This window comes from Pseudomonas azerbaijanorientalis (genome assembly GCF_019139795.1).
Classification (GTDB): domain Bacteria; phylum Pseudomonadota; class Gammaproteobacteria; order Pseudomonadales; family Pseudomonadaceae; genus Aquipseudomonas; species Aquipseudomonas laurylsulfatiphila.
The window spans coordinates 3,894,563-4,008,253 of the sequence record NZ_CP077078.1 but is presented as its reverse complement, the minus strand read 5'-3'; the positions used below and the strand labels follow the sequence as shown (position 1 = coordinate 4,008,253).

The 113,691-nt window shown below is 62.2% G+C and carries 103 protein-coding genes and 4 pseudogenes (2 of these 107 only partly in view); 42 read left to right on the top strand and 65 right to left on the bottom strand.

What is annotated here, in order from left to right; genetic code table 11:
* From KSS91_RS17740 to KSS91_RS17685, 12 genes are all read right to left on the bottom strand, one after another.
* Positions 1–807, bottom strand: partial view of a glycosyltransferase family 2 protein gene (locus KSS91_RS17740; protein ID WP_217835600.1) — the 5' portion only. It extends 162 nt beyond the left edge of the window; 807 of the gene's 969 nt are visible here — the first part of the coding sequence; the start codon lies at positions 805–807; its stop codon lies beyond the left edge, outside the window.
* On the bottom strand, positions 804–2,171 hold the full coding sequence (locus KSS91_RS17735; protein ID WP_217835599.1) for an O-antigen ligase family protein: 1,368 nt from the start codon (positions 2,169–2,171) through the stop codon (positions 804–806). Before KSS91_RS17735 ends, KSS91_RS17740 begins: the two co-directional genes overlap by 4 nt.
* Positions 2,168–3,262 (bottom strand): glycosyltransferase family 4 protein, encoded by a 1,095-nt coding sequence (locus KSS91_RS17730; protein ID WP_217835598.1) that lies wholly within the window; start codon positions 3,260–3,262, stop codon positions 2,168–2,170. The genes KSS91_RS17735 and KSS91_RS17730 overlap by 4 nt, the downstream gene beginning before the upstream one ends.
* Positions 3,259–4,851: a GumC family protein gene (locus KSS91_RS17725; RefSeq protein ID WP_217835597.1), complete on the bottom strand. Its 1,593-nt coding sequence runs from the start codon at positions 4,849–4,851 to the stop codon at positions 3,259–3,261. The genes KSS91_RS17730 and KSS91_RS17725 overlap by 4 nt, the downstream gene beginning before the upstream one ends.
* Before the next feature lie 16 nt (positions 4,852–4,867).
* The gene (locus tag KSS91_RS17720; protein WP_217835596.1) at positions 4,868–5,896 is read right to left on the bottom strand and encodes a polysaccharide biosynthesis/export family protein; all 1,029 of its coding nucleotides are present in this window, start codon (positions 5,894–5,896) and stop codon (positions 4,868–4,870) included.
* 22 nt (positions 5,897–5,918) lie between these two features.
* Positions 5,919–6,566 (bottom strand): CpsD/CapB family tyrosine-protein kinase, encoded by a 648-nt coding sequence (locus KSS91_RS17715; protein ID WP_217835595.1) that lies wholly within the window; start codon positions 6,564–6,566, stop codon positions 5,919–5,921.
* The gene (locus tag KSS91_RS17710; protein WP_126046249.1) at positions 6,567–7,313 is read right to left on the bottom strand and encodes a sugar transferase; all 747 of its coding nucleotides are present in this window, start codon (positions 7,311–7,313) and stop codon (positions 6,567–6,569) included. It lies immediately after the preceding gene.
* A gap of 166 nt (positions 7,314–7,479) precedes the next feature.
* Entirely contained in the window at positions 7,480–8,484 is a 1,005-nt protein-coding gene (locus KSS91_RS17705; RefSeq protein WP_217835594.1) for an NAD-dependent epimerase, read from the bottom strand.
* Positions 8,481–9,833, bottom strand: a complete 1,353-nt coding sequence (locus tag KSS91_RS17700) for a UDP-glucose dehydrogenase family protein (RefSeq protein WP_217835593.1) — start codon at positions 9,831–9,833, stop codon at positions 8,481–8,483. The genes KSS91_RS17705 and KSS91_RS17700 overlap by 4 nt, the downstream gene beginning before the upstream one ends.
* A 483-nt stretch (positions 9,834–10,316) precedes the next feature.
* On the bottom strand, positions 10,317–12,257 hold the full coding sequence (locus KSS91_RS17695) for an acyltransferase family protein (protein WP_217835592.1): 1,941 nt from the start codon (positions 12,255–12,257) through the stop codon (positions 10,317–10,319).
* A gap of 610 nt (positions 12,258–12,867) precedes the next feature.
* The gene (locus KSS91_RS17690) at positions 12,868–13,926 is read right to left on the bottom strand and encodes an IS110 family RNA-guided transposase (protein ID WP_217838401.1); all 1,059 of its coding nucleotides are present in this window, start codon (positions 13,924–13,926) and stop codon (positions 12,868–12,870) included.
* Between the two features lie 123 nt (positions 13,927–14,049).
* Complete coding sequence (locus KSS91_RS17685) at positions 14,050–15,123, bottom strand: AraC family transcriptional regulator (RefSeq protein WP_217835591.1); 1,074 nt, start codon at positions 15,121–15,123, stop codon at positions 14,050–14,052.
* Between the two features lie 71 nt (positions 15,124–15,194).
* On the opposite strand from KSS91_RS17685, the gene KSS91_RS17680 reads away from it, so the two are divergent.
* Positions 15,195–16,109 (top strand): LysR family transcriptional regulator, encoded by a 915-nt coding sequence (locus KSS91_RS17680; protein WP_217835590.1) that lies wholly within the window; start codon positions 15,195–15,197, stop codon positions 16,107–16,109.
* Between the two features lie 120 nt (positions 16,110–16,229).
* Here the strand turns inward: KSS91_RS17680 and KSS91_RS17675 are convergent, their stop codons facing one another.
* The gene (locus tag KSS91_RS17675; RefSeq protein ID WP_225923695.1) at positions 16,230–17,150 is read right to left on the bottom strand and encodes a LysR family transcriptional regulator; all 921 of its coding nucleotides are present in this window, start codon (positions 17,148–17,150) and stop codon (positions 16,230–16,232) included.
* 94 nt (positions 17,151–17,244) lie between these two features.
* On the opposite strand from KSS91_RS17675, the gene KSS91_RS17670 reads away from it, so the two are divergent.
* Positions 17,245–18,084, top strand: a complete 840-nt coding sequence (locus KSS91_RS17670) for an AraC family transcriptional regulator (RefSeq protein ID WP_217835589.1) — start codon at positions 17,245–17,247, stop codon at positions 18,082–18,084.
* 810 nt (positions 18,085–18,894) lie between these two features.
* Here the strand turns inward: KSS91_RS17670 and KSS91_RS17665 are convergent.
* From KSS91_RS17665 to KSS91_RS17630, 8 genes are all read right to left on the bottom strand, one after another.
* Positions 18,895–19,458, bottom strand: coding sequence for an NUDIX hydrolase (locus KSS91_RS17665; protein WP_217835588.1), 564 nt, complete (start codon positions 19,456–19,458; stop codon positions 18,895–18,897).
* Position 19,459: 1 nt separating this feature from the next.
* Positions 19,460–20,212, bottom strand: coding sequence for a GntR family transcriptional regulator (locus tag KSS91_RS17660; protein WP_015095667.1), 753 nt, complete (start codon positions 20,210–20,212; stop codon positions 19,460–19,462).
* An 88-nt stretch (positions 20,213–20,300) separates the two neighbouring features.
* Entirely contained in the window at positions 20,301–20,690 is a 390-nt protein-coding gene (locus tag KSS91_RS17655; RefSeq protein ID WP_104447626.1) for a carboxymuconolactone decarboxylase family protein, read from the bottom strand.
* A gap of 19 nt (positions 20,691–20,709) precedes the next feature.
* Entirely contained in the window at positions 20,710–22,161 is a 1,452-nt protein-coding gene (locus KSS91_RS17650; RefSeq protein WP_217835587.1) for an NAD-dependent succinate-semialdehyde dehydrogenase, read from the bottom strand.
* A 146-nt stretch (positions 22,162–22,307) separates the two neighbouring features.
* Positions 22,308–22,793: a flavin reductase family protein gene (locus KSS91_RS17645; protein WP_007978701.1), complete on the bottom strand. Its 486-nt coding sequence runs from the start codon at positions 22,791–22,793 to the stop codon at positions 22,308–22,310.
* Positions 22,794–22,805: 12 nt separating this feature from the next.
* A complete protein-coding gene (locus KSS91_RS17640; protein ID WP_217835586.1) occupies positions 22,806–24,287 on the bottom strand; it encodes an aldehyde dehydrogenase in 1,482 nt (493 codons plus the stop codon).
* Complete coding sequence (locus tag KSS91_RS17635; protein ID WP_217835585.1) at positions 24,284–25,117, bottom strand: alpha/beta fold hydrolase; 834 nt, start codon at positions 25,115–25,117, stop codon at positions 24,284–24,286. Before KSS91_RS17635 ends, KSS91_RS17640 begins: the two co-directional genes overlap by 4 nt.
* 44 nt (positions 25,118–25,161) lie before the next feature.
* Positions 25,162–25,752, bottom strand: coding sequence for an amino acid synthesis family protein (locus tag KSS91_RS17630; protein ID WP_217835584.1), 591 nt, complete (start codon positions 25,750–25,752; stop codon positions 25,162–25,164).
* A gap of 516 nt (positions 25,753–26,268) precedes the next feature.
* On the opposite strand from KSS91_RS17630, the gene KSS91_RS28310 reads away from it, so the two are divergent.
* Complete coding sequence (locus tag KSS91_RS28310; RefSeq protein WP_225923694.1) at positions 26,269–26,778, top strand: hypothetical protein; 510 nt, start codon at positions 26,269–26,271, stop codon at positions 26,776–26,778.
* A gap of 120 nt (positions 26,779–26,898) precedes the next feature.
* On the opposite strand, the gene KSS91_RS17620 is transcribed toward KSS91_RS28310, so the two are convergent.
* From KSS91_RS17620 to KSS91_RS17600, 5 genes are all read right to left on the bottom strand, one after another.
* On the bottom strand, positions 26,899–27,489 hold the full coding sequence (locus tag KSS91_RS17620; protein WP_162130295.1) for a helix-turn-helix domain-containing protein: 591 nt from the start codon (positions 27,487–27,489) through the stop codon (positions 26,899–26,901).
* 53 nt (positions 27,490–27,542) lie between these two features.
* A complete protein-coding gene (locus KSS91_RS17615; protein ID WP_217835582.1) occupies positions 27,543–27,704 on the bottom strand; it encodes a hypothetical protein in 162 nt (53 codons plus the stop codon).
* A 371-nt stretch (positions 27,705–28,075) separates the two neighbouring features.
* Complete coding sequence (locus tag KSS91_RS17610) at positions 28,076–28,477, bottom strand: hypothetical protein (RefSeq protein ID WP_217835581.1); 402 nt, start codon at positions 28,475–28,477, stop codon at positions 28,076–28,078.
* 261 nt (positions 28,478–28,738) lie between these two features.
* Complete coding sequence (locus KSS91_RS17605) at positions 28,739–29,371, bottom strand: response regulator (RefSeq protein WP_007970873.1); 633 nt, start codon at positions 29,369–29,371, stop codon at positions 28,739–28,741.
* A gap of 34 nt (positions 29,372–29,405) precedes the next feature.
* On the bottom strand, positions 29,406–30,770 hold the full coding sequence (locus tag KSS91_RS17600; protein WP_217835580.1) for a cache domain-containing protein: 1,365 nt from the start codon (positions 30,768–30,770) through the stop codon (positions 29,406–29,408).
* 367 nt (positions 30,771–31,137) lie between these two features.
* Here KSS91_RS17600 and KSS91_RS17595 point away from each other — a divergent pair, with 367 nt between their 5' ends.
* Entirely contained in the window at positions 31,138–33,195 is a 2,058-nt protein-coding gene (locus KSS91_RS17595; protein ID WP_015095657.1) for a carbon starvation CstA family protein, read from the top strand.
* 14 nt (positions 33,196–33,209) lie between these two features.
* Positions 33,210–33,407: a YbdD/YjiX family protein gene (locus KSS91_RS17590; RefSeq protein ID WP_007976534.1), complete on the top strand. Its 198-nt coding sequence runs from the start codon at positions 33,210–33,212 to the stop codon at positions 33,405–33,407.
* 124 nt (positions 33,408–33,531) lie between these two features.
* Here KSS91_RS17590 and KSS91_RS17585 read toward each other — a convergent pair whose 3' ends face one another.
* Positions 33,532–33,690 carry a hypothetical protein gene (locus tag KSS91_RS17585; RefSeq protein ID WP_217835579.1) on the bottom strand — a complete coding sequence of 53 codons (159 nt, stop codon included), beginning with the start codon at positions 33,688–33,690 and terminating at the stop codon, positions 33,532–33,534.
* A 310-nt stretch (positions 33,691–34,000) separates the two neighbouring features.
* Here KSS91_RS17585 and katG point away from each other — a divergent pair, with 310 nt between their 5' ends.
* Positions 34,001–36,256 carry a catalase/peroxidase HPI gene (gene katG, locus KSS91_RS17580; protein ID WP_217835578.1) on the top strand — a complete coding sequence of 752 codons (2,256 nt, stop codon included), beginning with the start codon at positions 34,001–34,003 and terminating at the stop codon, positions 36,254–36,256.
* Between the two features lie 216 nt (positions 36,257–36,472).
* Here the strand turns inward: katG and KSS91_RS17575 are convergent, their stop codons facing one another.
* Positions 36,473–38,038 (bottom strand): aldehyde dehydrogenase (NADP(+)), encoded by a 1,566-nt coding sequence (locus tag KSS91_RS17575; protein ID WP_217838440.1) that lies wholly within the window; start codon positions 38,036–38,038, stop codon positions 36,473–36,475.
* Entirely contained in the window at positions 38,038–38,670 is a 633-nt protein-coding gene (locus tag KSS91_RS17570; RefSeq protein WP_217835577.1) for a cysteine hydrolase family protein, read from the bottom strand. The genes KSS91_RS17575 and KSS91_RS17570 overlap by 1 nt, the downstream gene beginning before the upstream one ends.
* 99 nt (positions 38,671–38,769) lie before the next feature.
* On the opposite strand from KSS91_RS17570, the gene KSS91_RS17565 reads away from it, so the two are divergent.
* Positions 38,770–39,264 (top strand): winged helix-turn-helix transcriptional regulator, encoded by a 495-nt coding sequence (locus tag KSS91_RS17565; protein ID WP_217835576.1) that lies wholly within the window; start codon positions 38,770–38,772, stop codon positions 39,262–39,264.
* 163 nt (positions 39,265–39,427) lie between these two features.
* Positions 39,428–39,880, top strand: coding sequence for a cupin domain-containing protein (locus tag KSS91_RS17560; protein ID WP_015095650.1), 453 nt, complete (start codon positions 39,428–39,430; stop codon positions 39,878–39,880).
* Positions 39,881–40,017: 137 nt separating this feature from the next.
* Here the strand turns inward: KSS91_RS17560 and KSS91_RS17555 are convergent, their stop codons facing one another.
* Complete coding sequence (locus tag KSS91_RS17555; RefSeq protein WP_217835575.1) at positions 40,018–40,437, bottom strand: organic hydroperoxide resistance protein; 420 nt, start codon at positions 40,435–40,437, stop codon at positions 40,018–40,020.
* 186 nt (positions 40,438–40,623) lie between these two features.
* Entirely contained in the window at positions 40,624–41,508 is an 885-nt protein-coding gene (locus KSS91_RS17550; protein ID WP_217835574.1) for a LysR family transcriptional regulator, read from the bottom strand.
* A 343-nt stretch (positions 41,509–41,851) separates the two neighbouring features.
* Here KSS91_RS17550 and KSS91_RS17545 point away from each other — a divergent pair, with 343 nt between their 5' ends.
* The 6 genes from KSS91_RS17545 (at position 41,852) to KSS91_RS28295 (ending at position 48,798) form a co-directional block, all read left to right on the top strand.
* Positions 41,852–43,252 (top strand): MFS transporter, encoded by a 1,401-nt coding sequence (locus tag KSS91_RS17545; protein WP_217835573.1) that lies wholly within the window; start codon positions 41,852–41,854, stop codon positions 43,250–43,252.
* A 157-nt stretch (positions 43,253–43,409) separates the two neighbouring features.
* Positions 43,410–45,413, top strand: a complete 2,004-nt coding sequence (locus KSS91_RS28580) for an aminotransferase class I/II-fold pyridoxal phosphate-dependent enzyme (RefSeq protein WP_217835572.1) — start codon at positions 43,410–43,412, stop codon at positions 45,411–45,413.
* A gap of 27 nt (positions 45,414–45,440) precedes the next feature.
* The gene (locus KSS91_RS17535) at positions 45,441–46,223 is read left to right on the top strand and encodes a transporter substrate-binding domain-containing protein (protein ID WP_217835571.1); all 783 of its coding nucleotides are present in this window, start codon (positions 45,441–45,443) and stop codon (positions 46,221–46,223) included.
* Between the two features lie 140 nt (positions 46,224–46,363).
* A complete protein-coding gene (locus KSS91_RS17530) occupies positions 46,364–47,077 on the top strand; it encodes an ABC transporter permease (protein WP_007977785.1) in 714 nt (237 codons plus the stop codon).
* A gap of 18 nt (positions 47,078–47,095) precedes the next feature.
* The gene (locus KSS91_RS17525) at positions 47,096–47,794 is read left to right on the top strand and encodes an ABC transporter permease subunit (RefSeq protein WP_015095644.1); all 699 of its coding nucleotides are present in this window, start codon (positions 47,096–47,098) and stop codon (positions 47,792–47,794) included.
* A complete protein-coding gene (locus KSS91_RS28295) occupies positions 47,794–48,798 on the top strand; it encodes a DMT family transporter (protein ID WP_225923693.1) in 1,005 nt (334 codons plus the stop codon). Before KSS91_RS17525 ends, KSS91_RS28295 begins: the two co-directional genes overlap by 1 nt.
* On the opposite strand, the pseudogene KSS91_RS17520 reads toward KSS91_RS28295, so the two are convergent.
* Positions 48,754–49,239, bottom strand: a pseudogene (locus KSS91_RS17520) (TetR family transcriptional regulator C-terminal domain-containing protein); the annotation flags it as partial. The gene KSS91_RS28295 and the pseudogene KSS91_RS17520 overlap by 45 nt on opposite strands.
* A 171-nt stretch (positions 49,240–49,410) precedes the next feature.
* Between KSS91_RS17520 and KSS91_RS17515 the strand changes: the two are divergent.
* Positions 49,411–50,427: a M14 family metallopeptidase gene (locus tag KSS91_RS17515; RefSeq protein ID WP_217835570.1), complete on the top strand. Its 1,017-nt coding sequence runs from the start codon at positions 49,411–49,413 to the stop codon at positions 50,425–50,427.
* Between the two features lie 161 nt (positions 50,428–50,588).
* Here KSS91_RS17515 and KSS91_RS17510 read toward each other — a convergent pair whose 3' ends face one another.
* Complete coding sequence (locus KSS91_RS17510; RefSeq protein WP_102675226.1) at positions 50,589–50,942, bottom strand: DUF6124 family protein; 354 nt, start codon at positions 50,940–50,942, stop codon at positions 50,589–50,591.
* 619 nt (positions 50,943–51,561) lie between these two features.
* On the opposite strand from KSS91_RS17510, the gene KSS91_RS17505 reads away from it, so the two are divergent.
* Positions 51,562–52,038 carry an HvfA family oxazolone/thioamide-modified RiPP metallophore gene (locus tag KSS91_RS17505; protein WP_217835569.1) on the top strand — a complete coding sequence of 159 codons (477 nt, stop codon included), beginning with the start codon at positions 51,562–51,564 and terminating at the stop codon, positions 52,036–52,038.
* Between the two features lie 116 nt (positions 52,039–52,154).
* On the opposite strand, the gene KSS91_RS17500 is transcribed toward KSS91_RS17505, so the two are convergent.
* The 9 genes and pseudogenes from KSS91_RS17500 to KSS91_RS17465 form a co-directional block, all read right to left on the bottom strand.
* A complete protein-coding gene (locus KSS91_RS17500) occupies positions 52,155–55,436 on the bottom strand; it encodes a beta strand repeat-containing protein (RefSeq protein WP_225923771.1) in 3,282 nt (1,093 codons plus the stop codon).
* 306 nt (positions 55,437–55,742) lie between these two features.
* A pseudogene (locus tag KSS91_RS28630) lies at positions 55,743–55,874 on the bottom strand (hypothetical protein); the annotation flags it as partial.
* 130 nt (positions 55,875–56,004) lie between these two features.
* Positions 56,005–57,363 (bottom strand): Wzz/FepE/Etk N-terminal domain-containing protein, encoded by a 1,359-nt coding sequence (locus KSS91_RS17495; protein ID WP_217835567.1) that lies wholly within the window; start codon positions 57,361–57,363, stop codon positions 56,005–56,007.
* Between the two features lie 162 nt (positions 57,364–57,525).
* Complete coding sequence (gene phnE, locus KSS91_RS17490; RefSeq protein WP_217835566.1) at positions 57,526–58,293, bottom strand: phosphonate ABC transporter, permease protein PhnE; 768 nt, start codon at positions 58,291–58,293, stop codon at positions 57,526–57,528.
* The gene (locus tag KSS91_RS17485) at positions 58,290–59,117 is read right to left on the bottom strand and encodes a PhnE/PtxC family ABC transporter permease (RefSeq protein WP_102675847.1); all 828 of its coding nucleotides are present in this window, start codon (positions 59,115–59,117) and stop codon (positions 58,290–58,292) included. The genes phnE and KSS91_RS17485 overlap by 4 nt, the downstream gene beginning before the upstream one ends.
* On the bottom strand, positions 59,111–59,908 hold the full coding sequence (locus KSS91_RS17480; protein ID WP_217835565.1) for a phosphonate ABC transporter ATP-binding protein: 798 nt from the start codon (positions 59,906–59,908) through the stop codon (positions 59,111–59,113). The genes KSS91_RS17485 and KSS91_RS17480 overlap by 7 nt, the downstream gene beginning before the upstream one ends.
* Positions 59,905–60,756 carry a putative selenate ABC transporter substrate-binding protein gene (locus KSS91_RS17475; protein WP_102702713.1) on the bottom strand — a complete coding sequence of 284 codons (852 nt, stop codon included), beginning with the start codon at positions 60,754–60,756 and terminating at the stop codon, positions 59,905–59,907. Before KSS91_RS17475 ends, KSS91_RS17480 begins: the two co-directional genes overlap by 4 nt.
* A gap of 283 nt (positions 60,757–61,039) precedes the next feature.
* Positions 61,040–62,218 (bottom strand): trans-sulfuration enzyme family protein, encoded by a 1,179-nt coding sequence (locus KSS91_RS17470; protein ID WP_217835564.1) that lies wholly within the window; start codon positions 62,216–62,218, stop codon positions 61,040–61,042.
* Positions 62,215–63,591, bottom strand: coding sequence for a pyridoxal-phosphate dependent enzyme (locus KSS91_RS17465; protein WP_007976080.1), 1,377 nt, complete (start codon positions 63,589–63,591; stop codon positions 62,215–62,217). Before KSS91_RS17465 ends, KSS91_RS17470 begins: the two co-directional genes overlap by 4 nt.
* Positions 63,592–63,865: 274 nt before the next feature.
* Here KSS91_RS17465 and KSS91_RS17460 point away from each other — a divergent pair, with 274 nt between their 5' ends.
* The 6 genes from KSS91_RS17460 to KSS91_RS17435 all read left to right on the top strand — a co-directional run bounded on the left by KSS91_RS17460 (position 63,866) and on the right by KSS91_RS17435 (position 70,030).
* Positions 63,866–65,227 carry a flavin-containing monooxygenase gene (locus tag KSS91_RS17460; RefSeq protein ID WP_217835563.1) on the top strand — a complete coding sequence of 454 codons (1,362 nt, stop codon included), beginning with the start codon at positions 63,866–63,868 and terminating at the stop codon, positions 65,225–65,227.
* Positions 65,227–65,637: a RidA family protein gene (locus KSS91_RS17455; protein WP_003201555.1), complete on the top strand. Its 411-nt coding sequence runs from the start codon at positions 65,227–65,229 to the stop codon at positions 65,635–65,637. The genes KSS91_RS17460 and KSS91_RS17455 overlap by 1 nt, the downstream gene beginning before the upstream one ends.
* Before the next feature lie 10 nt (positions 65,638–65,647).
* On the top strand, positions 65,648–66,322 hold the full coding sequence (locus KSS91_RS17450) for a DUF1028 domain-containing protein (protein WP_007976091.1): 675 nt from the start codon (positions 65,648–65,650) through the stop codon (positions 66,320–66,322).
* Complete coding sequence (argE, locus tag KSS91_RS17445; protein ID WP_217835562.1) at positions 66,315–67,484, top strand: acetylornithine deacetylase; 1,170 nt, start codon at positions 66,315–66,317, stop codon at positions 67,482–67,484. The genes KSS91_RS17450 and argE overlap by 8 nt, the downstream gene beginning before the upstream one ends.
* A 35-nt stretch (positions 67,485–67,519) precedes the next feature.
* On the top strand, positions 67,520–68,560 hold the full coding sequence (locus KSS91_RS17440) for an ABC transporter substrate-binding protein (protein WP_217835561.1): 1,041 nt from the start codon (positions 67,520–67,522) through the stop codon (positions 68,558–68,560).
* 402 nt (positions 68,561–68,962) lie between these two features.
* Positions 68,963–70,030, top strand: a complete 1,068-nt coding sequence (locus KSS91_RS17435; RefSeq protein ID WP_217835560.1) for a GGDEF domain-containing protein — start codon at positions 68,963–68,965, stop codon at positions 70,028–70,030.
* Here KSS91_RS17435 and KSS91_RS17430 read toward each other — a convergent pair.
* The 4 genes from KSS91_RS17430 to KSS91_RS17415 form a co-directional block, all read right to left on the bottom strand.
* Positions 70,027–70,386, bottom strand: coding sequence for a cupin domain-containing protein (locus tag KSS91_RS17430; protein WP_015095627.1), 360 nt, complete (start codon positions 70,384–70,386; stop codon positions 70,027–70,029). The two genes, KSS91_RS17435 and KSS91_RS17430, sit on opposite strands and share 4 nt — an antisense overlap.
* Before the next feature lie 13 nt (positions 70,387–70,399).
* Entirely contained in the window at positions 70,400–71,797 is a 1,398-nt protein-coding gene (locus KSS91_RS17425) for an NAD(P)/FAD-dependent oxidoreductase (RefSeq protein WP_217835559.1), read from the bottom strand.
* Between the two features lie 70 nt (positions 71,798–71,867).
* Positions 71,868–73,151 (bottom strand): nucleotide disphospho-sugar-binding domain-containing protein, encoded by a 1,284-nt coding sequence (locus KSS91_RS17420; protein WP_217835558.1) that lies wholly within the window; start codon positions 73,149–73,151, stop codon positions 71,868–71,870.
* Positions 73,152–73,250: 99 nt separating this feature from the next.
* Positions 73,251–74,183 carry a GntR family transcriptional regulator gene (locus KSS91_RS17415; RefSeq protein WP_015095624.1) on the bottom strand — a complete coding sequence of 311 codons (933 nt, stop codon included), beginning with the start codon at positions 74,181–74,183 and terminating at the stop codon, positions 73,251–73,253.
* Positions 74,184–74,381: 198 nt separating this feature from the next.
* On the opposite strand from KSS91_RS17415, the gene KSS91_RS17410 reads away from it, so the two are divergent.
* The 13 genes and pseudogenes from KSS91_RS17410 (at position 74,382) to KSS91_RS28500 (ending at position 86,375) form a co-directional block, all read left to right on the top strand.
* Positions 74,382–75,437, top strand: coding sequence for a polyamine ABC transporter substrate-binding protein (locus KSS91_RS17410; RefSeq protein WP_217835557.1), 1,056 nt, complete (start codon positions 74,382–74,384; stop codon positions 75,435–75,437).
* Between the two features lie 82 nt (positions 75,438–75,519).
* Positions 75,520–76,380, top strand: coding sequence for an ABC transporter permease (locus tag KSS91_RS17405; RefSeq protein WP_007987087.1), 861 nt, complete (start codon positions 75,520–75,522; stop codon positions 76,378–76,380).
* A complete protein-coding gene (locus KSS91_RS17400) occupies positions 76,377–77,183 on the top strand; it encodes an ABC transporter permease (protein WP_217835556.1) in 807 nt (268 codons plus the stop codon). Before KSS91_RS17405 ends, KSS91_RS17400 begins: the two co-directional genes overlap by 4 nt.
* Complete coding sequence (locus KSS91_RS17395) at positions 77,176–78,255, top strand: ABC transporter ATP-binding protein (RefSeq protein WP_007976116.1); 1,080 nt, start codon at positions 77,176–77,178, stop codon at positions 78,253–78,255. The genes KSS91_RS17400 and KSS91_RS17395 overlap by 8 nt, the downstream gene beginning before the upstream one ends.
* A 32-nt stretch (positions 78,256–78,287) precedes the next feature.
* Positions 78,288–79,571, top strand: coding sequence for a nucleotide disphospho-sugar-binding domain-containing protein (locus KSS91_RS17390; RefSeq protein ID WP_217835555.1), 1,284 nt, complete (start codon positions 78,288–78,290; stop codon positions 79,569–79,571).
* Complete coding sequence (locus KSS91_RS17385; protein ID WP_007976120.1) at positions 79,564–79,932, top strand: cupin domain-containing protein; 369 nt, start codon at positions 79,564–79,566, stop codon at positions 79,930–79,932. Before KSS91_RS17390 ends, KSS91_RS17385 begins: the two co-directional genes overlap by 8 nt.
* 204 nt (positions 79,933–80,136) lie before the next feature.
* Positions 80,137–80,481: a cupin domain-containing protein gene (locus KSS91_RS17380; RefSeq protein ID WP_007976122.1), complete on the top strand. Its 345-nt coding sequence runs from the start codon at positions 80,137–80,139 to the stop codon at positions 80,479–80,481.
* Positions 80,482–80,486: 5 nt separating this feature from the next.
* Complete coding sequence (locus KSS91_RS17375) at positions 80,487–81,554, top strand: aminoglycoside phosphotransferase family protein (RefSeq protein ID WP_217835554.1); 1,068 nt, start codon at positions 80,487–80,489, stop codon at positions 81,552–81,554.
* On the top strand, positions 81,541–83,049 hold the full coding sequence (locus tag KSS91_RS17370) for an aldehyde dehydrogenase family protein (protein ID WP_217835553.1): 1,509 nt from the start codon (positions 81,541–81,543) through the stop codon (positions 83,047–83,049). The genes KSS91_RS17375 and KSS91_RS17370 overlap by 14 nt, the downstream gene beginning before the upstream one ends.
* Positions 83,050–83,076: 27 nt before the next feature.
* Positions 83,077–83,556: pseudogene (locus KSS91_RS28285) on the top strand (NTP transferase domain-containing protein); the annotation flags it as partial.
* 294 nt (positions 83,557–83,850) lie between these two features.
* The gene (locus tag KSS91_RS17365; protein ID WP_225923770.1) at positions 83,851–85,329 is read left to right on the top strand and encodes an aldehyde dehydrogenase family protein; all 1,479 of its coding nucleotides are present in this window, start codon (positions 83,851–83,853) and stop codon (positions 85,327–85,329) included.
* Between the two features lie 584 nt (positions 85,330–85,913).
* On the top strand, positions 85,914–86,060 hold the full coding sequence (locus KSS91_RS17360) for a hypothetical protein (RefSeq protein ID WP_217835551.1): 147 nt from the start codon (positions 85,914–85,916) through the stop codon (positions 86,058–86,060).
* Between the two features lie 189 nt (positions 86,061–86,249).
* On the top strand, positions 86,250–86,375 hold the full coding sequence (locus KSS91_RS28500) for a hypothetical protein (protein ID WP_263986893.1): 126 nt from the start codon (positions 86,250–86,252) through the stop codon (positions 86,373–86,375).
* A 127-nt stretch (positions 86,376–86,502) separates the two neighbouring features.
* On the opposite strand, the gene KSS91_RS17355 is transcribed toward KSS91_RS28500, so the two are convergent.
* Entirely contained in the window at positions 86,503–87,462 is a 960-nt protein-coding gene (locus KSS91_RS17355; protein WP_015095610.1) for an efflux RND transporter periplasmic adaptor subunit, read from the bottom strand.
* A gap of 3 nt (positions 87,463–87,465) precedes the next feature.
* On the bottom strand, positions 87,466–87,837 hold the full coding sequence (locus tag KSS91_RS17350; protein ID WP_217835550.1) for a DUF3302 domain-containing protein: 372 nt from the start codon (positions 87,835–87,837) through the stop codon (positions 87,466–87,468).
* A 151-nt stretch (positions 87,838–87,988) separates the two neighbouring features.
* On the opposite strand from KSS91_RS17350, the gene KSS91_RS17345 reads away from it, so the two are divergent.
* The 4 genes from KSS91_RS17345 (at position 87,989) to KSS91_RS17330 (ending at position 92,030) form a co-directional block, all read left to right on the top strand.
* The gene (locus KSS91_RS17345) at positions 87,989–88,651 is read left to right on the top strand and encodes a VIT1/CCC1 transporter family protein (protein WP_015095608.1); all 663 of its coding nucleotides are present in this window, start codon (positions 87,989–87,991) and stop codon (positions 88,649–88,651) included.
* A gap of 77 nt (positions 88,652–88,728) precedes the next feature.
* A complete protein-coding gene (locus KSS91_RS17340) occupies positions 88,729–89,811 on the top strand; it encodes a sterol desaturase family protein (protein WP_217835549.1) in 1,083 nt (360 codons plus the stop codon).
* Between the two features lie 331 nt (positions 89,812–90,142).
* Positions 90,143–91,363: a helix-turn-helix domain-containing protein gene (locus KSS91_RS17335; RefSeq protein ID WP_217835548.1), complete on the top strand. Its 1,221-nt coding sequence runs from the start codon at positions 90,143–90,145 to the stop codon at positions 91,361–91,363.
* 34 nt (positions 91,364–91,397) lie between these two features.
* Complete coding sequence (locus KSS91_RS17330; protein WP_217835547.1) at positions 91,398–92,030, top strand: Vgb family protein; 633 nt, start codon at positions 91,398–91,400, stop codon at positions 92,028–92,030.
* A 188-nt stretch (positions 92,031–92,218) separates the two neighbouring features.
* Here KSS91_RS17330 and KSS91_RS17325 read toward each other — a convergent pair whose 3' ends face one another.
* The 9 genes from KSS91_RS17325 to KSS91_RS17285 all read right to left on the bottom strand — a co-directional run bounded on the left by KSS91_RS17325 (position 92,219) and on the right by KSS91_RS17285 (position 102,855).
* On the bottom strand, positions 92,219–92,620 hold the full coding sequence (locus KSS91_RS17325; protein ID WP_217835546.1) for a GFA family protein: 402 nt from the start codon (positions 92,618–92,620) through the stop codon (positions 92,219–92,221).
* 864 nt (positions 92,621–93,484) lie between these two features.
* The gene (locus KSS91_RS17320) at positions 93,485–94,570 is read right to left on the bottom strand and encodes an IS110 family RNA-guided transposase (RefSeq protein ID WP_083884580.1); all 1,086 of its coding nucleotides are present in this window, start codon (positions 94,568–94,570) and stop codon (positions 93,485–93,487) included.
* Between the two features lie 179 nt (positions 94,571–94,749).
* Positions 94,750–95,610, bottom strand: a complete 861-nt coding sequence (locus KSS91_RS17315; protein WP_217835545.1) for a CAP domain-containing protein — start codon at positions 95,608–95,610, stop codon at positions 94,750–94,752.
* Between the two features lie 275 nt (positions 95,611–95,885).
* Entirely contained in the window at positions 95,886–96,260 is a 375-nt protein-coding gene (locus tag KSS91_RS17310) for a RidA family protein (protein WP_217835544.1), read from the bottom strand.
* Between the two features lie 29 nt (positions 96,261–96,289).
* Complete coding sequence (locus KSS91_RS17305; protein WP_126046191.1) at positions 96,290–97,012, bottom strand: DUF3726 domain-containing protein; 723 nt, start codon at positions 97,010–97,012, stop codon at positions 96,290–96,292.
* 1 nt (position 97,013) lies between these two features.
* Positions 97,014–98,729 carry a hypothetical protein gene (locus tag KSS91_RS17300; protein ID WP_217835543.1) on the bottom strand — a complete coding sequence of 572 codons (1,716 nt, stop codon included), beginning with the start codon at positions 98,727–98,729 and terminating at the stop codon, positions 97,014–97,016.
* 23 nt (positions 98,730–98,752) lie between these two features.
* Entirely contained in the window at positions 98,753–100,306 is a 1,554-nt protein-coding gene (locus KSS91_RS17295; protein WP_217835542.1) for a BCCT family transporter, read from the bottom strand.
* 106 nt (positions 100,307–100,412) lie between these two features.
* On the bottom strand, positions 100,413–101,399 hold the full coding sequence (locus KSS91_RS17290; protein ID WP_095967807.1) for a dipeptidase: 987 nt from the start codon (positions 101,397–101,399) through the stop codon (positions 100,413–100,415).
* Between the two features lie 13 nt (positions 101,400–101,412).
* A complete protein-coding gene (locus KSS91_RS17285; protein ID WP_217835541.1) occupies positions 101,413–102,855 on the bottom strand; it encodes an aldehyde dehydrogenase family protein in 1,443 nt (480 codons plus the stop codon).
* Between the two features lie 91 nt (positions 102,856–102,946).
* On the opposite strand from KSS91_RS17285, the gene KSS91_RS17280 reads away from it, so the two are divergent.
* Positions 102,947–103,834 carry a LysR family transcriptional regulator gene (locus tag KSS91_RS17280; RefSeq protein WP_217835540.1) on the top strand — a complete coding sequence of 296 codons (888 nt, stop codon included), beginning with the start codon at positions 102,947–102,949 and terminating at the stop codon, positions 103,832–103,834.
* A gap of 2 nt (positions 103,835–103,836) precedes the next feature.
* Here KSS91_RS17280 and KSS91_RS17275 read toward each other — a convergent pair.
* Positions 103,837–104,241, bottom strand: a pseudogene (locus KSS91_RS17275) (helix-turn-helix transcriptional regulator); the annotation flags it as partial.
* Between the two features lie 151 nt (positions 104,242–104,392).
* Positions 104,393–105,181, bottom strand: coding sequence for an alpha/beta hydrolase (locus KSS91_RS17270; RefSeq protein WP_217835539.1), 789 nt, complete (start codon positions 105,179–105,181; stop codon positions 104,393–104,395).
* A 129-nt stretch (positions 105,182–105,310) separates the two neighbouring features.
* On the opposite strand from KSS91_RS17270, the gene KSS91_RS17265 reads away from it, so the two are divergent.
* A complete protein-coding gene (locus KSS91_RS17265) occupies positions 105,311–106,255 on the top strand; it encodes an aldo/keto reductase (protein WP_015095598.1) in 945 nt (314 codons plus the stop codon).
* 109 nt (positions 106,256–106,364) lie between these two features.
* Positions 106,365–107,018 (top strand): peroxiredoxin, encoded by a 654-nt coding sequence (locus tag KSS91_RS17260; RefSeq protein ID WP_015095597.1) that lies wholly within the window; start codon positions 106,365–106,367, stop codon positions 107,016–107,018.
* Positions 107,019–107,163: 145 nt separating this feature from the next.
* On the opposite strand, the gene yghX is transcribed toward KSS91_RS17260, so the two are convergent.
* From yghX to KSS91_RS17230, 6 genes are all read right to left on the bottom strand, one after another.
* Positions 107,164–108,051: a YghX family hydrolase gene (gene yghX, locus KSS91_RS17255; RefSeq protein WP_217835538.1), complete on the bottom strand. Its 888-nt coding sequence runs from the start codon at positions 108,049–108,051 to the stop codon at positions 107,164–107,166.
* A gap of 149 nt (positions 108,052–108,200) precedes the next feature.
* On the bottom strand, positions 108,201–108,602 hold the full coding sequence (locus KSS91_RS17250; protein ID WP_217835537.1) for a heme-binding protein: 402 nt from the start codon (positions 108,600–108,602) through the stop codon (positions 108,201–108,203).
* Positions 108,603–108,621: 19 nt separating this feature from the next.
* On the bottom strand, positions 108,622–109,839 hold the full coding sequence (glcF, locus tag KSS91_RS17245; protein ID WP_217835536.1) for a glycolate oxidase subunit GlcF: 1,218 nt from the start codon (positions 109,837–109,839) through the stop codon (positions 108,622–108,624).
* 3 nt (positions 109,840–109,842) lie between these two features.
* A complete protein-coding gene (glcE, locus tag KSS91_RS17240; RefSeq protein WP_217835535.1) occupies positions 109,843–110,907 on the bottom strand; it encodes a glycolate oxidase subunit GlcE in 1,065 nt (354 codons plus the stop codon).
* Positions 110,907–112,406 (bottom strand): glycolate oxidase subunit GlcD, encoded by a 1,500-nt coding sequence (glcD, locus tag KSS91_RS17235; protein ID WP_217835534.1) that lies wholly within the window; start codon positions 112,404–112,406, stop codon positions 110,907–110,909. The genes glcE and glcD overlap by 1 nt, the downstream gene beginning before the upstream one ends.
* Positions 112,407–112,619: 213 nt before the next feature.
* A protein-coding gene (locus KSS91_RS17230; protein ID WP_217835533.1) for an L-lactate permease crosses the window boundary here: on the bottom strand, positions 112,620–113,691 show its 3' portion. Its footprint extends 692 nt past the window's final position; the window shows 1,072 of its 1,764 coding nt (coding positions 693–1,764); its start codon lies beyond the right edge, outside the window; the stop codon is at positions 112,620–112,622.

Here is a 113,691-nt window from a genome sequence, read left to right as displayed (position 1 = left end):
GACGGTCAGCATCAGCATCAGCACCCCATGGTGGGGGAAGCCGTCGAGCAGGGCGGAAATGGCCAGGAAGTCGATCCCCCAGGCGGCCATCGACAGCAGCGGAAAACGCAGCAGGCGCATGCTCGGGCCATGGGTGTGCAGCAGTTGCAGATGACTGCCCTGGCGCCACAGTTCCTTGCCCATCCATTCGCGCCAACTGCCTTCGTAGCCCCAGTGCAGCGCCACGCTCTGGTTGACCGAGCACAGCCTGGCGCCGGCGTCGGCCAGGCGCATGGTCAGCTCCTTGTCCTCGCCGGTGCGCAGTTGTTCATTGAAACCGCCGACCTTGTCGAACCAGCGACGGCGCATCAGCAGGTTGGAACTGGGCAGCCATTGCACGACTTGCAACGGCTGCGTATCGGGGCGCAAGGTGCGGCGCTGCCAGGCATCGGCGTACCACGGCGCTTCGGCCGGGGTGTGCAGGTCAAGCCCCATGACATCGGCCTGGCCGGCGGATTCGAGGTCGAACAGCAGCTTGAACCAGTTCTCCGGCATCTCGACGTCGGCATCGATAAAGGCCAGCCATTCACCACGGGCGATCGCCGCTCCGCGATTGCGCAATGCGCCGATGAGCAGGCCGGGCAGGACCAGCACCTGGGCGCCGAACTGCCTGGCGATGTGCGGGCCCTGGTCGTCGGAGCCGTTGTCGACCACGATCAACTCGCATTCCACCCTGGCCGCATCGGCGGCATGTTGTGCCGCGAACAGGGTCCTGGCGATGTGCCGGGCTTCGTTGTACATCGGGATGACGATACTGATGCGGTTCATGCCCTGGCCTCCGTCAACGGGGCTTCTTCGGCCTTGGTGCGCAGTACGCTGGTCAACGCGAGCATGATCCACAGGTACTTGTGGTTCGGTGCGCTGAGGAACATCAGGAACAAGGTCAACGACAGAAAACTCATGCTCAGGTGCGTCATCACATCGGCCTGCGCTGCGTTCCCTCGCAACAGCCAGACCCGGCGGGCGCGAAGCAGGTTGTACAACCCCAGGGCCAGCATGCCGACAAACATCAGGCCGGCGGGAATTCCCAGTTCACTGACGATCTCCAGGTAGGTGTTATGGGCACGCCGGTACAGGTCTTGCGTCTCGCCTTTGATGGAAAAGGCCTTGGCGTAACCGGTGGTGGCGTAGTGCAGAGGGAACGTGCCGGGGCCGGTGCCGAGCAAGGGGTTCTCGGCGATCATCGCGCCGCCGACCACAATGTAGGAGGCGCGACGGCCCAGGGACGGGTCCTGGCTCTTGGCCCCGGAACCGAGGATGCTCAGCGACTGGATACGCTCCACGTAACCGGCCGGCATCGCATAGAACCCCAGCGGAATCACAATCGCCAGGCCGAGCATGGCAAAGCCCAGGTGACGCGGGCGAATGCGTGGCAACTGCGCACGGTAATGCCACGCACCGATCAACAGGCTGAGGAACAACACCACCAGCCCCGAACGGGAATCGGTCTTGGTCATGCCGCCCAGCAACAGGAGGGTGCAGCCCCCCCAGAACAACCGGTGCAACAGGTTCGGGCTACGCACCACCAGCAACAACGCCATGGGCACGGCGAAGGCGATCAGCAGGGCAAAGTTGTTCGGGTCCTTGAGCAGCCCGGAGGCGCGGCCCGCGTCCTGGTATTTGGTGGAGAACATGGCCATGGCGCAGGTCACCGCGACACTGATGGCGACCAGCCGGGCGAACATGTCGAGGTTCAACTCACGCGCCACCAGCAGGGTGATGACAAACAGGATCAGGCCGACGCTCAATTCGCGCAGGTGGCCCAGGGAGATGCCCATGTCGTCGGTGTTCAACAGGCTCAGCAGGTACAGCAACATGAACCCGACCAGCAAACGCCAGATATTGCTGCGCAGGCGATCGGCCGGTATCTGATGAATCGCCAGTTGCAGCATCAGGATCAGCGCCAGCGAGGCCCCGAGGAACTTGGTGCCCGACAGCGAGTTGGCCTTGAACAGCCCCTCGAACGGCAGAATGGCGACAATACCCAGAAGGCCCCAGGCAGGCTTGCGGTACAGCACCGCGACACCCACCAGGCCCAGCACCGCTCCCGGCGCCAGGTACGGATAGGGACTGGCCAGCAAACCGAGGCAGACCAGACCGAGCAAACTGACGATCGAGAGTGGAAAGATCACGCGCGTGCCTCCCGTGCAGTGCGGATGTAAAGCTGCGACCAGCGTTCGGCCAGGGCCTTGAGGTCGTAGCGATCCCGTTGCGTACGTTTTGCGTTGTCGATCAACTCGCCGGCCAGTGCCGGGTCACGCACCAGCGTGCCGATCTGGCGGGCGAGGGCGGCGCTGTCGGCGGGCGCGGCGAGCAGGCCGTTGTGGCGGTCCTGCACGACATCGGGAATCCCGCCAACGCCAAAGGCCACCACCGGCACCCCGGCCTGCATCGCTTCGAGCAGAATCATCGGCGTGCCTTCGGTGCGCGAGCTGATCACCAGCGCATCGAGTTGCCGCCACCAGGCGCGCATGTCGGTCTGGTAGCCCGGCAGGGTGATACGCGCCTGCAATCCTGCTTCGTCGATGCGCGCCTGCAGGCTTTCGCGCTCCGGCCCGTCGCCGAGCATCACCGCATCCAGTTGCGGATACTGCTGACACAACGGGATCAGCGCATCGAGAAACAGGTCAGGGCCTTTTTCACTGCTCAGGCGCCCGACGTAACCGGCCAGCCAGCGCTGATGTGCGCCGCTGTGCGGCAGCAGGTCGTTGGCCGCCGGCAGGCCGTTGGGGATCACCTGCAACTTGTCCGTGCGCACGTTGGCCTGGCGATGCAGCGCCGCAATGCTTTCGGCGACACACACCACCCGGTCCACCGAAGCCGTGCGGCACAGTTGCAGGCTCAGCCAGGTGTAGAACTTCTGCTTGCGGCTGCGCGGGGTGAAGCCGTGCTGGGTGATTACCAGGGGCAGGCGCAACAGCGTGGCGCCGACCCAGCCGAACAGCAGGCCCTTGAAGTTGTGCGTATTGATCAGTGGCCGACGGTCCCGACGCTGGCGCAAATGCCCCAGCAACGCGCCCAGGCCCGCGCAGCCCAGGCAATCGACACCGGCCTGGCGAAAACGCGCGATCAGCTCTGGCGGCGCATCGAGAAACAGCACCTGGTGCTGCCCCGGCGTCGCCAGGCAATGGTCCAGCAGCATGCGCTCGGCCCCATAGAAGCCGCCGCTGCTGAGCAAATGAATGATCGGCAGATCGCGGGTGGTGCCGAGCGCCGCGTTCAATTGCGCACCCAATGCACGAGGGCCGGAACGCTCCAGTTCTTGTGCGGATTGTTTGGCAGGGTGTTTTGATCGTTGAGCACCAGCAGCACCGGCAAGCCCAGTTCATGGGTGATTTGCGCAGGGTGCTTGAAGCGGTGGTCGAAGAACTCACGCACGTAGACCAGGGCAATCGCCAGCAGCAGACCGGTGAACAGCCCGAACGGAATGATCAGCAGCGGTTTGGGGAACGCAGCTTCAGTCGGTTCGAACGGCGGGCTGAGCACCCGGGCGTTGGACAGGTCGTTGTCCAGCGCGCGCGCGGTGCTGCTTTCGGCGAAGCGCTGGGCATAGGTGGAGAACGCCGCATGCAGCGCATTGATCTCGGTGTCCATTTGCCGCAGCTTGCTCTGGGTTTCCTGCAACTGGTGGATGCGGTTCTTGAACTCGGCAATGCGCGCGGTTTTCTGGTTGATGATCGAGCTGACCGTCGCCAGGTCGCTGGTGCGCTCCTGGATCCGGTTGCTGACAATCTTCAGGAACTGCCCACGGGTGCGGGTGATTTGCTCTCGTGCCAGCAGCATCGGCTCACTGCTGGGCTGAAAGATCGCCAGGTCGCTCATGTAGCGGCTGACCAGGGTCGTCAGTTGCTCACCCAGTTGCTTGATCTCGCGGTCTTCGAAAGCGACGTTGTCGACCGTGGTGGTAAAGGTGTAGGGGAAGGTGTAGTCGTTGAACCTGGCGTTGTTGGCGGTGGCCAGGTTGGTTTTCAGGTATTCGAGCCAGCGCTGGCTTTGCAGCAACCGGTCCTGATACAGGTTGAGCGCTTGCTCCTCGGTGTTGATCGCGTTGAGGCGGAATGTGATTTCTTCCTTGGGATCGGACGAGCCGACGTTTTCGAGCAAGGCCAGGCGGTTGGCTTCCAGGCCATCGAGTCGCACCTGGTACTGCAACTTCTTGGTTTCGTAGAAGCTCTGCGGCAGGTCGATCGATTGCATTTCCTGGCGGTTGACCAGGTAGTTCTGCAGCAGGGCGGCGACGAACCGGGTGCCCTGGGCCGGGTCAGGGAAGCTGTAGACGATCGAGATCACGTTGGAGCCCGGCAAGGTTTCAACCTTGAGGTCGTCGGACGCTTCCTGCGTGAGCACATCGAGCTCGGTGTCGCGTACCGGATCGGTCTGCAGCCCCAGCATGTTGCGAAGCGGGTTGATCACCTGCTCGCGCACGGGATTGCTGACATACCGTTTGAACGGCTGCACCAGCAGTTTGTTGAAGACGCTCACGGGCGGTGTGTACTCCCCCTTTTCGCGCAACTGGCCGATGGTCTGGCGGATCAAGGCCGGCGAACGCAGGATATTGCTCTCGGTCTCCATGTCCGCCAGCGAAGGCGGAATGAAGGAAGCGTTCTCCTGGTTGAGGGTGCTGGTGGCATCCCCCTGGGAGAGTTTCTTGGACTGCACGATCACCTGGGCGGTGATATCGAAGCTCTGCTTGAGCATCAGCGGCAAGACCACGGCGATCACTGCAAAGACCAGGAATACTCGTTTCACCAATTGCTTGTTGGCGAAGAAGATCCTGAAGAACTCATGCAGGTAGTTTTCCTTTGGATTCATGGCGGTCACCTGTGAGTTAGTCGTTGCTGTCTTTGTTGTCGACGCGATAGCTGAAGCTCATGCCCACGCCCTGGAACAACACCACGTCCGCCAGTTGCCGGGCGAGTTCGCCGGCGCTGGCCAGTTTGGTCTTGGGCACGTACAGCATGTCGTCGGCCTGCAGGTAGGCGATTTGCGAGGCATCGCCGGACAAGGCTTTCTCCACGTCATAACGATGTGCGACCACCTGGTTGCCGTTGCGCCGCATGATCATCACCGAGTCCAGGCGCGCCTTGACGTTGGAGCCGCGTGCCATGGTCAGGGCTTCAAGCACCGACACCGGGCGGCGGATCGGGTAGGAGCCCGGCTGGCCGACTTCACCCAGCACAAAGATCTCGTTGCCGGCGGTGGACTTGAGCAGCACGTCCACGGTCATGCGGCCCGGCAAGGTGGCGTAGCGTTTGTTGAGGTAGGCCTCCAGTTGGTTGACGGTCATGCCTTGCAGCGGCACGGAGCCGATTTCCGGGAAGCTGGCGTAGCCGTCGGTGCCCACGGTGATTTCCCGGCTCATGCCGGTGCCGGGGTGGCTGAGCGTGGACCTGAGGTTCTGTTCATTGGTCAGCGGGCTCACCAGGTTCACCGACAGCTGATTGCGGTTGGGCTGGAACAGCTGTTTGCGATCGTAGGCGCGCTGAATCGCATCACGTGCCTGATCGCGGGTCAGCCCCTCGATTTTCACCGAGGTGTTGGCTCCGGGCAGTTCGATGGTGCCATCGGGCAGCACCAATTGGTTGCCGTTGAGCTGGCTGGCGGCGGTGAAGTTCAGCGAGATCATGTCCCCGGACTGCACGCGATAGGCGTCCGAACCACTGGTGCTGATGTGGAAAATCACGTCCAGTACATCTTGTGGCCGCAGGGTCTGCTCGACCTTGGGCACGTCGGTGGCCTGGGCGTTGGCCGGTGGAGCCGTGAGGATCTGCACCGGCATGCTTTGGGATTGGTCGGAGGAAGTGCTGGAGCAACCTGCAAGCGGCAGCAACAGCAGGACAAGCATCTTGGCGTTCATGGCGTCATCCTTATCTGATTGCTCACAGGTTTTTGTACAGCCACTTGGGCATGTAGTACTTGCGTCGGTTGAACACGCTGCCGACCAGTTTCGCGCCGGCCTGGCTCAGGCGTTGGGCTGCGGCCTGGGCCACTTCCCAGCGAGTGTCTTCAGAGCGCACGACCATGATCACGCCGTCCGCCTGGGTGCTGATGGCCAGGGTGTCGGCATCCGAATACACGGCATCGCCGTCGATCACCACGAACCGGTATTGACTGCCGAGTTGATCGAGCAGCGGGCTCAGGCGTTCGGGTGTCAGGTGTTCGTTGCCCCGGGAGTGGCGGCCGAACGGCAGGACGTGGAACGGCAGGCTGGACACGTCCACCACACAGTCCTGCAACAAGGGCGGGTTCTGGGTGTTGAACAGCAGGTCGTGAAACCCCCGTTCCCTGGTCAGCCCCAACTGTTGCGTGAGGTTGGTCGCCGACTGGCTGGCGTCCACCAGCAGCACCAGGCCACTGCTCATCTGCGCCAGTTGGCTGGCCAGCGTCAGGGCGCTGGTGGTGGTGCCCGCGCCGGGGTTGGCGGCGGTCAGGAACAGGATCCGCAGGTCCTGGTCCAGCACGGTCGATGTCAGGTTGGACTCGCTCGGGCTGGCAATGCTGAGGCTTTTAGCAGTTGAACCGTCCATTTAACTCGCTCCGTGGCCGCTGAATACTTTGAAAGGGGTTTTCAACAGAATCTTCAAATCAAGCAGCAGGCTCTGTTGGGCGATGTAACGCATATCCAGCTCAACGCGCTGGTCGAAATCGATATTGCTGCGCCCGGAGATCTGCCACAGGCCGGTCATGCCGGGGTAGATGCTCAGGCGAACCAGGTGATTGTCCTTGTAGCGGTAGGCGTTGAACGAAGTGGGCCTGGGGCCGACAAGGCGCATGTCGCCGGTCACGACGTTGAACAGGTTTGGCAGCTCGTCGAGACTGGTGCGCCGCAGAAAGCCGCCGATACCGGTGATGCGCGGGTCCTGGTCGATCTTGAAATCGATGGCGTCGGCGCCGTGCTTGTTCAGGTGCCGCAGGGACTCCTTGAGCTCCTCGGCGTTGCTGACCATGGTGCGGAACTTGTACATGCCGAACAGGCGGCCGCGGTAACCGGTGCGCTTCTGCACGAACATCACCGGCCCCGGGCTGGTGCATTTGATGGCCAGCGCCAGACCCAGCAGCACCGGCGCAATCAGCACCAGGATCAGCAGCGCACCGCAACTGGCCAGCACGCGGTTGGTGCGTGACAGGGTCCAGGGTCGGCCACCGTCGCGACCGGTAATCCAGCCACGTCCCTGCCTGTGGATGGCGGCGTCCATGCGCATGCGGTGCTCGGGGTCCATGCGCTTGTCCCTGCGCATTGTGTCCAGGGACAGACTTTTCTCATGACCAGTCATAAATCCTCCGCAAAGTTCAGCCGCGTGCGGCGTGGGCGATAGGCAGTCAGTTAGTGTTAAACAAAGTATTGCTTGGTTAATTATTTTTGATCGCTTTGTTGCTTAGTTAATTGGTATTAATCAGTTAATTATTTGTTTAATTAGTGTTGATTGTTTAATTACTTAGTTAGTAGTAAGCACGGAACCAGGCAACGAAGCGCCCAAGTCCTTCATCCAGCTCGATGCGCGGCTGGAAATCGGTCGCGCGAGCCAGGTCGCTGGCATCGGCGCAGGTGTTGAGGACATCGCCGGGCTGCAGCGGCAGTAGCTCGACCCGGGCTTTGTGCCCCATGTGTTTTTCCAGCAGCGCCAGATAATCCTTGAGCGCTACCGGGTGCTGGCCGCCGATGTTGAAAATCCGCCAGGGCGCCATGCTCGTGGCCGGGTCCGGGTGTTCGCGGTCCCATTGGTCATTGGCTTGCGGTGGGCACTCGATCAGGCGCGTGATGCTCTCGATGATGTCGTCGATGTAAGTGAAGTCGCGCTGATGCTCGCCGTAGTTGAACAGTTTCAGTGGCCGCTCTTCGGCGATGGCCCGGGCGAACTGGATCGGCGACATGTCGGGCCGTCCCCAGGGGCCGTATACCGTGAAGAAGCGCAGCCCGGTGCAGGGAATGCCGAACAGGTGGCTGTAGCTGTGGGCCATCAACTCGTTGGACTTCTTGGTCGCGGCATACAGCGAGAGCGGATGATCGACACCATCGCGCACCGAGTACGGTGTGTGCTGGTTGGCGCCATACACCGAGCTGGACGAGGCGTAGATCAAGTGTTTGACCGGGTGGTTGCGGCAGCACTCGAGGATGTTCAGGAAACCGCTCAAGTTGCTGTCCAGGTACGCCCGGGGATTTTCCAGGGAGTAGCGCACCCCGGCCTGGGCCGCGAGGTGGATCACCACTTCGGGTTGTTCCTCGGCAAACAGCGTCTCGATGGCCGTGGCATCGGCCAGGTCAATCGTTGAGAGCGGGAAAGGGCGTGCCTGCTCCTGCACCCAGCGCACGCGATCACGCTTGAGTTGCGGGTCGTAGTAGCTGTTGAAGTTGTCCAGGCCGAACACCTGGTGGCCGTCGTGCAGCAGTCGCAGCACGCAATGGGCACCAATGAAGCCGGCCGCTCCGGTGACGAGAATCTTCATGGGCGTACGGCCTCCGGCACGATGTGGCGCAAGCCGATGCCGCTGTAGTGCAGGCCGGCAGCCGCCACCTGTTCCGGGTTGTAGAGGTTGCGCCCGTCGACGATTACCCGGCAGCGCAGTTTGCTCGCCAGCAGGTCGAAGTCGACCACGCGGAAGTTCTTCCACTCGGTGCAGATCACCAGGGCATCGGCGTCTTCGAGGGTGTCATCGCGGGTGGCGCACAGATGCAGGTCGTTACGGTAGCCGTAGAGGCGTCGGCATTCGGACATGGCTTCCGGGTCGTAGGCCTGCACGCTCGCGCCTTCGGCCCAGAGTGCCTCCATGAGATAACGGCTGGGGGCTTCGCGCATGTCATCGGTGTTGGGTTTGAACGCCAGGCCCCACAGGGCGATGGATTTTCCGGCCAGCCCGCCGGGAAATTGCGCCTTGAGTTTACTGAACAGGATATGGCGCTGGTGCTCGTTGACTTCGGTCACGCTGCGCAGCAGACGCAAAGGCATGCCGCAGTGCTCGGCGGTGTGCAGGAGGGCGCGCAGGTCCTTGGGGAAGCAGGAACCGCCGAAGCCGCAACCGGGGTAGATGAAGTGGTAACCGATGCGCGGGTCCGAACCGATGCCTTTGCGCACCGCTTCGATGTCGGCGCCCAGCAACTCGGTGAGGTTGGCCAGTTCGTTCATGAAGCTGATGCGCGTGGCCAGCATCGCGTTCGCCGCGTACTTGGTCAGCTCGGCACTGCGATTGTCCATGAACATCAGTTTTTCGCGGTTGCGGCAGAACGGTGCGTAGAGCTCGTTCATCTGGCTGCGGGCTTCATCGTCGGCGGTACCGACGATGATCCGGTCCGGGCGCATGCAATCGGCCAGGGCACTGCCTTCCTTGAGAAACTCCGGGTTGGACACCACCCGAACCTTCAACGAACCTTTGCCGCGGCGCTGCAGCTCTTCGACAGCGGTGGCACTGACCTGATCCGCCGTGCCGACCGGCACCGTGGACTTGATGATCAGGGTGCGGTCGGCCTCCATGAAACTGGCAATCTGCCGGGCCACGTTCAGCACATGGCTGAGGTCGGCGGAACCGTCTTCGTCGGCGGGCGTACCGACGGCGATGAAGATCAGATCGGCATGCTCGACTGCATCGCTGGCCTGGGTGGTGAAGAGCAGGCGACCGGCCTTGATGTTTTCTTCAAGGGTGGCGCTAAGCCCTGGCTCACTGATCGGTGGCACGGCCTGTTGCAGTTGCCGGATCTTGTTCGGGTCGATGTCGACACACAGGACACGATGCCCGACATCGGCCAGTGCCGCTGCTTGTATCAGGCCAACATAGCCCGTACCAAATACGCTCACGTCCATATTGGCGTGCCTCGTAAGACGGTGGAGAGTCGAGAAGTGAAACTGTAAAAATGGGTATAGACCAGCCTCGGCAAACCGCGTCAACCGTCCGGCATGTTAAATGGGCAAGACACCCCAAATTCGGGGGGGCCAATTGCTATCAAACTCGCACCACTGTTGGGTTTGCCCCCGATTTTGAGCGATTGGCGAGAGGCAAAGGAAAGCGATAAACGGTCGTAAGCCGCGAAATACAAGGGCTGTAACAGCTTGAGCGTGTCAGAATTGAGTCACCGGTTTATTGACGCTTTTCCCCAGACTCCGACAACTCTTACGCAAATGTGGCGATATGCCAGCGTCAAGAATCGACCGACAATCTATTGACACGGGTGTCTTTGCGGTCATTGCAAAATTCGATGATCTGACAGGTTCACGGGGGCTGGCCATGGGCATTTTTACGAGTCGGGCGCGCCGATTGCCGGGCGCCCGTGAGCGGGGGAGGTGGTGTCAATTGACCACGCGGGCACCCAACCTGGCGTCGGCGGTTTGCGGTTTGGCCTTGGGGTCGTGCAGCAGGGAGAAGCCACGATCGAGCAAGGTCTGGCCGATAAACCGCGAGCCCACTTCGTTCAAGTGTGAGTCGTCCAGGTACAGCAACTGACCCTCGATGATCGGACTGCACACGCCGCCCGGGCATATCACCTGATTGGGGTCGATGAAGCGTATCTGCGGGAACCTGGCGCGCACGTCCGCCCAATAGGGCGCCAGAGCGCTCTGGGCGACCGAGCAGTTGCGCCCGGTGCCGAACATCAGCCGGCGAATCGGGCAACTCGCGGCCTTTTCGATGTGCTGGTTGCTCAGGATGACGATCACCTGGCCGCTGTTCTCCACCACCCGCCGCAGGCTCGCTTCGACCAGATCCCTGGCCCGGACATCCTTGGGCCAGATCGCCGCCAGTACCACGTAGCGATACTTGTTCTGCTCGATCAGGCTGAACACCCGTTCGTTGCGTTTCGCACAATGGGCCGCATACACCGGAGGCATTTCGGCGGTGTAGCCGAGGATCGGCGGGCAGGAGTCCATGGTGTAGTCCATGAGCATGATGTTGTTGGGCCTGGCCAGAATGTCGACCATGCCGGTGAAGTGATTGGCAAACGAGTCGCCGATCATGATGCCGTCCAGTGCCTCCTTGGTTGCGCCCAACCGGCAGCGCTCATTGGGTTCGGTCTGGTACAGCGCATTGGGCACATGGCAGCCGCTGCGGACCTCGGCAGGCTTGTTCAGGGTCATCGCTTCAAGCGCTGAAACGCCGGCGTTGAAGCGTTGTGGAAATCCGTTGAACTGCAGGCTCAGCCCCGCCAGCACGGCCAGCCCCAACGCCGGAAGGGCAAACCGGCGGGTGAACACCCGGGCAAAGTGCAGGCTGGCCCCGGTACGGCGAAACGGCACTTCGACGTACCGCCAGGACAGCCACGAAAGCAGGATAGAGGCGGCAATCAGCAGCGCGCCCACGGGCAGGTCGATGGGGATTTCCACGTAGTTCAGGAAGGCGATCAGCGGCCAGTGCCACAAATACAGCGAGTAGGAGATCAGGCCGATAAACACCATGGGCCGGCTGGTGAGCAGGCGTGAATGGCGTTCACCGCTGCCGGCCAGGATCAGCAAGGCGGCGCCCAGGCAGGGAATCAGGGCGTTGATCCCGGGAAAAGTGGAGTTGGGGTTCAAGGCAAACAGCGAGAAACCGATCAGCAGGTAGCCCGCCAATGCATAGCCATGGGCCGTCCGTTTGCCGATCATGCGCGGTGAATGGAGGTAGATCGCCAGCAGCCCGCCCAGCATCAGTTCGAAAAAACGCGTGGGCAGCAGGTAGTACGCGGCCGTGGCGAACACCCCCGTTGCGTACTCGGAAACCCCCACCGCCAGCACCACGCCGATGGCCAGCACGGGCAACACGTAACGCGGCGCCAGGCGATACAGCAACACGATGAACAGCGGCCAGATGACGTAGAACTGCTCTTCGATACCCAGCGACCAGGTGTGCAGCAAAGGCGCTTCGCTGGCATCGGCGGCGAAGTAGTTACCGTACTTGACCCAGATGTAGATATTCGAGACGCCCAGCAGCGAGAACAGGGCGCTGACGTTGAGCCGGACCAGGTCGACCGGTGACAGGATGAAGGCGCCGGCGATCACGGTCGCCAGCAGCACCGTCGCCAGCGCCGGCACGATGCGGTTGATGCGCCGCTGATAAAAGCTCTTGAGCGAGAACGCATTGCGCTTGACCTCGGAAAACACCTGGGACGTGATCAGGAATCCCGAGATGACGAAAAAGATGTCGACGCCCACGTAGCCGCCGGGCAACAGGCCGGCCTTGAGGTGATGCAGCAGCACTGCAATCACCGCGACAGCGCGCAGCCCATCTATGTCGGAGCGATACTTGCCTTGAGCCATGCGCCTGACCATCCGTAAAACCGCAGCCATCCATCGACGTCCGAGCCGTGACAGTTGCTGTCAGGATTGCGGACACTCAACCCACCCTTCATTTGTAGCTGGAAACCGGGGGGACGCAAAAAACCAATGGCGTCCGTGGCGCACGGGCGTGATTTTTTTTTTGTGGCTTTCACCGTGCGGGCACGGTCCCTTGTGGGAGCTGGCCCGCCAGCGATGGTCGTTAACGATGACGCGTATGAACCGGATGAACGTGGGTCCCCTGTAGGCGCTGGCTTGCCAGCGATGGTCGTCAACGATAACGCGGGTGAGCTGGATGAACGCGGCGCATTGGAGTCCATCGCCAGCAAGCTGGCTCCTATGTATGGACTCGCCCCCACTTTCAACCTGCTTCTAAACACTGCTGCCCGGTTGCATCTATGTATCAGGCCTGTTTGAGGAAGCCTTGAACGGCTTCTGGCCAACATTGGATAAGCGCGCGGTATGCCGATTACAGTGAGGCCTCAAGGGCCGGTAGGAGCCCAGGCATCAATCCGCGACGGTCTGACCTGGGGTCAATGTTTTTTAGCATGGGTTGGAGCGGCTTAACGCCCCGGTGGCAGAACGCTATTGATCAGTGACTCATCGCCACCTCGGGGCCATTTCCCGGCCGGCGATGATAAGTCTGATCGTTTTGTAGTAGTACCCAGAGAATGCGCAGGTTGCGGTTGGCCAATCGCACTGCCGCCTCCTTGCGCCCCAGGCGGGAGATCCAACGCTGTAGACGTTGGTCGTCCGGCTGCTGTGAGTCAGATCGTATCTGCCTTAAAACAGCATGGGCTCCTTGGATCGTCAGACTGCGCAAGTAGGCATCGCCATGTTTGCACATCTTGCCCAGTCGGATTTTATCGCCGCTGCTGTGCTGGTTGGGCACCAACCCGAAGTACGCGGCAAACTGCCGGGCGTTGGCGAAGCGTTCAGGCTCGGTCTGCTTGGCCAGCAGCGCCGTGGCGATGATTGGACCAACACCGCGCACAGTCATCAGCCGCCTCGCTATCTCACTCTCTTTCGCCGCCGTTTCCAGTCGGCCGGTCAGTACGTTGACGCGTTCACCCAGTTGACTCCATTCACCCAGCAGTTCGGCGATCAGCTCGCGCAGTAGATCGGGCAATGGCTGGGTAACATCTTCCAATATCCGAGGCACGAGCTGGCTGATCGCCATTTCGCCCTGCGCCAGAGCCACGCCATGTTCCAGCAGCAAACCGCGCATCTGATTGCCCACCGCCGTGCGTCGCCGTATATATCCCTGTCGAGCTCGGTGCAGTGCCTGCATCGCGAGCGCCGCCGGGCTCTTGACCGGAACGGCTGAAATCGTGCTATCGCGGCCTGCACGTAGGATAGCGAACGCATCGTTGTGATCATTTTTCGGGCCACAGCGATGTTTGGCAACAAGCTGGGCCGGCAGGATGCGGACCGGATTGCCCTGTATTTGCAGTAACCGCGCCCACGCCTGAGCGCCTGGCCCGGTTTCCACCAAGACCGTCACACTCTCGGGAAGCTTGTGCAGAAATACCTGGAAGGCCTCGCGGGACTTGATTCGATCCTCGAATTTTACCTGGCCGAGAGCATCCTCCCCGGCGACCTGAAAGACCTTTTTTGCAAGATCTACCGCAACGGTCGTGCACGCCGACACGTCGGCTGACAAAGACTGATTGAACATCGTATGCTTTTTCATGGCCTCGCCCTCGCTGTCGTTGGCTTCTATAAGAATGCCACCGCGGCGCACAGACGCCTCGGCTTGGGCGAGTCCATTTAATTACAGTTTCCCGGGAATGAGCAAAGAACCTTTTTGTTGTCCCTGCCGGGCTCGCCAGGCGCCCGGCGCGCACCCCAGCCACCGCAGGCATGCACGGTTGAAGCTTTGTACATCGCTGTAGCCCAGGCGGTCGGAAATCTCCACCAGCTCCAGGTCTGTCCCCTGCAAAAAGTCTTCGGCCCGGTAGCGGCGGTACTCGTCGAGCAACTCGGAAAAACTCCAGCCCAATGCTTTCAAGCGTCGGGCTGCGGTGCGCTCGAGCAGGTGCTGGGTGCTACACCATTGCTGCCAGTTGGCTTGTGCGAGGTCGACGATCAAGTGGTCGCAGACTTGCTCCAGCAAGGTCGGCTCGCTGTTGCGCCGGGTCTGTTCCAACAGTTCGACCAGTGTCTGCTCCAGTTCATGATTGCCCGGCGTCAACGGGGTGACGAACAGCTGTGGATCGAGGCGGATCGAGTGTTGCGCCTGTTGCCACTGCACGGGGGCGCGAAAGGCTTGCTCGTGATCCTGCGGGTTGGCGGTGCAGGGCCCGGTCAGCCCGATGCCCAGCACCGGATCGCGCTCCAGGCCGCTGGCGAGGAACTTGCGCCGCAACATGCTGCACAGGCTGATGAGGATGTAATCGGCGGTGGCTGCGCTGGCTTTCACGCTGCCGCAATCGAGCAGACGCAGTTCGACGTTGTCGCCGCCGCGCACGATCTGCGCCTGGAAGTGCCCGTTGAAAAACGGAAAGAAGCGCACGAAATACTGGCACGCGCTGTCCAGTGAGTCGGCCACGTCGAACAGGTACGTCAGGCCATTGGTGGCGGTGGAAACGAAACGCCGACCGGCCGTCAGGCCGATCAGCGGGTCGCCGGTCTGTTCCAGGGCGAAGGCCCAGAAGCGCCGCGACATGAACAGCGCAACGCGCATGAAGGGCGTGCGCAACTCGAACAGGCTGCGACGGAACAGGCCTTCAATGCTTTCCCGGTCCACACCGCGGGCCAGCAACTCTTCGATGGCCGGCAGCAGGGTCGGCGCGTAGAACGCATTGGGTGTGGATTGATCGTGCAGTGGCTGATCGCTTTTTGTCATGTAGGGCTCACAGCTTGTTCCGGAACACTGGTTAGGCTGCCCGACGTTAAGCGATTTGCCGGAGCAAGACCATGCTTGATTTACGCCAGCTCGATTTGAACCTGTTGCTCGCCTTCGATGCGATTTACCAGCAGCGCAGCGTCACCCGCGCCGCCGAGGTGATGTGCCTGTCGCAACCGGCCATGAGCAATGCGTTGCGTCGCCTGCGCGAATTGTGCGGCGATCCGCTGTTCATCAAAAGTCGCCTGGGCGTGACGCCGACACTGGTCGCCCATCGTCTGGCCGACTACGTGCGTGCGGCGCTCGAGTCATTGCGCGATGGTTTGCGCATGATCCCCGCCGCGCGGCAGAACAATCCGTTGCTGCGCATCAGTTGCCTGGATTGCCTGCAACCGGTGCTGCTCGATGCCTTGCTCGAATCGCCCCATGCCGATTGGCAGGTGCGTTATTTCCAGCCCCGGCGTCGCGACGCCTTGCAGGACCTGGCCAGCGGCAAGCTGGATATCCTGATCGACCTCGACCAGCCGCTGGCCGGGCTTGCCGGCCTGCACAAACAGGCATTGCCCGCCGACCATTACGTGTTCGCCTATGGCGCCGCGCTCAAGGTGCCGCCGCGCACCCTGCAGGAATATCTGGAGCAACCGCAGATTCAGGTGTCGAGCCGCCGCGACGGACTCAGCCCGGTAGACTTGCAGCTTGGCTTGAAAGGCCTGCGCCGCCATATCGCGATGAGCACCCAGAGCACCCTGGCCGCGAAGCTGATCGCCGACCGCCATCCGCTGGGCATCAGCCTGCCGAGCCGGGTCGCCAGCGTGCTGGGCCTGCAACAGGTGCCGCTGCCCCTGGACGAACCCGTGGAATTGAAACTGGCGCTTTACATCGAGTCCCGCTATCGCTTCGAGCGCAGCCGTGAGGAGGCGATGCATTGCCTGCTGCGCGCACTCGGTGAGCCCCGGGCATTGCAGGCGCTGGCGCGGCGTGCGTGAAACCCTGTGGGAGCGGGCTTGCTCGCGAAAGCGGTGTATCAGACAACAATGTCGTCGACTGACACTCCCTCTTCGCGAGCAAGCCCGCTCCCACAGGGATCGCATGCAGTTCAGATGCACCTAATTCGACGCCAGCAAACGCCGGTCAACCGTCAGCACCGCCTCGACCATCGCCAGCGCCGCCGGTGTCAGGGAGTGGCCGGCGCGGCTGACGATGCCGTAGTGCAATTGCAGGCCGGGATCGTCCTTGGGCACATCGGCAAACTCCAGCAGGCGGATCAGGCCCTGATCGACCAGTTCGGCAAGGGCCTCGATGGTTGCGATGCCCACCGCGTCGGAGCGCATCACCACGCGGCGGATGGCATCGAACTGCGCGCATTCCACACTCGGGTTGAAGTCCGCCTCGCCCTGCGCGTCGGCCAGGATCTTGCGGATCATCGGCGGTATGCGCGTGCCGACAACCGCGTAGTCGAGCAGGGCGCGCAGGGACAGGTCCGGCTGTTGCGCCAGGGGATGACCGACACGGCAAAAGAACCGCCCGCGTCGGGGGCGCAACAGCTGTACCTGGTATTGCGGGTCGCCGGTGAAGTAGCGCGCGTCGGCCACGAGGAATTCGATCTGCTGTTCACGGAGCCAGACCGCCAGTTGTTCCCAGTCGCCCTGATGGAAACTGATGCGGATCGCCGGGTGCGCCTGGATGAATTCCGCCAGCGCCTCGGGCACCAGCAACTGTGCCGGATACGGGCCACAGCCAAAGTGCAACTCGCCACCGGTCAGGCCGTTGTATTGCGTGAGTTCGTTGTGCAGGGCCTGGCTGCCGGCGAGCAGGCGCCGGGCATGTTGCAGCACCAGTTCACCCTGGCCAGTCAGGCGGAATTCGCGACTGCTGCGCTCCACCAGCGCGCAGTCGAGGTCGCGCTCCAGGGTCTGGATGCTACGACTGAAGGCCGGTTGGCTGAGATTGATCGCCTCGGCGGCGCGCCCGAAATTGCGGTAATCGGCCAGGGCGACAAGGTGGCGGAGTTGTCGTAGATCCATCATGCGTCTCCTGCATTTGGCGGATGCTTTTAATGCATTGGATCGATAGCACAGAGGCTGGCATAAGTACACGCCTGTCTTCTCGTCGTAACGTGCCATGACCTGCCAACCGTTCATTTCCAGCGCCTTCACCCGCACCATTCTCAGCCATGCCCGGCAGTCCGGCCTGTGTCAGGACCAACTGCTGCAACGGGCCGGCATCTGTCTTTCGTTGCTCGAAGGGCAGGATCTGCACGTGCCTGCGCACCTGGTCGAGCGCCTGTGGAACGAATGCGAACGTGCGGGCGCGGGGGTGTCGTTTGGCTGTGAACTGGTCAATGGCATGGCGACCACCACGTTGCGGGGGTTGAACATCCTGCTGGACTCCGCCGCCACCCTGCGCGCGAGCCTGGCGTGTTTCACCGATTTCCTGCCACGGGTGACCAACTATGTGGTGGCGGAACTGGAGGAGGGTGACGGGCAGGCCCGCCTGCACTTGCGCAGTGCTGGCCGGCAGGCGCATTTTTTCGGCCTCGATGCGGCGACCCTGACGTTGGTGCGCAACATTGCCCGACGCTTGGGGCGTGCGCCGGCCGAGGTGTTTGTCTGCGTTCACCTGACGCCGCAGCAGGCTGCCGGGCAGTGGTTGCGTAGCGTTGGCATAGAGGTGCTGGAGGGGGCACATCCGTGTTTGAGCCTGCCAGCGGCTAGCCTTGATGAGCCGTTGCTGGGGGCCAATGCGTTTTTGCATCAGAGCATGTTGCGGCATTGGCAGACTGCTGCGACGCAACAGAGTCGTAGCGACAGTCTGGAGTTGGCGCGGCATTGGTTGACTGCCGGCGATCAGCCGATTGAGCGGATTGCCGAGCGGTTGGGGTATCGGCAGGCCAGTAATTTTATTCGGGCGTTTCGTAAGCGGTTTGGGGTTACGCCCAAGCAGTTTCGTCTGGGGGTGTAGGTTTTGTTGGGGGCATATCCGTTATTTAGGTAACGGCGGCTTATGGTTTCGCCCTTACGGCGACTCCCTTTTTTACAAGCGCCTAAAAAAGGAAGCAAAAAACGCTCGCCCCGAACGTACGGCCCCTCGCTGAGGCTCGGGGTTCCTTCGCTGCGGTATTCATCCGGGGGCATTGCCCTCCGGTCGGCTTCGCTTCGACCTACATGCAATGAGTTCGGCTGCGCCGAACGGCGCTGCGCGCCCATCCCCGGATGAACACCTCCACTCAGCCTGCCGAAGGGGCGGGCAGATCAAAAGCAGCCGAGGCGGCCTACCGGCCGGCCTGATTTTCCTGACCGTGCTCAATTCAAAACTGTGGGAGCGAGCCTACTCGCGAAAGCGGTCTGCCAGCCGACCGAAATCTTGTAGATGTACTGAATACCTGTGGGAGCGAGCCTGCTCGCGAAGGCGGTCTGGCAGTCGACCAGGTACATCACAGACGAACGAAACCCGCGACCAGGCCGGCCGGTAGGCCGCCTCGGGCGCTGTTGCGGTGTACGCCTCCTCGTGAGGCCGAGTGGAGGTTCTGCGCAGTGGGCAACCCGGCATGGATGCCGGGTTAGCCGCCCCCGGCCATGGATGGCCGATGGCGGCGGGCCCACGGAGCAGGACCGGAGCGAGGGCATGCCGAGCCTAGGCGAGGCACCGAACGTAAGGGGCAAAGCGCTTTGGTTACTTTCGCGCTTTTCGAAAGTGACCCGCCGTAAGGGCGGAACCGTAAGCGGCCGTTACCGCAAAAACGGATATGCACACGGAAAAATCCACAACTAATCAGCGAATAAAGTGAATCTTCCCGCTGTCATCATTGCCCATGTAAATGCCATAAACCCCGGCCTGCCGCTCCTCGATATAACGCTCGAGAATCTGCCGGATCGCCGGATAATAAATGCTGTCCCAGGGAATCTCTTCAGGCGCGAAGAACTTGTAGTCGAGGGTTTCCGGCCCGTATTGCCCGGTGATCTCCAGCGCGATGGCGCGGAAGATGATGTACACCTCGCTGATCCTGGGCACGCTGAAAATCGAGTAGGGCGAGACGATTTCCGCACGCACGCCACTTTCTTCCCAAACCTCGCGCAAGGCCGCCTGTTCGGTGGTCTCGCCGCTTTCCATGAAGCCTGCGGGCAAGGTCCAGGTGCCGGGGCGCGGGGGAATCGCGCGCTGGCACAGCAGGTACTTGCCGTCCTGCTCGATGATGCAGCCGGCGATGATTTTCGGATTGATGTAATAGATGTAGCCGCAGCCGCGGCACATCAGGCGCTCGTGCGTATCGCCCGGCGGCAGCTGCTGAGCGAGATCAGCGCTGCCGCACTTGGGGCAAAAGCTCGGGCTGAACATTTCAGCGACCTATGCGCGGTTCTTTGAGCGCGATGGGCAGGGTGATCGCCGGGATGTCGCCGGTTTCTTCCTGCTTGCGCTTGAGGTAGTCCAGGGCGACGGCCGCGGCCGCGCGCACGTGGTCGACGCAAGCCTGGTGGGCGGCCAGCGGATCGCCGCCCTTGATCGCCTCGACCATGCGTTCCATTTCCTGGTTGCTGGCACCGCGACGGTTTTCCTGGGACACCGAGGTCGCGCGCAGGTAGCTGATGCGTGCCTGCAACTGGCGCAGCTGGGTGGCCGCGACATGGTTGCCCGAGCCTTCGAGCAGCACGTCGTAGAAACCCTGCACCGAATCGATGACCTGTTGCAGTTCGCCGTCCTTGAGCGCCTTGCGGTTTTCTTCGAGGGCTTTTTCCAGGGCCTTGATGTCCTTGGCCTTGGCGCGCAGGGTGAACAGTTGCACGATCAGCCCTTCGAGCACGCAGCGCAGCTCGTAGATGTCCACGGCGTCGGCCAGGGTAATGATCGCGACACGCGGGCCCTTGGCATCGGCGAACTCCACCAGGCCTTCGGATTCCAGGTGACGCAAGGCTTCGCGCACGGAAGTACGGCTGACGCCCAGGCGATCGCACAGATCGCGTTCGACCAGACGGTCTCCCGGCAGGAGCTGGAAGTTCATGATGGCGCTTCGCAGTTTATCCAGCACGATTTCGCGCAGGGTGACGGGGTTGCGATTGACCTTGAAGCTGTCGTCGAGTGGCAGGCGTTTCATGGGGTCCGCTCTGATTGTGGCTGTCCATGCAAAAAGAGCACTTCGATTACGGGAATCCCGGTGCTCGGTCGGATCAAACAGCCAAGGGTTAACTGGAGGCCTCGGCATCGGCTTCGGCGAAGGCTTCACGGGCGAGCCGGAAACTGTCTACGGCAGCGGGGACACCGCAATAAATGCCGACCTGAAGCAATATTTCGCGTATTTGCTCACGACTCAGGCCGTTACGCAAGGCGCCGCGCACATGCAGCTTGAGTTCATGGGGCCGGTTGAGGGCCGAGATCATCGCCAGGTTGATCATGCTGCGTTCCTTGAGGGACAAACCCTCACGACCCCAGACATGACCCCAACAATACTCGGTGACCATCTCTTGCAAGGGGCGGGTGAAGTCGTCGGCGTTCTCGATGGAGCGCTTGACGTAGGCTTCGCCCAGCACCTGGGTGCGGATCTTCAGGCCTTTTTCGTATTTTTCGTTGTTCATTGGCGTAGCTCCCCTGGGCTCAAAGGCCGCCCATCAAGGTGTATTTGAGTTCCAGGTAATCCTCGATGCCGTACTTGGAGCCTTCACGGCCCAGCCCCGAGGACTTGATGCCGCCGAAGGGGGCGACTTCGGTGGAGATCAGCCCTTCGTTGATCCCGACCATGCCGTACTCCAGCGCCTCGCTCATGCGCCAGGCGCGGCCCAGGTCGCGGGTGTAGCAGTAGGCGGCGAGGCCGAATTCGGTGTCGTTGGCCATCTCGATGGCCTGGGCCTCGGTGTCGAAACGGAACACCGCGGCCAGCGGACCGAAGGTTTCATCGCGGGCGACTTTCATCTGTGGGGTGACGCCTGTGACCACGGTCGGCTGGAAGAAACCGTTGCCCAGCGCATGGCGTTCGCCGCCGCACAGCAGGCGTGCACCCTGGGCCAGGGCGTCTTGCACGTGCTCTTCGACCTTGGCCACGGCGCGCTCGTTGATCAGCGGACCCTGGGTGACACCTTCTTCGAAACCGCTGCCGACCTTGAGCTGCGAAATCCGTTCGGCCAGTCGAGCGACAAAGGCGTCGTGGATGCCGGCCTGCACCAGGAAGCGATTGACGCAGACGCAGGTCTGCCCGGCGTTGCGGAATTTGGCGATCAGCGCACCCTCGACTGCGCGCTCCAGATCGGCGTCGTCGAAGACAATGAATGGCGCGTTGCCGCCCAGCTCCAGCGAGACTTTTTTCAGCGTCGGCGCGCACTGGGCCATCAGCAGTTTGCCGATGGCGGTGGAGCCGGTGAACGACAATTTGCGCACCTGCGCACTGGCGGTCAGCTCGCCACCGATGGCGATGGCGTCGCCGGTGATCACGTTGAAAATACCCGCTGGAATGCCGGCCTGTTCCGCCAGTGCAGCCATGGCCAGTGCCGAGAAGGGTGTTTCCGGAGCCGGCTTGACGATGCACGGGCAGCCGGCGGCCAGCGCCGGGCCGGCCTTGCGGGTGATCATCGCCGCCGGGAAATTCCACGGCGTGATGGCCGCGACCACACCAATCGGCTCCTTGCTGACCACGATGCGCGCATCGCCCTTGTGGCTGGGAATGGTGTCGCCGTAGATGCGCTTGGCTTCCTCGGCGAACCACTCGATGAAGCTCGCGGCGTAGAGGATTTCGCCTTTGGCCTCGGCCAGTGGCTTGCCTTGTTCGAGGGTGAGAATGTGTGCCAGGGCGTCGGCATTTTCCAGCATCAGGGCATGCCAGCGCTTGAGCGTATTGCTGCGCTCTTTGGCGGTCAGCGCGCGCCAGGCCGGCCAGGCCTTGTTGGCGGCCTCGATAGCCAGGCGCGCATGCTCGGCGCCGAGGTTCGGCACCTGGCCGATCAACTCGCCGGTGGCCGGGTTGAAGATGTCCTGTTGCGCACCATCGGGTGCATCCAGCCATTGGCCATTGATGTAGGCCTGCTGGCGGAACAGTAACGAGGCTGCTGGGCTCATGCCGGCTCCTGACAAAAAAAGAATATGCACAGCGGTACCTGTGGGAGCGAGCTTGCTCGCGATAGCGGACTGACACTCAACATCTATGTCACTGATACACCGTCATCGCGAGCAAGCTCGCTCCCACAGGGTTTTGTGGTGAGTCATCAGGCCAGGGCGGGCAGCGGGCCCAGCTTGCCTTTGTGGTAGATCATCGGCGTCACCGGTTGCTCGGGCAGGATCAGGTTCTTCACCGCGCCGACGATGATCGCGTGATCACCGCCGTCGTATTCGCGCCACAGTTCGCACTCGATGATGGCCGTGGCCTTGGCCAGGATCGGGTTGCCCCGTTCGCTCAGGTGCCACTCGATGCCTTTGGCCTTGTCCTTGCCTTTACCGGCGAAGGCATAGGCTTCGGCGGTCTGCTCGGCGGACAGCAAATGGATCGCGAACTGCTTGCTGTCGCGCAGCACCGGGTAGGTGTCGGAGCCGTAGTTGGGACAGAACAGCACCAGTGCCGGGTCGATCGACAACGCACTGAAGGCGCTGGCGGTGATGCCGACGATGCCGCCGTCCGGGTCCAGGGTGGTGACCACCGTGACCCCGGAGGGGAACGAGCTCATCACGTCTTTGTAAATGCCGGGTTCGATCATTTTCCAGGACTCCTAGCGCATCACGAAGGGATCAGGCATCGGTGCCTGGGACAGGTTGATCCACACCGTTTTCAGCTCGGTGTAGGCCAGCACCGAATCGATGCCGCTTTCGCGTCCATAGCCGCTGTTCTTGAAACCGCCGATCGGCGCCATGGCCGAGACCGCGCGGTAGGTGTTGACCCAGATGATCCCGGAGCGCACGTCCCGGGCCAGGCGGTGGGCACGGCCCAGGTCGCGGGTCCAGATGCCGGCGGCGAGGCCGAACTGCGAGTCGTTGGCGATCGCCAGGGCTTCGGCTTCGTCCTTGAAACGGATGACCGAAGCCACCGGGCCAAAGACTTCTTCCTGCATGATCTTCATCGAGTTGCGGTCGCACTCGAACAGCGTCGGTTCGTAGAACCAGCCATCGCCCAGGTTCTGCGGACGCTTGCCGCCCAGGCGCAGGCGCGCACCTTCGGCGATGGCATCGGCCACCAGGCCTTCGACCACGGCCAGTTGCTGCGCGGTGGCCATCGGGCCCATTTCGCTGCTGTCTTCCTGGGGGTTGCCGATGCGAATGCGCTGGGCGCGCTCCACCAGACGACCGACGAACTCGTCGTAGATTTCATCCTGCACCAGCAGGCGCGAACCGGAGACGCAGCTCTGCCCGGAAGCGGCATAAATTCCGGCGATGGCGCCGTTGATCGCGCTGTCGAGGTCGGCGTCGGCGAAGATGATGTTCGGCGATTTGCCGCCCAGTTCCAGCGACAGCTTGGCGAAGTTCTCCGCGCTGCTGCGCACCACATGCCGCGCCGTGGCCGCGCCGCCGGTGAAGGCGATCTTGCGCACCAGCGGATGGCGGGTGAGGGCGGCACCGGTGCTCGGGCCATAACCGGTGACGACGTTGACCACCCCCGGCGGAATCCCGGCTTGCAGGGCCAGGCGCGCCAGTTCGAGGATGGTCGCCGAGGCGTGCTCCGACGGCTTGATCACGATGGTGTTGCCCGCGGCGAGGGCCGGAGCGAGTTTGATCGCGGTCAGGTACAGCGGGCTGTTCCACGGGATGATCGCGGCAACCACACCCATGGCTTCGTGCACGGTGTAGGCAAACAGGTCCGGCTTGTCCAGCGGCAGGGTGCCGCCTTCGAGCTTGTCGGCCAGGCCTGCGGTGTAGTGGAAGAACTCCGGCAGATAACCCACCTGGCCACGGGTTTCGCGGATCAGCTTGCCGTTGTCGCGGCTTTCCAGCTGCGCCAGTTGTTCCTTGTTCTCGGCGATCAGGTCGCCCAGGCGTCGCAGCAGTTTGCCGCGCGCGGTGGCGGTCAAGCCGCGCCAGGCCGGGCTGTCGAAAGCGGTTTGCGCGGCTTGTACGGCGCGCTCGACATCGGCTTCGTCGGCATCGGGCAATTCGGCCCAAGGCTCGGCCAGCGCCGGGTTGAGGCTTTCGAAGGTCTTGCCGGACAGGGCATCGACCCATTCACCGCCGATGCACATCTGGAAGCGTGCGAGTGTCATGCAACGATCCCCTTGATCTGGTTTTGTTGGGAGTGCGCGGCCTGCAGAAACTCCAGCAACAGCTGGTTGACCAGGCGCGGCGATTCTACGGGCATCATATGCCGTTGCTCGGCGAGCACGGCAACGCTCGCGCCGGGAATGCGTTCGGCCAGTTGCCGGGCCATTTCCGGGGTCGAACCGGGGTCCAGTTCGCCGGTGGCGATCAGCGTCGGCACGCGGATGCTGTCCAGGTCGTCGGCGCGGTACATGTCCTGGGTGGCGAACAGCTCATAAGTGGTCAGGTAACCCTGAGGGTCATTGCCGGCCAGGGTCTGGCGAATCGCGGCGATCTGCGCCGGGTTCGCCGCCTGGTATTCGCGGCTGAACCAGCGAGACAGCGCCGCTTCGGCATTGGCGTCCGGCCCGTGTTCGGCAGCCTGGCTGGTGCGGGCGATGACCCCCGCGCGCTGTTCGGCGCTGCGGTTGAACACACTGTTGAGCACCACCAGGCCTTCCAGGCGTTGCGCGTAGTGCAGGGCAAACGCCCGCGCCACCAGCCCACCCATGGAAAAGCCGATCACCGTTGCCTTGGGCAATTGCAGGTGGTCGAGCAGCTCCAGCAACTGGTCGGCATAGCCGAGCAGCGGCGTGCCGCTTTCCGGGCGCGGGCTGGCGCCATGGCCGAGCATGTCGTAGGCGATGACGCGGTACTTCGTGGCCAGGCCAACGATCTGGCCGCCCCACATTTCTTTGTTCAGGCCCACGCCGTGGATCAAGACCACGGGCTGGCCTTGGCCGGTCGCCAGGTAACTGGTGCCAGCCGGGGTGAGTTCAGCGGTGAGCCGAATCATGGAGCGCTCCTGCAATGCCTTCTTGTTGTCGTTCTGCCGGCCGGTTACTGGGCTTTTTCGGCGGCCAGTTCTTCCAGGTCGATGTAGCGGTTGCCGATGCGCGGGTGCAGGCGGCCGCCGTCGGCGCAACCCAGGACCACGACGATTTCGTCGGCACGCGGGGCGTCTTCGATCTGCATTTCCAGGGTGATGTAGTGCGAGCGCAGGCCTTCGTCGTCCTTGTGCATCATCGGGATCTGGATCGAAGTGCCCGGGCCGCCGCGCTTGTTGGTGAAACTCAGGTAGCTCTTGGCCTTGACCGCTTCGCGGTAGTGGTTGCCGAAGCGCAGGGTGTGGATCACCGCCGAAGCGTGCTCGATTTCGCCATCGGCACCGACCACCGCAGCCTTGCCGTAAGCCTCGATCTTCTCGGCGCCGCCGATGATGCCCACCAGGCGCTCAACCATCAGTGCGCCGAGGTCGGAGCAGCTGGCGCGGATCTGTGGTTTCAGGTCTTCGACGAAACCGTTGCCCAGCCAGGGGTTTTTCATCACCACGGCCAGACCGACCATGGTCACGGGCTTATCGGTGGCTTTGCCGCCTTCAATAAAGGTTTCTTCGACATAGCTGACGATCTTGCGGATTTCGAAACTCATGAGCTGCTCCGTAGAGGTTTTGGGTGTCTGTGCGTCTGATGGTATACCATAATACCGATAGCACAAGTCCCCGAACGGAGTTTCTGGCTGGATGGCGTGCAAAAGTGTGCGCCACCGGTCGCAGCGGACAAACGGCAGGCACGGGGGTGCTTCGGGCACAGGCCCAACATCGAGAGAGAAAGGCAGCGTAAAGAAGGGGATCAGCGGTGAAGCGGCGTGTCGGTGCACCTGGAGGGAAAGATTGTGGCACCGGTTAGAACGAATATTTCTTTCCGCTATTTATATAGATGCAATCTGCATATCCATAACCGAATAATCAGCGTCATGGTTTTCATCTTGTCCGTGATCGAATCCGATTGTTTGTCACAGCAGAAACAATCGTCCTGCCTGCCTCGTTAAGCCTGCCCCGACATCGACTTTGGCTGTTCGATCGCCAGCTTGTTGCGCTCGGTCGATTCCCTAGAATCGGCCTCCATCAGCTTCGCCCAACTATCCAGTCCTTCAGGGAGCAACACCATGATGAATGCCATGCAGATGCAAATGCCGATGAACGCCACCATGCCAATGATGCCGATGATGGGCATGCCGATGATGATGGCGACCATGTCCTGCGACCTGATGGACGACGGGATGATGTGCAAGATGATGCCGGCCGCTGGCATGGACATGGCCATGTTCAAGAACAGCGCTGAAATGATGCAGATGATGATGAACTGCGGCATGCCGATGATGATGCACTGCGGCAACATGAGCATGATGTGCATGTCCCGGGCGAGCATGGCCATGCCGATGATGAACATGATGATGCCAATGCCGATGATGGGCATGCCGATGCCGTCGATGAAGTGCGTGATGGAATGCACCATGATGGCTGACGGCATGATGTGCAAAATCATGCCGATGGCCGGCATGAACATGGACATGATGAAAAACTGCTGCGCCCTGATGATGAAAATGATGAACGACTGCAGCTTGCCGATGATGATGAGCTGCAATGGCATGCCGCTGATGTGCTGCACCTGCTAAATCCTGCAACGTACCTGGAGCGAGCTTGCTCGCGATGGACTCGAGGCTGACGCGTTTTTTCAGGAAGCCCGCGTTATCGTTGACGTCCATCGCGAGCAGGCTCGCTCCTACAAGGTCGTTTCAGTCCAGGCGTTCCGGGTAGGTCACTACAAGATAAGCCACCGCTTCACTGTCGGCGGGGTTGCGATAGCGGTGGGGCTGGTCGGCATAAAACAGGATCGAATCCCCCGTGGACAGCAGGTAACGCTCGTCGTTGACGCTGATTTCCAGCACACCCTGCGCCACCACCAGGTTTTCCTGGACGCCTGGGCCATGGCCCTGCGAATGGTCCTCTCCCAACGGGCTCAGGCGCAGCTCGTAGAACTCCGATTGGCGCGCCACGTCAAAGGGGAACAGGGCGCGGCTGACAAAAGCGCCGTTGGCACTGACCAGGCGTTTGCTCTGGCTCGCCGACAGCACGGCCACACCTTCGAAGGCCCGATGCTCCAGAAACGCAGCCACCGATACCTTCAAGCCTTTGGCGATTTTGCACAGCACCTTGATGGACGGCACACTACGCCCCGATTCGATTTGCGCCAGCATGGCACGGCTCACGCCGCACTGTCGGGCCAGGGCATCGAGGGACAGATGGCGCTTGCCCCGCAGGCGCAGCAGGTTTTGAGCTACCCGTTCGCAGATCGGGTCCTCTTCAGGGGCATCCGGATTGTTCAGGTCCAGCACAGGCTCGCCCGCGCTTATCAGAAAGCGCGAGGGTTCGTGCGCGTTCACGCCTGACGTGTCTCGGCAGACCGAGACGCCTGAACCCACTGGAATGCCTGAAATCCGGCGTTGCGTGCGTACATCTCCCACATTGCCCGTGCCCGTTGCTGAGCTTGTTTGCGTTTGCGGTAGCTGGTGAAATCGATGAGGTTGTCAGTCGGATTCATGGGGCACTTCACTGTGGTGATCAATGACGGGATGACTGGAGAGTACGCTTCTACTTTTATAACGATAAATACTTAATTTTTATTTGTTAATTCTTTTTTGTTCTTTGTGCGGGTGGTTTCACACGGGCCCGTGCCCACGCGGAAACTGTAGGAGCCAGCCTGCTGGCGATGGACTCCAGTGCGCCGTGTTTATCCGGTTCACACGCGTTATCGTTAACGACCATCGCTGGCAAGCCAGCTCCCACAAGGGAACGTGCCCACGCAGAAAATGAAGTGACCTCCAAGCCAGTGAAAGCCCCCCCAAAAAAACCATGAAAAAACCCGGCTGATCAGGCCGGGTTTTTTGTTGGGCGTTGTGGTGCAGCGATTAGTTATGCCGCACGGTTCTGGATCAGACGATCCGAGCCACCTTCGGCAACGCGGTTCTGCATCAACTTGTCAGAGCCACCTTCAGCCACGCGGTTCTGCAGCAATTTGTCAGAGCCACCTTCAGCCACGCGGTTCTGCATCAACTTGTCCGAGCCACCTTCAGCCACGCGGTTCTGCAGCAATTTGTCGGAGCCACCTTCAGCCACGCGGTTCTGCATCAACTTGTCGGAACCATCGGCTGCAACACGGTTTTCGATCAGACGATCGGAACCACCTTCAGCCACACGGCTTTCAATCAGACGATCCGAGCCGCCTTCAGCGACCACAGGTTGAGCAGAGGTAGCGGCAAAAGCGTTAACTGCGAAAACCGAGAAAGCGATGCTGAGGAGGGTCTGGCGTTTCATGATCGTGTGCTCCGGGGTACTTATGGGTTGGTATGGAGCAGATGTTACGCCGTGGATTTTTTAAGAGAACTTCATTGAATCAATGGTGACTATCGACGCAGTCAATGGATCATTCGGTGCCCCCTTGTGGGAGCGGGCTTGCTCCGGGCGGCGTTCCGACGAAGGCGGTGTGTCATTCGATGTTGATGGTGACTGGTACAACGCCTTCGCGAGCAAGCCCGCTCCCACAGGTTTTTGCAGTGGCCACAGTGGGCGGGGGTGTCAGCGGGAAATGAGCCCATGATCGATGGCGTACTTGACCAGCGCCGCCGGCTTGTCGATGTTGAGCTTGCGCCGGATGCTCAGGCGGTGTGTTTCCACCGTGCGCACGCTGATGTCCAGTTCCCGGGCCATTTCCTTGTTGTTCAAGCCTTGCGCCATCTTCGACAGCACCTGGCTTTCCCTCGGGGTCAGTTCGTTGTCGGTGTTCCTGTCGGCGATCAGCCGTTGGGCGATGTCGGCGCTGTAGAAGGTTCCGCCGCTGGTGATGGCTTCGATGGCGGCGATGATTTCCCGTGACGGGGCGTTTTTCAGCACGTAGCCGCTGGCGCCGGAGCGCACCGACTCACTGACGTATTCGTAATTGTCGTACATGCTCAGCACCAGCACCTTGAGCGACGGGTACTGGCTGCGCAGCACGCGGGTCAGTTCCAGGCCGTTCATGTCCGGCAGGCTGATGTCGACCAGCAGCAGGTCTGGCTGGCAGCGCCCGACCATGTCGATGGCGTCGGCGCCGTTTTCCGCTTCGCCGACCACTTCCAGGGGCGACATCACGGCCAGCAGTGCCTTGATGCCGTCGCGCACCAGGGAGTGATCGTCGACCAGGGCGATGCGGATCGGGGAGGGCAGGTTCATCGCAGCTATTCACTCTTGTAGTGGTGGGGCCGGCTCAGCGTTTTGCGCCAGGTTTCATCGGCAGTCGTACGTCCAGCTCACTTCTGCCCGGCATCGAGATCAAGTCGAAGCGCCCGCCATAATGTTCGACGCGTTCGCGGATGTTACGCAAGCCAATGCCGGCCTGACGACGTTCGACCTGGGCGACGTTGAAACCGATGCCGTCATCGACCAGCGTCAGCCGCACGGACTCGTCGCAGCCGCGCAGTGTAATTGACACGTGCTTCGCCTGGGCGTGGCGTTCGATATTGGTCAGGCCTTCCTGGACGATGCGAAACAGCGACACCGCCGCGCCGTCGACCAGTTGGCAGTCGAATTCATTTTCGTCGTAGGTCACGGTCAGCCCGCTGCGCTGCTCGAATTCGGCCGCCAATTGGCCGATGGCCGCCGGCAGGCCGAGGGTGTCGAGCAAGGAGGAGCGCAGGTCATGGGAGAGGCTGCGCACTTCACCGATGGCATCGCCCAGGCGTTCGGTGGCGTCCTTCAGGGTGTTCAGGCCCTTGTCTTGGGCTTGTCCGCTTTCGAGCAGATGGCTGGCCAGTTCGAACTGGAACTTGATCGAGACCAACACCTGGCTGACGCCGTCGTGCAACTCGCGGGACACCCGGGATCGTTCCTCTTCCTGCAGGCTGACGATGCGCTGGGTCAGGCGCTGCAGTTTTTTGTCCGCCAGGCGATGCTCGCTGACGTTGAGGGTCATGCCCGTGGCGAAGACAAACAGCACCGCGACCAGTGCGACCACGGCAATCGCCATCATGGTCTTGCGGATGCCCATGGCCACTTCGGCACGGGCCTGCTGGGTGGCGCGCTCGACGTCTTCGAGGTAGATGCCGGTGCCGAGCATCCAGCCCCAGCGGTCGAGCATCACCACGTAGGCGAGCTTGTCGGTCACCTGGCCGGAGGAGGGCTTGTTCCAGGCATAGCGTTGGAAGCCTTCACCGGACTGCGCGCTTTTGAGCAACGCCTGAATCACCGGCAGGCCATGGGGATCCTTCATGTCCCACAGGTACTGGCCTACCAGTTCCGACTGGCGCGCATGCATCAGGCTGCGGCCTTCGTGGTCGTAGACGAAGAAGTAGCCGTTGATGCCGAAGCTGAGCTTGCGCAGTTCCTCCAACACTTGCTGCTGGGCACGGGCGTCGCCATGGCCGTCGTCGTACAGCGGGGCGATCAGGCTCTGGGCCATTTCCACGTAGTTTTTCAGTTCCGCACGCTTGCTCGCCAGAATGCTGTCTTCGATCAGTTGCGCCTGTTGATCGCCCAATTGGCGGTTGAGGGAAATCACCAGCGCGCAGATGACGGCAATGGCCAGCACCAGCGGCAGAATCCCGAGGGCGACGATCTTGTGTTTGAGCTGCATGTTGACTCCTGCCCGCGCGAAGGCTGGGGATCATATGCCAAAGATACACGGCATTGTTGGACGCAATGACCATTGGCGGGTGAGGTCATTCAGTTGGAATGCTGAACCTGTGGGAGCGGGCTTGCTCGCGAAGACGGTGTATCAGTCGACATCGATGTTGAATGACAGAATGCCTTCGCGAGCAGGCTCGCTCCCACATTTGATGGGTGGACAGCCACGGATCTACGTAGAACTACGTAGGCGCCACGTACGTAGTAACGCGGATTTATTTGTGGACGGCATGCGCAGATATTGGGCCAGCTCCGCACCGCGGACACAATTATAAAAATTACCGCCGCAGTCACTGGCTGTCGGCAGGAGACACGCTATGCCCCGTCTGGCTAAACACCTCGCCTGGTTTGCCGTGGCTGTCCTGGGAGCGATTGCGCTGAGTGTCGTGGCCCTGCGCCGCGGCGAAGCGATCAACGCCCTGTGGATCGTAGTCGCAGCCGTCGCCATCTACCTCGTTGCCTACCGCTACTACAGCCTGTTCATCGCCAACAAAGTGATGCAGCTCGATCCCACTCGGGCCACGCCGGCTGTGCTCAATAACGATGGTCTGGACTATGTTCCGACCAACAAACACGTGCTGTTCGGTCACCACTTCGCGGCCATTGCCGGTGCCGGTCCGCTGGTCGGCCCGGTACTGGCGGCGCAGATGGGCTACCTGCCCGGCACGCTGTGGCTGATCGCCGGCGTGGTGCTGGCCGGTGCCGTGCAGGACTTCATGGTCCTGTTCATGTCCACCCGCCGCAACGGCCGCTCCCTGGGCGACATGGTCCGCGAGGAAATGGGCCGCATCCCCGGCACCATCGCGCTGTTCGGTTGCTTCCTGATCATGATCATCATCCTCGCGGTGCTGGCGCTGATCGTGGTCAAGGCCCTGGCCGAGAGCCCTTGGGGGATCTTCACGGTGATGGCGACCATCCCGATCGCGATGTTCATGGGCATCTACATGCGCTACATCCGCCCGGGCCGCATCGGTGAGATCTCGGTGATCGGCGTGCTGTTGCTGCTCGGCTCGATCTGGCTCGGCGGGCAGATTGCCGCGGATCCGGTGTGGGCCAAGGCCTTTACCTTTACCGGTATCCAGATCACCTGGATGCTGATCGGCTACGGTTTTGTCGCCGCGGTATTGCCGGTGTGGCTGATCCTGGCGCCCCGTGACTACCTGTCGACCTTCCTGAAAATCGGCACCATCGTGGCCCTGGCCATCGGCATCCTGGTGACCATGCCCGAGCTGAAAATGCCGGCCCTGACCCAGTTCATCGACGGCACCGGCCCGGTCTGGAAGGGCGGCCTGTTCCCGTTCCTGTTCATCACCATCGCCTGTGGCGCGGTGTCGGGTTTCCACGCGCTGATCTCTTCCGGTACCACGCCGAAGTTGCTCGCCAATGAGGGGCATGCCCGTTACATCGGTTACGGCGGCATGCTGATGGAGTCCTTCGTGGCCATCATGGCGATGGTCGCGGCGTCGGTGATCGATCCGGGCGTGTACTTCGCCATGAACAGCCCGGCGGCCGTGGTCGGCGCCGATGCGGTGGCCGTTGCGCAAACCGTCAGCAGCTGGGGCTTTGCGATCACGCCGGAAGCGTTGCAAGCGGTGGCCCACGACATCGGGGAAACCACCATCCTGGCCCGTGCCGGCGGTGCGCCGACCCTGGCGGTGGGGATCGCGCAGATCCTGCACCAGCTGTTGCCGGGCGAGAACACCATGGCGTTCTGGTACCACTTCGCGATCCTGTTCGAAGCACTGTTCATCCTGACCGCAGTCGACGCCGGTACCCGTGCCGGGCGCTTCATGCTCCAGGACCTGCTCGGCTCGTTCGTGCCGGCCCTGCGCCGCACCGAGTCCTGGACCGCCAACCTGATCGCTACCGCCGGTTGCGTGGCCATGTGGGGTTATCTGCTGTACCAGGGCGTGATCGATCCGCTGGGCGGCATCAACACCTTGTGGCCGTTGTTCGGTATCTCCAACCAGATGCTGGCCGGTATTGCGCTGATGCTCGGCACCGTGGTGCTGATCAAGATGAAACGCCAGCGTTATGCCTGGGTCACCTTGCTTCCGGCTGTGTGGTTGCTGATTTGCACCACCACCGCCGGATTCATCAAGCTGTTCGATGCCAACCCGGCGATCGGCTTCCTCGCCCTGGCGAAGAAGTACAGCGATGCCCTGGCCAATGGTCAGGTGCTGGCCCCGGCCAAGAGCATCGAGCAGATGCAACACGTGATCTTCAACGCCTACACCAACGCCACGCTGACCGCACTGTTCCTGTTCGTGGTGTTCAGCATCCTGTTCTTCGCGCTCAAGGTCGGTATCGCCGCCTGGGGCAACAAAGAGCGTACGGATAAAGAAGCGCCATTCCAGGCTCTGCCGAATGCATAGGCGAGGAGGGCAGCATGTTCAATGACCTGAGTCGCCTCGGTAAATACCTCGGTCAGGCCGCGCGCCTGATGGTCGGCATGCCCGACTACGACAACTACGTCGAGCACATGCAGACCAAGCACCCGGACAAACCGGTGATGGACTACGAGGCGTTCTTCCGCGAGCGCCAGGAAGCCCGTTACGGCAGTAAAGCCGGACCCAAGTGCTGTTGAGTGAACAATAAAAAACCGGCTGAAAAGCCGGTTTTTTATTGCGTGCAGCAAAGTCTCGAGTGATTGAGGCCGCGCGGCGATCCGAATCGTCGCCGCCCCTGTTGTCCTTGTTGCCCCGGATCAGTCATGGGGCCTTGTCATTCTTTCTCCCGTGAGGCTGATGATCCGGCTTGGCGATCTTGAGCGCCCGGTCGGCGACCTTGGCGTTATGCACCAGGCGACAGAGCACGGCAACAACGATGATCGCCAGTAATACCCAGATGACAATGGCTTTGAGGTACATGGCGCAACCTCTCGCGGCAAACAATCCTTCCTGTCGCCAACGTCCTTGTAGCAAATGGTATTAATCCATTGTGGCAGGTGTTGATGATATTGCATCGCATGACTGATTTGCGCTGTTTATCAGCTATCTCCCCCGGATGAAGCGACAGTTTCCCGGACCGGTACTTTAATGGATGTTCTGGAGCGACTGATCGCGGGGCTGTCATAGCCTCAAGGCTATGGATCCCATACCGAAAAGCTATTTCATCAATCGGTGATCCGGATCCACGCTCAAGGGTGGTTAGCTGAAAACAAAATCAAGAGGAGATGCCATGTCAACTGAATCGAAATGCCCGTTCAATCACGCCGCTGGCGGTGGCACGACGAACCGCGACTGGTGGCCGAACCAACTGAACCTGAAGATCCTGAGTCAACACTCGCCCAAGTCTGACCCGTTGGGGGGCGACTTCAACTACGCCGAAGCCTTCAAGAGCCTTGACTTCCAGGCGCTGAAAAAAGACCTGACTGCGCTGATGACCGATTCCCAGGACTGGTGGCCGGCGGACTTCGGTCACTATGGGCCGCTCTTTATCCGCATGTCCTGGCACGCCGCAGGCACCTATCGCACCGGTGACGGCCGGGGCGGTGCCGGTTCCGGCCAGCAACGCTTTGCACCGCTCAACAGCTGGCCGGACAACGTCAGCCTCGACAAGGCCCGCCGGCTGCTGTGGCCGATCAAGCAAAAGTACGGCAACAAGATCTCCTGGGCCGACCTGATCGTCCTCACCGGCAACGTCGCCCTGGAATCCATGGGCTTCAAGACGTTTGGTTTTTCCGGTGGACGCGCGGATGTCTGGGAGCCGGATGAAGACGTTTACTGGGGTTCTGAAAGCAAATGGCTGGGCGGTGACTCGCGTTACGGAAAAGAAGACAAACCGGTGCAGAAACCCGGCGATGTGCCCTTGGTGGCTGAGCCCGGCAGAAACGAGGACAGCCGTACCGAAAATGGCCGCAATCTGGAAAACCCCCTCGCCGCGGTGCAGATGGGCCTGATCTATGTGAACCCGGAAGGCCCGGAAGGCGAACCGGACCCGGTCGCCTCGGCCAAGGACATCCGCGAAACCTTCGGCCGCATGGCGATGAACGATGAGGAAACCGTGGCGTTGATCGCCGGTGGCCACGCCTTCGGCAAGACCCACGGCGCCGGGCCTGCCGACAACGTCGGGCCGGAACCTGAAGCCGCCGGCCTGGAGCTGCAAGGCCTGGGCTGGAAGAGCACATTCGGCACCGGCAAAGGGGCCGATGCCATCACCAGCGGCCTGGAAGTGACCTGGACCACCACGCCCACCAAATGGAGCAACAACTACCTGGAAAACCTGTTCGGTTTCGACTGGGAACTGACCAAGAGCCCGGCCGGCGCCCATCAGTGGAAACCGAAGAACGGTGCCGGTGCCGGGATCATTCCGGATGCCTTTGATCCGTCCAAACGTCGTGATCCGACCATGCTGACCTCGGACCTGGCCCTGCGTTTCGACCCGATCTACGAGCCGATTGCCCGGCGCTTCCTGGCCAACCCCGATCAACTGGCCGATGCCTTCGCGCGCGCCTGGTACAAACTCATTCACCGGGACATGGGCCCGCTCTCGCGCTACCTCGGCCCGGAAATGCCGGGCGAAGAACTGCTGTGGCAAGACCCGATCCCTGCCGTCGATCATCCGCTGGTCAACGACAGCGATGTGGCGGGCCTGAAAAGCAAGGTGCTGGCGTCCGGCCTGTCGGTCTCGCAGCTGGTATCGACGGCGTGGGCCGCCGCGTCCAGCTTCCGTGGCTCCGACAAACGCGGCGGTGCCAACGGCGGGCGCCTGCGCCTGGCGCCGCAGAAGTCCTGGCCGGCCAACCAGCCGGAGCAACTGGCCAACGTGCTGGCCAAACTTGAAGGCATCCAGAAGGAGTTCAACAGTGGAGGCAAGAAAATCTCCCTGGCCGACCTGATCGTGCTCGCCGGTGGTGCGGGTGTCGAACAGGCGGCGAAAAACGCCGGCCACAGTGTGACGGTGCCGTTCACCCCGGGACGCACGGACGCCAGCCAGGAACAGACCGATGTCGAGTCCTTCGGTTTCCTTGAACCGATTGCCGACGGCTTCCGTAACTACCTGAAAACCCAGTACCGCGTGCCCGCCGAATCCTTGCTGATCGACAAGGCACAATTGCTGACGCTCAGCGCACCGGAAATGACGGTACTGCTGGGCGGCCTGCGGGTGTTGAACACCAACGTCGGCCAGAGCAAACACGGTGTGTTCACCCAGCGGCCGGAAGCGCTGACCAATGACTTCTTCACCAACCTGCTGGACATGGGGGTGGAGTGGAAGCCGGTGTCGGATGCCCAGCAGGAGTTTGAAGGGCGTGACCGCAAAACCGGTGCGGTGAAGTGGACGGGCACCCGGGTTGACCTGGTCTTCGGTTCGAACGCGCAGCTGCGTGCGCTGGCCGAAGTCTATGCCAGCGCCGATGCGCAGCAGAAATTCGTCAAGGACTTCGTGGCTGCGTGGACCAAAGTGATGAACCTGGATCGCTTCGATCTGGCGTAATCAAAAGGCCTGAACTTGCCGCGACCTGCTGGGACCCGGTCGCGGCAAGCCCTTCTACTGTTGTTCCCCCAGCTCCTCATCTGAAAATCTCTCGCCACCTGTAGGAGCGAGCTTGCTCGCGATGGACTCAAGTGCGCCGCGTTTAGCCAGCGAGCACGCGTATTCGTTAACGACCATCGCGAGCGAGCTCGCTCCTACAGAGTTGACGGTATGGCGTTAATGACCGTCGACAAGACGCGGCAACCCCAAGGGATTCCCCTCACGCAAACCTTCAGGCAGCAAGGCATCCGGAAACCCCTGGTAAGCCACCGGGCGCAGGAAGCGCTCGATGGCGGTCATGCCCACCGAGGTAAAGCGGCTGTCCGAGGTGGCCGGAAACGGCCCGCCATGCACGGTGGCAAAACAAACTTCCTGCGGATGGGCGAAGGCGTTGACCACGATGCGCCCGGTGCGTCGTTCCAGGGTTGGCAGCAGGCGACGGGCCAGTGGCAGGTCGTCCTGTTCAAGGTGCAGGGTCGCGCTGAGTTGCCCCTTGAAGGAGCTCGCTACCCGCAACAGCTCTGCTTCATCCCGGACCTTCACCAGCAGCGCGGACGGGCCGAATACCTCCTGGGAAAGCACTGGCTCGGCGAGAAAATGTTCGCCATCGACTTCGAACAGCGCCGAGCGGCCATCGACTTCAGCGGTGGATGTCGAGCCCGCGGCGACGAGGCGGGCGCCGGCGTTTTCCAGGGTGCGCAGCCCGTTCAGATAGGCTGCATGGATGCCCGGTGTCAGCATCGTGCGCGCCGGTGCTGCGCTCACGCGACTGCTCATGGCGTGGCGCAGTGCTGCAAACCCTGCGCCCTCGACGGCCAGCAGAATCGCCGGCTTGAGGCAGGCTTGCCCGACGTTGACCAGCATGCGCTCGACAAAGCCATCGCCAATCGCCGCGCCGCGTTCGGCCAGTGCCCGGGGCAGGATGAAGGTCGGGTTGACGCTGGTCATTTCGGCGAAGACCGGAATCGGCTCGGGGCGCAATTGCGCACGCCGATACAGCGCCATGCCACCCTGTTCGGAACCGGTGAAGGTCACGGCCTTGAGCAGCGGATGATCGACCAGCGCTTCGCCGATGGCATTGCCGCCGCCACGCACCATGGAGAACACGCCTTCGGGCAATCCGCAGTCTTGCACCGCCTGGCGGATCGCCCGGGCCTGGATTTCCGAGGCGCCGGGATGCGCGTTGTGCGCCTTGAGAATGACGGTCGAGCCCGCCGCCAGCGCCGACGCGGTATCGCCACCGGCCACCGAATAGGCGATGGGGAAGTTGCTCGCACCGAAAATCGCCACCGGGCCGATGGCGATTTTTTGCAGGCGATGATCCATGCGCGGGCGTGGCTGGCGCTCGGGTTGCGCCGGGTCGATGGCCAGTTGCAGGAAACGCCCCTTGCGCACCACATCGGCGAACTGACGGAACTGGGTGGCCGCCTTGATGGCCTCGCCTTCCAGTTGCGCCTCCGGCACGCCGGTTTCCAGGGCGGCGCGTGCCGCCAGCGCCGTGTGAACGCGGTTGAGGTTGTCGGCGATGCGTTCGAGAAACGCCGCCCGCACGGCGAGCGAGGTGTGGCTGTACACATCGAACGCTTCATCGGCCAGGGTCGCCGCCCGGTCGACATCGGCCACGCTACCCAGCGCAAACGCCGGTTCAATCGGCTGGTTGGTCGCGGGATTGAGCGCCTTCAGGGTGCCTTCGCTGGCGCCGACATCGCTGGCGCCGATCAGCAGGTTGCCGGTCAACTGCATCACGCACCTGCCTGTGCCAGTGCGGCAACCAGTTCATCGGTGGTCAGGATGGCGTGAGCGAAAGTCGGGCCGTTCAGCTCATGGGCCGAATGCATCATCTCCGGTATGAAGGCTGCGGTCGCGTCGCGTACCAGGGTGACGTGATAGCCGAGTTCCTGAGCGTAACGGGCGGTTGCCTCGATGCAGGTATTGGCCAGCAGGCCGACGATGATCACGTGGGTGATACCCTTTTGCTTGAGGCGAAAATCCAGGTCGGTATTGGCAAAGCCGCTGGAACCCCAATGTTCCTGAACGATGATGTCGCCTTCCTGCGGCGCGAAGTCGGGATGCCATTCGCCGCCCCATTCCCCGCGGGCGAAGTGGTGCATGTGCATGATCTTGCACTGGGTGGGGCTTGGGTGATCCCAGTTTTCGTAGTCGCCTTTTTCCCAGCGGTGGTGCGGTACGATGACCACCGGAATGTTGAGCCCGCGAACGGTGCGATCAAGCGTACGCAGGTTGTCGAGCAGGCCGACTCGCGTGGCAATGGGCTCGATCAAGGGGTAGATCTTTCCGCCTTCCGACAGAAAATCGTTGTAGGGGTCGACCAGCAGGTAGGCCGTCCGATCAAGAGGGTAGGTGGCGTTGGACATGGCGGTGCTCCGCAAGATAATCCGTGGATGATGAAGTGTAGCTGCCAGCAATTCATGTAGATATGATAATCATAGTAACTAGGCAAGAGGCAATACCGCATGTCGGTGAAAGCAACCGTTTCTGAAACCCTGTGTCCGATTTCCCGGGCCGAAGCCGTCGTGGGCGACCGCTGGACGGTGCTGGTGCTGCGTGAGTTGTTCATGGGCAGTCATCGTTTTGATGAAATCCAGGCGCAGACCGGCGGTACGCCGCAAATGGTCGCGGCGCGCTTGAAGAGCATGGAGGCTGACGGGCTCCTGGAGCGGCGTGCCTATAGCGAACGGCCCAAACGCTACGAATATCACCTCACGGAAAAGGGCGATGCGTTCCATTCGGTGGTGCTGGCGCTGCGGGCCTGGGGCGAAACCTGGTGCAAATCGCCCGGGGAAGGTTTGGCGGTGGTCTATACCCACCGCAGTTGCGGCGAGCCCGCCGGGCTCGGTCCGCTGTGCGCCCATTGCGGGCAGCCCCTGCGCCGCGCAGACCTGATCAGTGAGCCGAGTGCCGCCTATATCGCCGAACGCGGTGCCCGGCGCGAAGCGTTCAAGGGCTAGCGGCGGGTTTGTATCGGCAGGTATCGGCAACGTCCGCCGTTACCCGGGCATACAAAACCGGGGTTTCCAGACACTCGGGCGATACACGACAGCCTTCTAATGCAACCACCGGCACCGTGTCATTTTCGGCACGGCTGGCCAGGGTTCAACTGGAGGAAAGGCAATGTTGCGCATCAACACCCGTCATACCATCGGCAAGCTTGGTCTGGTTCTGACCGCTGCAGGGCTCGCTGCCTTCGCGAGTCTCTCTCAAGCCCAGGAAACACAGCCGGCTCCGGCGATGAAAAGCTGGCAGCAGGGCCTGCATCGCACCGATCTGGTACGCGAAGACCTGGGCGCCGCCGATCGCGAAGTCACTCAGGTGCTCGTGGACTTCGACCCGGGCGTGACATCACCCAAACACGCTCACCCCGGCGTAGAAGTGGCGCACGTGATCAGCGGCACCTTCGAATATCAGCTGGAAGGGCGGGCACCGGTGACGCTCAAGGCCGGTGATTCGTTGTACATTCCTGAAGGCGTCGCCCATGTGGCGAAGAATGTGGGCCAGGACAAGGCCTCGGAACTGGCAACCTATATCGTCAAGAAAGGCCAGCCGCTGCTGATCCTCAAGGAGTAGGTCAACTGTAGGAGCGAGCCTGCTCGCGATGGTCGTTAACGATAACGCGTGCTCACTGGCTAAACGCGGCGCTCTCTAGACCATCGCGAGCAAGCTCGCTCCCACAACAACAAAAACGATTGCGGTGTCCGCGTCGGTCAAACCAGATTGATTTCGACGTCAATATTGCCGCGGGTCGCTTTGGAGTACGGGCAAGTCTGATGCGCCAGTTCCACCACGTTGCGTGCGATGGCCGGGTCCAGGCCCGGTAGGCTGACATTCAGGCGGGCTTGAAGGAAGAAAGCGTTTTCGGACTTGCCCAGATCGATTTCGGCATCCACCGCAACGTCGCTCGGCAACGCCACTTTCAGCGCGACGCACGCCTTGCCCATCGCCCCGATGAAACAGGCCGACCAACCCGCCGCCAGCAGTTGCTCAGGATTGGTGCCGGCGCCCGAAGAGCCGGGAGGCGAAAGCTGGATGTCCAGGCGTCCATCGGTGCTGCGCGCCTGACCGTCGCGGCCGCCGGTGGAGTGGGTCTTGCCGGTGTACAGCACGGTCTCGATTGCATTGATCATGGTGGTATTTCCTGTCAGTGGGTTGCTGGAATGCTCGGAAAGCCTGCGCTTTGCGATGCGCGCCACTGTTTCATTTCCATGTACTGCACATATGTCCTGAACCTGGCGGATGTGTATCGCTGTGTAAGGTTGCCGGGTGGACATACAGTTCGATACAAACCGCTTGAATGCGCGCGGCGTCGGAGGTTATTGACTGCAAACCTCCCACACGCAACCGCGCAGCCAGCGATGGGCCGGGTCGGCGTCCATGCGCGGGTGCCACAGCATCGACACCGTGATCGGCGGCGTGGGGAAGGGCAACGCAAAGCAATGCATGCCCTGGCACAGGTTGCCGACGTGCCGCTGCGGCACGCTGGCGACCAGGTCTGAAGCCCGCGCCAATGCAATCGCGGACGAAAAGCCGGCGACGATGGTGATGATCTCCCGCTTCAGTCCCAACTCAGTCAAGGCGTCGTCCATCACGCCTTTTTCGTGGCCCCGGCGTGAAACCAGAATGTGCCGGGCGTCGGCATAACGCACCGGTGTGACATCGCCTTGAGTCAGTGGATGGCCCTCGCGCACCACGCCAATGAAGCGGTCGTGAAACAGCATCCGGGTCCGCACTTCCGGGCTGGTGGATTCGCCGATCACGCCGGTTTCCAGGTCCACCGAACCGTCGCGCAGCAGGGCGCTGTCCTTGTTCAGCTTCTGCACGAAATTCAGGCGGACACCGGGCGCCTCCCGGCTGATACGGGCGATCAGTGGCGCGCCGAAATTTTCCACGAAGCCGTCGCTGGTGCGCAGGGTGAAGGTGCGTACCAGTTGATCGAGGTCAAGTGCCTCGGCGGGGCGCAGGACGGCTTCGGCATCCTGCACGAGCACGCCGACGCGCTCACGCAACTCCAGCGCCCGGGGCGTGGGAACAAGTCTGCGTCCGGCCCGCACCAGCAACGGATCGCCCGTGGTTTCGCGCAATCGCGCCAGCGCCCGGCTCATGGCCGACGGGCTCAGGCGCAAACGCTGCGCGGCCCGGGCCACGCTGCCTTCTTCGAGCAACACGTTCAGGGTGATCAGCAGATTGAGGTCTGGCATGGAATCAACTCCTGTGGGAGCAGGCCTGTGGTGAAAGGGGCTTGTGGTGAGGGGCCTGTAGTGAGTGACCTGTGGCGAGGGGGCTTGCCCCCGTTTGAGTGCGTAGCACTCACAAAGATCTTTGGTGCATCAGAGATTTTGGGGCTGCTTCGCAACCCAGCGGGGGCAAGCCCCCTCGCCACAGGTCCCTCACCACAAGCCCCCCCCTCACCACAGGCCCGCTCCCACACTGGTTTGTGGGTAAGTGGCGTCTGGTGCATGTATTCAGTGCAAACGCTGCGTCTTCCGCCATGTTATGGCTGGGCTTAGGCTCCAGACAACCTGTTTGCGGAGTCGCGAGAAAATGAAGTCCATATCGATTCGGGGCGCGCTGGCTAGCCTGTCGCTGTCCATGTTGCTGTCATCCCTGGGCACGAGCATTGCCAACGTGGGTTTACCGACACTGGCCGCCGCGTTCTCGGCCTCTTTCCAGCAAGTGCAATGGGTGGTGCTTTCTTATCTGCTGGCGATCACGGCGCTGATCGTCAGTGTCGGGCGGCTCGGAGACATCATTGGCCGTCGGCGTTTGTTGTTGATCGGGATGGGTGTGTTTACCGCCGCTTCAGTCCTGTGCGCCGTCTCATCCGCTCTCGGGTGGCTGATTGCCGCCCGGGCCCTGCAGGGCATCGGCGCGGCCATCATGATGGCGTTGACCCTGGCGCTGGTGAGCGGGGCGGTGCCCAAGGCAAAACTGGGCAGTGCGATGGGCCTGCTCGGCACGATGTCGGCGATTGGTACCTCGCTCGGCCCGACCCTCGGCGGATTTCTGATTGCCAATTTCGGGTGGCAGGCGATTTTTCTGCTCAATGTGCCGCTGGGCGTTTTGGCGATGGGCCTCGCGCAGCGTTTTCTACCGAAAGATCGCCCTGAGAAAAGGGCGGACCGAGCGGGTTTCGATGTCCTCGGTACCCTGGTACTGGTGTTGACGCTGCTGGCCTATGCGCTGGCGATGACCCTCGGGCGCGGCAGTTTTACTCCGCTGAACCTGGCACTGCTGCTGGTGGCCGTGGTGGGGTCGGGCGTGTTTGTGTTCGTCGAGCGCAGCGCCGAGTCGCCGCTGGTTCGACCGGCGATGTTCCGCAATGTGCAGCTGAGCGCAGGTTTCGCCATGAGCCTGCTGGTGACGACCGTGGTCATGGCCACCCTGGTGGTGGGGCCGTTTTATCTCTCCGGCGCACTGGCACTGAATGCAGCGAGCGTTGGCCTGGTGATGTCGACGGGGCCGCTGGTCGCCGCACTGGTCGGGGTCCCGGCGGGTCGATGGGTCGACAGATTGGGCGCACATCGATCCGGCACGTTCGGATTGCTGGCCATGCTGACCGGCGCTTGCATCCTGCCTGCCGTGCCAACGGACTTCGGTACGCTCGGCTACATCGTGCCCCTGGCGGTCATGACCGCCGGTTATGCGCTGTTCCAGGCGGCCAACAATACCGCCGTGCTGGCGGACATCACGCCGCAAGAGCGCGGCGTGGTCTCCGGTCTGCTCGGGTTGTCGCGCAATCTCGGCTTGATCACCGGCGCTGGCGTCATGGGCGCCGTGTTCGCCTTCGGCACCGCCAGCCACGATGTTTTGCAGGCGCCACCCGAGGCCATCGCGCAGGGGATGCGCTTGACGTTTGCGGTCGCGGCGGGGTTGATCTGCATCGCCCTGGCGATTGGCGCGGTCAGCAAAATCGTTTCACGTCGCCTGATCGCGTCGTGCTGAAAAACGGCGCGACTGTCGTGAAAACGACCTGTTTGCGCTGAACGCGAAGCCTTGTGAGTTTTCTGTTGAACGAGTGTTCAGTCTGGACTATGTTGAGGGCCACCTTCCCCCGGCTGGTTGCGGGCTTGCGTTTCTTCAATTCGAACGAGGCACTGGCATGCGGTTTTCACCCTTTGTAGAGCGGATCAGTGGCCAAGGCGTTGCCGCCTGGGATATTCACTACGCGGCCAACGCGGCACAGCGCAACGGCGAGGACGTGATCATCCTCAGCGTCGGCGACCCGGATTTTCCCACCCCGGATTTCATCACCGATGCCGCCATCCACGCCTTGCGCGAAGGGGATACCCACTACACCGAAATCGCCGGCCGCCAGGCGCTGCGTGAAGCCATCGCCGGCCGCTACAGCCGGTTGATCGACCGCGAACTGCAGGCGTCGAACATCATTCTCACCGCCGGTGCGCAGAACGCTTTGTTCGCCACCTCGATGTGCCTGCTCGGTGCCGGCGACGAAGTGATCGCCTTCGACCCGATGTACGTCACCTACGAAGCCACGCTCAAGGCGTCCGGCGCCACGCTGGTGCGGGTGCCCTGTGCGGCGGATTCGGGTTTCCGCCTCGATGCCGCCGTGTTGGCCAAGGCCATCACCCCGCGTACCCGGGCGATTTTCTTCTCCAACCCGAACAACCCCACCGGCGTGGTGCTGGGTCGCGAAGAGCTGCAAGCCATCGCCGATCTCGCCATCGCCCATGACCTGTGGGTGGTGGTGGACGAGGTCTACGAGAGCCTCGCCTACGAACGTGAACACCTGAGCCTGGCGGCGTTGCCGGGCATGGCCGAGCGCTGCGTGGTGATCGGCAGCCTGTCGAAATCCCATGCCATGACCGGCTGGCGCATCGGCTGGGTCGTGGCCAACGAAGCCCTGGTCAACCATGTCGAGACCCTGGTGCTGAGCATGCTGTACGGCTTGCCCGGTTTCGTCATGGAAGCGGCGCTCAAGGCGGTGCAGTCCCATGATGAAGTCACCCACGGCATGCGCGAGATCTATCGCCGGCGCCGCGATCTGGTGGTGTCCGGCCTGGCCGATTGCCCGGGCATCAGCGTGCTCAACCCGGATGCCGGCATGTTCGTGCTGGTGGACGTGCGCGGCACCGGCCTGACCTCGCTGGAATTCGCCTGGCGCCTGCTGCGTGAAGCCGGTGTCTCGGTCCTGGATGCGGCGGCATTCGGTGAGCCAGCCCAGGGTTTTGTACGGCTCTCGTTCACCCTCAGTGAAGAGCGACTGGCCCAGGCCTGTCAGCGCATTCGCGGCTTTGTCCAGGTGCTCAACGGCGAAGCGCCGAGGCCGGTGATCGGCACCGTGACCAGTACCGCAACCGTCGAACCGACTGCGGCCAGGACCATGATCGAGGTCGATCGCCTGCACAAACGCTTCGGCAATATCGAAGTGCTCAAGGGCGTATCCCTGACCGCCCGCGAGGGCGAGGTGATTTCCCTGATCGGTGCCAGCGGCTCGGGCAAAAGTACCTTGCTGCGCTGCATCAACATGCTCGAAGTGCCCGACCAGGGCCGCATTCTGGTCGATGGCGAAAGCATTCACCTCAACCAGAATCGCCCCGGCGCACCGCTGGTGTCGGACGCCAAACAGCTGGTGCGCATCAGGTCGAGCCTGGGCATGGTGTTCCAGAACTTCAACCTCTGGCCCCATCGCACGGTGCTGGAAAACCTCATCGAAGCGCCGACCCAGGTCCTGCGTGAAAGCCGTGCGGAGGCCACCGAACGGGCCGAAGCCCTGCTCGAACGCGTCGGGCTTGCGGCCAAGCGCAACGAGTACCCGGCGTTTCTCTCCGGGGGACAGCAACAACGGGTGGCCATCGCCCGGGCCCTGGCCATGCGGCCCAAGGTCATGCTGTTCGATGAACCCACCTCGGCACTCGACCCGGAACTGGTCGGGGAAGTGCTGCGGGTGATCCGCTCCCTCGCCGAAGAAGGCCGGACCATGATCCTGGTGACTCATGAAATGGCTTTCGCACGCGATGTCTCTTCCAAAGTCGCCTTCCTGCATCAAGGGCTGATCGAGGAAACCGGTTCGCCGGACGAAGTGTTCGTACACCCACGCAGCGAGCGTTGCCGACAATTCGTCAACGCTCATCAGACTCGCTAACTCATCATAAAAAGACGGGAAAACAACATGGGAAATCGACGTTTTGCAAACTGGTTGACCGGTGCGGCCTGCGTAATGCTGGCCGGCATGAGCGCGGCACAGGCACAGCCGATCCGTTTCGCGGTGGCCGCCGAACCCTATCCGCCGTACACCGAAAAGCAGGCCAACGGTGAGTGGAAGGGCTTTGAAGTCGACCTGATCCACAAGCTGTGCAGCGAAATGAAAGCCGATTGCGAGATCAAGGAAGTGGCGTGGGACGGCATCATTCCGTCGCTGCTGGCGAAGAAGATCGACGTGATCTTTTCTTCGATGTCGGTGACCGAAGAACGGGAAAAACAGATCGCCTTCAGCAAGGCCTACTACGATTCGGCGATTGCCGTCGTCGGCCCGAAAGAGACGTCAGTGAAGAAGTACCCGGATGACCTCAAGGGCAAGATCATCGGCGTGCAGAACTCGACGGTGAGCGCCAACTACCTGAAGACCTACTACGAAAAAATCGCCGAGGTTAAGTACTACGACACCCAGGACTCGGCCAACGCCGACCTGATTGCCGGGCGCATCGACCTGATGATGGCCGACGGCACCGCCATGGCCGCCTTCGTCAAGACCCCGGATGCCAAGGACCTGGCCTACCTCGGCACCGTGCCCTATGACCCGATCTTCGGCAAAGGCGTAGGCGCCGGCCTGCGCAAGGACGACACCGAGCTCAAGGCGAAACTCGACAAGGCCATCCAGGAATTGCTGGCGAGCAAGGACTACGACGACCTGTCCCAGAGCTACTTCGGCACCAGCGTGAAGCCGGCGTTCTGATGAACTGAACGCAATCCCCTGTGGGAGCGGGCTTGCTCGCGAAAGCGGTGTGTCAGTCGACATCAATGTTGAATGTCAGGCCGCATTCGCGAGCAAGCCCGCTCCCACAAGGTCCGGTGTTGTTTTTACTGGAGGTTGATATGCCGGCAATGTTCGATCTGATCAATTTCACCGAACAGGGATGGGGCAGTGCGCTGTTGAAGGGGCTCTGGATGACCCTGCAGATTTCCGCCGGGGCCTTTGTGCTCGGGCTGGCCATCGGACTGGTGGTGGCGTGCCTCAAGCTCGGCGCGCCGAAGCCGATTGCAGCGCTGATGCGCGGCTACACCACCTTGTTCCGCGCGGTGCCGGAGCTGCTGCTGATTCTGTTGCTGTACTACGTCGGCTCCATGCTTCTCAATTCGCTGATGACCAAACTCGGCTACGGCGTGGTGAACGTCAGCGGTCCGCTGGCGGCCATCGTCGTGCTGGGGCTGGTGCAGGGCGCCTACGCCTCGGAGATTTTCCGCGCGGCGATCCAGGCGATCCCCTTCGGCCAGATCGAAGCGGCCAAGGCGTTCGGCCTCAACGGTTTCGGCCTGTTCCGCCGGGTCACGCTGCCGATCATGGCGCCTTACGCCATGGCCGGGATGGCCAACCTGTGGATCAACCTGATCAAGGACAGCGCACTGATCAGCGTGGTCGGCACCAACGAACTGTTGTACACCGCCAAGCAAGGCGCGGGATCGACGCGCCACTATCTGTTGTTCTACCTCACGGCTGCCGCGCTGTACTACGCGGTGACCTTGGCGTCGAACTATCTTTCGGGACGGTTGGAGCGACGCATTCGTCGCTGGATGCCTCTTGTTGACTGAACCGGCAGAGAGAATGAAATGATTCCAGCGTGGATAGTTGAATACGGGGCACTGTTGGGCCGGGGGCTGCAAACCACCCTCATCATTCTGTTGGTCTCCAGTGTGTTCGGTTACCTGCTGGCGGTGCTGGTGGCGCTGGCGCGGATCTCGAAAAACAAGGTGATCGCCAAGGTCAGCCTGTTCTACACCAGCGTCACGCGCGGCACGCCGTTGCTGATCCAGATCTACATCTACTACTACGGGCTGGGCAGCCTGTTTGCCCAGTTCCCGCTGATTCGCGGCAGCTTCCTCTGGCCGTACCTGCGCGATGGCTACTGGTACATCGTGTTCGCCCTGGTGGTGTCGATGGGGGCCTATGTCGGCGAAGTGATTCGCGGTGGCCTGCTGGCGGTGCCCAAGGGGGAAATGGAAGCGGCCTCGGCCTTTGGCATGACCGCGCGCCAGTCGTTGCTGCGGGTGCGTTTGCCCCGGGCCCTGCGCCTGCTGTTGCCGACCCTGGCGGGGGAAACCGTGATGCTGCTCAAGTCCACGGCACTGGCCTCGACCATCGCCGTGATCGACCTGCTCGGCGCCGCCAACGTGGTCCGCGCGCAAACCCTGCAAGTGTACGAGCCCCTGTTGCTGGTGGCCGGGGTCTACGTCTGCCTGACCTTCCTGATCGAAGCGCTGTTTGCCTTCGCCGAGCGGCGCGGAACGCCTGTGCGCAGGTCCGCCTGATGAGTTCGTCGACAGTCGACCGCTCGCTGCAGGGCATTGGCCTGTGCACCCTGGGCTACGCGTTCCTGTCGTTGCAGGATGCGGTCATCAAGTGGCTGGTGGCCGATTATTCGGTGGTCACCATTCTGTTCTGGCGCGCCGCCGTGGTGGTCGTGGCCGTGCTGCTGGCGGGGCGTTCGCGCGTTATCCAGCGGGCCTGGCATTCACCGAGCAGGCGCCTGTTGGTGGTGCGCGGCTTGCTGTCGATAGTGGCCTGGGTGTTGTACTACACGGCGGCCCGGGACCTGACCCTGGCCGAGATGACCACCCTGTATTTTTCCGCGCCGATCATGGTCACGGTGCTGGCGGCGGTGATCCTCAAGGAGCGCGCCAGCGGCTGGCAGTGGTTCAGCCTGATCGTCGGATTCGTCGGAGTGGTCATTGCCTGTCGCCCCGACCACATGACCGATCCGTTGCCGATCGTCCTGACCTTGCTGGCGGCGATGTGCTGGGCGTTCACTTACATCCAGCTGCGACAGGTGGATGACCAGACCTCCGTGCTGGAACAGATGCTGATCACCAACGTGGTGTTTGTGATTTGCATGGCGGTGGCCCTGCCGTGGACTTACACACCCTCGCCGACACCGGCCTGGCTGGGCATGCTCGGCGCCGGCCTGGTGGGCGGCATCGGCCAGTTTCTGTTGTTCGCCAGTTTCCGCCGGGCCACCGCGACTTTGCTCGCGCCGTTCGAATACACCGGCTTGATCTGGGCGTTTGCCCTGTCGAGCCTGGTCTGGGGCACGCTGATGGACACGTCACTGATGATCGGCGCCGGGCTGATCGCCGTCAGCGGCACCCTGGCGATGATCTTCGGCCGGCACCCGTCACAGGACGTCGTCGGTGCTGAATGCTCCGTGACGCAGCCCCTTTATCCAGCAACGGCAGATATGCAGTCCGTTGGCGGCGCTGAAGGTCTCGGGGTTCAGGCACCACTCGAGCCAGAGACCGTCGAGCATCGCCGATAGGCCGATGGCGGCCAGGCGGGTGTCGTGAATCACGAAGCCTTCGCTGGCGGCCAGCCCGTCGAGCAACTGGCGGATCAGATCGAGGTAGGCGCGGTAGCTTTTTTCGTGGGACTGGCTGACGTGTTCGGAGTGACGGATCAGGCTCCAGAACACCACCCACACCCCGAGCAGTTTCGGGTCCATGACCCTGGGTGAAAACGAGCCTTCCAGGAAGGCATCGATCTTCTGCGCAGGTGTCTGTGCCTGTTCGATTTCCTGGAGCAGGGCAGTGGTCAGCTCGCTCGCGAGCCGCTGGTAGGTGTCGGCGATCAGTGCCTCGATGCTGCCGAAGTGATGGTTGAGCAAACCCACGGACACCCCGGCTTCGGTGGCGATGCGCCGCACGGAGATTCCGGCGTGACCGTCGCGGCCCAGGCAGCGCAGGGTGGCCGCCACCAGCATTTCGCGGCGGTCTTCGGGTTCGGCGCGACGGTTTTTCGGGGCATCGGTTGTCACAAGGCTGTCCCTGGATGAGCTTCCACGCTGTCGAGCTTAGTTGAACGCCTGTTCAATCACCAGCCTCGACCGCTGCGATACAGCGTTTTTCAACGGTCATGACAGGAGGGAAAGCCAATGCCGCAGGATATTTCGTTCAGTGTCAGCAACAACAACGGCGATGCCGTGCGGGTCGGTGCCTGGCGCTATGCCGGCGATGGCAGCGGGCCGAACGTGCACCTGCAGGCCGGAGTGCATGCCGATGAAATCGCCGGGATGCTGGTCCTGCACGTGCTGATGCAACGGCTACAGATCGCCGAAGCCCAGGGCCGGCTCAAGGGCCAGGTCACCGTGGTGCCTCAAGCCAATCCACTGGGCATCGGACAGTTTCGCCAGGGCCGGATACTCGGGCGTTACCACGACGCGACCGGGCACAACTTCAATCGCGCGTTCGACCAGTCGGCGGCCATGGCGCGACCTTCGACCTGCGTCCAGCAATGGCAAAAGCAACTGGTGCAACTGGCCGCCCCGGCCGACGTGATGCTCGACCTGCACACCGACGACGAAGCCCTGCCGTACCTCTACGTGCACCGCAGTTTCTGGCCCCGCGGTCGCGAACTGGCGGCGGCGATGAAGATGGACGTGGCGATCATCTGGGATGACGGCGGCGACGGTTCCTTCGAAGAAACCATCATCGCCCCATGGATACGCGACGGCGTCACAGCAGGGCGCATGGCCGCGACCCTGGAGCTGCGAGGGCAGGGCGATGTCAACGACCGTTTCGCCGAGTCGGATGCCGAAGGGCTGTACCACTGGCTGTGCGCGTTCGGCGTCATCGATGAGTCCGTGGCGCTTGCAGACTGGCCCGTCGAGGCCGTGGAAATGGGCCACATGGAAACCATCATCGCCCCGCAACCCGGTGTGCTGATCTTCGAAAAAGAGCTGGGGGATTTTGTCGAAGAAGGGCAGCGCTTTGCCCGGATCCTCAGGACCCCCGGCGACCCGACTTCCGAAGTGATCCTGCATGCCGAACAAGCAGGACGCCTGGTCACGCGCTATCGCGACCGACTGATCGCCCAGGGCATGGGCGTAGCGAAATTCACCGGCAGCCGGATGTCGCGTCACTGGAGCGGCGGCTTACTCGACCCGAACTAAGCCATCACCCAACATCAAACACACAACCCCTGTGGCGAGGGGGCTTGCCCCCGTTGGGCTGCGAAGCGGCCCCCGCTTTTCTTCAGTCAAATAGTGCAGTCAGGTTTTGCGACGGCTTCGCCGCCGAACGGGGGCAAGCCCCCTCGCCACAGAGTCAGTGTTTATTCACGCGGATCAATCTGATCCAACACCCGATTCGCCGTAATCTCCGCCAGCATCACACTATTGGAAATCCCCAACAGGGCATTGCGCGACCCACCCTCCAGATGATCCACCAACTGATGCACCATCACATCAACCGAGGCCAGCGTCTCGACCAGATACACCATCAGCGTTTCGGTATCGGCCTCGGGGTCGACGGTAAACAGCGTGCCAGGCGTGCGCGGCGTGGCTTTGATGTCGGCGGTGGAGGGGACGTGGAAGGCGGATTCGGCGGCCTCGTTGAGCCTGTTTGAATCGGGTTCGCAGGGGGATGTCGGATCGGTGTCCGGCGGGTTGGGGGTGACCTTGAACATGGCAACTCTCCGTCTACGAGTTAAAGCTGCACCATTCGGTTCCAAGCGAAGGGTGGCAGCTGTACGCAGGTTGGAACCCGGGGTAAACGGAACCCGGCAGACCTCGAAGGTCTCCCACGCACAGCCGCCATAACGGAGTACACACTCAAAAGCATGCAAGCATTGTTATGAAGGGCGTCATGCGCCGTTTACTCATCAGGGTTCCAAGCCTGATCGCTGAATTGGCAGCGACGCGGACACGATAGAACCCGACCCCTAGACGCACAAGCCGGCGGATTCTGGCGTACCCGTAGGCAACGACGCAAGGTCTTGTAGCCCGCCGGAAATACCCTACAACCTTTTTAAACAAGCGCTCGTGGGCAATGTCGAGCGATCCCCACGCAAGCAAAAAACATCCCTGATCACTGAATACCGGCTTTCGTGTATCGCTGTGTATCAGCGCACGAAATCCGACTACAACCCTACAAAACCCACTCACCACGGATACAGCCGGGATACACCACTGGGGCCAAATAGACCTGCCAAAGCGAGAAGCACAACGCAGCTCGCAACCAGGTTCATCAACCCTTGTGGTACGACCAAAAGTGGTCCCGCCACGTCATTGATCCGGAGTATCAACATGTCTCGTATCCAGTCGAACAAAACCCGTATTGGCCTGATCGCTGTTGCACTGGTCGGCGGTATCAACTTCGCCTCCTCGGCATTTTCCGCCGAAGCCCTGCCTCAGGGCTATCAACTGGCCTCCGCGGAAAAGACCAGCGAAGGCAAGTGTGGCGAGGGCAAGTGTGGCGAAGGCAAGTGCGGTGCCAGCGAAGCCAGCGCGCAAAAGACCCAGGCCGAAGGCAAGTGCGGTGAAGGCAAGTGCGGCGATGCGTCTTTCGCCCGCACAGACACCGATGATGACGGACGCGTGTCGCTCAAGGAACTGCTGGCCGTGGCGCCCAAGGGCACAGAGGAATTCAAGGCGATGGACGCCAACGGCGACGGCTTCCTGTCCGAGGGTGAGGTGTACAAGTTCCGCACCAACCAGTACACCTCCAACGGCAAGAAAGTGCCGACCGAGTTGTTCACCAAGTTGAGCCAGGCTAAAGAGTGATCAGCCGCTAACAAAAAACCCTTCCTGCGTTGATGCGCAGGAAGGGTTTTTGGTATGGGCTAGTAAATCAAGGGCGATTCACCACGCGCCACGATGTCAGGTGCCAGATCCGCAAGTCAAAGTATAAAGTCTGCCGTGGTCGCGGTGTTGAGACCGACGATCTGGATGGCGAACTCGGCGGCGCCGTCGGCATCGGTGTTGCCATAGAGCACGCCCCCTGAAACTTTCAACTGGCCGGCCGCACTGAAGGCTGCGGTACTACCGATGATCGAATTGAAGGCTTCATTGGTTACCGTCGCCGTGTTGGCGTCCAGCGTCGACAGGTCAATCTTGTCGGTCCCTCGGGTGAAGTCACTGATGATGTCCCAGGTGGAGCTGGTCAGCCCCGTTTCAGCGACGACGTTGAAGTCGAAGATGTCGTTGCCGGCGCCGCCGGTGAGAACATCCTTGCCCATCCCGCCGATCAGGATGTCGTTCCCGCTTCCACCGTTCAGCAGGTTGGCGGCGGCGTTGCCCGTGAGCCTGTCGTTGTAGTTGGAACCGGTGAGGTTTTCGATGGCTAGCAGGATGTCGGAGCCTGATCCACCGGTGGCCTGGGCCGTGGTCACGGCCAGGCTGGCGCTGACGGCGCTGGCGGCATAGAGGTAGGAGGCGGTGTCGACGCCGGTGCTGCCATCGAGCAGGTTGCTGCCGGCCCCGGAATAGAGCGTGTTGTCGAGACTGTTGCCCGTAAGGGTGGCGGCCCCGGTCGTGAGGAGGCGCCCGTTCTCGACATTGGCGCCCAGGGTGTAGACGCTGATAAAGCTGTAGACCGTGTCGCTGCCGCCAATGCTTGCCGTGGCATTGGTTTCCATCACGACGTCGAGAATGTTGTCGACGTAATAGGAGTCAGAACCATCACCGCCCGTCATCCTGTCGAGGCCTGCGCCGCCATTCAAAACGTCATTGCCGGCGCCACCAATGAGCAGGTTGGCTGCGCCGTTACCCGTGAGCGTGTCGTTGTAGTTGGAGCCCGTGAGGTTTTCGATGGCGATCAGGGTGTCCGAGCCTGATCCAGCTGTGGCCTGGGCCGTGGCCACAGCCAGGTTGACGGTGACTGCGCTGCCGGCATAGACGTAAGAGGCCGTGTCGACGCCGATGCCGCCATTGAGGACGTTGTTGCCGGCCGCGGCAAACAGGGTGTTGTCGAGGCTATTGCCTGTGAGAGCGGCAATCCCGGTGGCGAGGAGGCGACCGTTCTCGACATTGGTGCCGAGGGTGTAGGCGCCGAGATAGCTGTAGACCGTGTCGCTGCCGCCGGAACTGGCCGTCGAATTGGTTTCAATCACGACGTCGCCGGCGCTGCTGACGTAGTAGGTGTCAGAACCCTCACCGCCTGTCATTCGGTCGAGGCCTGCGCCGCCATTCAAAACGTCATTACCGGCACCACCATCGAGCAGGTTGGCGGCGGCGTTGCCCGTGAGCGTGTCGTTGTAGTTGGAGCCGGTGAGGTTTTCGATGGCGATCAGGGTGTCGGAGCCTGATCCGCCGGTGGCCTGGGCCGTGGTCACGGCCAGGCTGACGGTGACTGCGCTGCCGGCATAGGCGTAAGAGGCTGTGTCGACACCGGTGCTGCCATTGAGGACGTTGCTACCGGCCGCGGCAAACAGGGTGTTGTCGAGGCTATTGCCCGTGAGAGTGGCAACCCCGGTGGCGAGGAGGCGACCGTTCTCGACATTGGCGCCGAGGGTGTAGGTGTCGAGGTAGCTATAGACCGTGTCGCTGCCGCCGGTGCTGGCTATCGCATTGGTTTCAACCACGACGTCGTCGGCGCTGCTGACGTAGTAGGTGTCAGAACCCTCACCGCCCGTCATTCTGTCGAGGCCTGCGCCGCCATTCAAAACGTCATTGCCGGCGCCACCGTTCAGCAGGTTGGCGGCGGCGTTGCCCGTGAGCGTGTCGTCGTAGTTGGAGCCCGTGAGGTTTTCGATGGCGATCAGGGTGTCGGTGCCTGATCCGCCGGTTGCCTGGGCCGTGGTCATTGCCAGGCTGGCGGTAACTGCACTGCCGGCATAGACGTAGGAGACCGCGTCGACGCCGGTCATGCCATTGAGGACATTGTTGCCGGTCCCGGAAAAGAGGGTGTTATTGAGGCTGTTGCCTGTGAGGGCGGCAACCCCGGTGGCGGTGAGGCGCCCGTTCTCGACATTGGCGCCGAGGGTGTAGGCGTTGAGCGCGCTATGGACGGTATCGCTACCGCCGCTGCTGAGCGTCGCATCGGTTTCGGTAACGACGTCGCCGATGTTGTCGACATAGTAGGTGTCGTTGCCGAGTCCGCCGATCAAAGTGTCGGCACCCGACTTGCCGCTGAGGATATTGGCCGCATTATCGCCGGTCAGAACATCATTGAAACTACTGCCGATGATGTTCTCGATACTCCACAACTGGTCGGCAAAGTCTGAGATGGCTTGTTCCACGTCGTTGATGAAATTCCCTATGCCGGTCTCCGGAGCAGGCCTGCTGTTAAGCAGGGCAATGGCACCCGTTGCATACCCAAAGCCGCTGGTCAGGTTCACCACCACGCTCGATTGGGCATTGGCATAACTGACGAAATCGTTGCCGGTGCCACCGTCGAGGGTTTCGCCGTGGTAGAACCAGAATTCAAAGCCGCTAATCTGATTGCCAAATTCATCGTATGTCGTCTCGTAATCAATCGACTCCAGCGTCGCCGAATATCCCCCTTCAGCCATCAGGGTATCGTTGCCGCCTTCTCCCTTGACAAGATCACGACCGACACTGCCATCGAGGGTATTGTCTTGCGAGTTACCGATCAGGGTGTCGTTGAACCGGCTTCCGATCACCGCCTCGATGCTTCCCAGGGCGTCCGTGCCGGAGCCGCCCGTGACTTGCGATACGGAGCCCAGATTGATGGTGACAGCAGCGTCCGCGTACTCATATGAAACGGTATCGAAGCCCGTATTACCGTAGAGACTATTATTGCCGCTACCAGAGTAGAGTACGTTGTCGAGAGCGTTGCCGCCCAGGTTGGAGGTCCCGGTCGAGAGAATGCGGCCACTCTCGATATTGGCACCGAGCACGTAATTGGCGAGGGAGTTGGCGACCAGGTCAACGCCGCCGGTGCCGGTTTCGCTGACCACATCGGCGAGATTGTCGACGTAATAGGTGTCGCCTCCATCGCCGCCCTGCATCAAGTCGGCACCCGCGCCTCCGTCCAGGATATCGTCGCCACCGTAGCCCATCAGGGTGTTCTTGCCACTGTTGCCGGTCAGCCGGTTGTTCAGGTCGTTACCGTCACCATTGATATTTTCGCTGCCTGTCAGTTCCAGGTTTTCCAGGGTGCTGCCCAGGGTGTAGCTGGCCAGGCTGGACTTGACCAGATCGGTACCACCGCTGTCCACTATTTGGTCTTGGTCTACGTGGTAGTTGTAGAAGAAGCTTTCGCCGACGTTATGCGGGGAGGCTAATCCCCCCGCAGACTCAAAGGAAACCCAGTGGGTGATAATAATACCCCTGCCACGGTCGTCGTAGCTGGCTTGGCCCCAATACAGTCCGGATGATTCGGAAAGGAATATAGCGTCGATTGGCGGTGGAGTAGCGCCCCATACATACTTGGGGTCCATGACGCCGGTAATCAAAAGCCCGGATACATTTGTGAAGTCAGACTTCAGCTCGGGGATTTTATCGAGAATGTAGGTGTCATCTCCGCTGCCGCCGTCCAACGTGTCCAGACCTACACCGCCGTCGAGAATGTCATCCCCCGCCAGGCCGATAATGCTGTCGGGCTGACTTGTCCCGAACAGTTCATCGCTGTTCGTTGTGCCTGTAATCACGGCCATGTGTGATTTCCTTTATTCAGGGCAGCAAATGGAAACCCACGCGGCCGTATGGTTCATTGTCATCAGTGACCGGCAGCTTGAAATCGCCAGGCAATTCATCGAAATTCGTCGAGGCCACGCAGGCCAACACTCATGATATGCGGCTATTTGCCATCGTGCTTGTTGATTGCCCTAAAAGCACTTTCTCTGTGCTCACCGCGTAACGGCTGGCAGAGCGCCTAAGTACAATGCCGCGTATCAGTGCGACGAATATTCCGAGCACACAGCCTCCGAACATCCCGAGAATCAGGATCAGCAACTTGTTAGGCTTTATCGGGTTGTTTGGCTTGACAGCCTGCTGGTCAATCTTGACCAGCGCCAGGTCACTCAGATCGCGATTGATATGTTCCAATCTTGTTTTTTCTGCCCGCATATCAACCAGCGTGTTCAGGAATAGATCATCATTTTTGCGCGATTTAAGTCGTTCAATCTGTCGATTTTGTTCCAGCAGCTGAAGCTCTTTTTTGATCTCGGAGATCCGGGGGCTGGCATGGTCGTCAGACTTTCGTGCCAGCAGGGCATTTCGCTCGGCCCCAAGCGCTTCAGTGCCCATGAAGTGCAGCGGGAACTGCTCGTTGAAAACTTCCGCACGAAAAACATTGCCCTGAGTTACACCGTTGCTTTGCCCCATCGCCGTGGGGGTAGTCGGTTTCACGATCCCCAACTCACGGGCGATGTTGATTGACTCGTTCAACTGGGCGATACGACTTTCCCGACGGTCGCGCAGCTCTGTACGAAGTGCACGCAACTCATCCTGCAACTGTGCGCGCCGGAGAAAGTCACTTTCGCTGATTTTGGCAATGGTTGAGTCCTTGTCGGCCTCATAACTGGCGCGGGCAATACCCATCTTGCGTTCCAAGGTGTTGAGACTGTTGTCAATCACACTGTTCAAGTCGTCCTGGATCTGCTTGCGTTCGCTTTTGATGGCCTCTTGCACGATCCCGTTAAGAATGACATGACCTTCGACTGTTCCCGGAAAAGTGATTTCCAGTCCGACGAAGTTGGTAAGGTTGTCGCCACCCTTGTTACTTGGCTGAGTAATCCTGAATGCATCGCTGTTGAAGCGTTCGAAGGCTTGTGTCAAGTCACCTGAGTCAATACCGGAGAATTGCTCTTGGTGCTGATCGAAGTAGGATTTACGCACTTCATAGGAGTTGAGTGCAGCACCGACGCGTTTGAGTGATTCTTCGGGATTGAGTGCGTAAACTCCTGTCTGATTGAGTGCATCAAGATCTTTAATAGACGGAGGACGAAGAAATGTCTTCGTCCGGTATTGAGGTGTCGCTGTAAAGGCGTAGACCGCTGCCAGCGTTGTGACTGCCAGGGCTATGCCTGCGATCAGGTACTTTTGATGCCACAGGGTGGTGAAAAAATCACCCAAGTCAATTTCTTGAGTATTGAACGGAATCGTGATGGGGCGGGGCGGTGGTAACGATTCAGCGTGACTCATACAAACTCCATTGCAAAATTAACTCCGTTTAAAGTTGAACTATTCTACACGCCAGCTGTCCCGGTCGGAGCGTTTATTTCCGCTCTATACATTCCGAGGACTGCTGCTTAGTTCCTACTTATCTTATCGGAGCCATAAAGCGCGGCACTCAACTCCATCTCATTACGCCTTAACCCACCGCTGCCGACTCCAACTACTCAACCCATCAACCGCAAACACCAGCACCAACATCGCCAAAATCACCGTACTAGCCTGAGCCTCCTGAAACAGGCTAAGACTCACATACAGCATCTGCCCCAACCCCCCAGCCCCAACAAACCCCAACACGCTGGCCATGCGAATGTTGTTCTCCCAGCGGTACAAAATGTACGCCAGCAGCTGCGGAAACAGGTTGGGCAGGGTGCCGTAGCAGAAGGCCCAGACCACGTTGCCGCCCTGCAAACGAATGGCTTCGGCCGGTTGCGGCGGGGTGTTTTCCAGCGCTTCGGCGAACAGGCGGCCGAGTACGCCGGTGGTGTGCATGGCCAGTGCCAGGGTGCCGGCGTTCGGGCCGAGTCCGGCGGCCAGCACCATCAGCGCGGCCCACACCAGTTCGGGAATGGCGCGCAGGCCATTGAGTACAAGTCGCGACGCGCTCTGCAGCAGCCAGCCGAAACGCCCGGCCGCCGGCAGCGCCAGCAGCAGGCCAAACACCGCCGCGAGCAGGGTGCCGAGGGCGGACATTGCCATGGTTTCCACGGCGCCACGGCCGATGGCTTGCAGGTGGCTGGCGCTCAGGTCCGGGCTGAGAAAGCGCAGCACGTAGGCGCCCATCTGCTTCAGGTTTCCGCTGCCTGTCAGTTCGCCGAGGTCGATGCCCAGATAGCGGAACGAGGCGATGACGGCGGCGCTGATGCAGAGGATCAGCAGCAGGTTGATCAGGCGATTCATGCGAACCTCCAGCGCAGCAGGCGGCTGATCTGGTCGGCGAACAGCACCAGGACGAAGAAGGTCAGCAGCATGCTCGCCACTTCACCGCCGGCGAACATGCGCAGCGACAGGTCGATCTGCTGGCCCAGTCCGCCGGCGCCGACGAAGCCCATCACCACGGACGCGCGGATCGCGCATTCCCAGCGGTACACGGTGTACGACAGCAGCTCCGCCGCGACATTGGGCAGGATGCCGTAGCAGAACGCCGCCAACCGGCCACTGCCGGCTTGCAGCAGTGAGTGGGCGGGGCGCTGGTCGACCGACTCGAAGATTTCCGCGTAGACCTTGCCCAGCATGCCGCTGTAGGTGATGGCGATGGCCAGTACCCCGGCGGTGGGGCCAAGGCCGACGGCGCGCACGAACAGCAGGGCCCAGACGATTTCCGGCACGCTGCGCAGGAAGATCAGCAAGCCGCGCACCGGCCAGCGCAACAACCGGCCCAGGGCGCTCGGGCGGCCGCTGCGCGAAGCGGCCGACAGCGACAGGGCGCGGCTGGCGAGCAGGCTGGCGGGCACGGCCAGCAGCAAGGCCAGGGCCATGCCGGCGGTGGCGATGGCCAGGGTCTGCAAGGTGGCTTGCCACAGCAGCTGGAGGAACTCTTCGCCATGGGCCGGTGGCCAGAAGGCCGAAACGAAACGGCCCATTTCACTCTGGCTGTCGGCCTTGAGCAGCACGCCCAGGTCCAGTTCGCTGAAGTGGAGGCCGGGCCACAGCAGGGCCAGCGCCAACAGACTGAGCAGCAGGCGGGGCAGGGTGGCCGGGTCTCGTGTATCGCGCGTCAGCATCGGGGAATCTGCAGGCTCAAGGGCGCCACCGGAGCGGGCGGGGATTGCAGTTGCTCGTTGGCGTAGAGCCGGTCGAGCAAATCCTGGTCGACGTCGGCAGCGGGAAGATCGAAGAGGATCTGGCCGTCGCGCAAACCGATGATGCGCGAGAAGTTGCTCAGCGCCAGATCCACCGCATGCAGGCTGGCGACCAGGGTCACCTTGTGTTCCCGGGCGTGGCGGCAGAGGATCGACAGGGTGTGCCCGGCCAGCACCGGGTCCATCGCCGACACCGGCTCATCGGCCAGCAGCACGTCGGGGGCCTGGTACAGCACGCGGGCAATGCCCACGCGCTGCAGTTGGCCACCGGATAATTGCTGGCACTGGGCGAACAGTTTGTCGCCAAGGTCGAGTTTAACCAGGGCCGCGCGTGCACCGGGCACATCCACCGGATGCAACAGGCTCAGCAGGCTTTTGGCAAAACCCCATTGCCCCAGCTTGCCGGCCAGCACCGCCGTGACCACGCGCTGGCGCGGTGGCAGCGGCGGCGCCTGATGCACCAGGCCGATGCGCGCGCGCAGGCGTTGGCGCTTTCGGGCGCCGAGCTGCCAGGCTTGCTCGCCGAGCACTTCGACCGTGCCGCTGCCGGGGCGCAGGGCGGTGGCCAGCAGGTTCAGCAGGCTCGACTTGCCGGCGCCGGAGGGGCCGATGATCGCCACCTGCTCACCGGCGCTGATGTGCAGGTCGACCTCATGCAGCGCCCGCACGCCCGTGTCGTGGGTGAGGCTGACCCGGTTCAGATGCAGGGTCATTTCAGCAGGTCGGCAGCGCGCGCGGCTTCCTCGATGCCCTTGTAGTTCTCAGGCTTGGTCTCGATGAAGCGGCTGGCGGCCTGCAGGTCCAGGATCGCCTTTTGCTCCGGGTTGGCCGGGTCGAGCGCGAGGAAGGCGGCCTTGATTTTCTCGGCAAGGGCCGGGTCGAGGGTGCCGCGCACGGTCCAGTTGTAGTCGAAGTAGGCCGGCGTGGTGGCGAAGACCTTGACCTTGTCGGTGTCGACCTTGCCGGCCTTGACCAGTTTTTCCCAGACGCTGGCGTTGAGGACACCGGCATCCACTTTGCCCGCCTGAACCCAGGCGACCGTGGCGTCGTGGGCGCCGGAGTAACCGACGCGGCTGAAATAGGTTTCCGGCTTGATGCCGTCCTGCAGCATGAAATAACGCGGCATCAGGCTGCCGGACGTCGACGAGACCGAGCCGAAGGCGAACGATTTGCCCTTGAGGTCGGCCAGGGATTTGACCGCTGGGTCGGCGGTGATGAATTTGCTGGTGAACTGCGCATCCTGCTCACGCTGTACCAGGGGAATGGCATTGCCGGTTTTCAAACGTGCCTGCACGAAGGTGAAACCGCCCAGCCAGGCCATGTCGATACGGTCGGTGGCCAGCGCCTCGACCACCGCCGGGTAGTCGGACACCGGTACGAACTCGACCTTCATGCCCAGTTGCTTCTCGAGGTATTCGCCCAGTGGCTTGAACTTGCGCAGCAATTCGGTGGGGGCTTCGTCGGGAATGGCGCTGACCTTGAGGGTCTCGGCAGCCTGTGCCAGCAGGGTGGAAAGGGACAGGGTCAGGCCGACGGCCATAGCCAGGGTACGTTTGAGCATGGAAGTTCTCCGGTTCAATAGCGGAAAAATGTCGATGCGCCCCGCACAAGCTGATTGCTGCACGACGCTTCGTGAGGGTAGACGAAAACGGCGCGATTATAGGGGCTACGGCGTACTTGACCAGCCTGCAACATGAGAGATGGCGCAAAACCTGTGGGAGCGAGCCTGCTCGCGAATGCGGTATGTCATTCAACATTGATGTTGACTGAACTGACGCTTTCGCGAGCAGGCTCGCTCCCACAGGGGTTGGGGTACTCAGGACTTGACTGATGTTCTGGACAACTCACATCCGCGCCAACGCCTGCGCCAGATCCGCGCGCAAGTCTTCGACATCCTCAACCCCCACCGACAACCGCACCAGCCCATCACCAATCCCCAACTCTGCCCGGGTATCGGGCGGGATGGTGGCGTGGGTCATGATCGCCGGGTGTTCGATCAGGCTTTCCACGCCGCCCAGGCTCTCGGCCAGGGCGAAGATCTGCACGTTCTCGAGGAAGCGTTTGGCGCCCGCCAGGTCGCTGTTGAGGTCGAGGGAGATCATCCCGCCGAATCCGCGCATTTGCCGCTGGGCCAGTTCGTGCTGCGGGTGTGAGGGCAGGCCGGGGTAGTAGACCCGTGAGACTTGCGGCTGACGCTCCAGCCACTGCGCCAGTTCCAGTGCGTTGCTGCAATGGCGTTCCATGCGCAGGGCCAGGGTCTTCACCCCGCGCAGGGTGAGGAAGGCGTCGAACGGGCCGGCGATGGCGCCGACGGCGTTTTGCAAAAAGCCCAGGCGCTCGGCCAGTTCGGCGTTCTGCCCGACCACGGCGATGCCGCCGATCACGTCGGAGTGGCCGTTGAGGTATTTGGTGGTCGAGTGCAGCACGATGTCGAAACCCAGTTCCAGAGGGCGCTGGATCCACGGGCTGGCGAAGGTGTTGTCGGCCACGCTGATGATGCCGCGCGCGCGGCAGGTGCGGGCGATGGCGGCGAGGTCGGTGAGGCGCAGCAGCGGATTGCTCGGGGTCTCGACCATGACCATGCGGGTGTCGTCCTGCAGGGACGCCTCGAACGCCGCCAGGTCGGTCAGGTCGACGAAGCTGAAGCGGTGCCCGGCGCTGCGCTGGCGCACCTTGTCGAACAGGCGGAAGGTGCCGCCGTACAGGTCGTTGCCGGAGACGACGTGCGAACCGGCATCGAGCAGTTCGAGCACCGTGGAAATGGTCGCCAGGCCCGAGGCGAAGGCAAAGCCCCGGGTGCCGCCTTCGAGGTCGGCCACGCAGCGCTCCAGGGCCCAGCGTGTCGGATTGTGCGAGCGACCGTAGTCCAGGCCCTTGTGCACCCCGGGGCTCTGTTGCAGGTAGGTGGAGTTGGCGTAGATCGGCGGCATCAAGGCCCCGGTGGATGGGTCCGGCGTTTGCCCGGCGTGGATCACCCGGGTGGCGAAGCCCTGAGGCGGGGCGTTTTTGTCCTGTTGACTCATGGCAGGGATCTCCGCAAATGGTTGAGCATGTCGGTTCGGGTAATCAGGCCGTGGAAGCCCGAGGCATCCTGGATGATCGCCACCAGCCCACGGCCCAGCTCTGCCTCCAGTTCCGCCAGGGTGGCAGCGGGGGACAGGGTCTGCAGTTTGTCGGTCATGGCGCTGGCCACGGTTTTACGGAAGTGCGCAACGTCTTCATGCACCCCCAGCAGGATGTCGGACTCGTCGATCACGCCGACCAGTTGCTGACCCTTTACCAGCACCGGCAATTGCGACACGTCCGCCAGGCGCATGCGCTGGAACGCGGTGAGCAGGGTGTCGTCGGGGCCGACGCTGATCACCCGGCCATCCTCGAAACGCCGCGCGATCAGGTCGCGCAGGTCGCCGTAGTGCTTGCGTTGCAGCAGGCCCTGATCGTTCATCCACTGGTCGTTGTAGACCTTCGACAGGTATCGCGTACCGGTGTCGCAGACGAAGCTCACCACCCGTTTCGGCTGGGTCTGTTCGCGGCAGTAACGCAGCGCCGCCGCCAGCAAGGTACCGGTCGACGAGCCGCCGAGAATGCCTTCGGCGCGCAGCAACTGGCGGGCATGGTCGAAGCTTTCTTCGTCGCTGATCGAATAGGCGTGGCGCACGCTGGACAGGTCGGCAATCGACGGGATGAAGTCTTCGCCGATGCCTTCCACCGCCCAGGAACCGGGGGTGGGGAGGGTGCCACCGCGGCTGTATTCGGCCATCACCGAACCGACCGGGTCGGCCAGGACCATTTCCAGGTCCGGCTGCACGCGTTTGAAGAAGCGGGTCAGGCCGGTGAGGGTACCGGCCGAACCGACGCCGACGACGATGGCGTCCACATCATGCTGGGTTTGCGCCCAGATCTCCGGCGCGGTGCTGCATTCGTGGGCCAGCGGGTTGGCCGGGTTGTTGAACTGGTCGGCGAAAAACGCATCGGGAATTTCCGCCGCCAGCCGTGCGGCGACGTCTTGGTAGTACTCGGGATGGCCCTTGCCGACATCGGAGCGGGTGATGTGCACCTCGGCGCCCATGGCCTTGAGGTGCAAGACCTTCTCGGTGGACATCTTGTCCGGCACCACCAGCACGACGCGATAGCCCTTGGCGCGGCCGACCAGGGCCAGGCCCAGGCCAGTGTTGCCGGCGGTGGCTTCGACGATGGTGCCACCGGGCCTGAGGCGGCCGTCGCGTTCGGCGGTGTCGATCATGGCCAGACCGATGCGGTCCTTGATCGAACCGCCGGGGTTCTGTGATTCGAGCTTGAGAAACAGCGTGCAGGGACCGGTATCGAACCGGCTGACGCGTACCAGCGGGGTATTGCCAATCAGTTCGAGTACGGCAGGACGGGAATAGTCGGGCATGTCATCACTCCTTGCGTGAATCCGCACTGGATGGACAGCAATCCGCGCCGGGTCTTCGCGCCGGTCGCGGGCAATGCATCGCTTGGACCATAGGCCGGGATCGGGTCGACCGCAACCTCGCACGGCCAGCCGGTCACCTCGACGCTTTTTCCTCGCCAGCAACCACAAAAAACATAATTTCGCTATTTCCCGGCTCCGAACAGAATGCGGCCAACACCCCGATACCGATAGCCGCAGCAGAAGAACAACAGTGATCAGCATCGAGGCGGCAGCCATGACCGACCTGAATCAAACCACCTTTCAGAAGTGCACAGCCATGACAGTTGATAAAACCGCAATTGATACGCTTGTTGTTGGCGCCGGCCAGGCCGGCGTGGCCATGAGTGAACACCTGAGCAAACTCGGTGTGCCCCACCTCGTGCTGGAGCGCAACCGTATCGCCGAAGCCTGGCGCACCGGCCGCTGGGATTCGCTGGTGGCCAACGGTCCTGCCTGGCACGACCGCTTCCCGGGCCTGGAATTCGACGGCCTCGACCCGGACGCCTTCGCCGGCAAAGAGCAGGTGGCCGAGTACTTCGAAGTCTATGCCCGCAAGTTCAACGCGCCGATCCGCACTGGTGTTGAAGTCAGGAAAGTGGAACGTAATGCCGACCGTCCGGGTTTCACCGTTGAAACCTCTGACGGCGTGATCGAGGCCCGCCACGTGGTGGTCGCCACCGGCCCGTTCCAGCGTCCGGCCATCCCGCCGATTGCCCCGCCAATGGCCGGCATCAGCCAGATTCACTCTGCCCAGTACTACAACCCGCAGCAACTGGCCGAAGGCGCGGTGCTGGTGGTGGGCGCCGGGTCGTCGGGCGTGCAGATCGCCGATGAGCTGCAACGTTCCGGCAAACAGGTCTACCTCTCGGTCGGCGCCCACGACCGTCCGCCGCGCGCCTACCGCAACCGCGATTTCTGCTGGTGGCTGGGGGTGCTGGGCGAGTGGGATGCCGAGGCCATGCAACCGGGCAAGGAACACGTGACCATCGCCGTGAGCGGTGCCCGTGGCGGCCACACCGTGGACTTCCGCCGCCTGGCGCATCAGGGCATGACCCTGGTCGGCCTGACTCAATCGTTCAATGGCGCCGTGGTCAGTTTTGAAGACAACCTAGCCGACAACATCCGCCGTGGCGATGAAAACTACCTCGCGCTGCTCGACAAGGCCGACGCCTATATCGAGCGCAACGGCCTGGACCTGCCGCTGGAACCGCAAGCCCGGGCCATGCTGGCCGATCCGGATTGCGTGACAAACCCAATCCTGGAACTGGACCTGCTCAAGGCCGGCGTGACCACGATCATCTGGGCCACCGGTTACTCCACCGACTACAGCTGGCTGAAGGTCGATGCCTTCAAGGAAAACGGCAAACCGCAGCACCAGCGCGGCGTGTCGGCCGAGCCGGGGGTGTATTTCGTCGGGTTGCCGTGGCAGTCCCGTCGTGGCTCCGCGTTCATCTGGGGCGTTTGGCACGACGCCAAGCACATCGCCGATCACATCGTTAAGCAGCACACCTATTTCAATTATCGGGATGCGACCCAGCGTCAAGCCGACGCCGCCCGCGCACCCGTTCAGAAAGCCAGCCTCATGGGAGTTCGTTAATGCCTACTCATACCCGCATCCGCATGTTCAACACCAAAGACACCTACCCGAACCAGACGCTGGACAACGATTTGTGCCAGGCCGTTCGCGCCGGCAATACCGTGTATGTGCGTGGCCAGGTCGGCACCGATTTCAACGGCCAACTGGTGGGCCTCGGTGATCCGCGCGCCCAGGCCGAACAGGCCATGCGCAACGTCAAGCAGTTGCTGGAAGAGGCGGGCAGCGACCTGAGCCACATCGTCAAGACCACCACCTACCTGATCGACCCGCGCTATCGCGAGCCGGTGTACCAGGAAGTCGGCAAGTGGCTCAAGGGTGTGTTCCCGATTTCCACCGGGCTGGTGGTCAGCGCCCTCGGCCAGCCGCAGTGGCTGATGGAAATCGACGTGATTGCCGTTATCCCTGAATAAGGACTTCGCCATGACTTTTTCCATCGTGGGTCGCTGCGCCGAGACCGGCCAGTTGGGCATTGCCATCAGTTCTTCGAGCATCGCCGTCGGCGCGCGCTGCCCCTGGCTGCGTGCCGGGGTCGGCGCGGTGTCGAGCCAGAACATCACGCTGCCGGCCCTCGGCCCGCAGATCCTCGATGAACTGGCCAACGGCTCGGCGCCGCCCCAGGCGCTGGACCACTCGTTGACCCGCAACGGCTACAGCCAGTACCGCCAGGTGGCGGTGGTGGATGCCCACGGGCGTACGGCGGTGTTCAGCGGCAACCATGCGCTGGGCATCAACAACGCGGTGGCCGGTGACCAATGCGTGGCGGCCGGCAACCTGCTGGCCAACAGTGGGGTGATCGAGGCGATGGTCGCGGCCTTCGAAAACAGCGAAGGCTGCCTCGCCACCCGCCTGATGAACGCCTTGCAGGCCGGGCAGGACGCCGGCGGCGAAGCGGGCGCGGTGCACTCGGCGGCGTTGTCGGTGGTCGGTGACCTGACCTGGCCGATTGTCGACCTGCGGGTGGATTGGGCCGATGAAAACCCGATTGGCGAGCTGGGCAAACTGTGGACGGCCTACGAGCCGCAATTGCAGGACTACCTGACCCGCGCCCTCAATCCGACCCTGGCCCCCGCGTATGGAGTGCCCGGCGATGAGTGAGTTGCGCAGCCGCGCCATGCTCGCGCGGTTGATCGGGTTCGCCACGGTCAGCCGCGACTCGAACCTCGAGCTGATCGAGTTCGTGCGTGACTACCTGCACGAGCTGGGCGTGGATTGCGAGCTGATCTACAACGCCGAACGGACCAAGGCCAATCTGTTGGCCACGGTCGGCCCGAGCGTGGCCGGCGGCATCGTGCTGTCCGGTCACACCGACGTGGTGCCGGTGGACGGTCAGGCCTGGACGGTCGAACCGTTCAGCCTGAGCGAGGCAGGCGGCAAGCTGTACGGTCGCGGCACCGCGGACATGAAAGGCTATCTGGCCTCGGTGCTGGCCGCCGTGCCGGTGTTTCTCGCCAGCCCTTTGAAGCGCCCGGTGCATTTGGCGTTTTCCTATGACGAAGAGGTTGGCTGCCTTGGCGTGCGCGGTTTGCTGGAGGTGTTGCCCCAACGCATCCCGGCCCCGGCGTTGTGTTTGATCGGCGAGCCGACCGAGCTCAAACCGGTGCTTGGCCACAAGGGCAAGCTGGCGATGCGTTGCCACGTACGCGGTGCGGCCTGTCATTCGGCCTACGCGCCTTATGGGGTCAATGCCATCGAGCAGGCCGCGCGCCTGATCGGTCGGCTGGGCGACATCGGCGCCACCCTGGCCCGGCCGCCGTTGCACGACAAGCGCTTCGATCCGGCGTTCTCGACCGTGCAGGTCGGCGTGATCCAGGGCGGTACGGCGCTGAACATCGTGCCAGCGGACTGCCGTTTCGATTTCGAGATCCGCGCCTTGCCGGACTTCGCTCCGCAAGTGGTCGTCGATGAACTGCAGGACTACGCCGAGCAGACGTTGCTGCCGGCCATGCAGGCCGTGGACACCGATACCGCGATCCGCTTTGAAAAAATCTCGGCCTATCCGGGCCTGGCGACACCCGCCGACAGCGCCGCCGCCCGGCTGATTGCCCAGCTGTGCGGCAGCGATGATTTCGGCACCGTGGCCTTTGGCACCGAAGGCGGGCTGTTCAATCAGGCCGGGATTGCGACCGTGGTTTGCGGTCCCGGCAGCATGGACCAGGGGCACAAGCCCGATGAATTTGTCAGCGTCGACCAGATGTCGGCCTGTGACCGCCTGATGGATCGCCTGGCGGCTTACTTGAGTGAATCCGAACACCCATAACAACAGCGGGCCGACCAGCCCCGAGGAAGCGATCCATGTCCAGATCCTTGCGTTGCAGTGTTCCGTTTGCCCTGGCGTTGTTGAGTGCCAGTGTGTGGGCGGCCCCCCAGGACCTCACCGTGATTTCCTTCGGTGGTGCTACCAAACAGGCTCAGGAGAAAGCCTATTTCCAGCCGTTCAATGCCAGCGGCGCGGGCAACATCATCGCCGGTGAGTACAACGGCGAGCTGTCGAAGATCAAGGCCATGGTCTCGGCCGGTCACACCAGCTGGGACGTGGTGGAAGTCGAAAGCCCCGAGCTGTTGCGCGGCTGCGAGGAGGGCTTGTTCGAGAAGCTCGACGCCGGGCGCTTCGGTGATTCGGCGAACTTCGTGCCCGGTGCGCTGACCGAATGCGGGGTGGCCACTTACGTCTGGTCGATGGTCATGGCCTATGACCAGAGCAAGCAGGCCAAGGCGCCGCAATCCTGGGCGGACTTCTGGAACGTCGCCGATTTCCCGGGCAAGCGCGGCCTGCGTAAGAGCGCCAAGTACACCCTGGAAATCGCCTTGCTGGCTGATGGCGTCAAGGCGGATGACATTTACAAGGTCTTGAAAACCCCGCAAGGCGTGACGCGGGCCTTTGCCAAGCTCGACCAGATCAAGCCGAACATCCAGTGGTGGGAGGCGGGCGCGCAACCGGCGCAATGGCTGGTGGCCGGCGACGTGGTGATGAGCGCGGCCTACAACGGCCGGATTGCCTCGGCGCAGAAGGAAGGCATGAAGCTGAGCATCGTCTGGCCGCAAAGCCTGTACGACCCGGAATACTGGGCAGTGGTCAAAGGTACGCCGAACAAGGCGCTGGCGGAAAACTTCATCGCGTTCGCCAGCCAGCCGCAGACGCAAAAAGTCTTCTCGGAAAACATCCCCTACGGGCCGGTGCATCGCCAGACCTTGCCATTGCTGCCCAAGGACGTACAGGAACAACTCCCAACCGCCGAGGCCAACCTGGCCGGCGCACGGGCGGTGGACGCAGAGTTCTGGGTCGACCATGGCGAAGAGCTGGAACAGCGCTTTAACGCCTGGGCTGCACGCTAACCCAGCAACCACATAACCCCTGTGGGAGCGAGCCTGCTCGCGAAAGCGGTATATCCGTCACATCGATACTGGATGTGCCGCCGTCTTCGCGAGCAAGCCCGCTCCCACAAAAAGCCTGGTGCAATACCTCAGGCTCAAGCGTTGCCGCCTTCGCGCAGTGGTGATGTGAGTCAGGTCAAGCACGGAACCCTGTGGGAGCGGGCTTGCTCGCGAAAGCGGTATGTCAGTCACATCGATGCTGGATGTGCCGCCGCCTTCGCGAGCAAGCCCGCTCCCACAAAAACCAGTGCGATACCTCGGCCGGGTTGAAATACGGCTGTAATTCGGGATAGCCGTTTGTCGGGCGTATGGTTATGCTCAGCGAGCCTGCCAATCGCCAATGATAACAACCACAGTGAAGCCATGAGCCAATCCGACACGCGTGCGACTGTTCTAGCGCTGTATCCAGAAGATTCCCGTGAGGCAGCGGCGTTGCTCAAGCAGGCAGTGCCGCTGATGGTTCGTCACAACATTCCGCCCAACCCGGTGCACTACGCGCTCTGGTACACCTACAGCAAGGGCCAGGAGCCGGAGCTCAATCGGCACCTGGACCGGGTGGTCAACGATTTCGACTCTTTCCCGCCGGAGTCGGCCGCCAAGCTGTTTCGCGAATACATCATCCGCGACGAACTGGCGGACGCCCGTTCCGGGCAGCAGGACGCGATCAACCTGGTCGACGACATGGAGCGCGATGTTTCGCGCAGCGTGAAGGGTAACCAGAACTTCCAGGCCAGCCTTGGCCAGTACTTGCAGATGCTCGAGGAACCGGCCACTGAACGCTTGCCGAGCATCCTGATCCAGCTGCAACAGAGCACCCAGCTGATGCAGAGCCAGCAGGAACATTTCCTCGCCCAGTTGCAGTCTGCGCAGCATGAAATCAAAAGCCTGCGCGACAAGCTGGAACGTGCCCAACTGGCCGCGACCCTCGATGGCCTGACCGAACTGCTCAACCGCAGCACCTTCAACCGCAAGTTTGAACAGGCGATGAATGACGCAGCGTCCGGCCTGGCACTGGTGATGCTGGATATCGACCACTTCAAGCAATTCAACGATCAGTACGGCCATCCGTTGGGGGACCGTGTTCTCCAGCATGTTGCCCGGGTGTTGCGTGAATCGCTGTCTGGCGAAGCATTCGCGGCGCGCTACGGCGGCGAGGAGTTCTGCGTGGTGCTCAAGGATTGCCCGGATCTGGCGGCGGCGGGTGCGTTTGCCGAGCGCCTGCGCCTGAAAATCCAGTCGCTGCGGGTCAAGGCCCGGGGCACCGATACCGTGCTGGACACCATCACCGCGTCGTTCGGCGTGGCCCATGCACAACCCGGCGACACGCCGGAAAGCCTGCTGACCCGCGCCGACGATGCGCTGTACCAGGCCAAGCGCAACGGGCGCAACCAGGTACGTCAGCAGCCGGACGTACCGGTCGCGGCCGGTTAACCTAGGATGAAGTAGACCTTGCGCACCGGGGTGAGGTTTTCCCAGGTGCCCTGGAATCCGCTGGCGACCACGAAGGAATCGCCGGGGCCGAAGGTGCGCGCGACGCCTTCGGCATCGGTCAGGCGCACCGTGCCCTCGAGAATGTGGCACAGCTCATCGTAATCGCACTGGCAACGCTCGCGGTGCGGTCCTGCCTCCCAGATGCCGGCCACGGCGTTTTTCCCGGGCGCCACAAAGTGCCGCCAACTCTTGCTGCGATAAGGCGCGTCGACCACGGCCGGGTCGTCGATTTCGGTTTCACGGGGGGCAAGCTCGCTGGCGAAGTCGATGACGTGCCGGGGCAGGGCTGTGGACATGGTGGTCTCCGGATCAGGAATCGAAACCGATGCCAAAGGCATCGAAGGTCTTGAGCAGCAGGTCGCGGTGACCGTCGCGGTCCTCCCGCGCCAGAGAGCGCTGGGCCAGTTTCACGCCGACATACCGCAACGGCTCGGGCGGAAAGCGGAACGGTGCCTTGGAGGTCATCAGCAACTCCGTTCGTTCGGTGCGTTCCCCGGCCAGCAGGTCGAGCATGTTCAGCGCGGCGAAGCGACTGGCCGATACCCCTTGCCCGGTGAAGCCCAAGGCATAGGCGACCCGGCCCTGATGTTCGCAACCGGTGAACATCGTGGTGCGTGCCGAGGTGTCGATGATGCCGCCCCAGGCATGGCTGAAACGCACTTTGCCCAGGGCCGGGAAAGTCTGGTGAAACTGTTCGGCCAGGCGCTGGAAGCTTTGCGGGCGTTGGGTCAGGGCTTCGTCGCGGCGCCCGCCGAAATGGTAGATGGCATCAAAGCCGGCCCAGAGAATGCGGTTGTCGGCGGTCTTGCGCAGGTAGTGGAATTGATTGCCGGAATCGGCGATGCCGTAACGCTCGGTCCAGCCGATGGCTGCCAGTTGTTCATCGCGCAGAGGTTCCGTGACCAGTGAGTAGTCGTAGACCGGGATCACGCTCGAGGCCAGATGGCCGAGCAGCGGTGGAGCGATGTTGGTGGCGAGGGCGACTTTTCCAGCGGTCACTTCGCCGCCTTCTGTACGCAGGCGCACGTTGTCTTTGTCCGCGCTCAGTTGCAGGGCCGGGCTGTTTTCGAACAGTTGAATGCCTTGCTCAAGGCATACGCGGCGCAATTCGGCAGCCATTTTCGCTGGATTGAGCAGGGCGTAGTTGGGTTCGAACAGACCTGCCACGTAGGCCGGGGAGTCGAGCTTCTGTGCCAGTTGAGGGCCTTCCAGCCACTGGCAGTCAATGCCGAAACGGGCGTAGTTGCGCTGCATGGAGCGCAGTCCGTCGACCTGCCAGGGTTGGCTGGCGACATTGAGTTTGCCTTGGCGTTCGAACTCGACCTGCAGGCCGAAGCGATCCAGATCGGCGGCCAGTTCATCGAGGTTCTGCCGGCCCAGTCGGATCAGTTGCTGCGCTTCATCCGGCCAACGCTTGAGGGCGTTGGACACGCCATGGGAAATGCTCGGTGCACAAAAACCGCCATTGCGCCCGCTGGCCTCACCGCCACAACGACGCGCCTCGATGATCGCGATGCTCAGCTTGGGGTTGCGCTGGCGTGCCAGTAGCGCCGTCCACAAACCGGTAAATCCGCCACCGACCACTGCAAGGTCGCATTGCACGGTTCCACTGATAGAAGGTGCGGCGGGCGGTGGGGTGACGGTGTCCTGCCAGAAGGGATGGGGCAGGACGTGGTCGAGCGCATCGAGACGCGGTGGGGCATTCATGCTGAAACTCCGGCGGTGTGTCGGGCAGCGACGATAGCGTTCGGTTGCCCGACGGTTTTTGTTGTTATGGCTAGAGGTCTGGAAGCGCGAGGATCGCGCGGGCGGCAATGTCGGTGCCGCGGGTCGCCTGCATGCGCTCGCTGAGTGATTTGAGGCGTTGCTTCATCGCTTGGTCGGCCAACAGTTGTTCGAGGGCGCCGGGCAGGGCGGCCAGGGGATCGGCAAATCGCGGCAGGTAGCGGCCGACGCCGACTTCCTCGGCGCGGGCGGCATTGTCGTGACCGTCCCAGCAATACGGAATGATCAGCGACGGCAAGCCGAAGTACAGCGCCTCGCAGAAGCTGTTGTTGCCGCCGTGATGGATGAACGCATCGCATTCCTTGAGCACGGCCGGCTGGGCAAACCAGCTGTCGAGGTACACGTTGTCCGGCACGGTGGTGTACATGTCGCGGTAGGCACCGACGTTGACCAGGAAGCGGTACGGCAAGGTTGCGATCGTGCTGATCAGGCGCTTCATCATCCCGGTGTCGGCGGCGCCAAGGCTGCCGAAGCTGAGGTAGATCAGCGGTGCGTCGTTGTGCAGGGGAAAGTCGGGGACGATGTAAGGCGCTTCGCGGCGTACGCAGCCGTCGAGGTAGACGTAGCGCTGCGGGTCGAGCGGCTGCCGGCGTTCATAGCGTACTGGCGTCGGCGACAGCAGCAGGTTCAGCCAAGGCGAATCGGTGAGGAACTGTCCCGCAGGGCAGGGTGCCGTGTTGTTGCCGAGGAGAAACTGCGAAAAGCGTTCATGGGCCGGTGCGACAGCCTTCAGGTACTGCCCGGAGTAACGCTCGCAGGCCTCGGTGTCACTGGCCAGGCATCCGGACAGGTACGGCGGAACAGCGGCATCCGGCAGTTCGGTCTCGGCGCAGGACACCACCCGCACCCAAGGGCAGCCGGCGTTGGCGATGGCCGGGAACATCACCACGTTGTCGAGCACGATCACGTCGGGCTTGAGCCGGCCGAGTAACTGCTGCAAGGGTTTTTCCGCTTCGATGGCGGTGTCGATGATGGCTTCCCAGGCGGGCGCCACATAGCTGTCGATCTGCGCCAGCGGGGGCTGGTCGAAGTAAGGAATGCTGCGCTCGATGAAGCGTTCCCAATAGTGCTGGTGTTCCGCCGCCGACAACGGGCTCACTTGCGGAATCGGGTATTCGTCGAAGCCGTACTCGGCGAACAGCCCCTGGAAATGCTCGTGGCAGATGAACACCGGCCTGGCGCCCAGCTCACGCAGCGACTGGGCAATACCAATGCAGTTCAAGGCCGCGCCGAAACTGGCTTCCGGAAACAGGGCGATCAGTTTTTGTTTTTGCATGGCGAGGACGGTCCATGGCGGGTCAGACCCGCCGCTCCTGAAGGTGTTTTTGATGCTGTCTTATTTTCAAAAAAAAATCATCATGTTTTTGCGTGGTGCTTAACGACGCCCGAACAGATGGCTTTGCGGAATGCCCCGGTTAGCGGTTTGCGGGCGTTGCGCGGCGCTCAGGCGCAGGTGCAGGCGCAGCAGGTCGGCGGCGATCTCCATCTGCCCGCGTTCGATCTGCGCGATGATTTGCAGGTGTTCGCGCAGGGCCTCTTGCAGGCGGTGCACGCTGACCGATGGCAGCAGGTTCGGCAAGCGGCGCAAGCCCTGATGCTGGAGCAGGGCGTCGCTGATGAAGCGGTTGCCACAGCTCTGGGCCAGCAGTTCGTGGAAGCTGATGTCCAGCTCGCGAAACTGCTGCAGATCGAAGTCTTCCACGGGGCGGGCGAGCAGGCTTTGCATGGCGCTGCGCAACAGCGCAAGGCGTTGCGGGTCGGCGTTGAAGCTCGGGCTGAGCAAGGCCTCGGGCTCGAGGATCAGGCGGAATTTCAGGCTTTCTTCGAGGGCGGCCAGGCTGTTCAGCGACGGACGAAACAGCCAGGACTGGCCCGGGCCGCGCTCGATGGCCTGGCTTTCGCTCAGTTGCTGCAGCGCCTTTTGTGCTGCGGGCCGGCCGATGTCGTAGCGGCGCATCAGTTCGCTGATGCTGATGCTGTCGCCCAGGCGCCCGGCCATGCGGTCACGCAGCACCGAAGCGGCCAGTTCTTCTTCCTCGGCCTGGGGCAGGGCGGCGTTGAAGGCCTGGCCCGCGGGCGATGCCAGCAATCGGTAGCCCTTGCCGGCTTCGTGGCTCAGCAGGTTTTCTTCCAATAGCACTTTCAGCGCGCCGCGAATCAGCGTGCGCGACACCTGGAATGTGCGGGCCAGGGCCTGTTCGGCCACCGGGTCGCCGGCCACCAGGCCGCTTTCCTGGGTGTGCTCGAGGATGCGCCGGGCCAGTTCCAGGTGATTGGTGCGCGGTTTTTTTTCGGCTGTCGTGCTCAAGCGTCTTTTCTCGTTGTGATCCGCTGTGGGACTCAGTTGCCCATCTTATGTCATGCGCTGGCCAGTCGTCAGGCCGTAAAAAAGCGTTGACATCTTTTGATACTGGTCCTAATTTCTAAAAAAAAACACAAGCAATCGTTTCTCGTTTTGCCGTACTGCCTTCGAACACAACAATAAACAATCGTCGGGTGAGTATTTATGAGCAAGCTGAATGATCTTCTGTGCGCGGGATTGGCCGTTTCCCTGGCGATCGCCTCACAGGCTGCAAGTGCGAAAGACATGGTGATTTCCATCTGGGACGGCTACATGGCCCCGGATGCGCTGGAAAAGTTCAAGGCTGCCAGCGGTGTGGACGTCGACAAGGCGCTGCACGCCACCAACGAAGAAATCATGGGCAAGCTGATGGCGTCCGGTGGTGAAGGCTATGACGTGGTGTTCGTCTCCTCGCCCTTCGCCGAAGTCCTGCACAAGCAGGGGCTGCTGGCGGACATCGATCCGGTCAAAGTCCCCAACCTGAAAAACCTCTACCCTGAAGCCACTCACCTGGAATATGACCAGGGCAACCAGTTCTCCGTGCCTTACACCTGGGGCACCACGGGCATCTGCTATCGCTCCGACAAGGTGACGCCGGCGCCGCAGAGTTGGAACGAGCTGCTCAATCCGAGCGATGCCCTCAAAGGCAAGGTGACGATGCTGGCCACCGACCGCTGGATGCTCGGCGCCGGTTTCCTCGCCAGGGGCTGGTCGGTCAACGACAGTGACCCGGCACAAATCGCCGCGGTTCGCGACCAGTTGATCGCCACCAAAAAACGCATTCTGTCCTTCGACGACACCACCTTCTATTCCAAGCTCGCTTCCGGCGAGTCGCTGATGGCCCATGCCTGGGACGGCTGGTGCAACTACGGCACCCAGGCCAACGCGGCGATCAAGTTCGTGGTGCCCAAGGAAGGTTCCGACCTGTGGGTGGACACCATGGTGGTGCTCAAGAGTTCGAAGCACCAGGACCAGGCCTTCAAGTTCATCAACTTCATGCTGGCCAGGGAAAACCACGCCTGGGTCGCTGAAAACATCCTCTACAAAGTCCCCAACCAGGCGGCCATGGCCGGGTTGTCCGCGGACCTGCTCAAGCAATACCCCAACCTGACGATCGCTCCCGCCGAGCTGCTGAAAATGGAGCAATTGCGCGACCTGGGCGGCACCACGCAAAAGGCCTACACCCGCGCCGTCACCGAAATCATGGCGGCGCAGAACTAACGCCACGTCGATCCGAGGCATGCCCGGCATGCCTCGCCACGCTCGCAAGCCGCCTCTGTCCTGAGGCGGGAGGATAGGGTTAATGAGTGCTTTGCATGCTGACAGGCGTCTGTCGGCCTGGCTTCTTGCGCCCGGCTTTGGCTGGCTGCTGATGTTCCTGGTGATTCCGTGCCTGCTGGTGCTGGTCTACAGCTTCGTCGAACGCGGTGCCTACGGTGGCATCGACTGGTTGTTCACCTGGGAAAACTATCAGCGCGCGTTCGATCCGCTGTACCTGGGCATCCTGCTCAAGTCGGCGAAAATCGCCGGGCTGGCCACGGTGTTCGCGGTGTTGATCGGCTACCCGGCAGCCTATGCGATTGCCCGGGCGCCACGGCGGCGCCAGGCGGTGTACCTGTTCCTGGTGATGCTGCCGTTCTGGAGCAATTACCTGATCCGCACCTACGCCTGGATCGTCCTGCTCAACCGTGAAGGCCTGATCAACCGCCTGCTGCAAGTGTTCGGCTACAGCGGCGAACCCATCAGCCTGCTGTACACCGAGTCGTCCGTGGTGTTGGGGCTGGTCTACAACTACATCCCCTTTGTGATCCTGGCGATTTTCTCGTCGCTGTCGCGGATCAACAACGAACTGTGGGACGCCTCGAAAGACCTCGGCGCCTCGGGCTGGATGACCTTTCGCCGGATCATCCTGCCGCTGAGCGTGCCGGGTATCGCCGCCGGTGCGGTGTTTGTCTTCGTCTTGAGCATCGGCAACTTCATCACCGCCGACCTGCTCGGTGGCAAGCAGGTGCAGATGGTCGGCAACCTGATCTATTCGCAGTTCCTCACGGCGCGGGACTGGCCGTTCGGCGCCGCACTGAGCTTCTTCCTGATCGCGATCATGCTGATCCTGTTGTTCATCCAGGCCCTGGTGGCCCGTCGTGCAGAAGGGGCGCGCTCATGAGTCAGCCACGTTCTGTCAGCGCCACCGTGCTGGGTTCGCACCTGGGCCTAGTGTACGCCTTCCTTTATATACCGATCCTGGTGTTGATCCTGCTGTCGTTCAACAAGTCCGGGTTGCCCACCGCCTGGGGCGGCGTGTCGTTGAAGTGGTACGCGGCACTGGCGCACAACACGGCGATCCTGTCGGCGGCGCTCAACACCCTGATCGTCGCCTTGTCGGCGACCTTCATTGCCTGCGTGCTCGGCACGTTCCTCGCGTTGGGCATCGAGTTGCGCCGCAAGGGCAATGACAAGGGCCAGGTGGTCGATACCTTGCTGATGGCGCCGATGATCATTCCCGACATCGTGCTGGCGATTGCGCTGCTGAGCTTCTTCAACCTGCTCAAGGTTGGCCTGGGCCTGCACTCGATCATCATCAGCCACGCCGTGTTCAACATCGCCTTCGTCTGCGCGGTGGTGCGCACGCGGCTCAAGCACTTCGACTATTCGATCCTCGAAGCCTCGATCGACCTCGGTGCCAGCTGGTTCACCACCTTGCGCCGGGTGCTGTTGCCGGTGATCTTCCCCGGCGTGCTGGCCGGTGGATTGCTGTCGTTCACCCTGTCGGTGGACGAATTCATCATCGCCTTTTTCAACTCCGGCTCCGGCCAGGCTTCGACCACGTTGCCCATGCAGATCTACGCCATGATCCGCTTCGGCGTCACCCCGGAAATCAACGCTCTGGCGACGCTGGTGATGCTGGTCAGCATCACCGCGCTGCTGGCTTCGCAGCGTCTCAACAAGGCTCCTCGCACCCATGAATAATTCATCTGCGGTACTGATCCTGGACAAGGTCAGCAAGTCTTATGGCAATGGCCTGGCGGTCAACGAGGTGTCGCTGAGCATCCGCGAGAACGAGTTCTTCGCGTTGCTCGGGCCGTCCGGCTGCGGCAAGACCACGCTGCTGCGCATGCTCGCCGGTTTCGAAACCCCCAGCGGTGGTTGCATCTACCTGGACGGCAATGACATCTCGCCGCTGCCGGCCAACAAGCGTCCGCTGAACCTGATGTTCCAGTCCTATGCGCTGTTTCCCAACATGACCGTGCGCAAGAACATCGCCTACGGCCTGGAAATGGAGCGTCTGCCCGAAAGCGAAATCCGTCGGCGGGTCGATGAGGTGCTGAGCACCGCGCAGCTCGGTGAGCTGGCCGAGCGCAAGCCCGATCAGCTGTCCGGCGGCCAGCGTCAGCGGGTGGCATTGGCCCGGGCGCTCGTCAAGCGTCCACGGGTGCTGCTGCTCGACGAGCCCTTGGGCGCCCTCGACAAAAAGCTGCGGGAAAAGATGCAGCTGGAACTCAAGCGCCTGCAACACGAGAGCGGCATCACCTTCATCATCGTCACCCACGATCAGGAAGAAGCGCTGGTGATGTCCGACCGCATGGCGGTGCTCGACGGCGGCAAGGTGTGCCAGTGCGGCAGTCCGTCGGAGCTGTACGAGAATCCCAACAGCCGTTTTGTCGCCAACTTCATCGGCGTCAGCAACCTGCTCGAAGGCGTGCGCTCGGGCCAGCACTCGGTGCGCGTGAATGGCCAGGAGTTGAGCGTGGAAACCGACGCACCGCTGGTGTCCGGCCAGTCCGTCGCCGTGGTGGTACGCCCCGAGCGCCTGCAAGTGCTGACAGAGCAGGGCAGCGATTGCCCGAATCAGGTCAGCGGAAAAATCGTCGAAGTCGCCTACCACGGCCTCGACACCAACCTGCATGTGCAGACAGCCCTCAGCGACAAACCGCTGATCGTGCGCGTGCCGTCTTCACAGTTTGAATTCGCCCATTTTGCAATCGACACGACCATCCGGCTGGGCTGGCAAGCCCGGCATGCCCGCGTATTGACACGCTGAACAATAAAAAGACCAGGCAGGAGCAGCACTCGATGAAACAGAAAGTGATCGCATTCTTCCCCGAAGCCGCCTACGGCCCGGCGCTGAACTCAGTGGGTATCGCCCAGGCCTGTGAAGCCCTGGGCCATAAAGCGGTGTTCCTCACCGACCCGGGCATGAGCGGTGTCTACGCCGGGTATGGTTTCGAGGAGCACATGGTCAACATGTCGGCACCGATGCCGGCCGAAGAGATGGCCCGCTACTGGGTCGACTTCATCAACGGCCACATCCCGAATTTCCGCAAGTCGCCGCTGGAGCAGATCGACAATTACGTCAAGGAATGCTGGGCAGCCATCGTCGAAACCGCCAAGTGGGCGCAAAAGGACCTGCCGGCGGTACTGGACAAGGTCAAGCCCGACCTGATCTGCGTCGACAACGTGATCCTGTTCCCGGCGATCAAGCAATATGGCAAGCCGTGGGTGCGGATCATTTCCTGCTCGGAAAACGAGATCGAAGACCCGGATATCCCGCCGCACCTGTCGGGCATGAGCATCGACGACAAGGCCGGCCACGCGCAATTCCGCCAGCGCTTCGAGGAGGTGGTCGGGCCGATCCACGAGGACTTCAACCAGTTCCTCCAGGCCCACGGTGAAGCGCCTTATCCGCTGGGGACCTTCTTTGAAGCCTCGCCCTTCATGAACCTGCTGCTGTACCCGGATGCGGTCAAGTTCGACCGCCGCCATCCGCTGCCGGCCGAGCGTTTCCATTACCTGCAAGGCTGTGTGCGCCACGACACGCCGTACGAGATTCCACCGTTCCGCGCCCACAACGACAAGCCGCTGCTGTACGCCAGCTTCGGCAGCCTCGGTTCCGGCGACGTCGAGTTGCTCAAGCGCCTGATCGAGGCGGTGGGCAAGCTGCCTTACCGGGCGTTGTTCAACGTCGGCGAGCACCTGGACGAATACACCGACCTGCCGGACAACGTGCAGATTTCCAACTGGTTCCCGCAGCCGTCGGTGATCGCCCAGGTCGACGCGGTGATCCACCACGGCGGCAACAACAGCTTCACCGAGTGCCTGTTCTTCGGCAAACCGGCGATCGTCATGTCCTACGTCTGGGACGGCCACGACAACGCCATGCGCGCTGAAGAAAGCGGTCACGGTTTCAAGCTCGACCGCTACGAATGGAGCGAAGAACAGCTCGCAGAAAAACTCCACGCCTGCCTCAACGACGGGGCGATGCGCCAACGCCTGCAGCGCACCAGCGCGCAGATGCAATCTCGCAAAGGACCGCAAGACGCGGCCGCGATTCTCGACAAGGTGCTCAACGATGCCTGATTCATCCACCACGGCGGGTATCACGCCGTACCTCGAAACCGTCAGCAGCCGCACCGACCTGGTGGACTGGGGCGTGCAGAGCGATGCCATCGAAGGCGTCTCGCATTCCAGCGGGCGCTTGCTGTTCAAAGGCCCGAACAACAGCCCGGAAACCGGACTGTGGGTGTGCACCCCCGGGCGCTGGCGGTTGTCGATTCCCCGGGACGAGCTGTGCCATTTCATTGCCGGGCACGCCACTTACCGTAACGACAATGGCGAGGTGATCGAAGTGCGCCCGAACACCCTGGTGCTGTTCCCGGCCGGCTGGACCGGTGAATGCGACGTCCGGGAAACCCTGCGCAACGTGTACATGCTGGCTTGAGCCTGACACCGGATTTGAACCTGACACTGACACTGGACCTGACACTGAACCTGTGGCGAGGGAGCTTGCTCCCGTTGGGCAGCGAAGCTGCCCCCCAGCTCTTACCCTGAAAAGCAGGGCCTGCTGCGCAGTCCAGCGGGAGCAAGCTCCCTCGCCACAGGCTTTTTGATCGTTCATTTGAATTGATTTATTGGAGAGCAACACATGACTACCCCGTTTCTGTACGACCCGCTGAGCATCACCGACGTCAAGGATTGGGGCGTGATCCCGACCATGCTCGAAGGTGAATCCCGCGTTTCCGGCGTGGTGCTGCACAAAGGCCCCGAAGGTCAGTCCGAATGCGGCATCTGGATCTGCACCCCGGGCAAATGGTTTTGCCATGTCACCAGCGACGAGTTCTGCCACTTCCTCGAAGGCCGCTGCACGTATGTCCACGAGTCCGGCGAAGTGATCGAGATCAAGCCCGACACCGCCGCCTTCTTCGGCAAGGACTGGAAGGGTGTGTGCACCGTCCACGAGACCATCAAAAAGGTCTACATGATCCGGTGACTGCCATGACAGATGCACTGGCGTCATTGCCAACCCGTGAAGACCAGCGCGCCGCCTTTCTGGCACGCGCCGGTTTCGCCGGGGCCTCGCTGGTGGCCTTGCCGGCGGATGCTTCGACCCGGCGCTATTTCCGCCTGGACGGCGCCGGCCTGTTGCTGATGGATTCGCCGCCCCATAGCGAACCCATCGGCCCGTTTGTGCGCATCGCCCGGCAGTTGCAAGGGCTGGGTCTGTCCGCGCCGGCCTTGCTGGAAGTAGATGAAGAGGCGGGGCTGGCGCTGATCGAGGATTTCGGTCACGACACCTACACCCGGCTGTTGCTGGCCGGGCATTCGGAGTCGGCGTTGTATCACCTGGCGGTCGATACGCTGGTGGCCTTGCATCGCGCAGCGCCCGCGGCGGAACTGGCGCCTTACGACGCGCAGCGACTGGCGGACGAGTGCGCGCTGTTTATCGACTGGTACGTGCCTTTACTCGTCGGCAAAGAGGCGGCACAGGGGCTGCGCGATGAGTACCTGGCGCTGTTCGCCGCGGCTTGTGGTGACGTAGCCCAGCGCCGCGAAGCCCTGGTGCTGCGTGACTTTCACGTTGACAACCTGATGCTGCTGCAAGGCCGCGAAGGTGTTGCCGCCTGTGGCTTGCTGGATTTCCAGGACGCCCTGGCCGGAGCGGCGGCCTATGACCTGATGTCGCTGCTCGAAGACGCCCGGCGCGATGTGCCCGAGGCGTTGCGTGAGGCACTGATCAGCCATTACCTGTCGCAGCGCCGGGAGCTGGACGCGCGGCGTTTTCTCGAAGACTACCGGCGCCTGGCCGCCCAGCGTCACGCCAAGGTGCTGGGGATTTTCGTGCGCCTGGCCGGCCGCGACGGCAAGCACGGTTACCTGGCGCACCTGCCGCGCACCCTGGGTCTGTTTGTCCGTGCGCTGGACGCCGAGGCCTTTGCGCCTCTGCGCCAGTGGCTCGACCGGCACGTGCCGGGCTGGCGAGAAGAACTGCCCGCCACGACCCTGGCGACATTGCGTCAAACCCCTTATCGATTGGTTCAAGGATCATCCCATGGCCACCTTTAACAGCGATTCTGCCTTGCGTTTCATCAACCCCGAGTTCCTGCCGCTGAGCGATGGCCGCGTGCGCCAGGTGCTCGATCCGGCGACCCTGCAACCGGTCGGGCAAGTCGGCGTGTGTGGCGAAGCCGATGTGCAAGCCGCCATCGATGCCGCCACCGCCGCGCAAAAGCAATGGCGCCTGGTCGACGCGAAAAGCCGCGCCGCGCGCCTGCATCAACTGGCCAATGCCATCGAACAGAACCTGGCGTGCAACCGTGAAGTCGCACGCCTGATGACCCTGGAGATGGGCAAGCCGTTTCCCGAGGCCATGGGCGAACTGGCCAACTGCGCGCCGATCTTTCGCTACTACGCGGAAATGGCCCGGGACGATGCCGGCAAGGTCGCCGGCACCACGCAGATCGGTTCCTTCCAGCATGTGCGCTACGAGCCCTATGGCGTCAGCGTGCACATCATGCCGTTCAACTTTCCGATCCTGCTGATGTGCTGGACGGTCGCCGCGTCGCTGGCGGCGGGCAATGCCTGCCTCATCAAGCCGGCGGAAGCCACGACCCTGTGCACCCTCAAGTTCATGGAACATTTCAGCGCATTGTTGCCGGGACTGGTGTCCTGTGTGCCGGGCGATGCGGTGACTGCGCAACTGCTGGTGCAGTCGGCGCAGACCCACGCGGTGGCGTTCACCGGCAGTGTCGCGGCGGGCAAGGCGGTGGCCGTGGCCTGTGCCGAGCGGATGAAGCCTTGCGTCATCGAGGCCGGTGGCAGCGATCCATTGATCATCTCCAGGCATGCGCCGCTGGATGTCGCAGCGGCGGGGGCAGTGACGGCTGCGTTCCATCTCAGCGGGCAGATCTGCACCTCGGCCGAGCGCCTCTATGTCGTGGACGAGGTGCATGACGAGTTTGTCGCGAAGTTCGCCGAGCGCACCCGCGCCCTGCGCATCGGCCATGGCCTGGAGCGCTCGGAGATCGGGCCGATGGTCAGCGAAGCGGCCCGCAACAAAGTCATGCGCCTGGTCGATGACGCCGTGGCCAAGGGCGCGAAAGTGGTGTGTGGCGGGCGGATTCCACCCCGGCAGACGGTCGGCTGGTTCTATGAGCCGACCATCCTCACCGGCGTGACCGCTGACATGGCGATTCTTCAGGAAGAGTGCTTTGGCCCCGTGGCGGCGATCTGCCGGGTCAGCGATTTCGATGAGGCGGTGCGGCTGGCCAACGACTCGCCGTTCGGCCTCGGGGCCTCGCTGTTTTCCACGGACCTGGCCGAAGCCATGGAGGCCGCCGAGCGCCTGGAGGCGGGGATGGTCTGGGTCAACAACCCGCTGATCGACAACGATGCGCTGCCGTTCGGTGGCTGGAAGATGTCCGGCCTTGGGCGCGAGCTCGGGCGTCAGGGGCTGGAAGCGTTCCGCCGCTCGAAAATGGTCATCATCGATCACCAGCCGAAGATTCAGGACTGGTGGTATCCCTACGCCGACGATGTGTTCTATCGCGATCCGGCCTGAAGCCCGGATGCACACAGGAGGATCGTGATGAGCGACAACATGGGCGGGTCGACGCTGGCGGTGATTCTCGCGGCCGGGCAGGGCAAGCGGATGCAGTCGCCGCTGCCCAAGGTCTTGCACCCGGTGGGCAACCGGCCGCTGCTCGGCCATGTGCTGGCGGCGGTGGAGGCGGCCGGTATCGAGCAACGGGCGGTGGTGGTGGGCGCGGGCGGCGAGCAGGTGGCTGAATATCTGCGGCAGGTCGCACCGACGGCACAGGTGTTTACCCAGCACGAACAACGGGGCACGGCCCACGCGGTACTCGCCGCCCGACCGGCCTTGCAGGTCCAGCAGCAGGGCTATGTGTTGGTGCTGTTTGGCGACTCCCCCCTGATCACCCCGCAGACCCTGAATCGCTTGCGCAGGGCGTTGATGGACGGCGCAGCGGTGGCGGTGGCGGGGTTCCACACCCAGCGGCCGGGACCCTATGGGCGGCTGCTGGTGGAGCAGGGGCGTTTGCGGGCGATCCGCGAAGCCAGGGATGCCAGCCCGCAGGAGCTGGACATCAACTTCTGCAATGGCGGCGTCATGGGCCTGCGGGCAGATACCTGCCTGTGGTTGCTGGAGCGTATCGGCAACCGCAACGCCCAGGGCGAGTACTACCTCACCGATGCGGTGGCGGTGGCCAACGAGGCGGGGCTGATGGTGACTGCCGTGGAAGTGGAGGAAACCGACGTGCTCGGGGTCAATGACCGCGAGCAATTGCAGGTCGTCGAACAGCTGTACCAGCAGCGTCGGCAGCGCAGGATCAAGGAGTGTGCCATGGGTGACTATCAACGGTTGTACATCGGCGGTGAGTGGGTTGCCCCGGTTCAACGCGGTGTTTTCGATACGCTCGATCCGAGTGACGAATCGGTGCTGGCGCGGGTCGCTTCTGCCACGTTCGAGGACGTCGACCGGGCGGTGGCGGCCGCGCGTTCGGCGTTTGATGAGGGGGACTGGCCACGCTGGTCCGGCACGCAGCGGGCCGAGGTCCTGCGCCGTATCGCCGAGGGCATCCGCCACCGTCAGGATGAACTGGCCGCCATCGAAGTGCGCGACAACGGCAAGCCATTGCCGGAAGCGTTATGGGACATCGCCGACACCGCCGGTTGTTTCGATTTCTATGCCGGGTTGGCCGAGCAGTCGGATCAACAGGGTGAACAGTCGATCGATGTGTCGGATGCGCGCTTCACGTCATCGGTGATCAAGGAACCGGTCGGTGTGGTCGCGGCGATCATCCCGTGGAATTTCCCGATGCTGATGGCTTCGTGGAAAGTGGCCCCGGCGCTGGCGGCAGGTTGCACCGTCGTGCTCAAGCCATCGGAGCTGACCCCGTTGACCGCCCTCGAACTGGCGGCTATCGCCGACAGGGCGGGCCTACCGGCCGGGGTACTGAACGTGATCACGGGCCTGGGACGCGAGGCGGGCGCGCCGCTGGCCAAACACCCGTATGTCGACAAAGTCGCCTTCACCGGCAGCGTACCGACCGGGCGCAAGATCATGCAGGCGGCTGCCAACGACATCAAAAACATCAGCCTGGAGCTGGGCGGCAAATCACCTTTCGTGATCTTCGCCGACAGCGACATTGAAGCCGCCGTGGAGTGGATTCTGTTCGGGATCTTCTGGAATCAGGGCCAGGTCTGTTCAGCCACTTCGCGGGTGCTGGTGGAGCGCGGGTTATACCCGGCGTTGCTCGAACGCCTGATTGCCGCGACCGAGCAGATTCAGATCGGCCAGGGTTTCGAGGAGGGGGTGAAACTCGGGCCACTGGTCAGTCAGGGGCAACTGGACAAGGTGCTGGCGGCCATTGCAGCCGGTCAGCAAGAGGGTGCGCGGCTGGTGTCGGGCGGTGGGCGGCCGGGCAATCTGGAAAAGGGTTACTACCTGACGCCGGCGATTTTCGCCGATGTCCCCGAAGACAGCTCGGTATGGCGTGAGGAAATCTTCGGCCCAGTGGTGTGCCTGCGCGCCTTCGACACGGAAGCCGAAGCGATCCGATTGGCCAATGACTCGCCGTTCGGCCTGGCGGCAGCGGTCATGTCCCGGGATATCCCGCGCTGCGAACGGGTCGCTCGCGGATTTCGCGCCGGCATTGTCTGGGTCAACTGCTCGCAGCCGACCTTCGTCGAAGCGCCGTGGGGCGGCTACAAGCAGAGCGGCATCGGTCGCGAACTGGGTGAGTGGGGCTACAACAGCTACCTGGAAACCAAGCAGATCACCCGCTACAACGGCGAACCCTGGGGGTGGTACCTGAAGTGAACGCCGGTTGGCAGGTGCCCCGCAGGGGGTATCGGCCACAAAACCCTGTAGGAGCGAGCCTGCTCGCGATGGTCGTCAACGATAACGCGGGCTGCCGGGTACCCCGCGGCGCTCTCGGGTTTATCGCGAGCAAGCTCGCTCCTACATCATCCCCATACATGGGTTATTACACCCACCTGGCTGGGGCCTTTATCACCAAATTTGCGTCTCGCCTGGCACACCGGCAAACAGCTTGCTAATTAACCTGGATTTTTTCTTCGCCCTGTGGTGATGGCTCATTCGTTGCTTAACCCCTTGGTACCCGCAACAGTTTTCGTCCCGGACATCATGGAGACGGCGGGGCTCGCCTGATTCGGTATGACGCGAGGGGTGAAAAATGAAGCCAGCGACACCAGCATGCAATGCCATCGCCTTACCGCTAAGGTCAAGCCCGCCCTGCACGATGCTCCTTCCCGGAACATGTCACGGGCTGACAACGCGCCTCCACCCAACGTGCAGACATCACTCAATTCGCCACCGACGACCAGCCCAGCCAATTGTTCGCGAGAGCTATTACATGTACGGCGGCAAAGGGAGAATTGGTGATGGCTTCCACGACTAAATCCATTGCTCTAACCACGAAAAGATCGACACACATTTATAAGCAGTTCGCTCAGTTGAGTCTGATGTTTATCGCGTTGCTGATGATGCTGGCGTTGTCCGGCGTACTGGCGATGGAGTTGACCCTTTGAGCGCTCTGACCTGCCGGCGCCGATGACGGGTCAGGTCGAATGCAAACGGGTGAGCAAGCCTGTGAATTACCCGGCCTATGGAACTGCACACCATTCGGGCGATCGAATCCTTTACGGGTGAGACGCGCATCGTAATGGTTACGCATTCGCATTGAACGCCCGGTATGGCTGTAAAGCCGGGAGGGCTGCATGGGAAACCGCGCGATGTTCAAGTTCTTTGCGGGCTACCTGTTCGTGTGCGCACTGCTGGCATGGGCGGTGACTCAGGCGTCGCCCTGGATTGCCTCGCACCTGCTGCTCAACTGGATTCTCTAGCGTCGTATCCCCTCAAGCACCGCGATCCGCAGCCTGCTCGATCAGTCGTTGCAACTGCGCGACCAGGCCGGTTCGCTGAACCGGCAACTGACCCCATTCAAGGGAGCCAGTTGCCGACGCTAGCGGGTTAGTGGAACGGAAAGATGTAGTTCATCCAGGCAGCCATGCGCAGGAGGATCTTGCGCATCATCGCGATGTGATGGAAATGCTGGCTGTACAACGCCGCCTGGCCGTAGGCACCGCCGGGCATCAGGTCGGCGTACTGGGCATAGTCGGGATCGGTGATTTCAATGATCACCGGTACCCGGCCGGCCGGTGGCGAACCGGTGAAACCGATCAGCGTGCCCGACGGTTGGATCTGGCCTTCGGCGATGACCGACACCACGGTTTTGACCTTGCCTTCGAACACCCTCCCGGGAATGCCGTCAAATGCGACTTCGGCCTCATCGCCCTCGGTCAGGCGCAACAGGCTGTTCTGCCGCATCCACGCCGAGAGGTAATGCCCTTCGGCGGGAATGAACACCATCGAAGGGCGCAGCGGCAATTTGGTCGCCATCATGCCCGGACGCAGCGAAACATGGGTGACGAAGCCTTTGCTCGGTGCGCGCACCGTGGTGTTGTCGAGTTCGTACTGCGCGTTGTCCAGTTGTGCCTTCAGGTCGTCACTGCGAGCGATCACCATATCCAGTTCACGTTGGGTACTGAAATTACGCTTGATCAACTCGGTGATCCGGGCACGATCGGCCTGGGCGGCAATCAGCTGTGCCTTGAGGGATTTGACCCGGTACTCGAAAGGCGCGGGGTCGATGCGAAACAGCACATCGCCTTTTTCCAGGGGCTGGTTGGTCTTGACCGGCACATCGATCACCTGGCCACTGACCACGGGAATCACCGGAACCGATACGAAATAGGAACGCGCCACCTCGGAGTAGGGGTGGTTGTAGTTCATGGTGAAAATCAGCGCGCCGATAATCAAGATCCCACCCAGCACCGCCGTGGGCACCGTCCATTTGTTCAGGGGGATGCGGAAGATCTTGAAGATGGCAACGCAGAGTGCCGCATACGTCAGTATGAGTAAGAGATCCATGGCTCAAATGCCCTCGCCGAGATTGTCCGTTGGCCGTCTGCTCTGTGCCGTACCCGTTGCTGCCTCGAGGCGCTCGATCCGGTCTTGCAGTTCGGCGACCTGTTGTTCGAGGTGAACCACATGGCTCTTGGGTGAGTGTCCGTCACTGAAACCCCAGCCCCGGTCCTCCCGATAGGCCATCGCCCAGATCCACAGGAACGGCCAGAGCGCGTGCAGGGTGAACAGGCTGACCCAGCCGGTGGCGTGGATTGCATCCTGGTGAGGGTGGTTGCGGTGGACGGCAATTTCATAGGGGATGTCGTGGAGCAGGATGATCCCGTAGAACAAGACGAGCCCGACAAAAATCAGCAGGCCCAGCGCGAAGTAATCAAGCATGAACCACTCCTCTTGAAGCAGGTAACGTGTGCGCATGAGTGTAGCCGTTCAATCTACACTTGACGGGGATGCGGATATCCAGCCTGGGCAACCGGTGCCTGGCCGAAGCGTCGACCGGTATCGTGCAGGCAGCCCAGGGGGAGGAGTATTCATGCCAGGCAATGATCAATTCGAGAGGGCGCCTGTACTTGACCCTGTCGAGCGCATTACCGAGGTGATCTTCGGCCTGCTGATGGCCATGACGTTCACCGGCACCATCAGCGTGGCCACGGCAGACCAGGCCGCCGAGCGCACGATGATGCTGGCCGCGCTCGGTTGCAATCTCGCCTGGGGACTGGCCGATGCGGTCATGTACCTGTTGCGCGCACTGGTCGAGCGCACGCGCAGGATCAAGCTGTACCTGGCCCTGCGCAATGGCGCGGACGCCACGGCCGGTCAGGCGCTCATTGCGCAAGTACTGCCGTTGCAATTCGCGACGGCGGCCGGCAGCGAGGGCCTGGAGCTGTTGCGCCGTCGGCTGCTCGAACAGCCGCCCTTGCCGATCAGGGCCGGCCTCGGTTGGAACGACTTCAGGGGCGCGTTCGGTGTTTTCCTGCTGGTGGTGGGCTCGACCTTTCCGCTGGTGGTGCCGTTCATACTGCTCGACCAGACGGCGCTCGCCATCCGTTTGTCCAACCTGATCGGGCTCGTGGTGCTGTTCATCGCAGGCTGGATGCTCGCCAGATACGCTGGCGCCACGCAGTGGCAGGGAGGGGTGATCATGGCCGCTACGGGAGGTGTGTTGATCCTTGCGATCATTGCGCTGGGCGGCTGATAACGGGACATAATTCAGCACACTAAAGACTCATTCTCATTTACAATCGCCCTTCCATTTACGTCGGGCAGTCCGGTATGGATGTTCTTGCCGCAATCCATCTTTATTTATCCCAGTGGGTCATCGAGCCGGTCACCCGGCAGTTCCTGGGCATTTTCGACTTCAACGGCAGACTCGGTCTATCCTTTCTCTGCATGTCTTACGGCGTCGCTTATTGCCTGTTCCGGTACCGTAAATCCCGGGGTTTGACCGACGCGCGCACCTTCGTTCAGTTCATTGGTGGCAGCCGGGTTTACCTGCACCGCTCGGCGTTGCTCGACTACCGCTATTACTTCGTACTCGCCATCCTCAAGGTTGCCCTGGTACTCCCCATCGTCGGTCTGGTCGATCCGTACGTGCTGCGCTCGGCGGACTACATCGCCTTCTTCACCCGGCTGTGGGGCGCGCGCGCGCAAGTGGAGGAGCACCTGGCGCTGACCCTGCTCTATGGGCTGGGCGTTTTTCTGGTCAAGGATTTCAGCCATTACTGGGGCCATCGCGCGTTTCATTCGCGGTATCTGTGGGCCTTCCACAAAGTCCATCATTCGGCGCCCGTGCTGGTGCCGGCGACGGCCAGTCGCGTGCACTTCCTGGAAGAAGTGGTCGAAAAGCTCACGGACATCATCTGTATCGGCGCCTTTGCCGGTGTCTTCTGGTACGCCTGCGGGGGAGAGATCAGCCGCTACACATTGTTTGGCGTGACCTACATGGTGTTCATCTTCAATTGCCTGGCGGCCAACCTGCGTCACAGCCACGTCTGGTTGTCCTTCGGGCCGGTGCTCGAACGGGTGCTGAGCAGCCCGGCGCAACACCAGATTCATCACAGCGACGCGCCACGACACTTCAACAAGAACTTCGGCATCAACCTGTCGCTGTGGGACTGGATGTTCGGCACGCTGTACGTCACCCGGTCCACGCCCGAGGTCATCGCCTTCGGCACCGGGGAACAGGATCACGAGCGTTACCTGACGATGAAGGGATTGATCGTCACGCCCTTTGTGGACATCGCCCGCAAACTTCTCTGTGCAAAACGCCCTGAAGCACAGCCTCAAAACGCATCTGATCCGTATTTTTCGGTGCAATCTGCCTCTGTAACGGATACAGCCACCAGCCCACAATAAATCTCCGGTACGGCAGCACTCGGCGCCCGCTTTACCGCCAATTCATAGTGTGGGAGGCCGCATGGCCAAGATGACGATTTTTCTCGGCGGTTTTCTGCTGTTGACCATTCTGATCGGTATGTTGGCGACGATTCCTCCGGCGTGATCATTCCGGGGCCCCGTTTCATTGCACCTCTGGACGCGCGGTCGAGCCATTGGTACATGCTCCACAACCCGTCCAGTCCTCGCGCGTTTTGTGCGTGTTCATCGCTGTACGCTCCTGGTGAAAGGTCGTGAATTAGACTAAACCCGGGTATCGAACGGTGGGAGTGACAAGCGTGGCGGGATTTCGATGGACTCGATGATCACGGCCGCCGCCCAGGCGCTGGCGGCGGGCAATCCATTGGGGGCACTGGACCGCGTGGCCTTGCGCGACGATGCGCCGGCGCTGGCCCTGCGCGGTATCGCCATGGCGCAACTGGGCGATCTGGTGCGCGCCCGGGCGCTGGTCAAGCGTGCGCAACGGGCTTTTTCGCCCAGGGAGGTGCTGGCCCGTGCCCGATGCGTAGTGGCCGAGGCCGAAATCGCCCTGGCGTCGCGGGATCTCGGCTGGCCGGTCAAGGCGCTCGAAACGGCGCGGGTCACCCTTGAACAGCACGGTGACCGGGTCAATGCCGCTCATGCGCGGTATCTGCAAATCCGCCGTCTGCTGCTGATCGGACAGCTCGATGAGGCGCAACAGTTGCTGGCCAGTCTCGACCCCGGCCCCTTGCCGCCGGCCTTGCGCGCGACCCATGAACTGGTGCTGGCGGGAATCGCCATTCGCCGCCTGCAATCGAACGCGGCACGGGACGCGTTGACGCGAGCCGGGCAGGCTGCCGGTCAGTCGGGGATTGCCGCGCTGATCGCTGAAGTCGAACAGGTTGCGCGCCTGCTCGACGCACCCGCGGCACGCCTGATTGCCCGGGGTGAGGAGCGAGCGCTGCTGCTCGATGAAGTCGAAGCCTTGCTCGGTTCAACGGCGCTGGTGGTGGACGCCTGCCGGTACGTTGTGCGGGGCTGCGGCATGTCGGTGTCGCTGGCGACGCGGCCGATCCTGTTCATGCTCGCCCGCACTCTGGCCGAAGCCTGGCCCGCTGATGTTGCACGGGAAACGCTGATCGCCCGGGCGTTCCGTCTGAAGCTCTCGGATGAGTCCCATCGTGCCCGGCTTCGCGTGGAAATCGGCCGGCTGCGTAAAGCGCTCAAGCCGTTGGCCGGCGTCATCGCGACGCCCCGGGGTTTTGCCCTGCAAACGTCCGTGTGCACGGAGGTGGTGACACTGGCGCATCCGGTCGAGGAAAAATTTGCCGCGGTATTTGCCTGCCTCGCCGATGGCGAGTCGTGGTCGAGTTCCGCCCTGGCCCTGGCGCTGGGGACCAGCCAGCGCACGGTGCAGCGTGCGCTCGATACGCTGGCGGAGCAGGGCAAGGTGCAGTGGTTTGGCCGAGGCCGCGCGCGGCGCTGGATGACGCCGCCGGTGCCGGGATTCGCGACGACCTTGTTACTCCCGGCGCCGCTGCCCGGTGGCTAGGATGAACGCCACCAACCCCATTGAGGATTGCCAGATGAAACACGCAACTGCTGAAGTCATTCGTGAATATGGCCCGTTTGCCGAGGTCGATCATGTGTGCGGCGTCACCTGGGACGGCGAAAAGGTCTGGTTCGCCAGCAACAGCAAAATCAACGCCCTGGACCCGGAAAGCGGCAAGCTGCTGGACTCGATCGATGTCGCTGCCCATGCCGGCACCGCATTCGATGGCGAGCATCTGTTCCAGATCGCCGACGACCGCATCCACAAGATCGACCCCCGCACCGGCCGCATCCTCTCGACGATTCCGGCCCCCGGCGCCGGCGCTGATTCGGGGCTGACCTGGGCTGAAGGGACGTTGTGGGTGGGCCAGTACCGCGAACGCAAGATCCACCAGATCGACCCCGAGACCGGCAAGATCCTGCGCACCCTCGAATCCAACCGTTTCGTCACCGGCGTGACCTGGGTGCAAGGTTCGCTGTGGCATGGCACCTGGGAGGGCGACGAGAGTGAGTTGCGGCGCATCGACTCGCAAACCGGCGAAGTGCTCGAGAGCCTCAGGATGCCCGAAGGCGTCGGCGTGTCGGGACTGGAGTCCGATGGCGGCGAGCGGTTGTTCTGCGGTGGCGGCGAAAGCGGCAAGGTGAGGGTGGTGCGTCGGCCTTCGTGAAGCACGGATCTGTTTACACCCACTTACCCTGTGGGAGCGGGCTTGCTCGCGAAGGCGGCGTGTCAAACGACATTGATGCTACCTGACACACCGCCTTCGCGAGCAAGCCCGCTCCCACAGGGGCAGTGGGTGTATGCAAAATCTGCAAGCAACCGAAATCACTGTGGGAGCAAGCTCACTCCAGCCACTCAGTCCGCTTGTGGATACTGATCGCTGATCTCGTACCAATCCGCTTTCGAGCCGACGCAAACATGTTTTTGCTTGCGTGTCCGTAGCGGCGTATCCAGCGAACCGAGGGCAATCGAAACCCACTCGGAAAACGCGCCTGTCGAGTCAGTCCAGAACAGCGAAGATCCGCAGCGGGAACAGAACTGCCGCGTGACACCTTTGGACGATTGATACGCCATCAGCGAATCTGTGCCGGTCATGATCGACAGCGCCGAGGCGGGCGCGCTCGCGTAGGTCGCAAACGCAGCTCCATGGCTCTTTCGGCACTGGCTGCAATGGCAATGGGTGACGGCTTTCAACTCGCTCGACACGCGATATTTGACCGCACCGCAAAGGCAGCTGCCCCGGTGAAACTCATCCATGAAATGCCATCTCCTTATCGATAGTATTTTTCCGTCCTGCCATGTTTTCTGCTGGTCGAAATCGGTCTAAAAGCCCGGTTGGCAATCGTCCCTGTTTTGCTATCCTCAACCTTGTAGGTGAAGACGCAGACTGATGCGCAAAAGGATAGCAAGGAGACGTGGGGCGCGTTCCGAAGGGTACACGGTTAGAAAGATCCCCGCGCTGGGATCCAGCCCTTATGCCGTGTGAAGCAGAAGAGTTCCATTACGGTTTCACGACTCTTTTGTGGGAGGCCTGATAAACCTTGTAAGCCGGAGACCAGCACCGGCCACCTACTTGTACTCACCCACGAAGCCCGCCCAGTGCGGGCTTTTTAATGCGTTGGTTTTTTCACGATTCAGACGGTGCCTTTGTAGGAGCCAGCTTGCTGGCGATGGTCGTTAACGATAACGCGGGTGAGCTGGATGAACGCGGCGCATTGGAGTCCATCGCCAGCAGGCTGGCTCCTACAGTTTCAGCGTGGGCATGGCCCCTTGTAGGAGCCAGCTTGCTGGCGATGGTCGTTAACGATAACGCGGGCGAACTGGATAAACGCGGCGCACTGGAGTCCATCGCCAGCAGGCTGGCTCCTATGTATGGACTCGCCCCCACTTTCAACCTGCTTCTAAACACTGCTGCCCGGTTGCATCTATGTATCAGGCCTGTTTGAGGAAGCCTTGAACGGCTTCTGGCCAACATTGGATAAGCGCGCGGTATGCCGATTACAGTGAGGCCTCAAGGGCCGGTAGGAGCCCAGGCATCAATCCGCGACGGTCTGACCTGGGGTCAATGTTTTTTAGCATGGGTTGGAGCGGCTTAACGCCCCGGTGGCAGAACGCTATTGATCAGTGACTCATCGCCACCTCGGGGCCATTTCCCGGCCGGCGATGATAAGTCTGATCGTTTTGTAGTAGTACCCAGAGAATGCGCAGGTTGCGGTTGGCCAATCGCACTGCCGCCTCCTTGCGCCCCAGGCGGGAGATCCAACGCTGTAGACGTTGGTCGTCCGGCTGCTGTGAGTCAGATCGTATCTGCCTTAAAACAGCATGGGCTCCTTGGATCGTCAGACTGCGCAAGTAGGCATCGCCATGTTTGCACATCTTGCCCAGTCGGATTTTATCGCCGCTGCTGTGCTGGTTGGGCACCAACCCGAAGTACGCGGCAAACTGCCGGGCGTTGGCGAAGCGTTCAGGCTCGGTCTGCTTGGCCAGCAGCGCCGTGGCGATGATTGGACCAACACCGCGCACAGTCATCAGCCGCCTCGCTATCTCACTCTCTTTCGCCGCCGTTTCCAGTCGGCCGGTCAGTACGTTGACGCGTTCACCCAGTTGACTCCATTCACCCAGCAGTTCGGCGATCAGCTCGCGCAGTAGATCGGGCAATGGCTGGGTAACATCTTCCAATATCCGAGGCACGAGCTGGCTGATCGCCATTTCGCCCTGCGCCAGAGCCACGCCATGTTCCAGCAGCAAACCGCGCATCTGATTGCCCACCGCCGTGCGTCGCCGTATATATCCCTGTCGAGCTCGGTGCAGTGCCTGCATCGCGAGCGCCGCCGGGCTCTTGACCGGAACGGCTGAAATCGTGCTATCGCGGCCTGCACGTAGGATAGCGAACGCATCGTTGTGATCATTTTTCGGGCCACAGCGATGTTTGGCAACAAGCTGGGCCGGCAGGATGCGGACCGGATTGCCCTGTATTTGCAGTAACCGCGCCCACGCCTGAGCGCCTGGCCCGGTTTCCACCAAGACCGTCACACTCTCGGGAAGCTTGTGCAGAAATACCTGGAAGGCCTCGCGGGACTTGATTCGATCCTCGAATTTTACCTGGCCGAGAGCATCCTCCCCGGCGACCTGAAAGACCTTTTTTGCAAGATCTACCGCAACGGTCGTGCACGCCGACTCGTCGGCTGACAAAGACTGATTGAACATCGTATGCTTTTTCATGGCCTCGCCCTCGCTGTCGTTGGCTTCTATAAGAATGCCACCGCGGCGCACAGACGCCTCGGCTTGGGCGAGTCCATTTAATTACAGTTTCAGCGTGGGCATGGCCCCTACAGTTTCCCGTCGAGAACCTTTTCTATGCCCCCAAAGTGAGTCTGGCCGGCGGATCAAGGCGCGCCGAACAGCATCGTCCAGTAAACACCGTTGTCGCTGCGGGCGTTGGCGGCGTACGCGGCACCGACCTGGGTGAACATCGGGTTCATCAGGTTGGCGCAGTGCCCGGGACTGGCGAGCCAACCGGCCATGGCCTTGCTCGGCGAACCTTGCCCGGCGGCGATGTTTTCGCCGATCTGGCGGCCACGGTAGCCGGCAGCCCTGGCGCGGTCGGCGGGCATGTCACCGTCGCGGTCCTGGTGGGCGAAATAGTTGCCGTAGGCCATGTCCTTGCTGTGATTTTGTGCTGCGGAACCCAAGGCCGCACTCCAGGACAGCGGCCGCGCGGCGGCGAAGCGCTGGCGACCACACAGGCGCGGCTTGGCCCGGGCAGCGTTGACCTGCGTCAGCAACGCCTGGGCGGCGCTGCGAGGATCGGCGGTTTGCCGGTCGAGCACCGGCCGCGCCAGCACCACTTGCCACTCGCTCCCGGCGCGGCTGACGCCGATATCGGCGTATTGGTTGTCCAGCAGTGCGGCGCAGTGCTCGTCCTGGAACATCTCGAAGGCTTCTTCAGCGTCCCGTGCACCCACCACGCGGATAGAACGCACCATGGTGGCCTGATAGCCGGAAGCCTTTAACCGGTCCCGCAACCCACCGCCATAGCCAACAGGCAGGGCCAGGTTCGATTTGAGCGTCAGGGGTGACAAGCGTTGCGCGGGGCGCCGGTCGCAACGTTGCGGATGGGCGCGGTAGTCGTTGATGGCGTCGACCAGTTGCCGTTGCCCATCGGCGTGGGCGGGGCTGGCAAAAACGGGGAGCAGGGAAAGCAGGCACAGCGAAGAAAAGCGCAAGGCAACGACGGTTTGGCGCATGAACGGACAACTCGAATGAGATGACGACGAAAGGAGTGGGGAAAAACGCAGGGTATGACTGGTGACTCGACACAAGGTTCACGGCGTGAGCGAACCTGTTTGTGGCCGGAACCGAATGTCCGACGAAGGGTATTGAAAACCGGCCGGCAACGCGGACCTCTGTAGGAGCGAGCTAGCTCGCGATGGACCCAAACGCAACGCGTTGAATCAGGAAGCCCGCGTTATCGTTAGCTCCCATCGCGAGCAAGCTCGCTCCTGCAGAAGATCGGGCCGGATCAATCCACGCAGGCGTACACCACAAGCTCCACCAGCATTTCTTCCCGGGCCAGGCCCGCCACGACCATGGCGGCGCGGTTTGGGTAGGGCGCCTGGAAGTACTCGGCGTAAACCGCATTCACGGTTGCCAGGTAGCTGCGGTCGGTCACGTAGATCAGTACCTGGGTGACCGCGTCCAGCGAACTGCCGGCGGCTTGCAGGGTGTGGCGCAGGTTGTCCAGGGTCTGCCGGATCTGCGCTTCGATGCCGCCGCTCACCACTTGGCCCTGGCGGTCGATGGGGATTTGTGCGGTGTACAGCGTGCCGTTGCCGACAACCGCCCATTCCAGTGGCGCGCGCGAGGCAAAGAGGTCGGTCTTGATTGCCTGTTTCATTGATGCTTCCTGATGCGGGGTTAAGGGGTTTACCGGGCGTCGCTGCCTTCGCCGGCTCCACGGCGACGGGATTCTTCGGTGCTTTCCACCAGCACCCGTTCACCCAGTTTCTTCAACTGGGCCCAGACATCATCATCGACCTGCAGCCCGCCCGCAGGTGTTGGCTGACGGTGTTCAAACGTCGGGGCCGCGTCTTCGGCACTCAGGCGTGGCAGCAGTGCGAAGTGCCGGGAAATCAGCACGTTGATGCTTTGCTCATCGCCCTGCGCCGGTTGCGGCAGGTCATACACGCGCAAGGACGGGCCGGTGCTCCCGGCGCTGAAAGTGGCCACCAGTTCCTGCCGGGCATCGCGCCAGTACACACAAAAATTCAGGCCTTGTCCGGCGCAGCGCGCCAGATAGCCCAGCAGCAGAATGCGGTTGTGGCAATGGCGGACGCGGATCAGCGCACTGCCACCGCGCAAGGCCTTGCCCACCCCTAGCTCGATGGCCTGGGCGGCGCAGCGCAACACGCTCTGGCCATGGGCATCGAGGGTCAGTTGCGTGGCGTCTTCGTAGCAGGTTTCGATGGGGCGATCGACTTCATCGTGAAGAAAGTCCAACGCCTTTTTCAGCGCACCGACACCGTCGAGGCCTTGCTGTTGCAGCCTGGCAATCATCTCGGCGGCGTCGTCGCAATCACCGGGTGCAAAACCGATGCCTTCGAAGGCCTTGCGGCAGATCACCTGGATTTCATTGAGCGATACACGCATTTCAGAGTGCTCCGGCAGCGTTGGTCAGTTCAGGCATGACGGCAAAATTCCAGTCGTCGGGGAACGGCTGGCCAATCTCGCTGACCAGCGGTGCCCCCTGAAACAAGGTGATGCGCACCCAGCGGCTGGACTTGGGGTCGAACTTGCCGGCGCCGAAGAACGCCAGCTTGCAGCGCAGCAAGTGGATTGGCAGCATGCTGCGGTCCATCAGGTTGGCGCGGATCTCCCCGAAGGCGCAGCGGGCCATGCCCTGCAGGCGGCAGACGGTGCCTTTGAACTGCGGCAGCGCCAGCAGAAAGTGCGCGGTCAATTGCCGTGGGTGTTGCTCGCGGTAGGCAAGCAGGGCCCGATGACAACGTTGAATGTTGTGCGCGATCCCCAACTGCATTTCTTTCTCGGCGCCAGGCTCCATAGCCCGTTCACCCAGGCGTGGTTCTTCCTTTTCCGCCGAGCGATACCAGAAAAAGTGGTTGGCCTCGGCGCCGCTCAAGTCGTAATCGAGCGCCCAGCGGTACTGGGTCTCGATCAGATCGCACAGCTCATCCAATGGCATTTCGGCGTTCAGGCGAAACCCCTCGTTGACCGACATCTGCTCGGCCAGTGGATCGACCTGTTCGGGGTACAACTCCAGCAGCAGGCTGACCAGCAGTTCCTGGCAACCGGCGCCGACGCTCACTTCGGCCCAGGCTTGCAGGCACGACCACAAACCCGCGTTGACAGACTGCCCTGCGAACCACTCGGCCAGTTGTTCGAGATCGGCCAGCGTCTGCTGGTCGATGGCGCTTTGCCGTTGGTCCTCGGTGCTGGTTTGCTGCAAGTGCCGGCGGGCCCGTAGCAGCAACGCCTGGAAGCGCTGGGCATGAGGCAGGTCAGCCGCTTGCGCCACCACCTTTGCCAGTGCGGTTTCCCTGGCCCACACCCATTGGTTGACCAGTTGCGGGTGATTGATCAGGAACGGGGCCATGCCCAGCCCAGTGGAATTGCCGACCCCAAGGTAACGCTGCAGGGCAGGGTCCAGACCCACTGCCCGCTGCGGGTTGCGCGCCCGGGCCATGTGTTCGATCTGCTCGATGCTGAAATGCCGCAACAGGTACACGGTAAACATCTGGGCGCTGAAGGGTTGCGTGAAGTCCACAGTGCCTTGCAGGCAACTGAAGTCGGCGATGCCGAACTTGCCGTTGCCGTACACCGCGGTGGTGCGATACAGGTAGCCGACCTCGGCCAGTTGCCGCGGGTCTGGCTGACAGCCTTCGGCCAGCGCCTCGAGGAAACGCTCGAAGTTGCGCAGGCTGCGGTTGGCCCGCGACAGCACCAGCACTCGCGAATCAAAACGCCCGGCTTCCTGTAGCGGCACATTGCGTCGCAGGTCAGTCAATTGCTGCTCATCGACATCGCCAGCGAGCAGGACAAAACTGACATCCCACTGATCGGCGATGACCCGGTCGCTGCGTTTTTCCGGCGGCAGGTACATGGAGAAAATCACGCAGTGATAGTGGGCACTGGCGGTGTCGATGCGGTAGATCGCCGTACCGAAGCCCTCGGTATCCAGGTCGAAGCAGGTGCGCTGGATGCGCCACTGCTCGTTCATCATCCGCCGCATGCTGCTGCGCACGAAACTCAAGCGGCATTGAAAGTGGCTGCCCAGCCGATCCAGGTCCATGACCCGAGCGGCGGGCCGCAAGGCCGAAGCGGTGTCTGTGTCGGTGTGCGACATCATTGCGATTCCTGAACTGTTCATCATCAGACCGCCTGTTCGCGAGCCATCTGCCGGGCGATGCGCAGTGCATCCCAGAGCGACGGCAGGATCAGCAGTGAAACCGGTACGGCAGTAATCACGATAAAGGATTGCAGCGCCGTGACCCCGCCCGAACCAATGGTGATCAACACCACGGCGGCCAGGCCCATGCCGATGGCCCAGAATGCACGCAGCCATGGTTTCGGCTTGTCATTGCGGGACATCGCCATCGCCACGGTGAACGCCATCGCATCGCCGTTGGTGGCCACGGAAATGAAGCTCAGGAACAGGAATAGCGCCGAGATCAATCCACCCAGGGGCAAGTTCTGGGTGACGCCCAGCAGCAAGTCTTCGGGCTGCGCGCCGTGGGCGGTGACGATACCCGGCGTCTGCAACTCCATGCCGATGCCAGCGCCGCCGACCACGGTGAACCAGAACATGGTCACCAGCGGGGCGATGATCGACAGGGTCATGATCACTTCGCGGATGGTCCGGCCACGGGAAATCTTCGCCACATACAGGGCGACCATCGGCGCGTAGCCAATGAACCAGCCCCAGTAGAACACCGTCCACCAGTCGAGCCATTTCGGATCGGCGCGGAACAGGGTCATCGGAATGAACTGCTCCAGGTGCAAGGCGAACGCCGTGGGAAAACCGCCGAGAATGAAAGCGGTGGGCCCCAGCAGCACCATGAACACCGCCAGGCCGATCATCAGCCAGACGTTGATTTCACTGACGAAACGAATGCCCTTGAGCCCGACCAGGCAAGACGTGGTGTACATCACCGTGACCAGCACGATGGTGATGGACTGCACCACCAGGTCATTGGGAATGCCCCAGACCGAGTGCAATGCACTGCTGATTTGCAGGCCGAGGAAACCGATCGGGCCGATGGTGCCGGCGACGACGGCGATGATCGAGGTGGCATCCGCCAGCGTGCCGATCGGTCCCTTGAGCGCACGCTCACCGAACAACGGATAGAGCAGGGTGCGCGGTGCCAGTGGCAAGCCTTTGTCGTAGTGCAAATGCATCAGCACGATGGCCAGCAGACTGCCCAGCACGGCCCAGGCCAGGAAGCCCCAGTGCACGAACGATTGTGCGAGCGCTGCGTGTGCGGCGGCTTCGGTGTGAGGCTGCACACCCGCGAACAATGGTGGTGGGCTGGCGAAGTGCATCATCGGTTCCGCTGCCGCCCAGAACGCGCCGCCCCCGGCAAGCAGGGCGCACATGATCACGGCGATCCAGTTGAAGGTGCTGGAGTCGGGGCGCTGATCGACGCCGCCCAGGCGTACCCGCCCGCACTTGCTGAAGCAGATGATCAGGCTCATGGCAAAGGTTGCCAGCATCAGGATCTGCCAGTACAACCCGAAGAACTTCGTCGACCAGGCGAACAGCGTGTTCACCAACAGCGATACGCCATCGATGTCGATCAGTGCCGCGATCAGGAAGGCGCCGAGGAAGCCGCCACTGATTAAAAACAGCGGCCAGTCGATGTCTTTTTTCGGCGGCGCAAGGTCCAGTGGCTGGACGTCGGCTTGCAGGGAGTCGGATGTTTTCATGATGCCTCCAAAATACGCGCCTGGGGCTGTGCATCGCCGGTCGGGGAGATGAACGGGAGGCTATTGTTGTTATTTTTCATGCTGTCCTCACGGTGTCGATCAAGAGTCAGTTTTGCGCCGTCGTAGCGTTTTCCAGCAGGCGCAACCAGTTGAGTCCCATGATGTTGCGTACCTCGTCCTCGGCGAATCCCCGGTCGCGCAGGCCCTGGGCGATGACCGGGAAATCCCGGCTGTCGCGGAACCATTGCAACGGTGCCGGCCAGTTGGCGTTGTCCTTTGATCCTTCGCCGTAATCCTTGTCTTTGCTCCAGCGCCCGTTGCGCATCCATTCGAGCACTTGCAGGGGTTGTTGCTGGCACAGGTCGGTGCCGATGCCGATGTGTTCGACGCCCATCAGCTCTGCTGTGCTGGCGACCATGTCGCAGAACGATTCCAGGGTGCAGCCCGACGCTCCCTTGAGGTGGAAGGGGTACGTGCTGAAACCCAGCAGGCCGCCGGACTCGGCGATACCGCGCAATACCGCGTTGGACTTGTTGCGCTTGGCCGCGTGGAAACTCGACGGGTTGGCGTGGGAGACGATCACCGGCCGGCTCGACAGCTCGATGGCTTCCAGGGTGCTGCGCTCGGCGCTGTGGGACATGTCGATCAGCATGCCGACGCGGTTCATCTCACGGATCACCTGGCGGCCGAAACGGCTGATGCCATTGTCTTCGGCCTCGTAGCAACCGCTGGCCAGCAGGCTCTGGTTGTTGTAGGTGAGCTGCATGATCAGCACGCCGAGCTGGCGGAAAACCTCCACCAGGCTGATGTCGTCTTCAATCGGCGAGCAGTTCTGGAAACCGAAGAAAATCCCGACGCGGCCTTCCTGATGCGCCAGGCGAATGTCCGAAGCCTCGCGTACCGGACGAATCAGCTCGGGCCAGGTTTCGAAGCGGCGGTTCCACTCGCCGATTCGCGACAGGGTTTCCCGGGCATTCTCGTGGTAGGCGATGGTGGCGTGCACCGCGCTCAGGCCACCTTCCTGCATCTGGCGAAAGATCGCTTCATTCCAGTGGGAATATTGCAGGCCGTCGATCATCAATAAGTCGTGCATGCTCATCTCCCGTTCAAGGTCGCACGTAGGTGGTCTTGACCACGGTGTAGAACTCGCGGGCGTATTGCCCTTGCTCGCGTGGCCCGAAGCTGGAGGCTTTGCGGCCGCCGAACGGCACGTGGTAGTCGGTGCCGGCGGTGGGCAGGTTGACCATGACGCAACCGGTACGGGCCCGGCGCTTGAAGTCGCTGGCATAACGCAGTGACTGGGTGATGATCCCGGCGGTGAGGCCGTATTCGGTGTCGTTCAACACGGCGAGGGCTTCTTCGTAATCGCTGACCCGGATCACACAGGCAATCGGTCCGAAGATTTCCTCGCGGTTGATGCGCATGTTGTTGTGACTGTTGATGAACAGGGCGGGGCGCATGTAGTGCCCGGCCGGTTGCAGGTTGAGCAATTGGCCGCCCTCGACCAGGGTCGCGCCTTCGTCTTCGGCCAGTTGCAGGTAATGGAGGTTCTGTTCCAGTTGTCGGGCTTCAGCCACCGGGCCGATCTGCGTGCCTTGTTGCAGGGCATGACCGACCTTCAGTTGACGCATGCGTGCCACCAGTGCCTCGACGAAACGGTCATGGATGCCGTCGCAGACGATCAATCGCGAAGAGGCCGTGCACTTTTGCCCGGTGCCGAAGAAGGCGCCGTTCAACGCACATTCCACGGCAACGTCGAGGTCGGCGTCATCAAGCACAACCAAGGCGTTCTTGCTGCCCATTTCCAGTTGGCAACGCACCAGGTTGCCGGCGGTGGCGACCGCGACGCGGCGACCTGTCTGGAGGGAGCCGGTGAAGGTCAATGCGTCGATGTCGGCGGACTGGATCAGGCTTTCGCCGACCACGGCGCCACTGCCCATGACCAGGTTGAAGGTGCCGGCAGGCAAGGCCTGGCGGCTGATGATTTCAGTCAGGGCCCAGGCGCTGGCCGGCACCAGGTTGGCCGGTTTGAACACGACGGCGTTGCCGAAGGCCAGGGCCGGGGCAATCTTCCATGCGGCGGTGGCCATGGGGAAATTCCATGGCGTGATGATGCCGACCACGCCCACCGGTTCACGCTGGACTTCGATCTCGATGCCGGGGCGTACCGAAGCGGCCGTCTCGCCCATCTGACGCAGCACTTCAGCGGCGTAGTAATGGAAGAACTGCGCGGAGCGATTGACTTCGCCGATACCCTCGGCCAGCGGCTTGCCTTCTTCACGGGAGAGCAGTTCGCCGAGTTCTTCCTTGCGCGCCATCAACTCGTTGCCGATGGCCATCAACACCTGCTGGCGCTGTTCCAGGCCGCTGGCGGCCCATTGTGGCTGAGCGTCGCGCGCGGCGGCGATGGCATCCAGTGTCTGTTCGGCGCTGGCCTGATGGTAATGGCCAATGAGGTCTTGAATATCCGAAGGGCTGTGGTTGGCGATGACGCCTTGGCCTTCGCACCAGTTGCCGCCGATGTAGTTTTTGCAGGGTTGCAGTGCCATGGGAACCTCCGATTGCGTTGGTCCCATCTTGAGAGTATTACTCTGCAAATAAAAATTAATAATAAATATGAAATGATAAGGAAAACTAACCGTGTTGCCCGAGCTGAAGATCACCCAACTGCGCTATTTCGTCCTGGTTGCCCAGCTGAAAAGCTTTCACGGCGCGGCGAAGCAGGCCTATCGCACGCAACCGGCGCTGTCCCTGGCTGTGCGCGAGCTGGAGCAGAAGCTCGGCCAGCCGTTGTTCGAAAAGGGTGGCAAAACCGAACTGACGCCATTCGGCGAGCACTGTTTACCGCTGTTCCAGGATTTGCTGGCGCATCACGACCGCATCGCCCGCGAAGTCATCTTGCTGGCGCGGCATGAAATCGGTCAGGTGAGCATCGCGACGGTGCCGTCGGTGGCCAGTCGATTGCTGCCGCATCTGCTCGCACGGTTTGTCAGCGAGCACCCGAAAATGCAGATCAGCATGCAGGATGGCAATGCCGACAGCGTGCAGCAGTTATTGGTCCAGGGGCAGGTGGATTTTGCGATCAGCAGCGTGTGGACGGCGGACGAAAACATTGAGTTCGTGCCGATCCTGAGTGACCGGGTGGGCGTGGTCTGCCGCCACGATCATCCATTGGTGGCGAACGGCGAGGCCTTGCATTGGTCAAGCCTGCAAGCCTATCCCCTGGTGCGCAATGGCACCTCGCGCTTGCTCGCAGGCACGGACGCGGCGGGGTTGCTGGACAGCAGTCTGCTGTTTGTCTCCAACATGATTTCGCTGATCGCGATGCTGGAAGAGGGCATCGGCATCACGACGCTGCCGTCCCTGGCGTTCCCACAGGGCAACGAGAAACTGGTGTTCCTGCCACTGTCCGAACCACGGGTGGAACGCCAGATCGGCATCCTGTGCCGCAAGGGGCACAGCCTGTCGCCGGCGGCAGCCGAGTTGATGGGGTTTCTCAAAGCGAACATGCAGATGATCGATCTGTAAGGTCAGTCTCCGAGTGGCGGCTCCGGGCTTTCTGTCGGTCGCAGCCTGAAGCGACAGACATGCCCACCACGCACCATGCACTCGCTGTGCTCGACTTCACCGCCGCCCAACGCGCCGATCAAGGCCAGGTCCAGTTCGCAGACCACCGGATGCTCGGCGGCCAGGCGATGGAACACGCAGTTATGCGCGACGATTTCCGGCGAATCGCCTGAGCGAAAAAACACCTCGGCTTCGTAGCCCGCCTGGTTCATGTGCTGGACGATCCTGGTTTCGTCCACGACCTGTTGCTCACGGTCCAGCGCCAGTTTGCGACCCATGCTGCGCATCAGCGAGGCCAGGGCTTCGGGGCCGATGATGGCGGCGACTTCATCGATCAGGACGCTGGCCAGTAGCTGATAGTGGCGAGGGGGGGGCGGAACGCCGCATCGCCCCGCTGGGTCGCGAAGCGGCCCCAAACCCTGCAATCGCGGTTACTCAGGCAAATGCATTGTTCGGGTTTGCGACTGCTGCGCAGCCGGACGGGGGCAAGCCCCCTCACCACAAATACGGGTGTTGCCGTTACAGCCCTTCACGAAGAAGTTTGAGGTATTCAGGGCTTTCACTGATCGAATTATGCCCCGTCCCCGGTATCTCCTGCAGTGACGCCACGCCTTTGGCGAAGTGTGTGTACAAACGCTCGGTGCTCGAGCGCGCAATCACTTCATCATGCTCGGCGGCAATCAGGCGAGTCGGCACCGTGATGCGGGCGGCGTACTGCCAGGACGGGTATTTGTCCTTCAGTAACCAGCGCACCGGAAACCAGCCAAACTGACGAGCGGCCAGCCCCTCGAGGCTGTCGTAGGGCGTGATCAATACCAATCGTGCGGCCGGGCGCTGGCTGGCAAGGCGCACGGCGACACCCGAGCCCAGGCTGCGTCCGACCACCGCCACATGCGAGTGGCTGGCATACACCTGGTCGAACAAGGTCAAGGCATCGCGGGCGATGGCCTCTTCGGAAGGCGAGCCGGAACTGCCGCCAAAGCCCCGGTAATGCAGCAGATACAGCGCGTAGTCAGGGAACGCCTGGGTGAACCCGGGCAAGTTGCGCGAGACGTCCTCGGCATTGCCGCCAAAGTAGATCAGCGCATTCGGGCCTTGGTGCGGCCGGATGGACACCAGCACCCGTGCGTCGGCGACCGGCAGGGTGAGCAGCGTCCCGGCTGCGCCGACGGCGCGCGGTTGCGGGTAATAGATCAGCGCCCGCTGAAACACGAACAGCGTCACGCACAGCGTCAGGTACAACGCAGCGACGATGACGACGAGCAACACCAGGGTGCGCGACATTCGACTAACGTTAGTGGGCGGCATTGACGGCTCGGTGTTTGAAAGTGGCTGGCGCCGCAGGGCTTTGTGAGTGTAGTCAATCGACCCTGGGCGCGGGTTTTCCGCCGTGTCGATGCCACAGGCCAAACCCGAACGACTGGTGAGAAGCGTTTTATGAGCCATCCTGAGGGTTACACCCGTAGAGCAATACTCACGCTGGCTGCCGGTGCTTCGGCGGTCTTCACGTTCGGTCCGGTGGGCGCGCAACCCGCGCCGTCGACGGGAACAGGAGGCAAGACCATGCAGACTCGCGCCATTCCTTCCAGCAACGAGTCCTTGCCGATCGTAGGCTTGGGCACTTATCGCGGATTCGACGTCGAGCCTTCGCAACCGGCCTACAAGGACTTGCCCGCGGTACTGGATGCGTTGTTCGACAAGGGTGGCAAGCTGATCGACAGCTCGCCGATGTACGGTCGCGCCGAACAGACCACCGGCGAACTGCTGTCGATCCATGAGCCGCGCTCGCCGGCGTTCCTGGCCACCAAGGTGTGGACCCGCGGGCGCGAAGAAGGCATCGCGCAGATGGAGCAATCCTTCGCCCTGTTGCAGACCGACCGGATCGACCTGATGCAGATCCACAACCTGCTGGACTGGCAGACGCACTTGCCGACCCTGCGCCACTGGAAAGAACAGGGGCGCATCCGCTACATCGGCATCACCCATTATACGGCGTCGGCCTACGACGAAGTGGAAGCGGTACTCAAGGCCGAGCCCGTGGATTTCCTGCAGATCAACTACGCCCTGGATGATCGCGGCGCCGAGAAACGCTTGCTGCCGTTGTGCCGCGAACGGGGTGTGGCGGTGATCTGCAATCGGCCGTTCGGCGGTGGCGGGTTGCTGGCCAGACTGAAAGACAAACCGCTGCCAGGCTGGGCGGCGCAAGTCGGGGTCAAGAGCTGGCCGCAACTGGCACTGAAGTTCCTGTTGTCGCATTCGGCGGTGACCTGCGTGATTCCGGGCACCGGCAACCCGCGCTACATGGCGGAAAATACCCGGGCCGGTTTCGGCCCGATGCTGACCGATGCCCAGCGTCAGCAGCTGATTGCGCTGGTGGACTAGCGCAGCCGGCGAGTTGCGCAACCTCTCCTATACTGTCCGCGTCCATGCCGTTGAAAGCGCATACGTTGCCCTGACGGCGTCCCTGTCCATCACTGCAAGGAGATCGAACATGGCTATCCGCATTGGCGATGAAGCACCGGATTTCACCGCCGAAACCACCGAAGGCACGCTCAATTTTCACCAATGGATCGGCGACGGGTGGGCCATCCTGTTTTCCCACCCCAAGGATTTCACCCCGGTGTGCACCACTGAACTGGGCTACCTGGCCAAACTCAAGCCCGAATTCGACAAGCGCAACACCAAGGTCATCGGCCTCAGCGTCGACCCGGTCAGCGACCACAACCGTTGGGTCGGCGACATCGCCGAGACTCAGGGCTGCGCCGTCAACTATCCGCTGATCGGCGACGAAAACCTGGTGGTGGCCAAGCTTTACGACATGATCCACCCCAATGCCAGCGGCGGCGCGCGCACGGCGGTGGACAACGCCACGGTGCGTTCGGTGTTCATCGTCGGCCCGGACAAGAAGGTCAAGGCCATGCTGATCTACCCGATGAGCGCCGGGCGCAATTTCGATGAAGTGCTGCGTTTGCTCGACTCTCTGCAACTGAATGCCAAGCACACCGTTGCCACGCCGGTGAACTGGCGGCCGGGCGAGGATGTGATCATCCCGACTTCAGTGTCTGATGAAGATGCGAAGAAGAAATACCCGGATGGCTTCAAGACACTGAAGCCGTATCTGCGGACGGTGGCTCAGCCGAAATAACCTCGGCAGCCCTGAAACCGCCTTCGCGAGCAAGCTCGCTCCCACAGGGATCTCCGGTGAACACAAGATCTGTGTACGACAGAGATCCCCTGTGGGAGCGGGCTTGCCCGCGAAGAGGCCGGAATTGCTGGCCGAGAAACTTCTGTCAAACCAGATACTTTCTAAACCACCCCAACGTCCGCTCCCACGCCAGCTTCGCCGCCGCCTCGTCATAACGCGGCGTCGAGTCGTTGTGGAAACCATGATTGGCGCCCGGATAAATGTAGGCCTCATAGGTCTTGCCCCCGGCCTTCAACGCTTTCTCATAGGCTGGCCAGCCCTCGTTGATCCGCGTATCCAGCTCGCCGTAGTGCAGCATCACCGGTGCCTTGATCCGGGGCACTTCCTCGGCCGTAGGCTGACGACCATAAAACGACACGGCGGCGCCCAGTTCCGGATAGGCCACGGCGGCGGCATTGGTCACGCCACCGCCGTAGCAGAACCCGGTGATGCCGACTTTTCCGGTGGCGGCAGGGTGTTTCATCATCCACTCGACGGCGGCGAAAAAGTCGTTCATCAGCTTTTGCGGGTCGACCGTCGCCTGAAGCTCGCGGCCCTTGTCGTCATTGCCGGGATAACCGCCGACCGAGGTCAGGCCGTCCGGGGCCAGGGCGATGAAACCGGCCTTGGCCACACGCCGGGCCACGTCTTCGATGTACGGGTTGAGCCCGCGGTTTTCATGCACGACCACCACCGCCGGCACCTTGCCGGTGGCCTTGGCCGGGCGCACCAGATACGCCCGTACCTGGCCGTTACCCTTGGGCGAAGGGTAGGTGACGTACTCGGCAATGATGTCCGGGTCGGTGAACTCGACTTGCTCGGCCAGCGCGTAGTTGGGGCTTAGTGCAGCGAGCAGGGCGCCGGCGGTCATGCTGCCGAAGGTGAACAACGCCGCGCGGTCGAGAAACTCCCGGCGGTTGATCTTGCCGTGGGCGTAGTAGTCATATAGCTCAAGCAGTTGCGGGGAAAAGTCTTTGGCAGTTAGACGGGTCATCGGTGCAACTCCTCACAGAAGGTTGAACACGGCCCCTGTGGGAGCGGGCTTGCTCGCGAAAGCGGTGTGTCAGATACATGGATGTTGGATGTGCCACCGCATTCGCGGGCAAGCCCGCTCCCACAGGGATCCAGGGTGATGCCAAAACCTCATTTCAGGCACTGCGCCCCAGCCTTCGCCACCTGCGCATCCTGTTCGGCCTTGACGCCTGAAACCCCGACAGCCCCAATCACCTGGCCATCGAACACAATCGGCACGCCACCCTCGAGCGAAGTCAGCACGGGTGCTGACAGAAAAGCGTAGCGCCCCCCGTTGACCATGTCCTCATAGCTTTTCGATTCGCGCCGCCCGAGTGCTGAGGTGCGGGCCTTTTCGGTGGCGATATACGCACTGCCCGGTGCGCAACCGTCGAGGCGTTCGAGGGCCAGCGGGTGACCGCCGTCATCGACCACCACTATGGTCACCGCCCATTGATTGGCCTGTGCTTCGGCACGGGCGGCGGCAAGGATCTGCTGGACTTCGGTCTGGCTCAGCACGGCTTTGCGGTTCATGGGCATCTCCGGGATTCGGTTAAGGCAGGGCGGCTTCGACCAGTTCGATCCAGTGCCGCACCGGGGTCCGGCCCGCGCCGTCGAGGTGCGACTGGCAGCCGATGTTGGCCGTGACGATGACCTCGGGATGGCCGCTTTCCAGGGCGTTGAGCTTGTTGTCGCGCAGTTGTCGCGACAGTTCGGGCTGGGTCAGTGAATAGGTGCCTGCCGAGCCGCAGCACAGGTGCCCGTCGGGCACGGACGTCAGGTTGAAACCGAGTCCGCTCAGCAGCGCTTCCACGGCGCCACCGAGTTTCTGCCCGTGCTGCAAGGTGCAGGGGCAATGGAAGGCCAGGCGCTGCGAGGCGTGGATCCCGAGTTTTTCCAATGGTTCGTCGCGCAACACCTCCACCAGGTCCCGGGCCAGTTCGCTGACCTTTTTCGCCTTGTCGGCATAGGCCGGGTCGCTGGCGAGCAGATGGCCGTAGTCCTTGATGAAGGCGCCGCAACCGCTGGCGGTCTGCACAATCGCCTCGGCGCCTTTTTCGATGCCTGGCCACCACGCGTCGATGTTGCGCCGGGCGCGATCGAGGCCGGCGTCCTGGGCGTCCAGGTGGTAGCCCACGGCACCGCAGCAACCGGCTTCGCGGGTCGCGATGACACTGATCCCCAACCGGTCCAGCACCCGCGCCGCCGCGGCATTGGTGTTGGGCGACAGGGCCGGCTGCACGCAACCTTCGAGCATCAGCACCTGACGCTCGCGCAAGGTCATGGGTCGCGGCTTGGCCGGCGGTGCATGGCGCGGCAATTTGCTTTGCAGGGTGCCCGGCAGCAGTGCGCGGAACATCTGGCCGCCATTGACCAGGCTCTTGAACAAATCCGGATGCGGCACGGTCTGGCGCAATCCCTCGCGCAACAGGCGCTGCCCGAGCGGGCGCGGCACCGCCGCATCGACCACCGCGCGACCGATGTCCAGCAGGTTGTGGTAGTCGACGCCCGACGGGCAGGTGGTTTCGCAGTTGCGGCACGACAGGCAGCGATCCAGGTGTTGCTGGGTCTTTTGCGTGACGTCGTGGCCTTCCAGCACTTGCTTGATCAGGTAGATGCGACCCCGCGGTCCGTCCAGTTCATCGCCGAGCAATTGATAGGTCGGGCAGGTGGCATTGCAGAAGCCGCAGTGCACGCAGGTGCGCAGGATGCTTTCGGCTTCTGCGGCGCGGGGCAGTTGGCTGGCGCGTTCACTCAGGGTCGTCTGCATGGTTCAAAGCTCCGCGTACAGGCGTCCGGGGTTGAAGATGCCCCGTGGATCGAGCTGTTGTTTCAGGTTGCGGTGATAGCGCATCAGGGCCGGGGGCAGCGGCTGAAACGGGGTGTCGGTGAGGCCGTGGCTGAAGCAGGTGACATGCCCGCCGACCTCGTCGACGACCTGGCGGATGAACGCCGCTTCGGCATCGGATTTCAACCAGCGCTGGGCGCCGCCCCAGTCGATCAACTGGCGCCCCGGCAGCGACAGGCGCGGTGTGTTGTGCGGCAGTGACATGCGCCAAAGCGGTTGATCTTCATCGAAGAAACTCAAGCGCTGTTCGTTGAGATCTTCCCAGTACGAAGCGTCCAGCCGTTCGCCACCGAGGCGCTCGTGGGCCGCCGCCACCGAACCTTCACCGCCCTCGAGCCGCAGGTGCAGGCGTGTACCGTCGTGACAGGCCGCGCTGATCGGCAACGGTTGCTGACCCCATTGCGCCAGACGCAGCAAGGCGCGTTCAGGGTCCATTTCCAGGCTGATACTCAGGACTTTCCGGGGTTTTGGCAGCACTTTGAGCGAGACTTCGGTGATCAGCCCGAGGCAGCCGTAACTGCCGGTCATCAGGCGTGACAGGTCGTAGCCGGCGACGTTTTTCATCACCTCGCCACCGAAGCGCAACAGCTTGCCTTGCCCGGTGATGACTCGCGTGCCGAGGACGAAATCGCGCACCGAGCCGGACCACGGGCGCCGCGGGCCGGACAGTCCGCAGGCGATCGTACCGCCGACCGTGGCGCCGTCGCCAAAGGACGGCGGCTCGCAGGGCAGCATCTGTTGCGCGGCGTCCAGCGCCTGCGCCAGCTCCGACAGCGGCGTGCCGCAACGGGCAGTGATCACCAGTTCGGTCGGGTCGTAACTGACGATGCCCTGGTGCGCGCGGGTATCGAGAATTTCCCCGGCCGTGGTGCGGCCAAGAAAACCTTTGCTGTTGGAACCCTGTATGCGCAACGGCGTGGCGTTTTCCAGCGCCTGATTGACCTGCTCCAGGAGCAGTTGGCTGTCATCGAAATCTGCAGGGCCGTGCATCAGAAACGCTCCAGCTCGGGGAAGGGCAATTGACCGTCATGTATGTGCATGGCGCCGAATTCGGCGCAGCGATGCAGGGTCGGAATGTTCTTGCCGGGGTTGAGCAGGCCGCTTGGGTCGAAGGCGGCTTTGATGGCATGGAACAGGGTCAGCTCATCGCTGTTGAATTGCGCGCACATCTGGTTGATCTTCTCGCGGCCCACACCGTGCTCACCGGTGATGCTGCCGCCGACCTTCACGCACAGCTCCAGAATCTTGCCGCCCAGGTTTTCCGCGCGCTCAAGTTCACCGGGTTGATTGGCATCGAACAGAATCAACGGATGCATGTTGCCGTCGCCGGCGTGGAATACGTTGGCCACCCGCAGGCCGTATTCGTTCGACAGTTCGGCGATGGCGTGCAGCACGCCGGGCAGTTCGCGACGGGGGATGGTGCCGTCCATGCAGTAGTAATCCGGCGAGAGGCGGCCCACTGCCGGGAAGGCGTTCTTGCGCCCGGCCCAGAAACGCACGCGCTCGGCTTCGTCTTTGGCCTGGCGCACCTCGGTCGCACCGGCCTGCTGCAGTACCTGGCGCACCCGGTCGCAGTCATCCGAGACATCGGCTTCAACACCATCGAGCTCGCACAGCAGAATGGCCTGGGCCTCCACCGGATAACCGGCGTGGATGAAGTCCTCGGCGGCGCGGATGGCCAGGTTGTCCATCATTTCCAGGCCCCCGGGGATGATGCCGGCGGCAATGATGTCGCCGACGGCGCGCCCGGCTTTTTCCACGGAGTCGAACGCCGCCAGCAATACCTTGGCGGTCTGCGGTTTGGGCAGCAGCTTGACCGTGACCTCGGTGATCACCCCGAGCAGGCCTTCGGAGCCGGTGAACAGTGCCAGCAGATCGAAACCGGGGGCGTCGAGGGCGTTGGAGCCCAGGCTCAAATGCTCGCCATCGACCGTGAGGATGTCGACCTTGAGCACGTTGTGCACGGTCAGGCCGTACTTCAGGCAATGCACGCCACCGGCATTTTCCGCGACATTGCCGCCGATGGAGCAGGCAATTTGCGAGGACGGATCCGGCGCGTAATACAGGCCGAACGGTGCCGCCGCCTGGGAAATCGCCAGATTGCGCACACCCGGCTGAACCCGCGCGGTACGGGCGGCGGGGTCGATGCCCAGGATGTTGTTGAAGCGCGCCATCACCAGCAGCACGCCTTTCTCAAGGGGCAGCGCACCGCCGGACAAACCGGTGCCGGCGCCACGGGCGACGACCGGGACGTGCAGCTCATGACAGACGCGCAGCACCCCTTGCACTTCGTCGATGTGCCGGGGCAGCACCACCAGCATCGGCGTGGTGCGATAGGCCGACAGTCCATCGCATTCGTAGGGCCTGAGTTCCTCCTGCTGATGCAGGATTTCCAGGTCCGGCAAGCGGCTCTGCAAGGCCTGCAACAGTGCGTGTCTGTCGACGTCGGGCAAGGCGCCGTCAACGCGTTCATCGTAGAGAATGTTCATGGGATCACGATTCTCGCTGGAGACCTGCGACCTTTATCATTGGCCTGATACGGCCGGCTGTCCATGGGATGTTTGTCCGCACGACGGACCATTCATTCAAAAAAAAACACTTGCCCATGTGGGAGCGGGCTTGCTCGCGAAAGCGGTGTGTCAGACGCAATGTCTTCGACTGACACACCGCTTTCGCGAGCAAGCCCGCTCCCACAGTTCGATTCAATGCCCGCCCACCACCATATGGCTGAACGGCGCGACGTAGGCCTGCAACGTCACCAGCCCGCCGACCAGAATCGCCAGCACAATCGAGTGGAAGAACACGTAGCGCAGGATTTCCCCTTCATGGCCGTACCAGCGGGTGGCGGTGGAGGCGACCACGATCGACTGGGCGTCGACCATCTTGCCCATGACCCCGCCGGAACTGTTGGCGGCGGCCATCAACACCGGGCTGATTCCCAGTTGCTCGGACGTCACCCGTTGCAGGCCGCCGAACAGCACGTTGGACGCGGTGTCCGAGCCGGTCAGCGCCACGCCGAGCCAGCCGAGCAGGGTGCCGAACATCGGGTAGAAAATGCCCGTCGCGGCGAAGGCCAGGCCCATGGTCGCATCCAGGCCCGAGTAGCGCGTGAGAAAGCCCAGGGCGAGCATCGCCACAATGGTGATCAGCGAGTAACGCACCACCCACAGGGTGCGCAGGTACTGGTGAATCAGTTGCGGGATCGAGTACCCCATCAGCAAACCGCCGACAATTGCCGCCAGCAGAATGCCGCTACCGGTGGAGGTGAACCAGGTGAACTTGTACACCGCCTCCTCGGTTTTCGGCGCGGCCACCACGGGCGGGACTTTCTCGATCTGCAAATGCAGGGTGTTGAAGGTCACGACCGGCGCAAACAGCGGGTTGGCTTCGCGCATCGGCTTGCCCTGCGGATCGAGCTTGACGGCACTGGTTTGCGGGTCGATGGCAGGGCGGGTGTCGAAGGTGTTCTTGAAGCCCTGGGTGCCCCAGATGAACACGAAGACCGTCAGGATGATCCACGGCATCCACGCCCGCATCACAGCCGGTTTCGCCTCGCTGGCAAAGGTTGCAGTGGGTACGGGCTTTTCGTCGTGCTCGACATCGATCTTCGAGTTGTCGACCCGGCCGGACAGGGCGGCGGAGGTGTTCACGGTGGCCGGTTTCCAGACCTTGAGGAAACCGGTCAGGCAGGCCATGGAAATCAGCGCGGCGATCACATCCACCAGCATGGGCCCGTGATAGTTCGACACGAGGAACTGCGGAATGGCAAAACTG

What these genes read in the sequence shown, in the direction of transcription:
- KSS91_RS17725 (WP_217835597.1), bottom strand. Translation starts at nt 4,851, where the DNA reads ATGAATCCAAAGGAAAACTACCTGCATGAGTTCTTCAGGATCTTCTTC.
- KSS91_RS17720 (WP_217835596.1), bottom strand. Translation starts at nt 5,896, where the DNA reads ATGAACGCCAAGATGCTTGTCCTGCTGTTGCTGCCGCTTGCAGGTTGC.
- KSS91_RS17715 (WP_217835595.1), bottom strand. Translation starts at nt 6,566, where the DNA reads ATGGACGGTTCAACTGCTAAAAGCCTCAGCATTGCCAGCCCGAGCGAG.
- KSS91_RS17710 (WP_126046249.1), bottom strand. Translation starts at nt 7,313, where the DNA reads ATGACTGGTCATGAGAAAAGTCTGTCCCTGGACACAATGCGCAGGGAC.
- KSS91_RS17705 (WP_217835594.1), bottom strand. Translation starts at nt 8,484, where the DNA reads ATGAAGATTCTCGTCACCGGAGCGGCCGGCTTCATTGGTGCCCATTGC.
- KSS91_RS17700 (WP_217835593.1), bottom strand. Translation starts at nt 9,833, where the DNA reads ATGGACGTGAGCGTATTTGGTACGGGCTATGTTGGCCTGATACAAGCA.
- KSS91_RS17695 (WP_217835592.1), bottom strand. Translation starts at nt 12,257, where the DNA reads ATGGCTCAAGGCAAGTATCGCTCCGACATAGATGGGCTGCGCGCTGTC.
- KSS91_RS17685 (WP_217835591.1), bottom strand. Translation starts at nt 15,123, where the DNA reads ATGACAAAAAGCGATCAGCCACTGCACGATCAATCCACACCCAATGCG.
- KSS91_RS17680 (WP_217835590.1), top strand. Translation starts at nt 15,195, where the DNA reads ATGCTTGATTTACGCCAGCTCGATTTGAACCTGTTGCTCGCCTTCGAT.
- KSS91_RS17675 (WP_225923695.1), bottom strand. Translation starts at nt 17,150, where the DNA reads ATGATGGATCTACGACAACTCCGCCACCTTGTCGCCCTGGCCGATTAC.
- KSS91_RS17670 (WP_217835589.1), top strand. Translation starts at nt 17,245, where the DNA reads ATGACCTGCCAACCGTTCATTTCCAGCGCCTTCACCCGCACCATTCTC.
- KSS91_RS17665 (WP_217835588.1), bottom strand. Translation starts at nt 19,458, where the DNA reads ATGTTCAGCCCGAGCTTTTGCCCCAAGTGCGGCAGCGCTGATCTCGCT.
- KSS91_RS17660 (WP_015095667.1), bottom strand. Translation starts at nt 20,212, where the DNA reads ATGAAACGCCTGCCACTCGACGACAGCTTCAAGGTCAATCGCAACCCC.
- KSS91_RS17655 (WP_104447626.1), bottom strand. Translation starts at nt 20,690, where the DNA reads ATGAACAACGAAAAATACGAAAAAGGCCTGAAGATCCGCACCCAGGTG.
- KSS91_RS17650 (WP_217835587.1), bottom strand. Translation starts at nt 22,161, where the DNA reads ATGAGCCCAGCAGCCTCGTTACTGTTCCGCCAGCAGGCCTACATCAAT.
- KSS91_RS17645 (WP_007978701.1), bottom strand. Translation starts at nt 22,793, where the DNA reads ATGATCGAACCCGGCATTTACAAAGACGTGATGAGCTCGTTCCCCTCC.
- KSS91_RS17640 (WP_217835586.1), bottom strand. Translation starts at nt 24,287, where the DNA reads ATGACACTCGCACGCTTCCAGATGTGCATCGGCGGTGAATGGGTCGAT.
- KSS91_RS17635 (WP_217835585.1), bottom strand. Translation starts at nt 25,117, where the DNA reads ATGATTCGGCTCACCGCTGAACTCACCCCGGCTGGCACCAGTTACCTG.
- KSS91_RS17630 (WP_217835584.1), bottom strand. Translation starts at nt 25,752, where the DNA reads ATGAGTTTCGAAATCCGCAAGATCGTCAGCTATGTCGAAGAAACCTTT.
- KSS91_RS28310 (WP_225923694.1), top strand. Translation starts at nt 26,269, where the DNA reads ATGATGAATGCCATGCAGATGCAAATGCCGATGAACGCCACCATGCCA.
- KSS91_RS17615 (WP_217835582.1), bottom strand. Translation starts at nt 27,704, where the DNA reads ATGAATCCGACTGACAACCTCATCGATTTCACCAGCTACCGCAAACGC.
- KSS91_RS17610 (WP_217835581.1), bottom strand. Translation starts at nt 28,477, where the DNA reads ATGAAACGCCAGACCCTCCTCAGCATCGCTTTCTCGGTTTTCGCAGTT.
- KSS91_RS17605 (WP_007970873.1), bottom strand. Translation starts at nt 29,371, where the DNA reads ATGAACCTGCCCTCCCCGATCCGCATCGCCCTGGTCGACGATCACTCC.
- KSS91_RS17600 (WP_217835580.1), bottom strand. Translation starts at nt 30,770, where the DNA reads ATGCAGCTCAAACACAAGATCGTCGCCCTCGGGATTCTGCCGCTGGTG.
- KSS91_RS17595 (WP_015095657.1), top strand. Translation starts at nt 31,138, where the DNA reads ATGCCCCGTCTGGCTAAACACCTCGCCTGGTTTGCCGTGGCTGTCCTG.
- KSS91_RS17590 (WP_007976534.1), top strand. Translation starts at nt 33,210, where the DNA reads ATGTTCAATGACCTGAGTCGCCTCGGTAAATACCTCGGTCAGGCCGCG.
- KSS91_RS17585 (WP_217835579.1), bottom strand. Translation starts at nt 33,690, where the DNA reads ATGTACCTCAAAGCCATTGTCATCTGGGTATTACTGGCGATCATCGTT.
- katG (WP_217835578.1), top strand. Translation starts at nt 34,001, where the DNA reads ATGTCAACTGAATCGAAATGCCCGTTCAATCACGCCGCTGGCGGTGGC.
- KSS91_RS17575 (WP_217838440.1), bottom strand. Translation starts at nt 38,038, where the DNA reads ATGCAGTTGACCGGCAACCTGCTGATCGGCGCCAGCGATGTCGGCGCC.
- KSS91_RS17570 (WP_217835577.1), bottom strand. Translation starts at nt 38,670, where the DNA reads ATGTCCAACGCCACCTACCCTCTTGATCGGACGGCCTACCTGCTGGTC.
- KSS91_RS17565 (WP_217835576.1), top strand. Translation starts at nt 38,770, where the DNA reads ATGTCGGTGAAAGCAACCGTTTCTGAAACCCTGTGTCCGATTTCCCGG.
- KSS91_RS17560 (WP_015095650.1), top strand. Translation starts at nt 39,428, where the DNA reads ATGTTGCGCATCAACACCCGTCATACCATCGGCAAGCTTGGTCTGGTT.
- KSS91_RS17555 (WP_217835575.1), bottom strand. Translation starts at nt 40,437, where the DNA reads ATGATCAATGCAATCGAGACCGTGCTGTACACCGGCAAGACCCACTCC.
- KSS91_RS17550 (WP_217835574.1), bottom strand. Translation starts at nt 41,508, where the DNA reads ATGCCAGACCTCAATCTGCTGATCACCCTGAACGTGTTGCTCGAAGAA.
- KSS91_RS17545 (WP_217835573.1), top strand. Translation starts at nt 41,852, where the DNA reads ATGAAGTCCATATCGATTCGGGGCGCGCTGGCTAGCCTGTCGCTGTCC.
- KSS91_RS28580 (WP_217835572.1), top strand. Translation starts at nt 43,410, where the DNA reads ATGCGGTTTTCACCCTTTGTAGAGCGGATCAGTGGCCAAGGCGTTGCC.
- KSS91_RS17535 (WP_217835571.1), top strand. Translation starts at nt 45,441, where the DNA reads ATGGGAAATCGACGTTTTGCAAACTGGTTGACCGGTGCGGCCTGCGTA.
- KSS91_RS17530 (WP_007977785.1), top strand. Translation starts at nt 46,364, where the DNA reads ATGCCGGCAATGTTCGATCTGATCAATTTCACCGAACAGGGATGGGGC.
- KSS91_RS17525 (WP_015095644.1), top strand. Translation starts at nt 47,096, where the DNA reads ATGATTCCAGCGTGGATAGTTGAATACGGGGCACTGTTGGGCCGGGGG.
- KSS91_RS28295 (WP_225923693.1), top strand. Translation starts at nt 47,794, where the DNA reads ATGAGTTCGTCGACAGTCGACCGCTCGCTGCAGGGCATTGGCCTGTGC.
- KSS91_RS17515 (WP_217835570.1), top strand. Translation starts at nt 49,411, where the DNA reads ATGCCGCAGGATATTTCGTTCAGTGTCAGCAACAACAACGGCGATGCC.
- KSS91_RS17510 (WP_102675226.1), bottom strand. Translation starts at nt 50,942, where the DNA reads ATGTTCAAGGTCACCCCCAACCCGCCGGACACCGATCCGACATCCCCC.
- KSS91_RS17505 (WP_217835569.1), top strand. Translation starts at nt 51,562, where the DNA reads ATGTCTCGTATCCAGTCGAACAAAACCCGTATTGGCCTGATCGCTGTT.
- KSS91_RS17495 (WP_217835567.1), bottom strand. Translation starts at nt 57,363, where the DNA reads ATGAGTCACGCTGAATCGTTACCACCGCCCCGCCCCATCACGATTCCG.
- phnE (WP_217835566.1), bottom strand. Translation starts at nt 58,293, where the DNA reads ATGAATCGCCTGATCAACCTGCTGCTGATCCTCTGCATCAGCGCCGCC.
- KSS91_RS17485 (WP_102675847.1), bottom strand. Translation starts at nt 59,117, where the DNA reads ATGCTGACGCGCGATACACGAGACCCGGCCACCCTGCCCCGCCTGCTG.
- KSS91_RS17480 (WP_217835565.1), bottom strand. Translation starts at nt 59,908, where the DNA reads ATGACCCTGCATCTGAACCGGGTCAGCCTCACCCACGACACGGGCGTG.
- KSS91_RS17475 (WP_102702713.1), bottom strand. Translation starts at nt 60,756, where the DNA reads ATGCTCAAACGTACCCTGGCTATGGCCGTCGGCCTGACCCTGTCCCTT.
- KSS91_RS17470 (WP_217835564.1), bottom strand. Translation starts at nt 62,218, where the DNA reads ATGAGTCAACAGGACAAAAACGCCCCGCCTCAGGGCTTCGCCACCCGG.
- KSS91_RS17465 (WP_007976080.1), bottom strand. Translation starts at nt 63,591, where the DNA reads ATGCCCGACTATTCCCGTCCTGCCGTACTCGAACTGATTGGCAATACC.
- KSS91_RS17460 (WP_217835563.1), top strand. Translation starts at nt 63,866, where the DNA reads ATGACCGACCTGAATCAAACCACCTTTCAGAAGTGCACAGCCATGACA.
- KSS91_RS17455 (WP_003201555.1), top strand. Translation starts at nt 65,227, where the DNA reads ATGCCTACTCATACCCGCATCCGCATGTTCAACACCAAAGACACCTAC.
- KSS91_RS17450 (WP_007976091.1), top strand. Translation starts at nt 65,648, where the DNA reads ATGACTTTTTCCATCGTGGGTCGCTGCGCCGAGACCGGCCAGTTGGGC.
- argE (WP_217835562.1), top strand. Translation starts at nt 66,315, where the DNA reads ATGAGTGAGTTGCGCAGCCGCGCCATGCTCGCGCGGTTGATCGGGTTC.
- KSS91_RS17440 (WP_217835561.1), top strand. Translation starts at nt 67,520, where the DNA reads ATGTCCAGATCCTTGCGTTGCAGTGTTCCGTTTGCCCTGGCGTTGTTG.
- KSS91_RS17435 (WP_217835560.1), top strand. Translation starts at nt 68,963, where the DNA reads ATGAGCCAATCCGACACGCGTGCGACTGTTCTAGCGCTGTATCCAGAA.
- KSS91_RS17430 (WP_015095627.1), bottom strand. Translation starts at nt 70,386, where the DNA reads ATGTCCACAGCCCTGCCCCGGCACGTCATCGACTTCGCCAGCGAGCTT.
- KSS91_RS17425 (WP_217835559.1), bottom strand. Translation starts at nt 71,797, where the DNA reads ATGAATGCCCCACCGCGTCTCGATGCGCTCGACCACGTCCTGCCCCAT.
- KSS91_RS17420 (WP_217835558.1), bottom strand. Translation starts at nt 73,151, where the DNA reads ATGCAAAAACAAAAACTGATCGCCCTGTTTCCGGAAGCCAGTTTCGGC.
- KSS91_RS17410 (WP_217835557.1), top strand. Translation starts at nt 74,382, where the DNA reads ATGAGCAAGCTGAATGATCTTCTGTGCGCGGGATTGGCCGTTTCCCTG.
- KSS91_RS17405 (WP_007987087.1), top strand. Translation starts at nt 75,520, where the DNA reads ATGAGTGCTTTGCATGCTGACAGGCGTCTGTCGGCCTGGCTTCTTGCG.
- KSS91_RS17400 (WP_217835556.1), top strand. Translation starts at nt 76,377, where the DNA reads ATGAGTCAGCCACGTTCTGTCAGCGCCACCGTGCTGGGTTCGCACCTG.
- KSS91_RS17395 (WP_007976116.1), top strand. Translation starts at nt 77,176, where the DNA reads ATGAATAATTCATCTGCGGTACTGATCCTGGACAAGGTCAGCAAGTCT.
- KSS91_RS17390 (WP_217835555.1), top strand. Translation starts at nt 78,288, where the DNA reads ATGAAACAGAAAGTGATCGCATTCTTCCCCGAAGCCGCCTACGGCCCG.
- KSS91_RS17385 (WP_007976120.1), top strand. Translation starts at nt 79,564, where the DNA reads ATGCCTGATTCATCCACCACGGCGGGTATCACGCCGTACCTCGAAACC.
- KSS91_RS17380 (WP_007976122.1), top strand. Translation starts at nt 80,137, where the DNA reads ATGACTACCCCGTTTCTGTACGACCCGCTGAGCATCACCGACGTCAAG.
- KSS91_RS17375 (WP_217835554.1), top strand. Translation starts at nt 80,487, where the DNA reads ATGACAGATGCACTGGCGTCATTGCCAACCCGTGAAGACCAGCGCGCC.
- KSS91_RS17370 (WP_217835553.1), top strand. Translation starts at nt 81,541, where the DNA reads ATGGCCACCTTTAACAGCGATTCTGCCTTGCGTTTCATCAACCCCGAG.
- KSS91_RS17365 (WP_225923770.1), top strand. Translation starts at nt 83,851, where the DNA reads ATGGGTGACTATCAACGGTTGTACATCGGCGGTGAGTGGGTTGCCCCG.
- KSS91_RS17360 (WP_217835551.1), top strand. Translation starts at nt 85,914, where the DNA reads ATGGCTTCCACGACTAAATCCATTGCTCTAACCACGAAAAGATCGACA.
- KSS91_RS28500 (WP_263986893.1), top strand. Translation starts at nt 86,250, where the DNA reads ATGGGAAACCGCGCGATGTTCAAGTTCTTTGCGGGCTACCTGTTCGTG.
- KSS91_RS17355 (WP_015095610.1), bottom strand. Translation starts at nt 87,462, where the DNA reads ATGGATCTCTTACTCATACTGACGTATGCGGCACTCTGCGTTGCCATC.
- KSS91_RS17350 (WP_217835550.1), bottom strand. Translation starts at nt 87,837, where the DNA reads ATGCTTGATTACTTCGCGCTGGGCCTGCTGATTTTTGTCGGGCTCGTC.
- KSS91_RS17345 (WP_015095608.1), top strand. Translation starts at nt 87,989, where the DNA reads ATGCCAGGCAATGATCAATTCGAGAGGGCGCCTGTACTTGACCCTGTC.
- KSS91_RS17340 (WP_217835549.1), top strand. Translation starts at nt 88,729, where the DNA reads ATGGATGTTCTTGCCGCAATCCATCTTTATTTATCCCAGTGGGTCATC.
- KSS91_RS17335 (WP_217835548.1), top strand. Translation starts at nt 90,143, where the DNA reads ATGGACTCGATGATCACGGCCGCCGCCCAGGCGCTGGCGGCGGGCAAT.
- KSS91_RS17330 (WP_217835547.1), top strand. Translation starts at nt 91,398, where the DNA reads ATGAAACACGCAACTGCTGAAGTCATTCGTGAATATGGCCCGTTTGCC.
- KSS91_RS17325 (WP_217835546.1), bottom strand. Translation starts at nt 92,620, where the DNA reads ATGGATGAGTTTCACCGGGGCAGCTGCCTTTGCGGTGCGGTCAAATAT.
- KSS91_RS17320 (WP_083884580.1), bottom strand. Translation starts at nt 94,570, where the DNA reads ATGTTCAATCAGTCTTTGTCAGCCGACGAGTCGGCGTGCACGACCGTT.
- KSS91_RS17315 (WP_217835545.1), bottom strand. Translation starts at nt 95,610, where the DNA reads ATGCGCCAAACCGTCGTTGCCTTGCGCTTTTCTTCGCTGTGCCTGCTT.
- KSS91_RS17310 (WP_217835544.1), bottom strand. Translation starts at nt 96,260, where the DNA reads ATGAAACAGGCAATCAAGACCGACCTCTTTGCCTCGCGCGCGCCACTG.
- KSS91_RS17305 (WP_126046191.1), bottom strand. Translation starts at nt 97,012, where the DNA reads ATGCGTGTATCGCTCAATGAAATCCAGGTGATCTGCCGCAAGGCCTTC.
- KSS91_RS17300 (WP_217835543.1), bottom strand. Translation starts at nt 98,729, where the DNA reads ATGATGTCGCACACCGACACAGACACCGCTTCGGCCTTGCGGCCCGCC.
- KSS91_RS17295 (WP_217835542.1), bottom strand. Translation starts at nt 100,306, where the DNA reads ATGAAAACATCCGACTCCCTGCAAGCCGACGTCCAGCCACTGGACCTT.
- KSS91_RS17290 (WP_095967807.1), bottom strand. Translation starts at nt 101,399, where the DNA reads ATGCACGACTTATTGATGATCGACGGCCTGCAATATTCCCACTGGAAT.
- KSS91_RS17285 (WP_217835541.1), bottom strand. Translation starts at nt 102,855, where the DNA reads ATGGCACTGCAACCCTGCAAAAACTACATCGGCGGCAACTGGTGCGAA.
- KSS91_RS17270 (WP_217835539.1), bottom strand. Translation starts at nt 105,181, where the DNA reads ATGCCGCCCACTAACGTTAGTCGAATGTCGCGCACCCTGGTGTTGCTC.
- KSS91_RS17265 (WP_015095598.1), top strand. Translation starts at nt 105,311, where the DNA reads ATGAGCCATCCTGAGGGTTACACCCGTAGAGCAATACTCACGCTGGCT.
- KSS91_RS17260 (WP_015095597.1), top strand. Translation starts at nt 106,365, where the DNA reads ATGGCTATCCGCATTGGCGATGAAGCACCGGATTTCACCGCCGAAACC.
- yghX (WP_217835538.1), bottom strand. Translation starts at nt 108,051, where the DNA reads ATGACCCGTCTAACTGCCAAAGACTTTTCCCCGCAACTGCTTGAGCTA.
- KSS91_RS17250 (WP_217835537.1), bottom strand. Translation starts at nt 108,602, where the DNA reads ATGAACCGCAAAGCCGTGCTGAGCCAGACCGAAGTCCAGCAGATCCTT.
- glcF (WP_217835536.1), bottom strand. Translation starts at nt 109,839, where the DNA reads ATGCAGACGACCCTGAGTGAACGCGCCAGCCAACTGCCCCGCGCCGCA.
- glcE (WP_217835535.1), bottom strand. Translation starts at nt 110,907, where the DNA reads ATGCACGGCCCTGCAGATTTCGATGACAGCCAACTGCTCCTGGAGCAG.
- glcD (WP_217835534.1), bottom strand. Translation starts at nt 112,406, where the DNA reads ATGAACATTCTCTACGATGAACGCGTTGACGGCGCCTTGCCCGACGTC.